This is a genomic window from Arthrobacter sp. B055-34 (assembly GCF_059090425.1).
Genome location: NZ_JBNHFQ010000004.1, coordinates 1 through 112,274 on the forward strand (window position 1 = coordinate 1; position 112,274 = coordinate 112,274).

Genomic DNA, 112,274 nt, shown 5'->3' on the forward strand with positions numbered 1-112,274 from the left:
CAAGTTCGGCGGCCCAGCCCCGGACCAGCACAGCACCCGGATCACCGGGAACCGGCTTCACCGGATCCATCTCCGCCGGAACGATTGACTCGAACATACATTCGACTCTACCGCGGTGTGGTGGAGGGCACAAGCGTTTAGTCCGGCGGTGGATAACCAGAAAGGTGGTGCTGGATCGGAGGGAAATACCGTGCTGTTGGCCCGGTGAGGTCTCGCGATGCATACCCCGTGGTCGGCCCGAACCTCGACCGCGCGAATCCCTGTACCGCATACATTGCCCGGGCTACCCTTGTGACATGAAAGCTCTTCCTGAGGCCTATGAACTGTATTTGGCCGGACTGAGTGCTGCCGAGGCAGACGCCATTCGTCCGGTATTTCTGGAGTCTGTGGCGGAAGGCGACCATGGGATTCTGATCCGTGGCGCGGGGTCGCACCATGTCCAGGCGCTGGTCGATCCTCGTGTCCCCTTTGGCGAGATCCATGAAGGGTACATGTGGGATTGATGGACGAGTAAATCGGTTGCCGTTCTCACCCCACCCGGAGTGAGGCTGTTCGGTTACGCGCTATCCGGTCTGTGACTGTTTCCTTCCCGCTCACCGCGATACGGTTGGGGTTGGACGCGCAATGACGCTGCGTCCGGGAACAGATCCAGGAGGAAATAGCCGGCATGAGCGAGACCGTGCAAACCGAGGACAAGGCCGAGCACGTTCAGGTGGCACCCGGAAACTATGTCATCCGAACGCGGAGCTACTCGCTCAACAGCGGCTTGGTGATCGGGAAGCAAAAAGCCATGGTGATCGACACCGGGGCGGGCCCGCGGCAAGCACGGCAGATCTACAAGACGGTCCGGTCCCTCACGAAGCTGCCGCTGGTGGTAGTCAATACCCATTCTCATTTCGACCATATCTTCGGCAACGCCTTCTTCGCGGACAACGGAGTCCATGACTTTTATGCGCACCGCAACTGCGCCCACGATATGGCTGAGACTGCCTCACTCCAGCGTGAGCAGGTAGCGGATACGGAGCCCGAGATGGCCGAGGGGGCCGGCGAGCACACACGCATCCGTGTCCCGACGAAGCCGGTGGATACCGAAGTCACCGTGAACCTCGGTGACATGCCGGTAAAGCTGTTCTACCTGGGCCGGGGCCATACCGACGGCGATTTGCTGGTGGGTACGCCGTCGACCCTCTTCGCCGGCGACCTCGTGGAGCAGGGTGCGAATCCGGCGTTCGAGGATTCCTACCCGCGCGACTGGGTGGAAACGCTTCGCAGGATCTCCGGTCTACGCCACGAATACGATGTGCTGGTGCCTGGCCACGGGCAAACGGTCAGCGACGCTTTCGTCAAGAGTATGTGGGAGACCATGTCGCTGGCTGTCCGGATGGGTGAGCAGGCCAGCAGGGACACGCCCGCGGACACCACGAAGGCGATACCGATCCTGCCGTACGGTCCGCTCCAGTCACGGGCGCTGCTCACGCGTCTGAAGCAAGCACCGCGTTAAGGGGTGCTGAGCTGAGGCCCGAAGAGAGTTTCAGCCTCCGCCGGATTGCCGTGCCGGCGTATGGCCCGTCCCTTCTCTACGGAGTAGGCCAGGGCGCCATTCTGCCGGTGGTGGCACTGAGCGCCAGGGACCTCGGGGCCACCGTGGCTCTTGCCGCGCTGATGGTTACGCTGCTCGGCGTCGGCTCGCTGGTGACCAACATCCCGGCGTCGATTCTCACGGCACGATTCGGCGAGAAGTGGGCGCTGGTAGCGGCGTCGCTGTGGTGCGCGGCCTCTATGTTCCTGGTGGTGGCGGCCCCAAACATCACGGTCTTCGCGCTGGCCGTCTTCCTGATCGGCATGGGCGGATCCGTTTTCCTGCTGGCCCGGCAGTCGTACCTGAGCGAGGCGGTGCCGGTAAATTTCCGCGCCCGTGCGCTGTCCACCCTCGGCGGCGTGCACCGGATCGGGATGTTCATCGGTCCGTTCGCTGGCGCCGTCGTTATTGGGTTGGCTGGAACCGCTGGCGCCTACTGGCTGGGCGCGGTTGCCTTCCTCGTGGCCGCAGGAATTTCGTTGACGGTCCCCGAACTGGAGGTGGCCCGCACTGACCGCGACGGCGAAGAACCGGCGCGGCCGAGCATGCGTTCGATTGCCCGCAGCCACCGCCGCATCTACCTGACCATCGGGATCGGCATCCTGCTGATCGGTGCCGTCCGCGCGTCGCGCAATGTGGTGATCCCGCTGTGGGGCGACAGCATCGGGCTGGATGCGGCGACGACGTCGGTTATTTTCGGCCTCTCCGGCGCGGTAGACATGCTGGTCTTCTACCCCGCCGGAAAGCTCATGGACCTCAAGGGACGGCTGGCCGTGGCCATCCCGTTCCTGACCATCATGAGCGGGGCGCTGTTCCTCATCCCGTTCACCGCCACCATGCTGGGCTTCCTGCTCGCGGCGCTGCTGATCGGGCTGGGCAACGGCCTGGGCTCGGGAATAGTCATGACCCTCGGCGCGGACTATGCGCCGCCAGTGGGCCGGGCGCAGTTCCTCGGTTTCTGGCGGCTGCTCAGCGACACCGGCATCATGGGCGGGCCCGCGCTGCTCAGCCTCGTGACGGCCGCAGTGTCCCTGTCCGCCGGCATCTGGATGACCGCCGGGCTGGGACTGTTGGGCGTGGCGGCCATGGCCTACTGGATTCCGCGCACCGGACCGCTCGAGCCGGAGCCGGTTATTTCCGGCGGGACTGGAAGCTGAAGAGCCAGATCAGCAGGGCGCTGAGCAACATGCCGGCGCCGACGATCAAGCCCATCCCGGCCCAGAAGAACAGCGGCAGCCGTCCGTCGCCCGGCGTCGGCGCGGCGCCAATCTGCTGGATAAACCAGTAGAGCGCCGCGGCCAGGCCCAGCCCCAGGAGCGCCAGCAGCCAGCACAACCGGGGCCACACGGGCGAGGACGACCAGTGGCTGCCGTAGCCGTGGAAGAAGTTCCAGCCGTCGCCCGAACGCAGCACCAGCGGACCTGCCACCAGGGCCCAGAACCCGGCCACCAGGAACGCCGCGACCACGTCGGCCGGACGGTGCCAGCCGTTGATCAGGGTGGCCGCGCCAGCAAGCACGGCGTAGACGCCGCCGGCTGCTGCGGCGAAGGGCCGCCAGCGGGGCGATACGACTAGGAAAATGGCCATCGCCGCTGCCGCCGCGATGGTGGTGTGGCCCGAGGGCAGCGAGTTGTGTTCCAGCGTGGGGACACCGCGGTCCGGTCGGTCCAGGATGAGGTTCTTCAGGATCCAGGTGCTTGCGGCCGAGGCGGCAACTACACCCACGGCGATGCCGGCCGCCCGCCAACGGCGCCGGGCGAGCGCCACTACCAAGAGAACGACGGCGGCCAGCGCCACCGAGATATCGGGCAGCAAATCCAGGAAGTCGAGGAAGACCCCGCGGCCCAACTGCCAGCCGGCTTCCGCTTCAGCCCAGGCGGACTCGTCCGCGAACTGGCCCAACGTGGTGCGGACAAAGGCGTAGTAGGTGAAGGCAAACGCGGCTACGCAGAGGACGGCGCCGAGCCAGAACAGGATGGGACTTCTGCCCGCCCGTCGGCCGGCGGCGGGCCGGGCCATGCGCTTCTGCTGGTTAGTCATCGCCTTCAAGGGTCGCATAATTTGCTGGACGGATGCCGACAGCCACGCCCTCCTGCCCCCAGCGTAGAGTGGAATGGTGACGATTGAGCCCCTTAGGATGCCGACTTTGGACGAACTGCTGGCCACGGCGCGGGTGGTGTCGTTGCCCATGAAAGTGAAGTTCCGCGGAGTGCTCCGGCGCGAGGTGATGCTCTTCAACGGTCCGGCGGGCTGGACGGAATTTTCTCCTTTTACTGAGTACGACGACGGCGAGGCGGCTTCGTGGCTGCGTGCGGCTGTGGAAGCGGGCTGGCAGGGTTTCCCCGAGCCGGTGCGCACCAGCGTGCCGGTCAATGCCACCGTTCCCGCGGTTGCCCCGGAGGATGTACCGGCGGTGCTGGCGCGCTATGACGGACCGAAGACGGTCAAAATCAAGGTCGCTGAGCGGGGCCAGAGCCTCGAGGATGATGTTGCCCGGGTGGCGGCGGTGTCGGCGGCCGCACCGGGCTCGGCCCTGCGGGTGGATGCCAACGGTGGCTGGGACGTTCCCGCCGCCGTCGAAGCGTTGACGCGGCTGGCCGAGTATGGGCTCGAATACGCCGAGCAGCCCGTTCCGGACATCGATGGCCTGCGCGAGGTGCGCCTTGAGCTCCGGCGGCGCGGCATAGGCACCCTGATTGCTGCGGACGAAAGTGTGCGGAAGGAAAGCGACCCGCTCCTAGTGGCACGGGAAGAGGCGGCAGACCTGATCGTGGTCAAGGCACAACCGCTGGGCGGGGTGCGCCGGGCCCTGGATATCGTCGCCCGGGCGGGCCTGCCCGCCGTCGTCAGTTCCGCCTTGGACTCGTCCGTGGGGATCAGCGCCGGGGTTGCGCTGGCAGCGGCGCTGCCCGAACTGCCCTACGCCTGCGGTCTGGCCACGGTTTCGCTGATGGACGGCGACGTGACGGACCGGCCCCTGGTGCCGGCAGGCGGCGAGCTGCCGGTCCGCACGGTTGAGGTAGACGAGGATTTGCTGGAACGGTACGCGGCACCGGCCGAGCGGCAGCAGTGGTGGACCGAGCGGCTTGAACGCACCTATAGGACACTGGCCGAGGTGGCAGCGGGGAGGTAACGGCATCGAGAGGGTGGCCGAATAGGAGATGACAGGGTAGGACAGGCCGGCTGGAAGCGGGCTGGAGGAGGCAGGGGAAGGGATGGACAGGGAAAGCCGGGCTTGAGGGCGGAGGGTTCGCCCCGCCGTCGTTGTTTGTTTGCTTGTTGTCTACTTAGCCTCGGCCTGTTGGTCGGATTGCGCTGAAATGGTGAAAGCCGTTCGCAACCGTTCGATGTGGAAGGCCTCTGAAGTGTCTCATCTGAAAAAACGCCTGCTGCCGATGCTGGGACATACCTCCGGCAAGCGCAGCGCCATGACCTGCGCGCTCAAGTGCGACAACGCCTGCGCCAAGGGCGTGTGCAATACCTCGGACAACAACTACTTCCGCGACATCGTCTCTGCCGAATTCTCCCGGCGGAACATGCTTGGCGTCAGCGGTGCCGGCGTGGTGGCGCTGATGTTCGGCGGGGGAGCGGCTGCGGCCAACGGCTCTGTCGGTCTGGCACCTGCGGCCAAGAAGGGTTTCGGCTCCGGCAACGCGAGCAAGCTGAAGTTCGCGGGCATCGACGGCGTGGCGAACACGGTGGATGACGTGGTTGTGCCCAAGGGCTACAGCTGGGAGCCGGTCATCCGCTGGGGCGATCCGCTTTTCCACGACTCCGCCGAGTTCGACCCCGAGAACCAGACGCCGGAGTCCCAGGCGGGCCAGTTCGGCTACAACTGCGACTACCTGGACATCATCGAGATTCAGGGCAGCAACGGCAAGCGCGGTGTGCTGTTCTCCAACCATGAATACACCAATGAGAACATCATGTTCCCGCCGGACATGGATATTAGTCAGGTCCGCAAGACCGCCATGGCCGCGCACGGTCTGTCCGTGGTCGAGGTGGAGCGCAAGGGCCAGGGCCAGCCGTGGAAGTACGTCCGCGGGGCGAAGCTGAACCGGCGCTTCCTGATGGACACCGAGTACGAGCTGACCGGACCCGCGGCGGGCTCAAGCCTGCTCAAGACCAAGGCAGACCCGAGCGGGCGCATTGTCCTGGGCACGCAGAACAACTGCGCTGGCGGCACCACTCCCTGGGGCACCATCCTCTCCGGGGAAGAGAACTTCAACCAGTACTTCAAGGTTTCGGCGCCGACGGATGAGCAGCGCCGCTACGGTCTCACGAGCACCAATCCGTCGCGCGGCTGGCACATCGAAGAACCCCGCTTCGACGCGGACACCCCGGAGGGCAGGAACGAGGACAACCGCTTCGGCTGGATTGTCGAAGTGGATCCGTTCGACCCGAACTCCACTCCGCGCAAGCACACCGCGCTGGGCCGCTTCAAGCACGAGGGCGCCAACGTCACCATCGCCAAATCCGGCCATGCCGTGTCCTACTCGGGCGACGACGAGCGCTTCGACTACCTGTACAAGTTCGTCTCCAAGGACACGTACCTCGAGGGCGACAAGAAGCACAACATGACGCTGCTGACCGAGGGTGACCTCTACGTGGCCAGCTTCTCCGGCAACTCCCCGGCGAACCAGATTGACGGCTCCGGCGTGCTGCCCAGTGATGGCGCTTTCGACGGCGTCGGCCACTGGATCCAGTTGACCCGCAACGGCAAGTCCTTGGTGCCGGACATGGAGATCGACCAGGTCCTGGTCTACACGCGGCTGGCGGCAGACAAGATGGGCGCCACCAAGATGGACCGTCCCGAGGACGTGGAGATCAACCCGGCCAACGGCAAGGTCTACGTGGCCTGCACCAACAACACCAACCGCACCGCTGCCCAGGCCGATGAGCCGAACCCGCGGGCCAACAACCGCCACGGCCACATCGTCGAGATGACCGAGACCGGGGACCAGACCTCCGCCACCTTCACCTGGAAGCTGCTGCTGGTTGCCGGAGACCCCGAGGTGGACGAGAGCGTATACTTCAGCGGCTACCCGGCCGACCAGGTCCAGCCGCTCTCCTGCCCGGACAACCTTGCGTTCGACTCGGCCGGCAACCTGTGGATCTCCACGGACGGCCAGCCCGGCACCATCCAGCGCAATGACGCCCTGTACCGCGTCACCATGGAAGGCCCGGAGATGGGCAAGGTGGAGCAGTTCATGGCGGTCCCGATCGACGCCGAAACCTGCGGCCCGGTCATCCATGACGAGGACGGCCTGGTCTTCGTGGCGGTCCAGCACCCGGGCGAGGACGGCTCCTGGGACAAGCAGCGCTCGCTGTTCCCGGACTACCTCCCGGCCGGCACGACGTCGGGCAAGGGCGGGCTGCCCCGCCCGGCCGTGATCCAGATGTTCAAGGGCAAGAACGGCTTCGTCGGCCGCTAGCAGCTAGCGCCCTGCACCCTGACGTTCAGCCGCAGCGGCAGCAGCGCGACCCACGGCCGCGTCCACCTTGGTGGGCGCGGCCGTCTGCCTAGGATGGACAGGTGACCGTTGAACTGAATGCCCTCGATGCCGCCCGCTCCGCTGTCAGTGCCCTGCTGGACGGTGGGGTGCGCGATGTGGTGATCGCGCCGGGTTCGCGCAGCGCCCCGCTGGCTTATGCGCTCGCAGAGTCCGAGGCCCGCGGGGAGCTGCGGCTGCACGTGCGGATCGACGAGCGGGCGGCGGCCTTCACCGCGCTGGGCCTCTCGCTTGGATCCTTGCGCCCGGTACCGGTGGTCACGACGTCGGGTACCGCCGTTGGCGAACTCCTGCCGGCCGTGATGGAAGCCAACCACGCCGGCGTCGAGCTGGTGGTGCTCACGGCGGACCGGCCGGAGGAGCTGCGCGGCACGGGCGCCAACCAGACCACCAGCCAGCCTGGCATTTTCGGCCGGCATGTCCGCTATGCGGTGGATGTGCCCGCGGGCAAGGACCCGGCAGAGGCCATCAACTCCGGGCTGCTGGCCGTCAAGGGCATCCCAGTCGCACTGGTGGAGACCGGGCAGGGCACGCATTCCCTAACCGCCACGCCCTCGCAGGCCCACCAGGGCCAGCACGGGGCGGACCACCATCAAGGCGCCGTTGGTCCGGTGCACGTTAACCTGGCGTTCCGCGATCCGCTGGTGCCGGCAATGAACGACGGCGGGGCTTCGGCTTTGCACCTCGGCTCACCTGCCGCCGGGGTACAGCAGGGCGAGGGGAAGCACGCGCCGGCCGCGCTGCCGGAGCCAGCCGCCCTGAGGGAGGAGCCCGCCGAGGCCGCGTCCACTTCAGCTGCGCCAGCAGCTGAACCGGCGGAGGAACGGCGCACGGTGGTGGTTGCCGGCCACGGTGCCGGTGCCCAGGCGGAGGCTTTCGCCCGCGCGCACCGGCTGCCGCTGTTGGCCGAGCCATCGTCGAATGCACGGTTCGGTCCCAATGCCGTACCGGCGTACCGCTTGCTGCTGGCGCATCTGGGTAGGGACATCGAGCGTGCCGTTGTCTTCGGCCGGCCGACGCTCTCCCGGCCGGTGGCCGCCCTGCTGGCCAGGCCGGCCGTCCAGACGGCACTGTTCATGCCGGAGCCGGTGGCCTGGTTCGAACCGGGCCGGCGCCGGGAACGGATCATCAGCGAGCCGGCGGAACTCTCCATCTTCTCCGGCACAGGCCCGGCCGGGTGGCTGGAGCGCTGGCGGGACGCCGCGGCCGCTGCCCTGCCGGTCATCGGAAAACTGCTGGACCAGGCACCGGGCCTCACCGGACTGCATGTGGGTCGGTCGGTCTGGGCCACTGCCCAGGGCCGGCTGGTGCTGGGTTCTTCCAACCCGATCCGCGACGTGGATCTGCTGGGCGCTCCAGCGGCGCAACCAGCAGCGTTCGTCCATGCCAACCGCGGTTTGGCCGGGATCGACGGCACCATCTCGACGGCTTCGGGCATCGCGCTGGGAGCGGACCGGCCGACCACGGTCCTGCTGGGGGACCTGACCTTCCTGCACGATGCCTCCGGCCTGTTCCTCGGCGACGGCGAAGCCGAACCGGCGCTGCGCATGGTTGTGGTCAATGATGCCGGCGGCGGCATCTTCTCGCTGCTCGAACATGGCGAGGTGGGCGGACGCGCTGACTATAGCGCCGCCGTCGAACGCCTCTTCGGCACCCCGCACCAGGTGGACCTGGCAGCCCTCGCCGCCGCCTATGGAGTGGGCTACCGGCTGGTGGAAGATGAAGCCACCCTGGAGGACGCGCTCCGGGAGCCGGTGGCGGGACGCAGCATCGTCGAGGTCCGCACGGACCGGGCAGCCCTGCGGCAGTTGCATGCTGCAATCACGGAGACCGTTGGAGCGGCGCTGCGTGCCCGGCTGCCCGAGCGGCCCCGGACGTTGCCTCTGGTAACTCCCGGCTGACATCGTGCGTGACCGCAGACCAGCCATAGCCGAAGCATAGGGTTCCCGGCTAGAAAGGAACCCATGACGCACAAAATGCCCCACCCTGACCACGACCGCGGACTCGAATTCGATCTAACGACGCTGAGCCGCCGGCGCACGCTCGGCTTGTTCTTCGGCGCCGGCACGATGGCCGCCTTGGCCGCCTGCACTCCCTCAAGCACCAACGGCTCAACAACGACGGCGGCCACATCGCCGCCCGCTGCCGGTTCGGCGTCCGGCTCGGCATCCGCATCAGGCGGAGCATCGGCTTCCGGCGCCGCCACGCCGTCGTCCACGGTGACCCGTGCCATCGCCGAGTGCGGGGCGGAAATGCCGGACGAAACCGCCGGCCCCTTCCCCGGGGACGGCTCGAACGGCCCGAATGTGCTGGAGGCATCCGGCGTGGTCAGGAGCGACATCACGTCCAGCTTCAACGGTTCGACAACGAGGGCGGAGGGCGTGCCGCTGAAGTTGACGCTGGCCCTGCTGGACAACGCCAATGGCTGCAAGGCGCTCGCCGGGGCCGCGGTCTATGTGTGGCACTGCGACCGGGAGGGCCGATACTCGATCTACGATTCCGGTCTGGAAGGCGAGAATTTCCTGCGCGGCGTGCAGGAAGCCGATGCCAATGGACAGGTGACGTTTACGACCGTCTTTCCCGGCGCCTACAACGGACGCTGGCCGCATATCCACTTCGAAGTTTTCGAGTCCATGCCCAATGCTACGAGCGCCGGGCAGATTCTGAAGGTTTCGCAGATCGCCCTCACGGAGGCAGCCTGCACGGACGCCTATGCTGCCCCCGGGTACGAAGTCAGCCGGCGGAACTTCCCCAACACACCGTTGGCCAGGGACAACGTCTTCGGCGACGACGGCGGGATCTACCAGCTGGCCACGATGTCCGGCTCCGCGGCCGACGGCTATACCGCCGCGCTGAACGTCACCATCTGAATCTGAGCTGCCGGTCCATGCCGGCAGCTCAGAAAACCCGGACTGTGCGAGGGGTCAGAGCACCTTCGAGAGGAAGGCCTTGGTGCGTTCGTGCTGCGGGTTGCCCAGCACGTCCTCGGGCTTGCCTTGCTCCACCACAACCCCGCCGTCCATAAAGACCACGCGGTCGCCCACTTCGCGGGCGAAGCCCATCTCGTGGGTCACCACCATCATGGTCATGCCCTCGTCAGCGAGCTGGCGCATGACTTCCAGCACGTCGCCCACGAGCTCCGGATCTAGTGCGCTGGTGGGCTCGTCGAAGAGCATCATGTCCGGGTTCATGGACAGGGCCCGGGCGATCGCCACGCGCTGCTGCTGGCCGCCGGACAGCTGGGCCGGGTACGCATTCTCCCGGTTGTCCAGCCCGACTTTGGCCAGATTGCGCCGGGCGGTTTCGACGGCCTCGGACTTGCCGCGCTTCTTGGCCCGCTGCTGGGCCAGGGTGAGGTTGCGCAGCACGCTCAGGTGCGGGAAGAGGTTGAACTGCTGGAACACCATGCCGATCCGGGTACGGATCTTGTCCAGGTCCGTTTCCTCGTCGGTGATGTCCACGCCTTCCACCAGAATGGTCCCCTTGGTGGGTTCCTCCAGCCGGTTTACGCAACGCAGCAGGGTGGACTTGCCCGAGCCGGAGGGGCCGATGACGCACACCACTTCGCCCTGGTCAACGTGGAAGTCGATGCCTTTGAGGACTTCGTTGTCCCCGAAGCTCTTGTACAGGCCCCGGACTTCGATTGCGGGACGGTCCTTTCGCAGGGAACTCTCCGTCGCCATGGCTTACCGGCCTCTCTTGTTGTGTCGTTCAAGCTTGGCAACCAGCTGGGTGAGCGGGAGCGTGATGATCAGGTACATCAGCGCCGCCACCATCAGCGGTGTCGCGTTCGCCTGCTGGGAGACAGCGTCGCGGGCGAAGGTGGTCAATTCCCGTTCGCTCAGCGCCATGCCGGCGATGAACAGCAGCGAGGTGTCCTTGATCAGGATGACCAGCTCGTTGGTCAGTGGCGGAGTGATGATGCGGAAGGCCTGCGGCAGGACAACCGACACCATGGTCCAGCTCGGGTTCATGCCCAGGGAGCGGGCGGCCTCGCGCTGGCCCGGGGGAACGGCCTCGATGCCGGCGCGGATGGTCTCGGCGATGTACGCGGCGGAGACCACAATCAAAGCGATCAGACCGGCACCGGCGCTGCCGCCCGGCGGCCGCCAGTCGAAGGCGATCGGCACGGCGAACGCGAAACCGAAGATCACCAGCAGTGCCGGCAAACCGCGGAAGATTTCGATGTACGCGGTGGCTACCCAGCGATAGGGCCCCACCGGGGAGAGCTTCATGAGCGCCAGCAGCAGGCCGAAGATCAGGCCGCCGACGAAGGCGATTGCGGTGTAGACAATCGTGTTCTTCGCGGCGATCAGGATGACTTCGGGGAAGGCTGCGGCGGCAACCTCGGGGTTGAAGAAGTTGGTTTGGATTGCTTCCCAGTCGGCGACGAATACGACGGCGGCGACGGCAAGGATGAAAATGGCGTAGAGCACGCCGCGGAAAAGGCGCCTACGGGTAGACGGTTTCACATTCAGGCCTTCCAGAGGTCTTCAGGACTGCTTCGCCCCGGACAGCTCATCCGGGGCGAAGCAGTAAAGGGCATTACTGGGCGAAGTACTTGTCGTAAATCTCCTGGTACTTGCCGCTCTCCCGCAGTTCGGCCAGCTCGGCGTTCACTGCCTCCAGAAGGGCCTCGCTGCCCTCTTCCTTTACCGCGAAACCGTAGGACTCATCCGTCGGGTATTCCTCGACGATCTCGTACTTGCCGCCCTCCAGGTGACCGAGGTTGACCGGCAGGTCCTGCAGCACGGCATCGACGCCGCCCGACTGCAGCGCCGGGAACAGCTCGGCGTCCGACGGGTAGGCACGGACCTCGGTGTCGGCCGGCACGTTCTCGCGGGTGTACGCCTCGCCGGTGGTGCCCTGCTGCACACCGACGGACTTGCCGGCCAGATCCTCAATGGACTTGATGTCCGAATCGGCCGGAACCAGCAGCGACTGCAGCGAGTCGTAGTACGGCTCGGAGAAGTCGATGTTCTCTTCGCGCTCTTCGGTGATGGTCATCGCGCTGGCGCCGATGTCGCACTGCCCCGACGCGAGCACCACGCCGCTCTGTAGAGCGTCGAAGCCGACATCCTGAATCTGCGTCTCCAGGCCCATCCCCGTGGCGATCTCGCGGATCAGATCCATGTCGTAGCCGGTGTATTCGCCGTTTTCCTCGAACTCAAACGGCGGGTACGGAATGTCGGAGCAGACGGTGAGTGTGCCCGGGGTGACCAGGCCGAGCTCATTGCCTTCAGCAGCCTCGGAGCCGCCGTCCGAAGACGAGCCCCCACCGCACGCGGTGAGGGCCAGGGTGCCGGTGGCAAGGACGGAGAATACCTTGACCGCGGTGGATGCGTTTTTCCGCATTGGCTTTCCTACCTGTTCTTTGATGAAAAATCCGGCTTAAGTCTAGCCGTAACATTCGGTAACGGGTGATATGCATCACAGGCTACATTGATTGCCTATTAGTCAACAAGCCGGACTCGCCCAACTGTCCAAATTGTTATGCGCCGCGACCAGCAAGAGTGCTTCGGCCACGGCTAGCGGCGCAGGCCCAGGGCTTCCATCATGGGCCTGAACTTGGCCCAGGTTTCCGCTAGTTCCGCTTCCGGTGTCGAAGCGTCGACAATCCCGCAGCCGGCATAGAGGCGCACGCGGGTGGGGCTTTCCACCACGGCGCCGCGCAGGGCAATACCCCATTCGCCGTTTCCGGCCCCGTCGGTCCAGCCCACCGGACCGGCGTAAGGGCCGCGGTCCATCTGCTCGAGTTCGCGGATCAGTGCGCCGGCCACCTCGGTGGGCGTACCGCAGACCGCCGCGGTGGGGTGGACGGCTTCGGCCAGTTCCAACGACGACGGCGCGTGGCCGCCATTGGTGGACAGCTCCGCCGACACATCGGAGGCCAGGTGCCACACGTTGGGCAGTTCGAGCACAAAGGGTTCGCTGTGCGAGGTCATCTCGGAGGTGTACGGCTCCAGTTTGCGCGTCAAGGAGTCGATGGCGATCTCGTGCTCGTGCTGCTGCTTCTCCGAGCCGGCGAGCACCCGTTCAGCGTAGGCGGCGTCGGACTCGCCGTCGATCTTGTGGGTATTGGCGCGGTCCAGCGTCCCGGCCAGGACCCGGGCGCGGGCTACGTTGTTCTCGACCTTGATCAGCATCTCCGGCGTGGAGCCGATGAGGCCGTCCACGCCGTAGGTCCAGCAGTCCTGGTAGCGGATCGCCAGTTCGCGCAGCACCTGGGCGGTGGCGATGGGGGAGGAGAGCTCGGCGATCACGTCGCGGGCGAGCACCAGCTTGCTCAATCCGCCGCCGGAGATCTTCTCCACGCCCGCTGCGACCGCGGCCTTGAAGGCACTTTCGGAAACCTGCCCCGGGTGCAGGCGGTCGGCGGTTTCAGCGCCGCGCTCGGCGGAAATCTCATCCAGCCAGCCGGCCAGCGCGGCCTCGGCTGTCTCGGCGCTCAGGTCAGCGCCGTCGTCGTCGGTTATATAGGTCAGCCAGCAGCCCTGTTCGCCGAGGCCCACAACAACCTGCGGAACAATCAGCCGCGAGGCGTGGCCGGAGGTCTTGGAGAAGGCGAACGAGCCGAAGGCCACCAGTCCGGTGCCGGGCAGGCCGACGGGGTTGTCCACCTCCGCGTCCTGCTGCAGCTCCCGCCACCAGCGGGCCGCGGTCTGGAACCGGCCGGGACCGGCATCGGTGAACCGGGCGACCTCGCCGAAACCGACCAGGCCGCCGCCGCGGCGGACCCAGCAGAGCACGTCGTCACGGACCAGATAGTCCAGTATTCCGGTCGGTGAAGAGTGCTCACCGAGGTCAACGGTGACGGCGCGCAGGGAGGTCATAATGACTTCAAGGTTACCCCGCCTCCGGCGCGCCAAAGCACCGGTGCAAGCTGGCCCACACCCGCCGTTGCGCGGCGACGGCGGCCGCTCCAGCGCCGGGTCTTGGGAGACGGCAAACCGTCGCGGCAAACTTTGAGACAATGAACGGGTGAACCGTGCATCCCTGGACAAGCGCCCTGATGAAGTAGCAGCCATGTTTGATGACGTCGCCCCAAAGTACGACGTCGTCAATGACGTTCTGTCCATGGGGCAGACCCGTCGGTGGCGTCGGATTGTGGTGGACGCCGTCGGTGCCAAGCGGGGCCAGCGCGTCCTGGATCTGGCCGCCGGAACCGGCACCTCCAGCGAGCCTTATGCCGATGCGGGCATCCACGTGGTGGCCTGTGACTTCTCGCTGGGCATGCTGCAGGTGGGCAAGCGCCGCCGCCCGGACATCGACTTCGTCGCCGGGGACGCCACCAGCCTGCCGTTCGCGGACAACTCCTTCGACGCCGTGACCATCTCCTTTGGCCTGCGCAATGTGAATGAACCGCGCAAGGCGCTGCAGGAGATGCTGCGCGTGACCAAGCCCGGCGGCCGGCTGGTCATCGCCGAGTTCTCCTCGCCGACCTTTCCGGTCTGGCGCACCATGTACACCAAATACCTGATGCGGATGCTGCCGGCCATCGCCAGCAAGATCTCGTCCAACCCGGACTCCTATATCTACCTGGCCGAATCCATCCGCGCCTGGCCCAATCAGAACGAGCTGGCCCAGTGGATCGCCGAGGAGGGCTGGCAGGACGTGGCCTACCGCAACCTCACCGGCGGCATCGTGGCCGTGCACCGCGCCCGGAAGCCGGGCCGGACCGACGCGGCCAACGCTGACGCCCAAACCGCGCTCCGCCGCCGGGGCACGAGGGCTGCGCTGTAACCGTGGCCGTTCTGATTGTCGGGGCCGGACCTGCCGGCTCAACCGCTGCCTACTATCTGGCCAAAGCGGGTATTGAAGTTACCGTGTTGGAAAAGACGTCGTTTCCGCGCGAGAAGGTGTGCGGCGACGGCCTGACCCCGCGCGCCGTCCGCGAGGTCCAGTTGCTGGGCCTGCCTCATGAGGAATCTGCCGGCTGGCGGCGCAACAAGGGCCTGCGCCTGATCGCCGGCGGGCGGCGGCTGGAACTTGCCTGGCCGGAGCTCTCGGACTTCCCGGACTACGGTTTGATCCGCACCCGGCTGGGCTTCGACGAGGAACTGGCCCGCCATGCCGAGGCGGCCGGGGCCAAGGTGCTGGAACGCCATTCCGTTTCCACTGCGCTGAGGAACGACGCCGGCCGGGTCACCGGGGTGCGCGCCAACATCCTGGACGAACGCGGCCGGAAGACGGGGCAGACGCAGGACTTCAACGCCGACGTCGTCCTCGCAGCCGACGGCAATTCAACCCGCACGGCCCTGAGCCTCGGCATTGAAAAACGCGACGACCGGCCGCTCGGCGTGGCCGTGCGGACCTACTTCACCAGCCCCCGGCACGACGATGACTGGATGGAGGGCTGGCTGGAACTGCCCGATGCCCAGGGCAACCCGCTGCCTGGCTACGGCTGGGTCTTCGGCGTCGGCGACGGCACCTCGAACGTGGGCCTGGGCATCCTGAACTCGTCGCGCTCCTTCGGCAAGCTGGATTACAAGCAGGTGCTGCGGGACTGGACCGCCGCCATGCCTGCCGAGTGGGGCTACACCGCGGAGAACCAAGTTGGCGAGATCCGCGGCGCGGCTCTGCCGATGGGCTTCAACCGGACTCCGCACTACTCACCCGGACTGCTGCTGCTCGGCGACGCCGGCGGCATGGTCAGCCCGTTCAACGGCGAGGGCATTTCCTACGCGATGGAATCGGCCCGCTACGCCGCGGAATTGATTGCCGACACCTTTGGCCGGCTGGGCGGTTCACATGGCCAGAGCCTCAGCCAGGCCGGCTTCGATTCCTCGCTCGCCCGCTACGCCGGGATCATCCAGGGCCACTGGGGAAGCCACTTCACGCTGGGCCGCGTTTTTGCCGGCCTGATCGGAAAACCTGCCATCATGAAGCTGGCACTGCGTACCGGAATGCCGGTGCCGGTGCTGATGCGCTTCGTGGTGCGGATGCTCGCCAACCTGACGGACCAGGACGGCAAGGGTTTTGAGGATAGAGTTATTCATCTGCTGGAGAGACTCACGCCGCCGGCATCCAACCAAGGCCTTTCCACGCACAGCCGCACCCCATCTGCCCCGACGATTAGTTAGTGTTATACAGTGACTGACGCAAAACCGAGCTGGACTCCTGCAGGTGCCGGCGTGCCGGACTCCCTGGAGCTGGACACGGCCACCGCCGCCCTCGCCACCAGCCTGAACCTGCCGGCGGGCTTCGCCCCGGTGGCCCAGGATCCCGCTCTCGGGCCCGCCGTATCCACGGCCCTGGCCCGAGTGGAGAAGCGGCTGCGTGCCGCCATCGCGCACTCGGATCCGCTGGCGGACACCACCAGCCGGCATCTCGTCGAGGCCGGCGGCAAACGCATCCGCCCGTTGCTGACCATCCTGGCGTCCCAGCTGGGGGAGGGCCCCGTGCCCGAGGTGCTGCAGGCCGCCGTCGTTGTTGAGCTGACTCACCTCGCTACCCTGTATCACGACGACGTGATGGACTCCGCCCCCTACCGCCGCGGCGCGCCCACGGCCCATGAGGTCTGGGGCAACCAAGTGGCGATTCTCGCCGGCGACCTGATCTTTGCCCGCGCATCGATCCTGGTCTCGGAGCTCGGCCCGGAAGCCGTCAAGATCCAGGCCCGCACCTTCGAACGGCTGGTGCTGGGCCAACTGCACGAAACCGTGGGACCGCGCGAAGAGGAAGATCCTGTGGAGCACTACCTTTCGGTCATCGCGGACAAGACCGGTTCGCTGATCGCGACCTCGGGCCAGCTGGGTGCTATGTTCGCCAACGCCGGTTCCGATGTGGTGGACATGATGCTGGAGTACGGCGAAAAGGTCGGCGTGGCCTTCCAGCTCGCGGACGACGTCATCGATGTCACCGGGCTGAAAGTCAAGTCCGGCAAGTCGCCCGGCACCGACCTGCGCGAGGGTGTGCCCACGCTGCCGGTCCTGCTGCTGCGCCAGGCCGCTGCGGCCGGCGACAACTCGGCGGCCTCCGTACTCAAGCTGGTGGACGCGGACCTGACGTCGGACGAGGCCCTGACCCGCGCCGTCGAAGCACTGCGCGAACACCCGGTGACCGCCGATGCCTGGACCGTGGCCCGCAAATGGGCCGATGACGCCAAAGCGGCCCTGGAACGGCTGCCGGAAAGCACCGTCAAGCTGGCCCTGACCGCGTTTGCCGAGGCGGTTGTCGACCGCGACGTCTGATCCCGGTACCGCCTTGGCCAATGCGGGACTTCCCCTAGTGGCCGGAGCGGAACTGCAGTAGGTTCGCAGATAAAGGCAACCTCTGTGGAAAAGACGGCTTCCGTGGCTGAAAAACCTGGCAACCAGACTCCGGACACCCCGGACGTCAGCGAGACCGAACTCCGCAACATGAAGGTGGACGAACTGCGCGACGCGGCCAAAAAGGCCCGTGTCAGCGGCGTCCACGACATGAAAAAGGAAGACCTGGTCGATGCTTTGGCAGCGGCGAACAACGACGGCGGCAAACCGGCTTCCAGCGGCGACGGTGACGGCGGCCGCAGCGAAAGCGGGGATGTGGGTGCCGGTCCTGACGATGGCAAGGTCCGCACCGGCCCGGACAGCTCGGACTCGCTGAAGTATTCGCAGGAAGTGACGTCCCCGGAAGACGAACCGGAGCGCGAGGGCCGCAGCCTGGTCACCACACACCACGAGGTGATCAAGCAGTGGGCAGAGGAGCGAAACGCCACGCCTGCCACCGCAGCGGTACCGAACACGATGACCATCTGGGCGTCCTGCGTTTCGACTTCGGCGGGGACAGCCAGGACCTGCAGCACGTGAGCTGGGATGAATGGTTCAAGACCTTCGATGAGCGCCGGCTGAACTTCATCTACCAGGAACAGCGCACCGACGGCAGCGACTCCAACTTCTTCCGGCTGGAGAATCCGAACCGCGAAGACGCCTAAAGCGCTCCGGCGCCGGCCTGTTAGAGCTGCGCCATGACCGCCCGGAGCTCGGCGGCCTTGCGTGCCCGGATGGCGGGATCCACGATGGGCCGCTGCGGCGTGAAGTACAGTCCGTCGTCGTGCCAGCGGGGCAGCACGTGCTGGTGGTAGTGCCAGACGTGCTGGCTCCCGGCGGGCTCGTTGTGCTGGCGGGTGGTAATACCGTCCGGCTGCCAGGCCTTCTTCATGGCGACAGCGATGTCACGGCTCAGCGACGCGATCTCTGCCAGGACATCGTCGGGCATGTCGTAGAGCAGTTCGAAGTGTTCCTTCGGCCCCACCAGCACGTGCCCGGGTTCGGGCTCAAAGCCGTGCGACGCGATCCAAGCCATGGCCAAGTCCGTGGAGGCCACCAGATCCTCCGGGCGGCAGAGGTTCTTCTGGAACCGGAACTCGCCGGAGGCAAAGTCGCAGAACGGGCACTGGTAATTTTCGGGAGCGTGGCTCGGCCAGATCATGGGGTCAGTCTTGCAGTTCGTCGTCGTTCTCATCGTCATTGAAGACCCAGTCGAACATGTCGAAGACGAACTCGCTGAAGGTGGATTCCTCGCTCTGCCAGCGCTGCTTGCCGGTGTTGGTGCGGATCCAGACGATGGGATCGGGTACGGCAAGGTGCTCGGTCCGGAAGCCCCAGTTGGCTTCTTCATCCATTTCGTCGAGAAAGAGCAGGTAGCCGTCCTCGATTTCCAGCTCGTCCGGATCCCAGAAGAAATCGTGGGCCTCCATCAGGTCCTCGCAGCCGCCCAGCGCATGGTAGAACTCCACGAGCGCCTGCGGAATCTGGAATTTGTGTTCGCCGAGGAGGCCTTCGAGTTCGTCGTAGGAGATGCCGTCTTCTTCGCTCCACTTCCGGCCCAGGTACTTGGGGACGAGGGCACGGAACTTGTCCACGAACATTTCGGGCATGGGGGCTCCTTGACTGGTGGGGTGGGTCGCTCACCATCCTACCTGCGGGTGCCCGTTGGCCAGCCCTGTTACCCCTCCGGCCTCAGCTCCGGCGGCGCTGCGCCAGCCCGGGGTAGTCAATCACGATGCCGTCCGCGTCAACCGTGACTTCGGCACTGAAGTTGCCCGAATCGAAACCGATCAGCGCGGTGCCGGTAACGTCGTCGTACGCCTTGATTCCGGTGTAGCGCTGCAGGGCCGGAACCACCTCCAGGCTGGGCATCCGGACAAACGCGACGGCGAGGTCGGCGGTGACCTGCTCGTCATGGACCAGGCCCAGGCGAAGGATCGGCATGGTGTTGGTGACCGGGCACAGCCCCAGGTCGCAGTCCACGGCCCCGACCAGCGCGGACGGATCCGCCAGCCCCGGCTCGGGCAGGTCAACGGTGCCCCAGGCGCGCGTTTCTGCGCTCCACTCGCCGTTGGTCGCGCGCAGCAGTTCCAGGTGGCGGCTCCAGCCGTGGCCGTGCACTGTGACCATCAGGCGCTCGGTGAACCAGTTCTGCGTGGTGGTCAGCGACCAGCTGGCGGCGTATTCGGAGGTGCGGGAGGCGCCGTGGGCGGTCAGCCGCTCGGGCTCGAGGTTGATCGTGGCCGAATCAGCCCGGCTCGGGTCGTCCTCACCCAGCCAACTGTGCGTCCGGCTTTCATGCGTTTCATGTGCCATGGCCCAAGCCTTGTGCCTGTGCCCGGATATGGCAAGACCCCCGGCGGGCAGCAGGGGCGGCAGGCACATGACCGTTCATTGCGCCCGGTGCCGTTCTTCAGCGCCCGCGCCGGGGAAACTGCCGCTATTGTATTGCCTCATGCCACCTGTCCTGATTGCCTGCGCGCACGGAACGTCCAACCCGGCAGGCCGCCGCGCCATCGATGCCCTCCGCCACGACGTGGCCCGCTTGCGGCCGGGGACCGAGGTGCTCGAGGCCTACGTGGACGTACAGGAGCCGGCGCTGCCCGACGTCGTTGCCGCGTTGCCGGCAGGGCGCCGCGCCGTCGTTGTTCCGCTGTTGCTCTCCGCGGGATACCACACGAGCGTGGACATCCGGCAGGCGGTGGAAAGCCGTCCGGCCACCTGTGCGGCCGAACCCCTGGGTCCTGATGAGCGGCTGGCCGCGCTGCTGCAGGAACGTCTGGCGGAGTCGGGGGCAACTGACGACGACGCCGTGGTGCTGGCCGCGGCCGGATCCAGCCTGACGGCGGCAGCGGGAGCCGTGGCGGAACTGGCCGGCATGCTGCGGAAGCTGCGTTTCGGTCCGGTGACCGCGGGCTTCGGTGCCTCGGCGAGGCCGTCCGTGGCCGAGGCCGTGGCTGCTGCCCGGCAGGAATCGGCCCGAGCGGGATCCGCCGGGGTGGGGCCTGCTCGGGTGGTGGTGGCGTCCTACCTGCTGGCGCCGGGGTTCTTCCACGACAAACTTGCCGGCGCCGGTGCGGACATCGTCACCGGGCCGCTGCTGCCGCACCCGGTCCTGGCCCAGCTGGTGCTGGACCGTTACGACGCTGCCGTGGCCGCGAACTTCACCCGCGGATAGCACCTGCGGATAGGCCGGCACCACGGCCGCGGTCAGGCGGCCCCCGCGCGGCTGGGTAGGGCGCTTTCGACGTTTTGCAAGCGATGCTTTCATTACGGGAAGCGCGTAATAAGTCGTCGGAAGACGGGCAATATTTCCGCACAATACGTCGCGCAACAGGCCGTGACCGGATGTTTCGGGAGCATTGTCGCCGGTCCGGCGGGCTCCGTACGCTCGTCCACTATGAGCGCACCAGCAGCATCCGCAGAGACCAGAACAGGCAGGCCGTCCCGTCCGCCCACCAAGCCGCACGGCCAGTGGAAGGTCGACGGAACCGAGCCGCTGAACGGCAACGAGGAATGGAAGCAGCAGGACGGCGGGCTCAACGTCCGCCAGCGGATCGAGCAGATCTACGCCAAGGGCGGCTTCGACTCCATCGAGGCCACCGACCTGCACGGCCGCTTCCGATGGTGGGGGCTGTACACCCAGCGCCGGCCGGGGATCGACGGCGGCAAGACCGCCACGCTGGAACCGCACGAGCTCGAAGACAAGTACTTCATGCTCCGCGTGCGTATCGACGGCGGCGCCTTGAGCACCGACCAGCTCCGGGTGATCGGCGGGATCTCCACGGAGTTTGCCCGGGACACTGCGGACCTGACCGACCGGCAGAACATCCAGCTGCACTGGATCCGGGTGGAGGACGTGCCGGAAATCTGGAACCGGCTGGAGGCGGCCGGACTCTCCACCACCGAAGCCTGCGGCGACGTGCCGCGCGTCATCCTCGGCTCACCCGTGGCGGGCATCGCGGCGGACGAAATCATCGACCCGACGCCGGCCATCCGGGAAATCTCCGAGCGTTACATCGGAGATGAGTCCTTCGCCAACCTGCCGCGCAAATACAAGACCGCCATCACCGGCCATCCGAGCCAGGACGTGGTCCACGAGATCAACGACTTCGCACTGGTGGGCGTGGTGCACCCCGAGTTCGGTCCCGGTTACGACCTCTGGGTGGGCGGCGGCCTGTCCACCAATCCGCGGTTGGCCGAACGGGTGGGCGTCTTCGTCCCGCCGGAGCGGACGGCCGAAGTGTGGGTCGGCGTCACCAGCATCTTCCGTGACTACGGGTACCGGCGGCTGCGCAACAAGGCCCGGCTGAAATACCTGCTGGCCGACTGGGGACCGGAGAAGTTCCGTGCCGTCCTGGAGGAGGAGTACCTCTCCGCCCCGCTGCCGGACGGCCCGGCCGCGCCCAAGCCCACCTCGCCCGGTGATCATGTCGGCGTGCACCGGCAGAAGGACGGCCGGTTCTACCTCGGCGTCACGCCGGTGGTGGGGCGCGTTTCCGGCAGCACGCTGGTCCAGCTGGCCGACCTGCTGGAGGCCAAGGGCTCCTACCGGCTGCGGACCACACCGCACCAGAAACTGGTGCTGCTGGACATCGCCGAGGAACATGTGGCGGAGCTGACGGCAGAACTCGACGGGCTCGGCCTCAGCGCCGCACCCTCCCTGTTCCGCCGCGGCACCATCGCCTGCACCGGGATTGAATTCTGCAAGCTCGCGATCGTGGACACCAAGACCACCGCCGCCGCGGCGATCACCGAGCTGGAAACCCGGCTCAAGGACCTCGCGGACAGCGGGGAACTGCCGCAGCAGCTGAGCCTGAACATCAACGGCTGCCCGAACTCGTGCGCCCGGATCCAGACCGCCGACATCGGGCTCAAGGGCCAGTTGCTGCCGGACGGCAGCGGCGGGCAGACCCCGGGCTTCCAGGTCCACCTGGGCGGCGGACTGGCCGCAGTGGACCGTGCGGAACCGGGCCTGGGCCGGACCGTCCGTGGCCTGAAGGTCACGGCGGATGGCCTGGTCGACTACGTGGAGCGGCTCATCCGGCAGTACACCACAGCAAAGAACGACGGCGAGACCTTCGCGGAATGGGCGCACCGCGCCGAGGAAGGAGCACTGAAATGACCGCACGTCCAACCACGGCAACATCGTCATCCCGTTCCCGGAGCGAGGAGCAGCTGCGTGCGCTGGCCGACGCCGGGACGGCCGAACTGGGGTGGGACGCCCCGGCACCCGAGGTTGTCGCCTGGGTGGCACGGAACTTCGGCACAGCCGAGGCCGCCGTCGCCTGCTCCATGGCCGATGCGGTACTGCCGCATCTGGTCGCGCAGCATCTGCCCGGCGTCGATGTCCTGTTCCTGGAGACCGGCTACCACTTTCCGGAAACCCAGGCCACGCGCAACGAGGTAGCGCGTTCGCTGGACGTCAACGTGGTGGACGTGCTGCCGGAGCAGACGGTGGCCGAGCAGGACCGCAGCCTCGGCACGGACCTGTTCTCGCGCGACGCGGCCTTGTGCTGTGAACTGCGCAAGATGCGCCCGCTGAAAAAGGCCCTGTCTGGCTACGGCATCTGGTTCACCGGCGTCCGCCGCGATGAGGCACCCACGCGGACCAACACCGAACTCGTCACCTGGGACAGCGCGCATGCCCTGGTCAAGGTCAACCCCTTGGCAGGCTGGAGTTTCGATGACCTGCTGGAGTACGCCGGCCGGAACGGCGTGCCGGTGAACCTGCTGCTGTCCAACGGCTATCCGTCCATTGGATGCAAGCCCTGCACCCGCCCGGTTGCCCCGGGCGAAGACCCTCGTGCCGGCCGCTGGGCCGGCCTCGCCAAGACGGAATGCGGAATCCACCAATGAACACCACTTACCTGACCGAAGACCGCCCGCCCGCCGGGGCACCCACTACGGCAGCCAGCGCCCCGCGCGCCGCCCTGTCTTCGCTGGACGCGCTGGAATCCGAGGCCATCCACATCATCCGCGAGGTGGTCGCCGAGTTTGAGCGGCCGGCCCTGCTGTTCTCGGGCGGCAAGGATTCTGTGCTGATGCTGCACCTGGCCACCAAGGCCTTCTGGCCCGGCAAGGTGCCGTTCCCGGTGCTGCACGTGGACACCGGCCACAATTTCCCAGAAGTGCTCGAATTCCGCGACCGAACCGTGGAAAGGCTGGGGCTCCGCCTGGTGGTGGGCAGCGTGCAGGAGTTCATCGACCGCGGCGAGCTGTCCGAGCGGGCGGACGGCACCCGCAACCCTCTGCAGACGGTTCCTCTGCTGGACGCGATTTCGCGTCACCGGTTCGACGCGGTTTTCGGCGGCGGCCGGCGGGACGAGGACAAGGCGCGGGCGAAAGAACGGATCCTGAGCCTGCGCGACGAGTTCGGCCAGTGGGACCCGCGCAACCAGCGCCCCGAACTGTGGAACCTCTACAACGGCCGGCACAGCGTAGGCCAGCACGTCCGCGCGTTCCCGATCTCGAACTGGACCGAGCTGGACGTCTGGCGCTACATCGAGCGCGAAGGCATCGAGTTGCCCGGCCTCTACTACGCCCATGAACGCGAGGTGTTCCGGCGGGACGGCATGTGGCGGGCCGTCGGCGAAGTGTCGCGGCCGCGTGACGGCGAGGAAGTGCTGACCAGGACGGTGCGCTACCGGACGGTGGGGGACATGTCCTGCACCGGCGCCGTGGAATCCGCCGCCGCTACCGCCCACGACGTCGTCATCGAAGTCGCGGCCTCCACCCTGACCGAACGTGGCGCCACCCGGGCCGATGACCGCATCTCCGAGGCCGCCATGGAAGACCGCAAGAAGGACGGGTACTTTTAATGACCACCACCGACTTCCAGACCGCCACGCTGTTCCGTTTCGCCACGGCCGGTTCCGTCGACGACGGCAAGTCCACGCTGGTGGGCCGGCTGCTGCATGACAGCAAATCGATCCTCGCGGACCAGCTCGAAGCGGTCACCCGCACCAGCGCCGAGCGCGGCTTCGGCGGAACCGCGTCCGGCAGCGGGCAGGGTCAGCAGATCGACCTGGCCCTGCTGACCGACGGCCTGCGCGCCGAGCGGGAACAGGGCATCACCATCGATGTCGCCTACCGCTACTTCGCCACCGAAAAGCGCAGCTTCATCCTGGCCGACTGCCCGGGCCACGTGCAGTACACCAAGAACACGGTGACCGGCGCATCCACGGCGGATGCCGTCGTCGTACTTATCGATGCCCGCAAGGGAGTGCTGGAACAGACCCGGCGGCATCTGGCCGTGGCCCGGTTGCTGCGGGTGCCGCATATCGTCGCCGCGGTCAACAAGATCGACCTGGTGGAGTTCAGCGAGGCCGTGTTCCGGGATGTGGAGGAACAGTTGCTGGCCGCCGCCGCGGAGCTGGGGCTGCCCGACGTGCGCGTTGTGCCGGTCTCCGCGCTGGAAGGCGATAACGTCGTCGAGCTCTCGGCCCGCACGCCCTGGTACACCGGGCCGGCGCTGCTCGAGGTGCTGGAAACGCTGCCCGCGGTGGACGAACTCGAGAACGAATTCGAAGCGTTCCGGTTCCCCGTGCAGTCTGTCATCCGGCCGCAGGGAGCGCTGGCGCCGGGGCTGGACCCCGAGGCGTTCCGCGACTACCGCGGTTACGCCGGGCAACTGGCCTCCGGTGTGGTCCGCGTCGGCGACAGCGTCACCGTGCTCGGCTCCGCCGCCGGGACCCAAATAACGACGTCGGTGGCCGGCATCGATTTCGCCGGCACCTCCCTGAAGGAGGCCTCCGCGCCGCAGTCCGTGGTGCTGCGGCTCAGCGACGATATCGACATCAGCCGCGGCGACCTGCTGGTGGAAACCGGCACCTTCGCTACGGCAAGCCAGGACCTGCACGCCTCGCTGTGCTGGCTCTCGCCCAAGCCGCTGCGCCAGGGCGCCAAGGTGCTGATCAAGCACGGCAGCAGGACCGTGCAGGGGCTCGTCCGCTCCATCACCGGCCGACTTGATCTGGCCAGCTTTTCGCAGGAGCCGGCGACGGACCTGGGGCTCAACGACATCGGAACCTTCGAGATCCGGCTGGCCTCGGCGCTGCCGGTCGAAGCCTACGAACGGCACCGTCGGACCGGGGCCTTCCTAGTGATCGATCCCGTGGACGGCAACACCCTCGCCGCCGGCATCGCCAGCGGGATTCCGGACGGGGAGGGGGAGCCTCGTGGCGGCTAAACGGGCCCGGAAGAAAGGGCTCCTGCTCTCCAGCCGCACGTCCGAAATCCTGCTCGCCGTCGGGCTGGCCGTCGCGATTGTTGCCGGGGCGGTCGCTGCTTCCGGCGCAGCCGACCGCAGCGGTGGACGTGAGGCCGAGGTTCCGGTCAGTAATGCGCAGGAGCTGCGGCTCGGCTACTTCGCCAACGTGACCCATGCACCGGCCCTGATCGGAGTGGACAAGGGGTTTTTCGCCGAGGAACTTGGCGGGACGGAACTGTCCACGCAGGTCTTCAACGCCGGTCCGGCCGCCGTGGAGGCGCTGAATGCCGGCGCCATCGACGCGGCGTTCATCGGCCCTAATCCGGCGATCAACTCCTATGTGCAGAGCGAGGGACGGTCCCTGCGGATCGTCTCGGGGGCGAGTTCCGGGGGTGCCCAGCTGGTGGTGCGGGAAGGAATCGACAACCCCGAGGACCTGGAGGGAGCCACGCTGACCACGCCGCAGCTTGGCGGGACGCAGGATGTTGCCCTGCGGGTCTGGCTGAAGGAACAGGGGATTGCGATCGCCGCCGACGGCCAGGCAGGTGCCACCATCAACCCGACGGAGAACGCAGGGACCCTGCAGCTGTTCAAGGACGGACAGATCGACGGTGCGTGGGTGCCGGAACCGTGGGCCTCGCGGCTTGTGCTCGAAGCCGGCGCGAAGGTGCTGGTCGATGAACGGGACCTGTGGCCGGAGGGCCAATTCACCACCACGCTGCTGATTGTGGGCACCGACTTCCTGAACCGGCATCCCGAGCAGGTCAAGGCGCTGATCACCGGCGAACAGCGGTCCGTGGACTGGCTCAACGAGACGTCGGCAGCAGATCCGGCCGAGGTGGCGGATGCCATCAATGCGGGGCTGGAAGGCGCTCATGGCCTGCCGCTCACCGACGAGGTGATCCGGCGCTCGCTGGCGAACATCACGTTCACCGTGGATCCCCACGCCAGCGCACTGGCCCAGCTGCTGGAGGACGGCGTCACGGCCGGCACCACCGAGCAGGCCGATATCAGCAGCATCCTGGATCTGTCCATCCTCAACGGTCTCCGGACGCAGGAAGACAAGCCTGCCGTTCCTGCTGCCGGCCTGGGCAAGGAGTAAGGACCATGACTTCCCAAAACAGTGTGCTGCAACGCACCGGCGCCCAATTGGAAATCAGCGGCCTGTCCAAACGCTTCGGACCGGACGCCCCGCTGGTGCTGGACAACGTCAATCTGAGCGTGGAGCGAGGCGAGTTCGTTGCGCTGCTCGGCGCCTCGGGCTGTGGCAAGTCCACGCTGCTGAACTTAGTGGCCGGTCTGGAAGAACCAACGGCAGGAGAGCTGAAAGCTCCGGAAGCGGCGTTTATGTTCCAGGACGCCTCGTTGTTTCCCTGGCTTTCGGCGCAGGCCAACGTCGAGCTGGCGCTGGAACTGCGCGGGGTGGGACGGCAGGAGCGGACAGAACAGGCTCGGGAATTGCTGGAGCTGGTCCACTTGGGCGGAGCCGGGAAAAAGCGTCCGCACGAACTGTCCGGTGGCATGCGCCAGCGGGTGGCCTTGGCCAGGTCGCTGGCCCAGTCCCGTGAGCTGCTGCTGATGGACGAACCGTTCGCCGCCCTCGATGCCATCACCCGGGACCTGTTGCATGACGAACTGGAACGGATCTGGCGCCGGACCGGGCGGACCATCATCTTCATCACGCACAATGTCCGTGAAGCGGTCAGGCTGGGGCAGCGGGTATTGCTGATGTCCTCCCGGCCCGGTCGGATCGTTGCCGAATGGAATGTCGGAGACGGGCTGGACGCCCGGGACCGTGCCGAACTGGCCGGCGAAATCACCACCGAGCTGCGACGGGAGATCCGCCGTCATGCGGCTTGAGACAGAATCCAACGACGACGTCGGGCAGCTCGAAGCCGGACTGGATGCGCTGCAGGCAGAGCAACCGGGCCGGCCAACGGTCAGGCCGGCCATCGGCAAGGCCCTGCTGCCCGTGTTCGCGCTCGCCGCCATCGTCTATGTGTGGCAAATGTACATCTGGATCGTGCAGCCGCGCCCGGACATCCTGCCCGGACCCGCCGACGTGGCCGCGGCGTTGGGCTCCTTGTGGGGCAACGGCGCAGCGCAGGAGACCATCCTCACCAGTCTCGAACGCGGTGTGCTCGGATTCCTGATCGCGGCAGTGATCGCAACCCCGGCCGGCCTGCTGCTGTCCCAGCACAAGGGGCTGCGAGCCGCGTTCGGCCCGCTCATCTCCGGGCTGCAGGTCCTGCCGTCCGTAGCCTGGGTTCCGGCTGCCATCATCTGGTTCGGCCTGACCGATGCCACGGTGTACTTCGTGGTGCTCATGGGGGCCGTGCCTTCGATAATCAATGGGCTCATTTCCGGTGTTGACCAGGTGCCGCCGCAGTTCCTGCGGGTAGGCCATGTCCTGGGCGCCAACCGCTGGCAGCAGGCGACCAGGATCATCCTCCCGGCCGCGCTGCCCGGCTACATCGGCGGTCTTAAACAGGGCTGGGCCTTCTCCTGGCGCTCGCTGATGGCGGCCGAAATCATCACCGTCGGCGGGTCCATGGGTTTCGGCCTGGGCTCGTTGCTGCAGCAGGGCCGGGACCTGTCCGATATGGCCATCGTCGTGTCGGCCATTCTGCTGATCCTGGCCATCGGCATTGTCATCGAATTGCTGGTTTTCGCCCCCGTGGAGCGCAGGCTGCTGCGCGGTCGGGGACTGCTGAAGTCCGGTGCGGCCTGAATCCGCAAGACTCGCCCTCCACAACCTCTCTTCCCACTGACCTGAATTCTCCGAAAGGAACACTCCCATGACCACATCCCCCCTTGCCTCGCCCCAGTCAGGCGCAGGAAAGTCATCCGAGCCGGAGGCTGCACTGGCTCCGCATTCCGACGGCGCAAGGCCGCTCCGCGTCGCCGTCGTTGGTTCCGGTCCGGCCGGCGTTTATGCCGCCGATATCCTCACGAAAAGCGACGAGGTGGCATCCGGCGCAGTGCAGGTCAGCATCGACCTCTTCGACCGCTACCCGGCCCCGTACGGACTGATCCGCTACGGCGTCGCCCCGGACCACCCGCGCATCAAGGGGATCGTGACGGCGTTGCACAAGGTGCTGGACCGCGGCGACATCCGGTTCTTCGGCAATGTGGACTACGGCACGGACCTGTCCCTGGCCGACCTGCGCGAACACTACGATGCCGTCATCCTCGCCACCGGCGCCATTAAGGACGCGGACCTGAACATTCCCGGCGTCGAGCTTGAAGGCTCCTTCGGCGGGGCGGACTTCGTCTCCTGGTACGACGGCCACCCGGATGTGCCGCGCGAATGGCCCCTCGATGCCAAGGAAATCGCGGTCATCGGCAACGGGAATGTGGCCTTGGACGTGGCGCGGATCCTGTCCAAGCACGCCGACGATCTGCTGACAACCGAGATCCCGGACAACGTCTACCGGGGCCTGAAGAATTCGCCGGTGACCGATGTCCACGTCTTCGGTCGCCGCGGTCCGGCGCAGGTGAAGTTCACGCCGCTGGAGCTGCGCGAACTTTCGCATTCCCGCGACGTCGACATTGTCCTTTACCCGGAGGACTTTGACTTCGATGAAGGCTCGGACGAGCAGATCCGCTCCAACAACCAGACCAAGACCATGGTCAATACGCTCACCAACTGGCTCGTGGAAGAGCAGGACACCGGAGCTTCCCGCCGGCTGCACCTGCACTTCCTGCACAACCCGGTGGAAATCCTCGCCGGCAGCGGCGAGGCAGCCGGCCGGACCACGGGAATCCGTTTCGAGCGCACCGAACTCGACGGTACCGGCAATGTGCGCGGCACCGGCGAGATCGTCGAGTACCCGGTCCAGGCCGTCTACCGGGCGGTGGGCTACTTCGGATCCGCGCTGCCCGACGTGGAATTCGACCACCAGCGCGGCGTGCTCCCGAACGACGGCGGCAAAGTGCTGGATGCTGACGGAAATGCGATACCGGGACTGTATGCCACGGGCTGGATCAAGCGCGGTCCGGTGGGCCTGATCGGGCACACCAAGGGCGACGCGCTGGAAACCGTCACCCATCTGCTGGCGGACCGTGCCGGACTGCCGGCTGCGGCGCGGCCGGACGAAGCCGCCATTCTGGAACTGCTCGGGGACCGCGGGGTGGAATACACCACGTGGGACGGCTGGCTGGAACTGGATGCCCACGAGCGGGCACTGGGTGCCGAAGCAACGGAAGCCAGCCCGGTGGCGCGCGAACGGGTCAAGGTAGTACCGCGGGAGGACATGGTCCGGATCTCCCGCCCAGCGGGGGCCGTCGCTGCCTCCGGGGGAGCGGCCGCCGTTGCCGCCGGAACGGAACGGAGCTAGGAGGAACCGGATTCGGCCGCGAGCCGGCGCACGGTCAGGGCCAGCCAGAGATGGACCCGGTCAGCAGTGGACGCCGGGTCGTAGCCGGTCAGCTCGATGATCTGGGCCAGCCGGTACCGCACGGAGTTCCGGTGCAGCCCGAGGGTCTCCGCGACCGCGGCCACCGAACCGTTCAGTTCCAGATAGGTTTCCAGCGTGGACATGAGCTGGGCATCGTGGGCGGCGTCGAACTCAGCCAGCGGATCAAGCGCCTCGGCGGCGAGGTCGGCCAGCGGCACGTCTTCGGAGGCCATCAGCAGCGAGGTCAGCGACAGCCGCTGCGGAACGTTCAGCCGGGCGCCGTGGGTGAGGGCTTCCTTCGCCTCGAAGTAGCTCCAGCGCAGGCCGTTGGGCTGGGCATAACTGCCGCCCACACCCACGGTGGCGGTGAGGCCCGCGTCGTACAGGTAGCTGCTGAGTTCTTCGCCGAGCCGCTCGCCGGACTCGGCGTCCTGGACCACCAGAACCAGCCGCTCGTCGACGAGCCCGGTGGCGGCCCCTTCGAAGGCGGCGGGCAGCGGCAAGGTCCGCAGGGCGGGGCGCTGCCCGGTGGCGGTCTGGACCAGCATGACCAGCTGGCGCCGGGCGGTGTCCACGCCGATGGTGTTCAGCCTCAGCGTGGCATCCTGCCCCTGAAGGGTGCCGCGGACAATATCCTGCAGGATCTGTCCGGCGGCATTGCGCTGGGCCGCCCGGTGCTTGGCCTGGTTGCTCAGTTCCAGGCTGATCATGCTCTGCGCATAGTCGACGATGGCATTGCGCTCGTACGGTTCCGCCAGGGCAAGGGTGCAGCGGTCCTTCAGCCCGGTGGCGATGGGCACCTTGTTCCAGCTGCCGGTGGCGCCGGCTCCGGTGCTGTACAGAACGGCGCCATACTGCGAAAGCTCGACGTCGGTACCCACCATTCCTGCCAGGGTGCGCAGCAGCGCCGGCAGCCCGCCGCCGCCCAGCAACGAGGCCGAGAGAGCCTGGTGGTCGGAGAGCAGCCGCTCCAGCTTGCGGTAGTGGTCGGCCGAGATCGCATCGGCCACCATCCGGCTGATCGCGACGAACGGTGTTTCGTAAGGGATTTCGAACACCGGCAGGTTCAGTTCGTCCGCCTGGTTCAGAAACGCCGGCGGAACTTTGCTGTGCGAGAGGCCCAAAGCGAAGCCGATGGCTACGGCGCCGGCCTCGTGGACGCGCGCAACGAAGCGCCGCTGGGCGGCAGCGGTCTTTTGGCGCAGCCCGGTGGTCAGCACCACCTCGCCGCCGCTGAGGAAAGGCAGCGGGTCTTCCAGTTCGGTAGTAGCTACCCAGGTGATGGCCGCATCGGGATTGCCGGCTGCCTTCCCCACGACGCGCAGGTGCAGGGACTTTTGGGCCAGGAGATTGGCAAGAGAGACAGCCATAGGGCCACTATACGGGCATTCATTGTGCAGCTGCACTGCAGGACGCTGGTGGTGGAGCGGGAAAACCGAAGAGGCACGCGGCTGAAACGGATAACGGTTTGTGCGTTGACCAGCGGGGTGCTGTTCCTCGCGCATGGGGCCGGGTCTATGATGGGCGAAATCAGTCATTTTGCAATCGTTAAGAGGTCCCAGCATGAGCAATCTGCCGCACCCGAAAGGGGCGCCGCCGGCCAAACCGCCGCGTGAGATGTGGTCCACCCGCAAAGTATTCATTCTCGCCGCCATCGGCTCCGCCGTCGGCCTGGGTAATATCTGGCGCTTTCCCTACGTCGCGTATGAAAACGGCGGCGGGGCGTTCATCATTCCGTATCTGGTCGCACTGCTGACGGCCGGCATCCCGCTGTTGTTCCTCGATTATGCAGTGGGGCACCGCCACCGGGGCTCCGCGCCGCTGGCCTTCCGCCGGCTTACACCCAAGGCCGAGGGGCTCGGCTGGTGGCAGGTGGCCATCTGCTTCGTTATCTCCATCTACTACGCGGTGATCATCGCGTGGGCCGGCATGTACATGATCTTCTCGTTCACCGAGGCCTGGGGCGCCGATCCTGCCGGGTTCTTCCTCGGTGAATTCCTGCAAGTCAGCGAGAACGTCAACGTCGGTTTCGAGTTTGTACCCAATGTGCTCATCCCGCTGGTCATCGTCTGGGCCCTGGTGCTGCTGGTCCTGGCGGCGGGCGTCCAGAAGGGCATCGGCCGGGCCAACATCATCTTCCTGCCGTTGCTGCTGGTGATGTTCCTGCTCCTGGTAGTCCAGTCGCTGTTCTTGCCCGGTGCGGCCGACGGGCTGGACGCCCTGTTCACCCCCGATTGGGGTGCGCTGACCAACACCGGAGTGTGGGCGGCTGCCTACGGCCAGATTTTCTTCTCCCTGTCCGTGGCCTTCGGCATCATGGTTACCTACGCGTCCTACCTCAAGCGCAAGACGGACCTGACCGGCTCCGGCTTTGTTGTCGCGTTCTCCAACTCCGGTTTCGAGATCCTGGCCGGCATCGGTGTCTTTGCCGCCGTCGGTTTCATGGCCTTTACCGCGGGCGCAGAGGTTGGCGACGTTGCCGGTGCCGGCGGCATCGGCCTTGCCTTCATTGCCTTCCCGACCATCATTTCAGAGGCCCCGCTGGGCGCGCTGCTCGGCGTCCTCTTCTTCGGATCGCTGGTCTTCGCCGGCTTCACCTCGTTGATCAGCATCATCGAAGTGATCATCTCGGCCGTACAGGACAAGCTGGGCATGGGGCGGGTCAAGACCACATGGATCGTTGGGATCCCGCTGGCGCTGATCTCCATTCTGCTCTTCCCGACCACCACCGGACTAAACCTGCTGGACGTCACGGATGCCTTCGTCAACAACTTCGGCATCATGGCCTGTGCGTTCGTCACGGTGCTGCTGCTGACTTACGCCTTCCGGAAGTTGCCGCTGCTGGGCGGGCACGTCAGCGACGTGTCCTCGATCAAGCTCGGGCTTCCCTGGCGGATCCTCGTGGGCATCCTGTCGCCGATCGTCCTCGGCTACATACTGATCAGCGAATTGATCAGGAAAATCCAGGAAGGCTACGGCGAGATGCCAACGTGGTTTGTGGGCGTCTTCGGCTGGGGCATGGTGGTGGCGCTGATCGTGGTTGCCCTGGTCCTGTCTTTCATCCCGTGGAGCAGCAAATCCGCGGCCAACGACCCTGTGCTGGATGCGCCGAATAAGAAAGAGGTAAGCAAATGAGCACCGCGGCCATCGTCATGCTGATCATTGCCATCCTGACCGTTTGGGGAGGCCTTGGCCTCGCGCTGGTCAACCTCCAGCGGCACCCGGAAGACGACACCAGAATGCCCGAGGAGCACGCGCCGGAGCTCTGATGCCTGTTGATTCCTTCTGTCGATGCCCCGTTGCCTGTGCAGCGGGGCATCGACGCGTGCCGGGTGCTGGTCGGCTGGACAAGTGCACGAACGGCAGCGCCGGTCCGTGTGCAGGAAGCTATGGCTGCGGTGCAGACGGGGGCATATTGTCGGCAGTGTTGCGGCAATCACTAGCCGCTGACCGGTTATGCGCGTTACGGCCTGAGGCCAGAAAAGGGATGTAAACCGTGGTTCAGACCCTGCAGAACTTCATCAACGGCGAATTCGTTACTCCCGCCGGAACCGAGCTGCTCGACATCATCAACCCGACCAACGGCGAAGTGGTGGCCCAGTCCCCGGTCTCGGTTGAATCCGACGTCGATGATGCGATGGCTGCGGCGGCCGCTGCTTTCAAGACCTGGAAGCACGCCACACCCAGCCAGCGCCAGTTGCTGCTGCTCAAGCTCGCGGACGCGATGGAAGCCCACAGCGAGGAACTGGTCGAGGCGCAGCACCGCAATACCGGCCAGGTCAGGGAAATGATTGCCTCTGAAGAGGTGGCCGCCGGTGCCGACCAGCTACGCTTCTTCGGCGGGGCGGCACGCCTGCTCGAAGGCAAGTCCGCCGGCGAATACATGGAAGGGCACACGTCCTTTGTGCGCCGGGAGCCGATCGGCGTGGTCGCACAGGTGGCACCGTGGAACTATCCGCTGCTGATGGCCGTCTGGAAGATCGGCCCGGCCCTGGCCGCCGGAAACACCGTGGTGCTCAAGCCTTCCGACACTACGCCGGAGTCCACCTTGGTGCTGGCCCGGCTGATCAAGGACATCTTCCCGGCCGGCGTCGTCAACGTTGTCCTCGGCGACGCTGGCACGGGCGCTGCCATGGTGGAACACAAGACACCGGGCCTGGTCTCCATCACAGGTTCCGTCCGCGCCGGAATCGCCGTGGCCAGCGGAGCCGCCAAGGGACTGAAGCGCGCACACCTGGAACTCGGCGGCAAGGCTCCTGCCATTGTTTTCGCCGATGCCGACATCAAGAAGAGTGCCGCGGCCATTGCCGAATTCGCCTTCTTCAACGCCGGCCAGGACTGCACGGCCATCACCCGCGTGCTGGTGGAAGAAGCCGCGCATGATGATCTGGTCAACGCCATGGTCGAGCACACCAGGACGCTGCGGACCGGCTCCGAGAATGACGCCGAGAACTACTTCGGGCCGCTGAACAACATCAACCACTTCAACGCCGTGAACGCCGTCATGGACGCGCTGCCGGAACACTGCACGGTCGCAGTCGGCGGCAAGCGCGCCGGCGACAAGGGGTTCTTCTACGAAGCCACCATCGTCACCGGCGCGAAGCAGACGGATGACATTGTGCAGCAGGAAACGTTCGGCCCTGTCATCACTGTGCAGAAGTTCGGCGCCGAGGCCGAAGCCGTGGAGATGGCGAACGACGTCGAATACGCCCTGGCTTCCAGCGTCTGGACCAGCGACCACGGAACGGCCATGCGCGTCTCCCGCGACCTGGACTTCGGCGCCGTCTGGATCAACACCCACATCCTGCTCACGGCAGAAATGCCGCACGGCGGATTCAAGCAGTCCGGCTACGGCAAGGACCTGTCCATGTACGGCGTTGAAGACTACACGCGCATCAAGCACGTCATGAGCGCCCTCGACGCTTAGCACCGCACAAACCTACCTACCTGAACCAGTTGAAAGGCTAAGAAATGACCACTCAGGCTACCGAGCCCCAGTTCCGGCTCGAGCAGAAGCGCAAAATCCTCGGCGACTTCCCCGGACCCAAGTCCGTTGAACTCGCGGCCCGCCGTGCGAAGGTCGTGGCCGGCGGCGTCGCCTCCAGCGTTCCGGTCTACGTGGCCGACGCCGATGGCGGTATCGTCCAGGACGTCGACGGCAATTCCTTCATCGATCTGGGCTCGGGTATCGCCGTGACCAGTGTCGGCGCGTCTGATCCCGCCGTCGTCGGTGCGGTCAAGGAACAGGTGGAGCACTTTACGCACACCTGCTTCATGGTCAGCCCGTATGAGGGCTACATCGCGGTTGCCGAGCAGCTGAACGAGCTGACCCCGGGCGACCATGACAAGCGCACCGTACTGTTCAACTCCGGTGCCGAAGCCGTTGAAAACGCCGTCAAGGTGGCCCGCGTTGCTACGGGACGCACCGCCGTCGTCGCCTTTGACCACGCGTACCACGGCCGCACCAACCTCACCATGGGTCTGACAGCGAAGGCCAACCCCTACAAGTCCAGCCCGGCCGGCAGCTTCGGCCCGTTTGCACCGGAGATCTACCGCGTGCCGATGAGCTACCCCTTCCGCGAGGAAGCCGAGATCAAGGGCGAGGACGCTGCCCGCCGCGCGATCACCATGATCGAGAAGCAGATCGGCGCCGAAAACGTCGCCGCGATCCTGATCGAGCCGATCCAGGGCGAGGGCGGCTTCATCGTCCCGGCCGAGGGCTTCCTGCCGGCCCTGGCCGCGTGGGCCAAGGACAAGGGCGTCGTCTTCATCGCGGACGAGGTCCAGGCCGGCTTCTGCCGCACCGGTGAGTGGTTCGCCTCCGATCACGAGGGCATCGTGCCGGACATCATCACCATGGCCAAGGGGATCGCCGGCGGCATGCCGCTGTCCGCGATCACCGGGCGCGCGGAACTGATGGACGCTGTCCATGCCGGCGGGCTGGGCGGCACCTACGGCGGCAACCCGGTGGCCTGCGCCGCGGCGCTGGCCGCCATCGAAACGATGAAGGAACAGGACCTGAACGCCCGGGCACGCTCAATAGAGTCCCAGGTGCGTGCGCGGCTGGAGAAGCTGGCCGCCGAGGTGGACATCATCGGCGAGGTGCGTGGCCGCGGAGCCATGCTGGCGCTGGAATTCGTGCAGTCGGGTACCGCCGCGACTACCAAGGCCCCGAACGCCGAAGCGACCAAGGCGATTTCCGCCGCCTGCCTGAAGGAAGGCGTCATCATCCTGACCTGCGGCACCTACGGCAACGTAGTCCGTCTCCTGCCGCCGCTGGTCATCGGCGACGACCTGCTGGCGGATGCCCTCGACGTGCTGGAAGGCGCCATCCGCGCAGCCGCTGCCTGACGGTCCAGCGTATTGATCCGAGGGGACAGGATCCGGCCTTTGCCGGGCCCTGTCCCCTCGGTGCTTCCGGAAAGCGGCTGGTGAAATGTGTCCTGCCTCACGGTAGAGTCGCCTCATAATGCTCATGCGGTAGCCGCCGCGGCGGTGGAGGGTGGAACGGATGCGATATGTCGTGGGGTACCAGCCGGATGACCGGGGAGCCGATGCCATCGCGCTGGCGGTAGCCATTGCGCGGGCACAGGGGACCGGGCTGGAGATCGTCTACGTGGTGCCGGAAAACGCGCCCTATGTGGCCGTCAATCCGCAGGGCAAGCGCGTCAGCGCCGGCGAGCAGGAGGTCCTGACCGCGCGGCGCGAAGCGCTGAAACTCGTGCCTTCGGATATCGACGCCGAATTCCGGGTGGTGGACTCGGATTCCTTCGCCGAAGGCCTGATCGAGACAGCCACCGCGCAATCGGCCGCCCTCATCGTCATCGGCGCCGCCTCCACTGGGCTGTTCAAACGGTTCTCGGTAGGCAGTGTCGCCAACGCCTTGCTGCACGCCTCGCCGGTGCCCGTGGCCCTTGCGCCGCGCGGCTACCAGCGGAAGGGGCCGCTGACCCGGTTGACGGCCTTCATCGGCGAGCGGCAGGGCGCCCAGACGGCTCGGGACGTGGCACTGCGCGCCGCCGGCCGCCGTGGCCTGCCGCTGCGGCTGGTCTCGCTCGTGGCGCTGGACACGCACGAACGCTCGGACTCCGGCGAGGCGATCCACCAGGCCCATCTGCACGCCAACTCCGTCCTGGCGGAAGCCGCCACCAATGCGCTCGACGGAACCGCAACCGTGACCGTGGCGCACGGACGGACTATCGAAGAGGCCATCGACAGCCTGGACTGGGACGACGGCGAACTGGTGATCATCGGCTCAAGCCGGCTCGCCCAGCGCAACCGGCTGTTCCTGGGCAGTACGGCGCTGAAGGTGCTCCGGGCACTGCCCGTGCCCATGGTCGTGGTACCGCAGGAGGGCGTGCACGGGCTGGATGCGCCCGGCCACGTCTGACCGGTTCAGGCGGTGGCCGGTTGGGACAGCTTGCGGTAGGAAGCGAGCATGTCCGTGGTCAGGATGATCAGGGACAGCCAGATCAGGCCGAACCCGATCCACCGTTCCAGCGGCATCGGTTCGTGGAAGACGGCCAATGCGAGGATGAACTGGATCAACGGGGCCAGATACTGCAGCATGCCCACCATGCTCAGCGGCAGACGCCGGGCCGCAGCTCCGAAGAACAGCAAGGGCAGCGCGGTGATGAGTCCGCCGGCTGCCATCAGCCAGAAATGCCCTGGCCCGTTGTCGAGCAGGGTTGCCTGGCCCTGGACCATCAGCACCGCCATCACGGCTCCGGCCAGGGGAGTCAGCACCAAGGTCTCCACGCTCAGGCTCGAGACGGCATCCACCTTGGTACCGACGTTCTTCTTGACCAGGCCGTAGAAGCCGAAGCTGAACGCTAGGATCAGCGACAGCCAGGGCACATTGCCGTATCCGAAGGCCAGCACCAGGACGGCGATGAACGCCACGGCCAGTGCCGCCCACTGGGCACGCCGGAGCCGTTCCTTCAGGATGAGCACACCAAGCAGGACGGAAATCAGCGGGTTGATGAAGTAGCCCAGCGAGGCCTCCACCGTGCGCTCGCTGAGTACGGCAATGGTGTAGGTCAGCCAGTTGACGGCGATGAGCGCCGCGGCCAGCGAAAGCGTGCCCAGGGTGCGCTTGTCCACCAGGGCAGCCTTGAAGGGGCGCCAGCTGCGCATGGCCGTCATCAGCAGCACGCAGAACAGCAGCGACCAGACCACCCGGTTGGCCACGATTTCCAGCGGACCGGCCGGCTCTAGGATGGCGAAGTAGAGCGGCAGGATGCCCCACAGCCCGTAGGCAGCCAGCCCGAAGAGCAAGCCTGTGCTGTGTTCGCTACGCGGTTTCCTGCCCTTGGTGCCGGCTGCTACTGCATCCGTCACCGCCGTGGCATCCAGGTCGGGGGCGACGGCAGTTAGCTGCTGGTGGGGAGGGAAGGCTGGATCGCCGTCGTTAGTTGACACAGAGCCCATAACATCACCGGCAGGCCGGGTATTCCAACCCGGCGGCTGGCGGGGGCATAAGGCGGCGGCCTCAGCCGGGCAGCTGGCCCGAAAGTTTGCCCGCGAGTTCCGCCCAGGCTTCCAGCGGGTGCTTCTCCTCCGGGGCAGGTTCCTGCCCGTAGTTCACGGCCAGGGACTGCACCGGCGAAACCCCGATCAGCCGCGCGCGCGGTCCCGCGGCTGCCAGCGCCTGCCGGGCGCCGAAGTCCCGCAGCGCCTCCGAGCCGAAGAATGCGCAGGCCGGAACGGACATGCCGGTGAAACGCGCCGGGCGGGCAAGATTGCTGAAACCGACGGCGTGGCCCAGGACGGCGGTCCGCGCGTGGCTGCGGTGCATCCGTGCGGCAAAGGCGTCCAGCTGGTCCAGGCCCAGCGGATCCGCGGTTTCCGCCAGGAGTTCCACGGTTTCATGGACCCCGGCCGCGGATCGTTCCACCGTGACGACGGCGATCGCAGCTGCCACCGTCCCCACCCGCGGCTGCCCCACGGCGACCAGCCCGGAGGTTTCCGGTGCCCGGTCATAGCAGTGTGCCGTGATCGCCGCGGTGTCCCATGGTTCGCTGACCGGTTCGGCCCGGCCCCACCCGACGGGCGGGTGGCCGGTGAGTTCGGTGAACAGCTGCGCGGTGAAGTCCCCGATGCGGGTGCCCAGGCTCGCCGGGTGCATGGTCTCGGCCCGGACATGGAGCAGGCCGCCGGGCGTGCGCGGGGTCAGCAGGAAGTCCTCGGCGAGTTCGTCCAGCGGTTCGAAAACCTCGCCGTTCCATTCGTGGACCCGGCCGGTGAAGCCGTCGAAGAACGTGCCGTCCGCGCTGGTGGCCAGCCATTGGCAGCCGGGTTCGGAGAGCAGCATGCTTAACGGCAGGCTGATCGCGGCGGTACCCGGTGTCAGCACGGCGAACTGCCGTCCGTCTTCCTGGGCCGCCCCGTGCGACTTGGCGATCCAGGGCGAGAGGTAGGTGATGGGTTTGTCCTGGAAAAGGACCCCTGTGGCGGCACTGCTGAAGTCGAAAGCGGAAGCGTGGCTCACGGCTGCACCATCCCGGGAACGACGACGGCGCCCTCGCACCGGCGGGCGAGGGCATGGCAGAGGGCGTCGGCCCTGGCCGCGGCTTCGCGGAGCCCGTCGCGGACGTGGATGTCCTGCCACCAGAGCGGTTCGGCGGCGGGGTCTCCGGTGCCGGGGGTGAAGGCAGCGGGCACGCGGACACCGGGCACCGCGGAGACTTCCGCGCCGGCGAGCAGCCGCTGCACCTCCTGCGGAACGCGGACCAGCCGCGGCAGTTCGAGCACCAGCTGGACCTCGCCGTCGTCGGTGAAGAGTTCGAGCAGGGAGTTCTCCGCGGTTTCCCTGACATTGAGCTCCGGGACGGTGGCGACCAGGGCCTCGACCACGGTGCGCTGGTCCGGTTCGCGCAGGCTGATGACGGTCCAGTCACTGCTCATCGGCGGCGGCCTCCGTTGCGTTGTAGTACAGCTGAACGGTGTTGACGGGCTTGCCGGACTGCACCAGCTGGGCCCGGCCCGGTGGCAGTGCCCGTGCGCGGATGCCGTTGAGCAGTGCGCCCTCGCCGCGGTCGCCCGACATCAGAATGCCGGTGCTGCCCGAATCGCGCAGCGACATGAAGAAGGCCTCGTACATGCCGCGGCTGGCACCGCGGACCCGGCGCGAGAGCACCGCGTGCAGGCCGATCTCGGGTCCCAGCGGCAGATAGGGCGTCAGCTGGCTCAAGGGGGAGGAACCGCCCGCGGTGAGAATGTCATAGTCGTCGATGATGAGCACAACGCGCGGAGGATTCCCGCCGTTGTTGGCAACGCCGTCGTTGTTGCCGTTGACGCGTTTGTCCAGTTCCGATGCCACGGCTCCGGCCAGCTGTTCGGCGAGCGCGGGGCTGGTGGCATAGCCGCCGAGGTACTCTTCGGGCACCTCGTCGGCGAGGCCGCGCCGGGGGTCGAAGACCGCGAAGACCAGGTTTTCCGGCGTATGCTGTTCGGCCAGCCGCCGGATCACTGAGCGCATGACGTTGGTCTTGCCGGCGCCGTCGTCGCCGAGGACCACCAGGTGCCGGTCCTTGACGTGCATGTCCAAGTGCTCGGTACCCAGATCCGTCTCGCGCAGGCCCAGCGGGATCCGCCCCGGCCGCGCCGGGGTGACGGCCGTTTCCGCACCCACCAGCGGCGGCAGGACGCGGACCTGCATGGCGCGGTCATCGGTGGAGGCCGCGACGGCGGCAACCAGATCTCGCATGCCCTGGACCGCGGTGTCCTGATCCGGCTCGGAGTCGATCCGGGGCAGGGCGATGTGGCCGATGAGCTTCTGCTCCATCAGGCCGCGGCCCGGCCGGTCCGCGCTGATCGACTCGGCGAGTTTGCGGCCGAAATTCGATTCCGCCGGATCGCCCAGGCGCAGCTCGATCCGGTTGCCGAAGAAGCCCTGCTGGGCAATGCGGACCTCGTTGGTGCGGGTGGAAGTCACGATCATGTGGATTCCGTAGCCGCCGCCGCGGGAGATGATCGAGTGGACTTTCTTTTCGACGTCGTCGAACTCGTCGCTGAGCTGGCCGTAGCCGTCCAGCACCAGCACGATATCCGCGCTGGCCAGTTCCGGGATCATGCCCTGGGCACACATCCGGCGCAGCGTTTGCAGCGAATCGATCTGGTACCGCTCGAACAGCTGCTCGCGGGTGTCCAGCATGGCAGCGATCTCCTCGATGGTGCGGCGCACCACTTCGCGGTTGGTGCGCACCGCGACCCCGCCCACATGCGGCAGTCCCTCCAGCGGCAACAGGCCGCTGCCCAGAAGGTCGACGGCGTAGATGCCCACCTCGGACGGGCTGTGTGTGAGGGCCAGGCTGCAGACAATGGTGCGTAGGGCGGTGCTCTTGCCCGACTGGGGCCCGCCGACGATGATGGCATTGCCGCCCGCGTTGTTCAGGTCCAGTTCCCACAGCCCCTGCCACTGCTTGGCCGGGTCGTCGAGCAGGCCGATGGGGACGCGCAGGTTGCCGCCCTTGGCCAGCCGGATGCCCTGGCTGGTGGCGGCGGCGGAGCCGGCCGCGGTGTCCAGCGCGATGCCCCTTGGCAGCGGCGGCAGCCAGATGGGCTGGACCGAGCGCGGGAAGGTGCGCAGGGTTTCCATCAGCGTGGACATGACCGTGGGCCCGGTGGTGCGCTGCGAGGCCTTGGTCCGCAGGCCCGACTTTGCCGGCTTGCTGCCGGCCGCACCGGTTGCGGCGTCTTCGAGGACGGCGGCGTAACGCGGGACGGCCAGCACCAACTCCTCGGCCTCGTCCTGTTCGTCTTCCGGTTCCTCCACCTCGACAGGGCCGGAGACATAGCCGGATTTGAAGCGCGTGTAGGTGGTGGTGTCCACCTTCAGGTAGCCGAAACCGGGAACCGGGGGCAGATGGAAGGCATCCGGGGTGTCCAGCACCGTGCGGGACTCGGACTCGGAGAGGGTGCGCAGGCCGATCCGGTAGGACAGGTACGTGTCCAGGCCGCGCAGCTTGCCGCCCTCGATCCGCTGGCTGCTCAGCAGCAGGTGCACGCCGATGGACCGGCCGATGCGGCCGATGGAGAGGAACAGTTCGATGAAGTCCGGCCGGGCGGTCAGCAGCTCGCCGAACTCGTCGATGATGACCACCAGATGCGGCAGCGGATCCATCTCTTCGCCGCGGGCCAAGCGTTCCTGGCGGTGCAGCTGGTAGTCGGTGATGTTGGCGATGTTGCCAGCAGCCTTGAGCAGTTCCTGCCGCCGGAGGATTTCGCCGTTCAGGCTGGCGTAGACGCGCTCGATCAGCGTCAGGTCATCGGAGAGGTTGGTGATGATGCCGGTGACCTGCGGGGCGCCCTCGAAGGGGGCGAAGGTGGCGCCACCTTTGAAGTCCACCAGCACCATGGCCAGCACATCGGGGGAGTGAGTGGCCAGCAGCCCCAGCACCAGGCTGCGCAGCATCTCCGACTTGCCCGAACCCGTGGCGCCCACGCACAGGCCGTGCGGGCCCATGCCGAACTGAGCGGATTCCTTCAGATCAAGCATGGCAGGCTTGCCCCGGTCATCCGGGCCGAGCGGGACGCGCAGGAAGTCGATCTCGCTGCGCGGCTGCCACAGCCTGCGGATGTCCGCGGCGTCCAGCCGAGGGGAGAGGCCCAGCATCTCCAGGTAACCCACGGAACTCTCGGCGCTGTTGTGCTCAAGCGAATCGGGCGACAGCCGCATCGGCGCCAGTTCGCGGGCCAGCGACTCCGCGGTGGCCAGCGGCAGTTCGTCCAGCAGGCCTTCCTCGGTCACCGGGTCAACCGGATCCTCGCGGTAGTTCTGGCTGAGGAAGCTGCGCGGCCCGGCCGCCGCTTCGCTGATCCGGATGCTCACCTCGCCGGGTTCATGCCGGCGGTTGTCGGTGAGGTAGATGACCGTGGCACCCAGCTGGCCGGGGGAGGACAGCTTGTCCGGCAGCGCCAGTTCCTGCGGCGGCTCGCCGTACGTGTCGGCGATGATCAGCAGCCGCGGCATGGAATTGCCCACGCCAGCCTTGAGATAGTTCTTCCGCGCCTCGGCGGCGATGGTGGAGCGGTTCTGCAGGTCGTCCTTGAGCAGGTCGGAGAGCGAATCCAGCGAGGGTGCCAGCCGGCGGACGGGTCCGGTGCGGTGTGTCCGCGACTGGTCCGCCAGGTGCGGCAGCCAAGTAGCCCAGGCCCAGTCGTCGTACCGTTCCTCCGGCACGGACAGGGCGATGTGCAGGTCCTCGGGGGAGTGGAACGCGGCGGCCTCCACCAGCAGGTTCCGGCAGACGGCCAGAGCGAACTCGCGTGAACCGACCAGGCTGACGTTGCCGGCCGAGTCCAGCGGAAGGGTCAGCGGCAGCTCGGGGGAGGCCTCGAAGCGCCGCCGCAGGATCTGCAGTTCGGTGGTCATGAACTGGTCCGTCTGCTGCAGGCCAGAAGTGGAGTCATTAACCCTGATCTCCCTGCTCCGCCGCTCGCCGCTGCCGATCCGCACGTCCAGGAAGTCCTCGTTGCGCCGGCGGCGTTCCCAGATCCGTTTGGGATTGCGGATGATATCGAACAAGGCCGACGGCGGGGGACTGCTCACCCGGGCAACCTTGATGGCACGCTGCTCATCGGTGCGCAGTTCGGTCCGCGCGCGCTCCAGATATTCCAGGTAGTACTCGCGCTGGTCGCGGCTCTGCCGGGCCTGCTTTCCTTTTTGGCTGACCATCATGGCGATGGAAGCCAGGATGGTCACAATCATCATCAACGCGCCGACGGCGGCCAGGGACGAACCGCGGAAGAGCATCATGACCGTCATGGACGCGCCCGCGCCGAGTAGCGGGACCAGCGACATCATGTTCATGCCGCTGCGGCCCTCGTTCACCGGCGGCGGCGCATCCAGAATGTAGGGTTCCACGGTGCGGGCCGGCGGTGTGGTCCGGGCGGGGCGGTGGATCAGCTTGACGCTCATATCACCGGTTCCCGTTGGCTGCGTGCAGGATCGTGGACGCCAGCGAAGTGGCATCCAGCCGGGTCTGCGGTGCCAGCAGACCCAGGTCGATTTCGACGCCGGCGGCCAGATGCCGGTCGTAGGGCAGGGTCAGCACGTCCAGGCCTTCGCGGCTGAGCCGGACGGCCTCCTTGACGGGATCCAGCGGCGCGTCGGAATCGGTGCTGGTCACCACCGTCAGCAAGGGCAGCGCATGGGTGGCCGGGTCCTGCAGCCAGGCCCGCGCGTAGCTGAGCGCGTCATTGACCCCGGATACGGTGGCCGGAACCACTTGCACCACGGCGTGCGAGGACTTGATCGCCCACACGCTGTCCGGATGGCTGATGCCGGTGGGACAGTCGATCAGCGTGATCGGGAAGTAGCGGCTGACCGCGGTCAGGGCGTTGCCCAGTGCCGGGTACTCCGCGCGCGGTTGCCAGAGGCGGACACCGGTGGCGTAAAGATTGGCCCCGGCCGCCCCCATCCGCCCGGCCAGCTCGGCGTGGCTCGCAGGGGTTCCGCTCACGACAGCGGAAGCCAGCTCATCGACGGACGGCGTCTGCTCGAGGCCAAGACGCAGCGTCAGGGAGCCGAGGCCAGGATCGTTGTCCACGGCGGCCACCGAGTCCTGGCGCATGGCGGCAAACACGGAAGCGAGCAGCGCCGTCGTCGTTGTCTTGCCGGCCCCGCCGCGCGAACTGATGACGGCGATACGGCGGCCGGTGGTGACCGGTTCCTGGGCTCCGGCGGCGGCCGCGCTGAGCCGTTGCGGGTAGTCGTCGGAGCGGAAGAGGCTGGTGAGCTGGCGCAGAACACGGGCGCCGGTGGGCAGTCCCTGGCGGGTGCGCAGGCGGCGGCGGAAAGTGTCGGTGGAGGTTTCGAAGCCGCCGAAGCTGCCTTCTCCTGCGGCCTGGGCGGCCTGAGCTTCGCGCCGGATCTGCGGCGCCGGCTGGGGAGTCCACGGATCGTACGTCACTGGGGCTTCCTTCCCAAGGAGCGGGGTCGGGCTGGAGTTGCGGACCGGTCTGCTGCGGCGGTGCGTGCCGGGCTCATGAACCGAAGCTCGTCAGCAGCTGGGCGAAGAGTCCGAACAGCCCGAGGATCAGCGGCACGGTGGCCAGGATGGCGATGGTCTCGATTTTGTTCCCGGCCAGGCGCAGGCGGGCGGCAGTGTGCGCCGGCAGGCTCAGCGTGAGGACGGAGCCGACGGCCAGCGCCGTCGCCAGCAGCAGCAGGCCCACCAGCCATTCGGAGCCGTCCAGCAGCAGCAGGGCGGACATGGCCAGCGCGGCGACTCCCGCTGAAGCGGCGATGTAGAGCGAGACCCGCTCGGCGGCCAGCGGAAAGGACCGCGCCCGCAGGCTTGCGGCGAGGACCAGTGCGGCCAGCAGCGGCAGCGTCCACGCCTGCCGGGTCGAGTCCGTGCCCAGAATCCACAGTGCCGCGGCGATGGACAGCGCCGTCAGAACGGTGCCCAAGGCCAGGGCCCGGTGCGCGGCGCGGATGGCGTCCAGGGCATCGGCACGCCGGATGGAACCGCCTTGGGAACGCTGGTCATCCAGGGTGGCCAGACCGGAGACGGAGAGGGCGATCTTCGGCGTGAGGCCCAGCAGCACAATGCTGGTGGTGCCGGCGATGGCGGCTGCCCGGACCGGATCACCGGAGAAAAAGCCGCACGCAGCCCAGATAGCGGTCAGGGCGGCCAGCGTCCCGGCTGCACCGAACATGGCCTTGGACCGACCCAGCATTGCCCCGACGGCGGCAAAGGCCGCGGTAGAGAGCAGCGCGAGGACCAGCAGCTTCAGCTCGATGCCGAGGTCTAGATGCAGGACGGAGCCGAGCCCGAAGAGCCAGCCGGTGCCGGCCAGCGTCAGCCCCACGTTCCTGCGCTGCGGCAGCCCGAACAGAGTGGAGCCGGCCAGCAGGACAACCGCAACGGCCAGCAGAATCCACCAGCTGCTGCCGCCCGCGAACGATCCCAGCAGTATTTCCACGGCGCCCCAGCTGCCCAGGGCGGCGAAGGCGCCGGCCATCAGGTGGCGGAAGCGCTCGTCCCAGCGACCGCCCACCGACTCGGTTTCCTCGACAACCGTGTCCGTCACGTCGTAGACGACGGCGGGCGGCGGAGCATCGGAGGCGTTGAACAAGGTGAGCTTGCCGCCGTCGCTGACTCCGGCGTCGGACAGTGTCGCCTGGTCGGGCAACGGCTCGCCGGAGGCCTGGACCAGCACTTTGGCCGCGACCTCGTCGCGAGGGGAATCCGCCATCAGATCGAGGATCTGCGGCATCAGGGTACCCACCGGCTGGTCCGCCGGCAGCAGCAGATCCAGGTGCCGGCTTTCGCCGATCAGCGTGACGCGGGTAAAAGCGAGCGGCATCGGTCAGGCTCCCGGACGTAGGTTCTCAAGGGGCAGCGCCCCGTGCTGGGGATCTTCATGCAGCTGCACCCAGGCCGAGGCCGAGCGTTCCTGCTGCTTCTGCCGCTGTTCGGCGAGCAGGTTGCTGACAAAGGAGTAGCCCACGCAGATAGCGGCAATCAGTGCGGCCAGTGCAATGCTGAACAGGAACAACCTCAGGCTGTCCATCCAGCGGCGCTGGTTCGGATTGTCGCCGTACAGCAGGGCGGAGGTCAGCCGGTTGCGCCGGACCACCACAGACTCGATGAGCTGACTGTCGTAGTCGTTGGCCATGCAGGCACTCCTCTTCTGGCGTCGGTTTCGTGTGGCTGGCGGTGCTCGTCGGCTCTGCGGCCGGGCAACGCATATCCATCATGTCATCCCGAAACCGCCAAACCGCCGGATTACAGACCGAGTGGGGAGTTCTACCCATGCTGAACGGTTGCGGCGCATGTGGCAATTGGGATTCTATTGAGCTATCCGGTTACCGCAGACCCCTGACAGTCTCCATAGCTTCTGCTGGTAATTCTTGCGAAACGATCAACCAGGACAGACGAGAGCGCAGCCAAGCGCCATGAAGGTGGTAATGATGAAATTTGATATGGGCTCACAGACCCTGTCGCAGCTGACCTCACAGACCGGAGGCTCAAACGAGGACATGGGCCAGCTGGTCCGGAACCTGGTTGACGCGGTAGCGCCGCTCGAAGGCAAGTTCAACGGCCAGGCCCGCGTGAAGTTCGACGAATTCAAGGCCCGCGCCGACGAAATCGCCAACAACCTCAATGGCGCGCTCGCCGCAATCCTGACCGGCCAGAGCGAAATGGACCTGGCGTTCCACACCGGCGACCAGGAGTCCGCCGACAACGCCTCGCAGCAGCAGGGCGCCGCGAATTTCGACGCCGCCAACTTCAGCTCCTCGCGCTAGCCACTCGGGTCCGCAGCAGCGGGCATCCCTTACAGACTTCACTTCTCCCGGCGCTACCGCCGGATCTCCGAAAGGAACTGCTATGTCCCAGGACCGTCTTACTTACGACACCGACATTTCCGCCCAGGTACAGGGCGAAATCCAGTCCATCGTCGGCCGGCTCGAGAGCCTGATCGCCGAACGCGACAAGGCCGTTGCCGCCGCCATGTCGGATTACCAGGCCGACGGCGTCTCCGAGGAATACCAGGGTGTGGAATCCCGCTGGAAGAACGCGGCCGGCGAGGTCAAGGAAATCATCCGCCTGGTCCGGAACACCCTTGAGCAGAATGACCAGACCGCGGCCAACACGGGTGCCCGCGCCCGTGCCGCCGTTCAGAACATCGGCTAACCAGCCAGATAAGGCAGCGCCGAACCCCCGGCGTTGTCTTTCGTACGGATCAGGCACGCCAGGCATGGAGGAAAGATGGCAGCGGACTGGGACATTGAATCGGCGACGATCCAATCCATCATCGGCAGGGTGCAGACGCAGACCGAGAAGTATGCGGACCTGTTTGTGGAGTTCGGCGCGGAAGTAAGTTCCATCATGGAAGCCTCGAAGTCGCAGATCATCGGTGAAGCGCTGGTCGGATTGTCCGAAGAGAAGCTGCAGGCAGCGATGACGCAGGTCCAGGGACGCAGCGTCCAGGCCCTCAATTCCACGTCAACCGCGGTCAACGCAATCATCACCGGTGACCAGGCGATGGAGCAGAATGTCCGGGCGGCCCAGGACACCGCCAATGACGCCTACATCCCCGAGCCCGCACCTGCGCCGCACCGGAACGGTCCGGTTCCCCAAGCGGTCTGAACGACGTTTGCGCCGCCGCACATTCACTCATTCACTCACTCGCACACATGAGGTATTGAACCATGGGCTGGAATCCCTCTGAGTTTCCTCCGTTGCCGGACGGCGATGTGCTGGAACAGCACGCCGGCAAGCTGCGGACCAAGGCAGAAGGCATCCAGTCGGCGGCCGAGGAATCGCACACACTGTGGGCCGGCATGTCCACCGCATACAAGGGCCCGGGGGACTGGCAGGTCCACAATGCCTTCAACAAGGTGGCCTCCGAGGCGGAAGTTGTCCTGGAGGACGCGAACGCCGTCGCAGACGCCGTCGACACCTTCGCCGAGTGGGCCAGGGAAGCCAAGCGGCGCTACAACGCCCTCTACGCCGACTGGCTCGCCGTGCAGTCGCGGATCGACGACGGCGGCGATGACTGGCGTGAGGACCAAGACCTGGTCAACGACGACAACAACATCCTCAAGTCCGCCGACGCGTTGCTGGCCGAGCATATGGAAGCGGAACGCACGTGCGCGACGGCGATCTCCGGTCTCTTCGATGGGCCTTCGTATGTGGTGACAACGCAGGATGGGCCGGGAGCCAACCAGGTCGCCTACGGGTATACCGCGGACCAGCTCGACGCCGCGGCGGCGGAGGGGAACATTCCCTGGGGCGAGCCCACCGAGTGGGACAAGCCGTGGTACCGCGATGCCCTCGACGGGGTGGTGTCCTTCGGCAAGGGCGTCTGGAGCGGCATCACCGGCACGGTGACCGGCCTGTGGAACATGGTGAACTTCACGGACATGGAGACCTTCTCCGCGACGTGGAAGGGCATCGGCACGCTGGCGCTGGACGTGGCGATCGTTGCAACGCCGGTTGCCCAGGTCGCCCTTCGTGCGACCGGGAACAAACATATCGTGGACCAATCGGCGGAGCGCCTGGTTGCCGTGGGCAAGGCCGCCGTCCATTGGGATGACTGGAAGCGCGACCCTGCCTATGCGGCCGGCGCGTCTGCTTTCGATCTGGCCTCCATCCTGCTCACTGCCGGCGGCGGCGCCGTGGCCAAGACCGGTTCCGTGGCCTCGGCCGTGACTCGGGTCGGCAGTACCGGCAGCCGCGTGGCCAGCATCGTGAACGCCACCGGGCTGACGAAGATCGCCGGCTACACCGGCCGGGTCATCGACCTGGGCAGTGCGCTGAAGATCAACACGGTCAACTTCGCTACGGACACGGCCCGCGTCACCCTGGGCCGGGTGGCACCTGCCGCCGTCCGCGTGGACAACTTCATTAACGATGTCGGGGCTTCACTCTCCGGTCCGCGTCCGGCCTACGCTGGGGTGTCCACCGGCAATGGCCCGGGCCCGGTCAGCACCCGCATCGACAACCTGATCAACCGCTTCGACGCCGAAGGCCCCGTCGGACCCGGCCGCGGAAGCGTCACGGATACCACCCCGGTTCGAGGCACCGGCGCACCAGATCCGGCTCGCGCCGACGGTACGAAGACTCCCGATAAGGAACAGACTGGCGGATCGACGTCGAACCCCGCCAGCACTGGCGATGGCAGCGCACGAAGTACAGATTCGACCCCAACAGGTGTGAAGGAACCGGACGAGGCCCCGCCCGGTACAGCCGCGACCTCGGCAGCCGACACTGAGGACGCTGCAGTGCGCGCTGGAGAGCCCAAGGCTTCTCCCGGTGACGTACCGCCGGAACGCGAGCCGGATGGAAATGGCGCCGATGATCGACCGGGCCGTTTGGTCCGGGCGGCCGACGGGACTCCCGAACGTGTCGTATTCCGCGACGGAACGGAACATACCGTCACAACAGACTTGGGCAGTCTGCGGCAAGCAGATGCCTGGGAAGATGTCAGGGGTGCGCTCGAGCAGCACGGCAAGGACGAAGAATGGCTGCGCCGGACTGTGGCCGCGGACGCGGAGGATCTATCCCTTGCCGACGCTGAGGCACTCCGAAACATACGCCGATCCATCCCGAGCCCCGATTTAAATACGCTCTTCCAAAAGGTCGTCACCCAAGGCCAGGCCGAGGCGCTGTTCGACCCCTCCAACACATACCGGACGGGAACTGTTGGCTATATTTCCCGCGCCGAACACACCAGTGGACTACGCACACCCCAACAAATCCACGACGGGCTGCGGCTGGACTATGAATCAACGCCTTACCTCCCCGACAACTCCAAGCCTGTCTTCTCGATCCGGTTTAGGACGAGTGACACCGGCCTGGACCAGATCCGTGTTGCCGATGGACGGCTCGACGACCATATTGTGCAGCAAGGAGGGAGCCCATCGGGGGTCCCGGAGATTGAGGACTACAACGTTCCGTCCACCAAACGGGACCCTGCACCTAATATGGGCCATGGCTTCACCGGTAGCACTGACCTGGACACAGACCTTGTTCCTGAAGAAGTGGCAGAAATAAGGAATGGCAAAGCTGTCCAGTTTAGGGATGGCGCTGAACTTTGGGAGAATAATGCATCAGGGCAGGAAGTCCTGGCAGGCGTCTATGACGGGTTTAGCCAGACGTGGCGGCGCGTATTGAGCAGCATTGAAGGCTTTGAGTGAGTGCCGGTTTAGATTGTGGTTCGGATGCACAATGACCGCGTCTGTGTGATCGAAGCAGAAAGGCCGGAAATGACCAGCGTTCGCCCGAATGTATCGCAGGACCGTGCTAATGCCTTGGCGGCTGTGCAATCGTCGGCGGTATCTTGCCGAATGCGATCGGAGCAGCACCTATGACGCGGCGGGTAAAGGGCGTACGTCCTGCCGGCGAGTATGCGGTCTTAGACGGTCGTGAATTCGATGCGACGGTGGCAGATCCTGAAGCACGCACGATCATGCTGGCCACGGTCGCTAAGGTGGCACCCGGACCGGGATGGTCCAAGAACCGAGCGGTGGGTGCAGGACAATTTAGATTTACACGCGTTGTCGACTACAAGGTATTAGAAAAATGGGAATCTATCGGTGCGGTGGCGAATTGGAAGGGCTACCGACTGACGATTGTTGCGTTTACTGATGATGGGATGGCCGTTGCCTATGCCGATGCGGATTGGCACCGTGCACTTCGCGAGTTGAAGCCGCTCGTGGAGCAAGCCGGGTTGAAGTACTCGTTCAATGGACCAGGAGATATTGAGGTAACAGTGCCCGTATCTGAACTAACAGACTTGCAGGAGACAGGAATCCGCGACAATTTCGTCGAATACAAGAAATGGGGTTGGTGATGAGGAACCGGCAACCTTGTGAGGTGTGGGTTCCTGTCGCTCCAGTAGGCTATTGCCTCGACAGAGACGGTGAAGGACTGCCAGGAGGATCCTCATGATCGATGCCCAGACGTATTGTTTCCTGCGGCCGTCTTGAGACCGGACGGCTACTTTTGACGGGCATGAACAGGCACCCCCGGCCTGGAGCTTCGTCAATGATCCCGCGGATCAATGGCGCCCGGTCAGCCGGACAGTATGCGATTTTCGAAGGCCAAGAGCATGAAGCCATGGTTGCCGATTCCGACGCTCACACTGTCGGGGGATAGAGAGTTCCTTAGTTGGGCCGGGTGACATCCGGGTGACGGTACCGCTGTCCGAACTGCATGATTTGCGGGAGACCACGCTCCGCGATGTGTTCGCGCTCAACAGGAAATACGGATGGTAGGACCGGGATATTGACGGTTTAAGGAAGGGAAAGCTCATTATGGTAGCGATCTTGCAGAAGGCCGTGCACGGCTATGACCTGGAACAGTATTTGGGCAGGTCAGCGGATCTGCTGGCAGGGTTTGTGCTCCCTGCTGCGCAGCTCGCCGGGTTGTCGCCGGCGCAACTGCACTCGGTCCATGGGCTGGGGTTTCCCGGATCGCCGTTCCCTGCCGCCCCGGAGTATGTAGATGTCCTCCGGTTTCCCGCCCCGTCAGGGGAGTCTCTCCATGATGCTGCAGAACCGGAAGTGCGCGATCGTCCTCCGTATACAGGGACGGGATTCGCTGGCTGGGAGGGAGGCACGCCTGTCCCCGTGTACTACTTGGACCCGGTTCGCGTGCCCGCAGGTGCGGAACTGTGGAGGATCAGCGGCCACGGCACCGAATCCCTCCTGGGGGTCTACCCTGATGCAGCTTCCGGCTGGGTGCCCGTGGCATGGGACGGCCCGGCGGCGCAGGAGAAGTTGTTGCCGGAGGATGTGCTCGGCACCCTTGCTGTTTGGAATTTCAATCCCTATGTGGCCGATGTCGTGGATGGTGGCGGAGCCGTGGTGTTATGCGCCTCCGAGCGGCCCGATGACGAGGAGCCGGAAAAAGGAGATCTGGATGAGGACGAGTTCTGGGAGCCATGGACGCAGACTGCTCGAGGGCTGTGGCGAAAGAAGGTAGACATCGGTGAGGTCACTGACCTATTTGAGGGGATTTGGACGTGCACCTTCCGCGGTCTGCCCTGCCGGGTCACGGCTCATGGGCGAGATCAGCAGGGGCAGGACATTTTTAAGTTGCATTACATCGGTCATGACGCTTCCTTCGCGGAAGCCATGGAGCTGAATAAGTCCGATGCCGGCGTTTACTGGGCTGTGGCCGCCCGCAGCGAAGTTGGCGACCTGAAGGAAACCCAGCTCCGCCCGGCGCAATTTGCGCGTTAACCGGATCCAGCCAGACGGTATCTGCCGTTGAATCCTCCTCTGGGGTGCCGGAAGAGTTGATTCCTAGGGCGACATTGCGCCGAGCTTGTGAGCTACGGCGGCGTTGAACCGCTGGTTCGGGCCCGGGAGAGTCCTGAGTTTAGGAGCGGCTCGATGGTGTCCGCATGTTCCCTGCCCCAAGCAAGGAACACGGCTGGACGTATTGCCGACGGCCTATGTCCAGTACAGAGGGCATTCAGTCGGCGGCCGAGGAGTCGCACGTGCTGTGGCCACTACGGATCCGGGACCGCCTGAAAGATGCCCGCAAGGCTGCGGGCTTACAAGGTCATGAGCGCAGGTAGCGTCAGCGCCCTGTGTCCGACGCCACCGTTTTAGGACGTGGGCGACTGCGGCATTTAGAATAGGAAACTGTGCGCTTATTGCGCAGGAGGATTCCCCGAAAGAAGGACGATCAGTGTCTAACTCAGTTGCGGACCGGGAGCAGCGCCCGTTGCGGGTCGCCATCATCGGAGCCGGCCCTGCAGGTGTCTACGCTGCCGACATTCTGACCAAGGCCGAACGCGACTTCGAAGTCAGCATCGACCTCTTCGACCAGTACCCCGCGCCCTACGGTCTGATCCGCTACGGTGTTGCACCGGACCACCCCCGGATCAAGGGCATCGTGAACGCACTGCACAAGGTGCTGGACCGCGGTGACATCCGTTTCCTGGGCAACGTCAACTATGGGCGGGACCTGACGCTGAAGGACTTCCGCGACTTCTACGACGCGATCATTTTCTCCACCGGCGCCATCAAGGACGCGGACCTGAACATTCCCGGCGTCGAGCTTGAAGGCTCCTTCGGAGCCGCGGACTTCGTCTCCTGGTACGACGGCCACCCGGACGTTCCCCGCGAGTGGCCGCTGGAGGCCAAGGAAATTGCGGTCATCGGCAACGGGAATGTGGCCCTCGATGTTGCACGTGTGCTCTCCAAGCACGCCGACGATCTGCTGACTACCGAGATACCGGACAACGTCTACCAGGGCCTGAAGAATTCGCCGGTGACCGATGTCCACGTCTTCGGCCGCCGCGGTCCGGCGCAGGTTAAGTTCACGCCGCTGGAGCTGCGCGAACTCTCGCATTCCCGCGACGTCGACATTGTGCTCTACCCGGAAGACTTCGACTTCGACGAAGGCTCGGACGAGCAGATCCGCTCCAACAACCAGACCAAGACCATGGTCAACACGCTGACCAACTGGCTCGTGGAAGAGCAGGACACCGGGGCTTCGCGCCGGCTGCACCTGCATTTCCTGCACACCCCGGTGGAAATTGTCGAGGGTACGGGCGACGGCGCCGGCAAGGTTGCCGCGATGAAATTCGAGCGCAACGAGCTGGATGGTACCGGCAATGTCCGGGGCACCGGCGAGATCGTCGAGTACCCGGTCCAGGCCGTTTACCGCGCCATCGGCTACTTTGGCTCAGAGCTGCCCGAGGTCGGTTTCGACGAACGCCGCGGCGTCATCCCGAATGAGGGTGGCCGCGTGATCGGCACCGAAGGCAATCCGGTGCCGGGCATCTACACTACGGGCTGGATCAAGCGCGGCCCCGTCGGCCTCATCGGCCACACCAAGGGTGACGCGCTGGAAACCATCGGTTTCCTTTTGGAGGACCGGCTGGATCTGCCTGCGGCGAAGAACCCCGGCGAGGACGCCATCATTAAGCTGCTCGAAGAGCGCGGCGTCGAATACACCACTTGGCAGGGTTGGCTGAAGCTGGATGAGTATGAGCGCAAGCTCGGCGCCGATTTCGCAGCGGCGAACGACGACGGCGGTGCTCCCGCCGTCCAGCGCGAGCGCGTTAAGGTTGTGCCGCGCGACGAGATGGTGCGCGTCTCCCGCGGCTGACACCCGGGAACGTCGGGCGGACGCAGGGTGTGCGCCCGGACGCTGGTTAGTTCCGTCAGCTACGGATTGACGTAGAAGCGCAGGACGTCGCCGCTGGGCAGCTCGAGCCGGATCTTGTTCCGGCTCGGAGTGCTGATTCGCGCTTCCGGATAGACCGTCCGCAGGCTGTTGATCAGCGGCTCCGGGCCTTTGTCCTGGGCGCCCGGCCCCGAACGCGTTTCTTCGGCCGGTCTGCGTCGGCCGGTCAGCTTAGCGGTGCTCCATTGCAGCCAAGACTGTGTTGTAGCCACGATACCCATCCTCAGTTGATGGCTTAACCGTTTCCGGCTGGTCCGACCCCCGTGCCGTCCCTATACCAGTATGCGAGCCATTGCGCTCTACCTTAGGACGGCACACCTAGAAAAAGTTGTGAAAATCAAACTTCATATTGCGTCGCACTATGCTGGGGTCCAGCAGAGCATCCAGCCAGGATGCCACGGAGGACGAGGAGCGCGCACGGGGCATGGCCAGACCGCAGAATCTCCAGCGCAAGCCACAACTGCTGGCGGGCATTCTGGATTATTTGCAGGACAAGAACCTTGCTGGTCTGTCCTTCCGGTCCTTGGCGGAAGGGCTGGGGATCAGCAGTTACATGCTCGTCTACCACTTCGGTACCAGGGAGCAGCTGGTCGCCGAAATTGTGGCCCAGGTCCAGTCCGGGCTGGCAGCGCCACCGAGGGGCCAAATGCTCCAACTGGCACCCGAGGGGTTCCGGGAACAGATGCTCCAATTGTGGAGCCGATCCATGACGGCCCGTGGGCGGCAGCTCCAGCGGCTGGGTTTCGAAGCGGCGATGCAGGATCCGGGAGGAGCCTTCGGCAACCACTCCGCCGACCTCTATGGCGCCTGGCAGGACGTCGCCACCGGCTGGCTGCAGGCCAACGGGGTAGGACCGGAGACGGCAGAAGTCGAAGGGCGCCTCTTTGCAGCGGGTGTTCATGGCCTGCTGTACGAGCACGTGCTTACTGGCCATACGGAACAAACGACGGCGGCCTTCCGCCTCCTGCTGGACCGTTACCTGTCAAAGGCAGCGTCTTCGCCTACGCTGGAACCGTGACGAACGAAATCCCACTCAATGAAGAACAGACCGCACGCGTTGTCGGGCTTGCTATGGATCTAGCCCGCGAAGGCAAGACAGATGAACTGTCGGAATTTCTCGACCATGGACTGCACGTGGACGTGCTCGATTCGGACCGCAATACCCTGCTGATGCTCGCGGCTTACCACGGCCACGAAGAGACTGTGGCGATGCTGCTGGAGCGCGGAGCCAATCCTGACCTCCGTAATGTCCGCGACCAGTCGCCGATTGCCGGCGCGCTGTTCAAGGGCGAAGATGCGGTCGTGGTCAAACTTCTGGCCGCGGGCGCCGACCTCGATGCCGGTACGCCGACCGCGCGCGACGCAGCCAAGATGTTCGGCCGGGAGCACTTGCTCGAGAAATGAGAAATGCCCGGGACCAGCCGCATGGCTGGTCCCGGGCATCTTTTTTGGCCCTTAGACCGAGTCGGAGTTTACGTCCGTCTCGGAAAGCTTGCCGGCGCGCAGTGCCTCAATGGCCTTGCGGACGCCTTCGCCGTAGGCCGGATCGGCCTTCGTGCAGTTGGCGATGTGCCGCTCGATGGTCGCTTCGGAAGCCCCGTCGATGCCGCGCGCGGTGTTCTCGAAGAGCACCTGCTTCTGCTCGGCAGACATCTTCTCGCGGAACAGGATGCCGGGCTGCTCGAAGTAGTTGTCGTCGTCCTCGCGGTAGTTGAACCGGTCGGCCTGTGCTCCCACGGCCAGTGCCGGCTCGCGGTACGCCGACTGCTGCTGCCAGCGGCCGTAGGAGTTCGGCTCGATGCCCGGGGTGGCACCCTGGTTGCCATCAACACGCATGGCACCGTCACGGTGGTAGGAGTTGACCAAGCCGGCGCCGCGCGGGTAGTTCACCGGGATCTGGTGGTGGTTGACACCCAGGCGATAGCGCTGCGCGTCGCCGTAGGAGAACAGGCGGCCCTGCAGCATCCGGTCCGGGGAGAAGCTGATGCCCGGAACAACATTCGCCGGCGAGAAAGCGGCCTGCTCAACATCGGCGAAGTAGTTCTCCGGGTTGCGGTTCAGTTCCCACTCGCCAACCTCGATCAGGGGATAGTCCTTCTTGGACCAGACCTTCGTGAGGTCGAACGGGTGGTACTTGTACGTCTCCGCGTCGGCCTCGGGCATGATCTGGACCATGAGCTTCCACTTCGGGAAGTCGCCGCGGTCAATCGAATCGAGCAGATCGCGCTGGTGCGATTCGCGATCGTCACCTACGAGCTTGGCAGCTTCCTCATCGGTGAGGTTCTTGATGCCCTGCTGCGTACGGTGGTGGAACTTAACCCAGAACCGCTCACCGGCGTCGTTGATGAAGCTGAAGGTGTGCGAGCCGAAGCCGTGCATGTGGCGGTAGGAGGCCGGGATGCCGCGGTCGGACATAACGATGGTGACCTGGTGCAGGGCCTCAGGCAGGTTGGTCCAGAAGTCCCAGTTGTTCTCGGCGTTGCGCAGGTTGGTGCGCGGGTCGCGCTTCACAGCGTGGTTGAGGTCGGGGAACTTCAGCGGATCGCGGAAGAAGAACACCGGGGTGTTGTTGCCGACCAGGTCCCAGTTGCCCTCTTCAGTGTAGAACTTGACGGAGAAACCACGGATGTCGCGCTCGGCGTCGGCTGCGCCGCGCTCTCCGGCAACAGTGGAGAAACGGGCGAACAGTTCGGTCTTCTTGCCGACCTCGGAGAAGATCTTGGCGCTGGTGTACTTGGTGATGTCATTAGTCACCGTGAACGTGCCATAAGCACCGGAGCCCTTGGCATGCATGCGGCGCTCGGGGATGACCTCGCGGTCGAAGTGCGCCATCTTCTCCAGGAACCAGACGTCCTGCAGCAGCATGGGGCCGCGCGGGCCGGCGGTCAGGCTGTCCTGGTTGTCCGCGACGGGCGCGCCCGCAACGGTTGTCAGCGGCTTGGTGTTTTCAGCCATATGTTCTATTGCTCCTTGTCGGATCTTCCATTGTGAAGGTCTTTTTGGCAGTGCAGGCCGGACAGATGCCCCAGTACGTGACCTCGGCTTCGTCAATCGTGAAGCCGTGGCCATCGGAGGCCGAGAGACACGGTGCGGCGCCAACAGCGCAGTCCACGTCTTCGATCCCTCCGCATGACCGGCACACCAGGTGGTGGTGGTTGTCGCCAACCCGGGCCTCGAAGCGGGCCGGTGAACCTGACGGCTCGATCCGGCGCACCAGCTTGGCATCGGTCAGCGCCGCGAGCACGTCATAGACGGCTTGCTTCGAGACAGTGCCGAGTTCGGCCTTCACCACACCAGTGATGGTGTCGGCATCGGCGTGCGGGTGGGCACGGACGGCCTCCAGCACTGCAGTCCGTGGACGGGTCACGCGAAGCATGGCTTCACGCAGCAAGTCCTCCGGCTCCCTCATATCGACCATGCACCGATACTTTCATGTTTTCTGGAATGAGTCCAGAAAAGATTTCGCTCCGGGCGTGTCGGGGGTCACGGGAGACCTGGGCGCTTCTACTGACGCACCAATGGTCCATCATCGTCCGCAGGCGCCGCCCAGTAGCCTACGATGACATTCACATGAGGAGGTGCGCACTTTATGTCTCCAGCCCAGGAATCCACGGTGCAGCTAGAAGGACGCGAACTTAAAATTCTGACCCGGGGCAGCGGGCCGGAAACCTTCGTCCTGGTTCCCGGCATCGGGGTCTCGCCGCGGTATTTTGCCCCGCTGGCCCGGGAACTGGCTGCCTTCGGTGCCGTGCACTCTGTTGAGCTGCCAGGATTCGGCGGTACCAAGGCTCCACGGCAGGCGCTGTCGATGCCGGGTTTCGCCCGGCTGGTGCGGGGTGCGCTGGATTCTGCCGGCATTGGCCCCGGGGTGCTGGTGGGGCATTCAATGGGGTGCCAGATCACCGCGGAGATGACGGTTGCCCATCCCGAGCTGACGCGCGCCCTGGTGCTGCTGGGGCCGACGACGAACCGGAAGGAGCGAACCGCCCTTCAGCAGGGGTGGCGGCTGTTCCAGGACACGCTGAGGGAACCACCACAGATCAACTACGTGGTGCTGAGCGATTATGCGCGGTCCAGCAAACGTTGGTACTTCACCACCGTCTCCGAAATGGTCGGGCACCGGCTGGAGGAAACTGTGGCAGAGATTGACGTGCCCACGCTGGTGCTGCGCGGTGAACGCGACCCGATCGCGCCGCGCGAGTGGGTTGCCGAACTTGGACGGGCCTGCCCTGGCGCGCGGATTGCGGAAGTATCGGGCGAGGCCCACGTGGCGATGTTCCGCCGGCCCAGAACAGTCGCGGGCTACTGCCTGGAACTGGCTGCACGGGCATGAGCGACGGTCGGGCCCGAAGCGTCGGAATGACGCTGCGCCGTGGCTGGGCATGGCTGCAGGACTATGCCTATGTGGCCTATTGGCAGGTGCACGGCTTCCTGTTCCGTGATGATCCTGCGCCTTATCTGCAGGCAGCAGGTCGGGAGGACCAGCCGGTGCTGCTTATCCCAGGCATCTACGAAAAATGGCAGTTCCTCAAGCCCATCGCCGAAGACCTGAGTCAGGCAGGTCATCCGGTCCACGTGGTGGAGCCGCTCGGATACAACCGGGGCACCGTGGCCAGGATGGCGGAACTGGTCAGCGCCTACCTGGAGGCAGCAGACCTGAAGAACGTGACCATCGTGGCCCACAGCAAAGGCGGGCTCATCGGCAAGTACGCCATGACCATGCCGGGCGCCGCCGGACGCATAGCCCGTATGGTTGCCATCAACACTCCGTTTTCCGGTTCCGTCTACGCCCGGTTCTTCCTGGTTCCCAGCATCAGGGCCTTCTCGCCCAGCAACAGCGCCCTGCGATCCCTTGCCGTAGAACTGTCCGTGAACCACCGGATCACCTCGGTCTACAGCACCTTTGATCCCCACATCCCCGGCGGCAGCGAACTGCCCGGCGCGGAGAACATCGAGCTGGACCTGATGGGCCACTTCCGTATCATCGGCGACTCCAAGGTGCTTGAGGTGATCCGCAGCGTGCTGTCAGAGAAAGGTGCTTCCGGCAACTAGAATCTCATTCATGCCCAAACTGTTCGCCGACACCACTCCGCTCAAGGAGAGCCTGGATTTTCGGCGGATGTGGATCGGGACCTCGCTGTCCTCGATCGGTGCCCAGCTCACGCTCGTGGCGGTCAGCCTCGAGGTCTACCAGCTGACGCAGTCGACCCTCGCGGTCGGTGCCATCGGCATTGTCGGGCTGGTCCCGCTGGTGCTGGCGGGACTGTACGGCGGCTCCGTGGTGGACGCGCACGACCGCCGGAAGGTCGCCCTCTACTCCGGTCTGGTGCTCTGGGCCTGCGCCGGGCTGTTCGCGCTGCATGCCTGGTACGGGCTGGGCCAGGTCTGGCTGCTCTACGTCCTGATAGCCATTCATTCCGCCGCTGCGGGCCTGAACCAGCCGGCCCGCAGCGCAATTGTGCCCCGGCTGGTCCGGCGGGAGATCCTGCCTGCTGCCAATGCCCTGACCATGATGACGTTCGGACTGGGCATGACCATCGGCCCGCTGCTCGCCGGTGTGCTGGTGGCCAACGTCGGGTTCGGTTGGACGTACACCATCGACGTAGTGACCTTTACTGCCGCCATCTGGGCCGTGTTCCGGCTGCCGCCGATCCCGCCGGAGGGCGAGGTCCGCAAGGCGGGCCTCCGGTCGGTCCTCGAGGGGCTGCAGTTCCTGCGCACCCGGCCCAACATCCGGATGACCTTCCTGGTGGACATGGCCGCCATGGTCCTGGCGCAGCCCCGCGCCCTGATGCCGGCCATCGGAGCAGTGGTCATCGGCGGCGGGGAAGCGTCGGCGGGAATCCTGCTGGCTGCGGTTGCTGCGGGCGCGTTTCTTGCGGCTCTCTTCTCCGGGCCGCTGGGCCAGATTCGTCGGCAAGGGCTGGCGGTGCTGTGGTGCGTGGCAGTGTGGGGAACCGCGGTCACGGCCTTTGGCGTCGTCGTCGTTCTTGCGGGCAAGGCCGAAGCGGCGGCGGATGGAAGCGTCAGCACCTGGCTGGTTCCGGCGGTGGCCTGCCTGATGGTGGCAGGGGCGGCGGATACCGTCAGCGGCGTGTTCCGCAACACCATCCTGCAGTCGGCGACGCCGGACGCCATGCGGGGCCGGCTCCAGGGCATCTTCATCGTCGTCGTTGCCGGCGGGCCGCGGCTCGGGGACGCGGTGGCTGGCGGAAACGGCGAGTGGCTGGGCGAGGGGTTCGCGGCCGTCGCCGGGGGACTGGCATGCATGTTGGCGGTCTGGCTGCTGCATAAATGGCAGCCGCGCTTTGCCCGGTATGACGATAGGAACCCGGAGCCGTAAGGAACACGGCGCCGCCGCTGTACGTTATATGGAGTGCCTGGTCAGAAGATGGCCGGGCGTGCCACGCTGGTCACCGACGGCCGGCGTAGAAGGAGACCTGACGCGGTGCACAATCATTTCAACGGTTTGAAGACAGCCGGCTTGCTCGGCGTGCTGTTTGCGATCCTGCTGGGCATCGGTGCCCTGCTGGCCAGCGGCACGGGCAGCAGCAGCTGGATCTGGATTATGGCCCTGATCGGTGTCGGCACCACGGCGTACAGCTACTGGAACAGCGACAAGCTGGCCATCCGCGCCATGCAGGCCTACCCGGTTACCGAGCAGCAGCAGCCTCAGATGTACCGGATTGTCCGCGAGCTATCCACCCGCGCAAACCAGCCGATGCCGCGGCTGTACGTCTCGCCCACGCAGGCGCCGAACGCCTTCGCCACCGGCCGCAACCCGCAGAACTCCGCGGTTTGCTGCACCGAGGGCATTCTCCGCCTGCTCACTGAGCGCGAGTTGCGCGGGGTGCTCGGCCACGAACTGATGCACGTCTACAACCGCGACATCCTCACGTCCTCGGTGGCCGCCGCCGTCGCCGGAGTCATCACGTCGGTCGCCCAGTTCATGCTGTTCTTCGGCGGCCGGGACCGGAACGCCAACCCCATTGCCCTGCTCGCCATGTCGCTGCTGGCGCCGGTCGCCGCCATGCTGATCCAGATGTCCATCAGCCGGACCCGCGAGTACGACGCCGATGAAGACGGCGCGCAGCTGACCGACGATCCGCTGGCACTGGCATCCGCGCTGCGTAAACTGCAGTACGGCACCCAGCAGGCGCCCTTGCCCCAGGACCAGAAACTGGTCAACACCAGCCACCTCATGATCGCCAACCCGTTCCGTGGCGGCGGACTCAAGAAGATGTTCAGCACCCATCCGCCGATGGATGATCGTGTGGCCCGGCTGGAACGAATGGCGGGTCGGACCCTTGGCTAAGGAGCGGACCCGATGCGCCTGCTGCTGATCCGCCATGGCCAAACGCCGTCGAATATCAAGGGCCTGCTGGACACTGCGATTCCCGGACCGGAACTGACCAGGCTGGGCCACAAGCAGGCCCGGGCACTGCCAAAGGCCCTCGACGGCGAGCCGATCGACGCGCTGTTCGCCTCCACCGCGATCCGTACCCAGTTGACCGCCTCGCCGCTTGCCACCGGGATGCAACTGGACGTTGAAATTCGCGACGGCGTGAAGGAAATTTCCGCCGGACAGCTCGAGATGCTCGGCGACACCGAATCGGTGCGGACCTACATGACCACTGTTTTCGCCTGGTCCGGCGGAGAGCTGGACCAGCGGATGCCGGGCGGGCCGGACGGCCACGAGACGTTCGGCCGTTTCGATGAGGTGGTCGCCGAGGCCGAGGCCGCAGGGCTGGCAACTGCCGCCATTTTCAGCCACGGAGCCATGATCCGCAGCTGGGCCGGAGCGAGGGCGGGAAATCTGAGTGTTCCGTTTGTTGCGCGTCAGATTCTCAGCAACACCGGCGTGGTTGTGCTTGAAGGCAGTCTGGCCAACGGCTGGAGGGCATTGACTTGGATGGGCCAGGCCGTGGGCGGAGCCGAGCTGGCGGATGCGTTGACCGACGGGCCGACGGGTGACCCGGTTCCCGCCCGGGAAGACCAGTAAGCATTCAGGCCGGTGGGCCGACTTGGCGCGGCAGCGGGACAGCGCTGCCGCGCCAAGAGTTTCTAGCGGTAGTTGATGAACTGGAGATCTACGTCCAGGTCAGCTGACTTCAGCATCCCCATGACTGACTGCAGGTCGTCCCGCGACTTGGAACTCACGCGCAGCTCATCGCCCTGGATCTGGGCCTTCACTCCCTTGGGGCCTTCATCGCGGATCAGCTTGGAGATCTTCTTGGCCTGATCCTGGGCAATGCCCTCCTTGATCGAGCCCTCGATCCGGTACTCCTTGCCGGAAGCGTACGGCTCCCCGGCGTCGAGGGACTTCAGCGAGATCCCCCGCTTGACCAGCTTGGACTGGAGGACATCCAGGACGGCCTTGACCCGTTCTTCGGAGTTCGCCTTCATCAAAATCTTCTCGCCGCTGAAGTCCACCTCTGCGCCGACGCCCTTGAAGTCGTACCGCTGCGCGATCTCCTTCTGCGCCTGATTGAGGGCGTTGGCAACTTCCTGGGTGTCTACCTTGCTGACGACATCGAATGATGACTCACTGGCCATGGTTCCTCCTTGGGTGTGGGAAACGTACTCTGCCACTAGCCTACTGTCTGTCCTCGGACCCGGCCTGTATCTTCACGGCCCCCACTCAGGTTCCGCTCAGTCCCTATGCATCTTCGGGCGAAAGACTCGAATAATTGATTCACCAAGCGAAGCATCTAAGGAGACAGTTGATGTCCAGCCGCCAGCGGTACCTTGTCCGTTCAATTAGGGTAGCCGCCGGCTCATTCCTCACGGCCGCAACGGTGGCTACCCTGACGGTCATCGGTTCCGGACCGGCGGCGGCAAGTTCATCAACAGTGAATGCTGTGCATTCCCACCTCGCGGTGGCCGGAACTGGCACATTCATCCGGCGGGAATCCGATCTGCTGGAGAAGCGGCTTGCGGACGCCCGGTTGGCCGGCGGCCAGCAGGAGTCCGAACGTGAGGAGCGGTTGGCGGGACTGCGTGCCGAGATGGACCAGGCCGTCACCTGGGGGATGGTGACGCAGCGGCAGGCGGACGGCTTCATTTCCCAGCTGGCCTCCCGCATTGACCGCGGGTTTTAGCTCGGAAAACAGGGGGGCAGGAGCTCGATTCGATTCTCGGCCCGATCTTCTGTAAGGTTGTCTTGCTTCCACTTACGGAGGCGGTCTTCAAGGAAGACGTTCGGCAGATTACCCGAGCGGCCAAAGGGGGCTGACTGTAAATCAGCTGGCAATGCCTACGGGGGTTCGAATCCCTCATCTGCCACCGGACGTAAGATCCCCGGAACTTCACGACTGTGAGGTTCCGGGGATTTTTACTTAACGATCCATCTGCCTACTTCTCTCCGTCTCATATGTCCCAGATGTCAATTACGTCACATTTCGGCTCTCTTACAACACTGCGGCAACATTCCCTTGTGCGCCGGGTGCGAGGACGTACTCTGTACATACCGCTCGCCGGTGGCCACAGTGACGTGGTCTTGCCAGATCTGCGTTCGCAGTCGTCAGGAGTGCTAAATGGGACGAAAAAACGCGGCATTGACAAGTCTCCATGAACTCATGGGGTCTGCTCGGTCGGGTTATCCGGAGAAGGAACGTGCCTGGCCGGCACGGCTGGCCGTATGGGCCGGCGCCGTGGCGGTTGTTGCGCTAAGCGCAGGAACGCTGGTCGCGCCGGGAGCCGTTGCGGTCTCGGCGGGTGCCAACACTCTGGTGAGCCTCTGGGAGGAACTACCCGAGGATCTGCCGCTGGAGCGCTCATTGCCCCAGCACACTGTGCTGCTGGACAAGGACGGCAAGGAATTCGCCCGCTTCTACAGCGAGAACCGGATAGACATCGACGTCGAGGATGTGTCACCGACGTTCCTCGAAACACTGATCGATACGGAAGACGCACGCTTCTACGAGCACAACGGAGTGGATCCGTACGGCATTACGCGGGCGTTCGTGAACAACGCCGTCAATGCCAGCCAGCAAGGAGCTTCGACCCTCACCCAGCAGCTGGTCCAGAACATCCTGGTCAACAACGCGCGCGACGAGACCGAAGAATCGGTCGCCGTGGGAGACACGTACAACGCGAAGATCCGCGAGTCGAAGTACGCGGTCCGGCTCGAACAGCAGCTGAGCAAGGACGAGATCCTGAAGATGTACGTCAACGCGGTGTATTTCGGCAACCGCGCCTACGGCATCGAGGCGGCCGCCCGGATCTACTTCAACACCTCGGCGTCGAAACTCAACCTGACGGAATCGGCGTTGCTGGTCGGCCTGCTCAAGGGGCCCGCAGTCTACGATCCGGTGGTCCATCCGGAAGCGGCGACGATGCGGCGGAACACCGTGATCTCCGTGCTGGAGCACCGCGGGACGATCACCGCCGAAGAAGCGGATGCCGCTCGGGAAGCGCCATTGGGACTTGAGCCGGGATCTGTTCCCTCCAGCTGCGGCGACTCGGAGTATCCGTTCTACTGCCATCTGGTCCGCGAGGAAATTCTGACCAACCCGGCCTTCGGAGCCACACCCGAGCAAAGGGCTGACCGCCTATCCCGAGGCGGAATGACCCTGACAACGGGGTTGGACCGGCAGGCCATGGAATCGTCACGGAAAGCGGTGACCAAAGCACTGGGCGATAAGAACCGAGCCGCCCTCGGCGTCGCCGTCGTTGAACCGGGAACCGGCCATGTTGCTGCCATCACCCAGAACCGCAAGTGGGGCAAGGGCAAGGGAGCAACCGAGGTGGTTTACGCCACCAGCGAGTTCCAGGTCGGTTCCTCGATGAAGCCGATTGTGCTGGGCACGGCCCTGAGCCAGGGGGTTCCTGCCTCGCAGCGTTACTCGGCGAACGGACCGTACTACTCGCCGTTGCTCGATGATCCGGTGGAGGGATTCCACAACTACGGATACATCAACCACGGCAGCGTCGACGCCTACGAGGCCATCCGCAAGTCCATCAACGTGTATTTCGTTCGGCTGATCGAACAGACCGGGGTGGTGGACGTGGCCAAGTTTGCCGAAATGCTGGGAGTGACGTCTCTGCCCACGGACAAGCTCAGCGGCCGGGAAGCCTCTCTGGCACTGGGAGCGTATGAGATTTCGCCACTGGAAATGGCCAACGCTTACGCCTCGTTTGTCAGCGGCGGCGTGGTGTGCAAACCGGTAACGGTGATGGCCGGGGTCCGCAGCGATACCGGCGAGAAGATCCCGGTTCCCGATGCCGACTGCCATCAGGGCATTGATCCGGGCGTTGCCGATACGGTCGCGGACGCTCTGAAAGAGCCGTTCAAGTCCGGCGGCACTCTCTCTGGCATGGGCAAACTCAAGGGGCGCGAGGCCGGGGCCAAGACGGGTACCACCAACGATTTCTCCGCCAACTGGATTGTGGGGATGACGCCGCAGTTCTCGACGGCGGTGTGGCTCGGCGACCCGCGCGGCGGCGGCCAGTATCCACTGGATGAAGTCGACGCCTACGGGACCACGTTCTACGACCTCACCGGTTCCGAGGTGGCCGGACCCGTTTGGAAGGCCACGATGGAAGGTGCGCACAAGGGACTGCCGGCGGTTCCGCTGCCCGAATCCGCACCCGTCGGGGTAGGGACAGTCACGGCCAAAGCCATTCCCGACGTCCGCGGCCTGAAAGTAGACGAAGCCATCACAGTGCTGCTGCGGAACAATCTGACGCCGGTGATCAATAAAGAGCCGGCCAAGGAGAATCCGCTGTACACGCCGGATACGGTGACCGCGCAGACTCCGAGCCCCGGCAGCTCCTTGAAGTACCGGCAGGAAGTGGCGATCACTTTGAGTGCCGGCAGCGATACCTCGATCAGTGTTCCGGCCCAATAGCAGTTGAGGAGCCATCGTGTCTGTTTTCGAAAAGCGCCCAGGCATGGCACTGGCAGCCGGTGCCCTGGCCCTGACGGCTGTCGCAGGGAGCGGACTCTGCGCCCTGTATCTGTCCGGAACGCCTTTTGTTGCCTCCGAACAAGTTTCCGTTGAAGAAAAGGCGTCAGAAAGCACTGCCGCCAAACCGGTCTTCGCCGAGATCCGGGACATGCCGGCGGAAAAGGTACTGTCAGCAGCACTGGCGGAGCCGCCGAAGGGATGGCGGCCTTCTGGTACGCTGCAGCGCTCGGCGTCGCAGCCGGTGCCGTACTCCTGCGCCGTCAACGACACGGCCCCGTCGGTAGCCCTGTCGCGGCTGTTCAGCGTCGACGGCGATCGTGTCCAGGTCGTTACTGCCGCCTATACCGCGGGACTTGGCGCCGAGGTCATGCGGCAGCAGGTAAAGGAGGCGCAGTCCTGTGCCGGCAGCGCCGTGGCAATCAACGAGAGCAAAGTCGGCGGGAAAGATCCAGGCGTGGAAGCGCATCGTGTCTTTACCTATAAAGGCAGCAGCGCCGCCCAGGTAGTCTCCTTCCGCCGGGGAGATGTGCTGGCCTTTCTGGTCGGCGCGCCGGATGCTCCGCTGAGCCGGATCGCGAGGCAGCTGGATGATCATCTTGCCGCCGGTCTCAAGGACGTCTGCGTAGACCAGAAATCGGTAGCTGCGGATGCCTCGCGCTCGCCGTGGTCCGCCGCCGGATACAAGCCGTACACAGTCAAGGACAAAGTGGCGGTCAGAGACGTGCCGTTGCCCACGGTGCCCGCCAGCTCAGGGATCGAAGCCGTTCCGCTGCCGGGACCCAAGATCAAGGTTGAATACGTCCAGCCGGCTGCGGATCCCTACTACGCGGTATGGCCGCCGATGCCCAAACGGATGGACGTTCCAGAACCGCCGAAGAGCCCGGCAAAGGCAGCCGTGACCGAAACCAGCATCAGGATCCTCGCAGAGGACAAGCAAGGACCGGGCTGCGGCTGGGCGTTCACCGGAATGAGTCCCATGGTTTTCGACGCCAAGGCTGCAGAGCAGACGAATGCCGAACGGCGCCGGGAGGCCAGCCAGAAGCTGGCGGCAGGGACCCAGCAGTGGCAGCAAAGCGTGCTCGACTACTGGACTGCGTACGACAAGTACGGTCAGGCCGCGGACGATTACAAGGACTATGCCAAGGAAGTCCGCAAGGTCAACAAGGCCTGGGCGGCCATCGGCGCCGATTGGGATGCCTACTGGGTTTCCTACGCGGCCTATGAAAGCGCCTTGGGGGTACGAGCGCAGTTCTTCCGGGACCAGGAGTATGCTGAACGGTCCTATCTGAACGCGCTGGCCCAGTGCGAGGCTGACAACCGGAGGGCGGCGGAGCAGCCCAAACCCAAGCCGGAGCCGGAAGACTCGGACGACAAGGACAAGGACGAGGACAAGGAGGAGCCAAAGGAGGAGGAGCAGGAACAGCCCGAGGTGAGGCAGGTTGACTGCGACTCCGCCATCGGTGTTCCGGCCATCCTGGACTGGGCTCCGCCGCCCGTACCGTCAGAGCCCGCGCCGCCGGCCGACCCGCGCCCTGAAAACCGCCGCTAGGTAGCGGCCGGCTGAGGCTGCTTCAAGCGGCCTCAGCCCTGGCGAGCGGGTAGATGTCCCAGAGGAAACAGGTGGCGTCCGCCTCCACAGCGTGCATCAAGTTGAAATGCAGCCATTTCCAGGAGGAGGCACCGTTATTGTCCGCGGGAGCGGGCGGACAGCTTCCCGGTGTATACCAGCTGCCGCGGCACCAAATGTGGTGCAGTTTGCCGTTGATAGTCTCGTACGGATCGTCGCCGGCGCTGCCCCTGGGCAAATCCAGCTTGGACCTCAGCGAGGCGGCCCGGCCAACGGCGTAGAGTTCGGTCCTGGACGGATCGTGGCCGAAGGGCAGCTCCTCCACCAGTTCATCAATCAGGGCCGTGCTGAGGAGGACCGCGTCGTCGATAGTCGAACCCTCGGTCAGGATCAGTGCAGTTTGGCGTTCCATCGGTTGCTCCTTCGATTGTGGTTGATCCGTCGAAACCGAGATTAGGCGGCACCTGAGGCGGCCGGGTAGGGAGGCGGCGGACCTGTGGAAAACACGTGCACGATCCGGGTGCGGGACACCAGCGCTCATGCGCTGAGCGAACAGGGGGCGACATATTCGGCTGATCCCGTTAGCGTGGAAGCATGGCAACGATTAATATCACCGAAGCCCAGTTCCCCCAGACCATTGAAGAGAACGACATTGTGTTCGTGGACTTCTGGGCTGATTGGTGCGGCCCATGCAAGCAGTTTGCCCCCGTATACGATTCAGTCTCCGAACAGCACGAGGACATTGTCTTCGCGAAGGTAGACACCGAGGCCGAGCAGGGCCTCGCCGCGGCAGCCGGCATTACCTCCATCCCGACCCTGATGGCGTTCCGCGAGAAGGTCCTTGTCTTTTCGCAGCCCGGCGCCCTGAACTCGGGCCAGTTCACCGAACTGGTGGATGCCGTCAAGGGCCTGGACATGCAGGAAGTCCACGCCCAGGTGGCAGCCCAGCAGCAGCAGGCCCAGCAGGCCGACGCCGAGTAGGACTGCTCCCGCGATAATAAAAGCTCCCCGCCGTTCCGATACGGCGGGGAGCTTTTTTGGGCTTGATCAGTGGAAGCGGTGGTCCTGCGGGGCCAGCCGCGGGCCGAAGGCCGGTTTGCGGAAGCCGCTGAGGTAGAGCATCCGCACCACCCGCTGCCGGTGCCCGCGCCAGGGCTCAAGCAAAGCCAGCATCCCGGCGTCGTCCGTTTTCTTTCCGGTCAGGGCGTAGCCGACGAAGGCGGCCAGATGGAAGTCCCCGACGGACACCGAGTCCGGATCGCCATGGGTGCGCTGGGCGATCTCGGCGGCGCTCCACGGACCGATGCCGGGTACGGAACACAGTTTGGCCGCCAGTTCCGGGCCGGGGGAGAGCGCGGCCAGCCGCTCCAGGCCCGAGGCAACATTGCAGGCGCGAAGAATGGTCGCGGAGCGTTTGGCGTCCACACCGGCGCGGTGCCAGTCCCAGGACGGGACGCGCCGCCATTGCTCCGCCGAAGGCGCGACCTTCAGTCCGGCAGGCGCGGGTCCGGGGGCGGGCGTACCGTACTTGCTGACAAGATACCGCCAGGAATAGCGGGCTTCGATGGTGGTGATTTTCTGCTCCAGCACCACCGGAACCAGGGCGTCCAGGATGCGGCCGGTACTTGGCAGCCGTAAGCCTCGATGCCGCCGTCGCGGTTCAGTGACCAGCTTCGGGAGCGTGGCGTGGAACGCCGCCTGGTCGAAGGCCGTCCAGTCATCAGCGGCGCCCAGCAGGGCCGGCAACCCGGGCAAGGCTGCTTCGGCGCCGGGGCCCCACGCGAGGACCCGGATGGCGGCCGGATCGGCGCCGCCATTGGAGCCCGCTAGCTCACTGGCCAGGCGCAGCGTCACCGGCCCTTGGACAGTGGCGAAAGCCAGCCACACGCCGTCGTGCCCGGTTTGAAAGGTAGGGTCCTGCTTGCCGCGGGGAATGATGCCCAGGGTTCCGGGCAGATCGTAGCCGGCGGGAAGTTCCACCGTTGCCGCGGCATCTGCGGTCGGGGCAGCGGTGGCGGCAAACGTGGAAGGCACCTATCCATGGTCGCACGCGCCGGGGATGGCAGGGCGGCCGGCTTGAGTCGCAGAGTTTCGTTCCGGCTATGACCGTTGTGGACTGGCCGGTAGATTTGGGCGCATGAAGTTTGCCAATTCTGTACTGGACCTGATCGGGAATACGCCGCTGGTCAAACTCAACAATGTGACCGAAGGCATCAGCGCCACCGTGCTGGCCAAAGTGGAGTATTTCAACCCGGGCGGATCCATCAAGGACCGGATCGCGGTGAAGATGGTCGAAACCGCGGAGCAGGACGGACTGCTCAAGCCCGGCGGAACCGTGGTGGAACCCACTAGCGGCAACACCGGCGTGGGGCTCGCCCTGGTGGCGCAGCAGAAGGGCTACAAGTCCATCTTCGTCACGCCGGACAAGGTTGGCGTGGAGAAGCGCGACGTGCTCAAGGCCTACGGCGCCGAAGTGGTTGTCACGCCCACGGCCGTGGCGCCCGACAGCCCCGAGTCCTACTACGGCGTGTCCGACCGTCTGGTCCGCGAGGTGGAGGGTGCGTACAAGCCGGACCAGTTCTCCAACCCCGCTGCTCCGCTGAGCCACTACGAAACTACAGGCCCGGAAATATGGCGGGACACGGACGGGCTGGTCTCACACGTGGTCATCGGTGCCGGCACCGGGGGCACCATCACCGGCACCGGCCGCTACCTCAAAGAGGTCTCGGCGGACCGTGCCTCGGGTCCGGTCCGGATCATCGGCGCCGACCCGGAAGGCTCCGTCTACTCCGGCGGCACCGGACGCCCCTACTTCGTGGAGGGCGTCGGCGAAGACATGTGGCCGGCGAACTATGACAAGTCCGTGCCGGATGAGGTCATCGCGGTTAACGACGCCGAGTCCTTCGCCATGACCCGCAGGCTGGCCCAGGAAGAGGGGCTGCTGGTCGGCGGCTCCTCCGGCATGGCAGTGGTCGCCGCGCTGAAGGTGGCCCGGGAGCTGGGACCTGACGACGTCGTCGTTGTTATTCTGCCGGACTCCGGCCGCGGTTACCTGGGCAAGATCTTCAACGACGAATGGATGAAGTCCTACGGCTTTATTGCCGGCGGGGAAGAGGCCACCGTGGGCGAGGTGCTCAAGGGCAAGGCCGGGCGCCTACCCGAACTGGTCCACACGCACCCCACCGAATCGGTCCGCGACGTCATCGAGATCATGAACGAGTATGGCGTTTCCACGCTGCCGGTCTTCTCGCAGGAACCGCCCGTGGTGATGGGCGAGGTGCTCGGCTCGGTGGATGAGCGCACCCTGACGGCCCAGTTGTTCAAGGGCGAGGCCAAGCTGACCGACAAGATCGGCGACCACATGGGCGAACCGATGCCGCTGATCGGCTCGCTGGAATCCATCTCCGCCGCCCGCGAAAAACTCCAGTCCAACAATGCGCTGATGGTGACCTTTGTAGGCGCCCCCATCGGCGTGCTGACCCGCCACGACCTGTTGACCTACCTAACGAGCTGAAGGAGATTTCCATGACTGCAGAGAAGAACCAAGGCTTCAACACCCGCGCCGTGCACGGCGGCCAGGCCTTCGAACCGCGTACCGGGGCGGTTGTCCCGCCCGTGCACTTCAGCTCCACCTATGCGCAGGACGGGATCGGCGGTCTCCGCGACGGCTACGAGTACGGGCGCGGCACCAACCCCACGCGGGACTCGCTCCAGGAACAGCTGGCGGCAGTGGAGGGCGGCAAGCACGCTTTTTCCTTCGCCTCCGGCCTCGCCGCCGAGGATTCGCTGATCCGCGCGCTGCTGTCCCCGGGCGAACACATCGTCCTGGGAAACGATGCCTACGGCGGCACCTACCGCCTGATCAACCGGGTGCTCGGGGACTGGGGCGTGGGCCACTCGGTAGTGGACATGTCCGACGAGTCCGCGGTGGCGGCGGCCGTGAACGAGAACAAGACCCGGTTTGTCTGGGTGGAGACGCCGTCCAACCCGATGATGAAGGTTACCGACATCGCCGCGCTCGCCGAAGTTGCGCATGGTGCCGGCGCGCTGCTGGTGGTCGACAATACTTTCGCTTCGCCGTACCTGCAGAACCCGCTGGCGCTCGGTGCGGACATCGTGGTGCACTCCACCACCAAGTACATCGGCGGCCACTCGGACGTGGTCGGCGGCGCCGTGGTGCTCAACGATGACGAGCTGGCCGAGAAGATCGGCTTCATCCAGTTCGCCGTGGGGGCGGTGTCCGCACCGCTGGACGCGTTCCTGACCACCCGCGGCCTGAAGACGCTGGGCGTGCGCATGGACCGGCACTCGGCCAATGCGCAGGCGGTGGCCGAATGGCTGCAGGGCCGGCCCGAGGTGGAGGCCGTCTACTACCCGGGCCTGCCGGACCATCCCGACCACGAGCTGGCGAAGAAGCAGATGCGCGGCTTTGGCGGCATGGTGTCGGTCTCCTTCAACGGCGGCGAGGCCGCTGCCCGCAAGGTTGCCGAAAACACCACGATCTTCACTTTGGCGGAGTCGCTGGGCGGCATCGAGTCCCTGGTCAACTACCCGGCGGAGATGACCCACGCCTCCGTGAAGGGTACGGAGCTGGAAGTCCCGGCTAACCTGATCCGCCTCTCGGTGGGCATCGAGGACACCGAAGACCTGATCGCCGATCTGGAGCAGGCGTTCAAGCAGATTTAGCGGTCTAAAAACCCTTAACAACGACGGCGGTGCCGGACTTTTGGAAGTCCGGCACCGCCGTCGTTGGCTGCGAAAGTTTTGTCCTCAGGGCTCAGGGCTCAGGGCTCAAGGTTCAGTGCTTAGCGACGGTCGGAACCTCGTGGGTGGTGACGTCCTCAGGGCTCCAGCATTCGATGCCGTCCAAGTCCGGCATATCGCTCGCAGTGAAGACCGGATCAATACCTTGGTTGGACTGGGCGGTGTAATGCTTGAGCAGCCGGAAAGCGACCCCGGAGAGCAGTCCGATGGCGATCAGATTGGTCAGGGCCATCAGGCCCATGATGCCGTCAGCGAGATTCCAGATCAGCCCGGCCGAGGCAATGGAGCCGAGGAAGACTGCAGCGGTGGCCAGCGTCCGGTACATCATCAGGACGGTTTCATTTTCCGTGATGAAACCAATGTTGGTTTCCCCGTAGTAGTAGTTGCCGATGATGGAGCTGAAAGCCAGCATGAAAATGATGACTGCCAGCATGATGCTGGCCCAGGAGCCCAGCTGGGAGGTGATGGCAGTCTGTGTCAGCTCGATTCCCTGCGACGCTCCGACCGGGTTCTCCACGGTGCACAAAATGATGAAGGCCGTGATCGAGCAGATCAGGAAGGTATCGAAGTAGACGCCGAGAGTCTGGACCAGCCCCTGCTTAACCGGGTGGGTGACGGACGCCGTGGCACCGGCGTTGGGAGCCGAGCCGAGGCCGGCTTCGTTGGAGAACATGCCACGCTTGACGCCCTGCATGATCACTGCGCCGAGGCCGCCGCCGATCGCCGACTGGAAGTTGAATGCCTCGCCGAAGATGGCCCCGAGGACTTCGGGCACGCGGTCCAGGTTCATACCGACGATGACCAGGCCCAGCAGGACGTAGAGCAATGCCATGGCAGGGACCAGGGCCTCCGTGACATGCGCGATGCGGCGGATACCGCCGAAGACCACCAACGCCGTCAGCAGCGCCAGAACGAGGCCGACGGTCCAGCCGAAGATCGGCGTGACTGCCTCGGCGCCGAACGCTCCGGCCACCGATTGGGAAATTGTATTCGCCTGCAGCGAGCTGAAGGCGAATGGGAAGCAGATAATGAGGATGACCGCGAAGATGATCCCCATCCAGCGCTTTTTCAGGCCGTGCTGCATGTAGTAGGCAGGACCTCCGCGGTAGCCGTCCTTGGTGCGGACCTTGTAGAGCTGCGCCAGCGTGGACTCCACGAAGCTGGAGGCGCCGCCGACGAACGCCATGGTCCACATCCAGAAAACGGCACCGGGGCCCCCAACCGCGATGGCCGTGGCCACGCCGGCAACGTTGCCTACGCCTACCCGTGATGCGGCCGAAACGGTAAATGCCTGGAAAGAGGAGATCGATTTGCGTGAACCATCCTCGTTAACAAGAGCCTTGTCCGTCAGCGTCTTGAACATGGCCGGGAGGAGGCGAAGCTGCACCACACCCGAGCGGACGGTGAAGTAGATCCCCAGGACTGCCAGGACTGGCAGCACTAGCCAGGTCCATAGTTCGTTGCCCCAAGCGCCGAATAATTCTTCCAATAATTCCATGGGTACACCCTACTGATCCACAGCCGCTGCCACACCCCTATGCAGCCCATTGCCCGATGCGGGAGCAGATCTGTAGGAACGCCCCATGCGTTGAGAACACTTTTAGCTGTAACGGGACCGCATTCTAAACTGGGGCAATGACTTCCGGATCGCTGCTTGCTGTTTGCTCTGTCCATGCTCTGAAGCCCGACGAGAGCATCGTCGGCGTGACCGCGATCGACAAGCGGAGCGTGGAAGGCCCGGTCCTGGTGCACCAGCTCGGACTGCGGACGGATGTGCAGGCGGACCGCAAGCACCACGGCGGCGAACTGAAGGCGCTTTACGCCTATGCCGAGGAAGACGCGGAGCAGTGGGCGGCCGAGCTCGGGCGCGACGTGCCGGCTGGTTTGTTCGGCGAAAACCTGCGGACCCAGGGCCTGCCGGTCAGCCAGGCGCTGGTGGGGGAGCGGTGGCGGATCGGCAGTAAGGTCACCGCCGAAGTGACCATGCCGCGGATTCCCTGCGCCACCTTTGAACGGCACATGGCTGAACCGGGCTGGGCCAAGCGTTTCCTGCGCAAGGGGCTGCCCGGTGCCTACTGCAAAGTGGTGCAAGCCGGGGAAATCGCAATGGGCGACAGTATTGAAGTGATCTTCCGTCCCGGGCACGGCGTGAGCGTGGCAGACGTTTTCGGCGGGCTGGACAAGGCCCAGGCGCAGGCTCTGCTGGACTCGGAGGCGGCCGGTGAAATCAGCGTCGGCGGCAACGTCAACAAGGCGATCAAACTGGCCCTGCGCCGCGGCTGACCCGCGGTTATTGCCCCAAAGCTTCGCGCGCTCTAGTCTTTATGCAACTAGTTGTGCAAAGGAGTGCATAGTGACATCGTTTGCCTTCCCCCGGTTGCTTGAGCCGCTGGACCTCGGCTTCGCCACGCTGCCCAACCGGGTCCTGATGGGCTCCATGCACGTGGGCCTGGAAGAGCTGCCCGGCGGCTTCAAACGGATGGCCGCGTTCTACGCTGAACGGGTGCGTGGGGGAGTCGGACTGATTGTCACCGGCGGCATCTCTCCCAACGAGACTGGGCGGCTGGGGGCGGGCGGTGCCAAAATAACGACGCAGGAAGAGGCAGCCGAGCACCGAGTCGTTACGGATGCGGTGCATGCCGAGGGCGGCCGGATTGCCATGCAACTGCTCCACGCGGGCCGCTATGCCGCGCACCGGGACCTTGTGGCGCCCAGTCCAGCGGCCTCTCCGATCAATCCGCTGGCTCCCCGCGAGCTGTCTGCATCGGACATTGAGCAAACCATCGAGGACTTCGCCAACGCCGCCGCCCTGGCGCAATCGGCAGGCTACGACGGCGTCGAAATCATGGGCAGCGAAGGCTACCTGATCAACGAATTCATCGCGGCGCGGACCAACCACCGCACCGACGGCTGGGGCGGTTCCTACCGCAACCGGATCCGCTTTCCGCTGGAGATCGTCCGCCGGACGCGCGAACGGGTCGGCACGGACTTCATCATCATCTACCGGCTTTCCATGCTGGATCTGGTGGAGGGCGGATCCAGCTTCGAAGAGGTGCTCGAACTGGCCCACGGGATCGAGGCCGCCGGCGCAACGCTGATCAATACCGGAATCGGCTGGCACGAGTCCCGCGTCCCCACCATCGCCACCTCCGTTCCGCGGGGCGCCTTCGCCTGGGTAACCCGGAAGCTGATGGGGCGGATCGGCATCCCGCTTATCACCACCAACCGCATCAACACCCCCGAAGTAGCCGAACAGCTGCTGGCGGACGGCTGCGCCGACATGGTTTCGATGGCCCGCCCGCTGCTGGCAGATCCGGCCTTTGTGCTCAAGGCCTCGCGCGGGACGTCGGACGAAATCAACACCTGCATTGCCTGCAACCAGGCCTGCCTGGACCACACCTTCGTCGGGAAGGTCACCTCATGCCTGGTCAATCCGCGGGCCTGCCACGAGACCGAGATCCTCCTGGAACCGGCCGCGGAGAAGAAGAATCTCGCCGTGGTTGGTGCCGGCCCGGCCGGCCTCGGTTTCGTCGTCGCAGCGGCCGAGCGCGGCCACCGCATCACGGTCTTCGAGGCCGCCGGCGAGATCGGCGGGCAGTTCAACCTGGCCAAACAGATCCCGGGCAAGGAAGAGTTCCACGAGACCATCCGGTACTTCGGCCGCCAGCTTGAACTTCGGGGCATCGACCAGCGGCTCAATACGAAAGCCACCGCGCAAGACCTGCTGGCCGAGGGCTTCGACGAGGTCATCCTCGCCACCGGCGTGCTGCCACGGCTCCCCGGCATCGAGGGCCTGGACCACCCCTCGGTCCTCAGCTACCTGGACGTGCTGCGCGGAAAGAGGCCGGTGGGCAACACCGTCGCCGTCCTGGGCGCCGGCGGCATCGGCTTCGACGTCGCCGAGTACCTCACGCAGTCCGGGCCGAGCGCCACGCTGGAGCCGGAGCTGTTTTACGAGCACTGGGGCATCGACCCGCACTACGGAACGCCCGGCGGCCTGGCCCGGCCACGCCCGCCGAAGCCTGCGCGCAAGATCTACCTGCTGCAGCGCAAGAGCAGCAAGATCGGCGCCGGCCTGGGCAAGACCACCGGCTGGATCCACCGGGCCGAGCTCAAGGCCAAGGACGTCACCATGATTCCCGGCGTCACCTACCGCAGGATTGACGACGGCGGACTGCACTTCAGCGCGGACGGCACCGACCAGGTACTCCCCGTGGATACCGTGGTGCTGTGCACGGGCCAGGAGCCGCAGCGCGAGCTGCAGGCGGAACTGGAAGCAGCCGGCCAGACGGTCCATCTGATCGGGGGAGCGGACGTGGCGGCGGAGCTCGACGCCAAACGCGCCATCAACCAGGGCACCCGGCTGGCGGCGGCCATCTGATGTCGCTGCCGCACGCCATTCTGACCGCGCTGTTGGAGCAACCCGGCTCCGGTGCGGAGCTGACGCGCCGTTTCGACAAGTCCTTCGGCTTCTTCTGGCCGGCCACGCATCAGCAGATCTACCGCGAGCTCGGCCGGCTGGAGAAAGACGGGATGATCCGCTCCACCGGCCGCGATTCGAGCCGGGGACGGGCCAAGGACTACGAGGTGCTCGGCGAAGGGCGCCGCGAGCTGCAGCGATGGACGGCCGAACAGCAGGACCCCCGGCCGGTCCGCGAGGCGCTGATGATCAGGCTGCGCGCCGCCTCGGTGCTCGGCGATTCCATCGCGGACGAACTGGAACGGCACCTTCAACTGCACCGGGAGCAGCTGGCCACCTACCGGCAGCTCGATAAGCGCGGGAACTGGGGCGGGGGCAACGAGCTCCAGCGCGCAGTGCTGACGGCCGGCATCATGTTCGAAGAGACGTGGATTGCCTGGGCGGAACAGACGCTCGACGCACTGTGACGCCGGCTGTGCCCAAGGTCACCGGCCGCCGTCGTGCATTCGGGCGCAAAGAAGTTGCAGCGTACCGTACACTGGATACATCCCCCACTCCGGTATTCCCTTATTTCGACGCGGAAAACGCGTCTGATGGTGTGTAGGGTCCGCATAACGCGGACAGTTTTCATTTTGGGAGCGCCGGCTGAGAAAACGCCATACAGACTGCCGTGAGGCAGCCAGCAAAGTTATGGCGGGAAGTCCTGCCAAGGGATTGGAACAGCGCCGGACTTGTGTCAACAGGCCTCTCGGATCATCACCGCCCATAGCTCAATCGAGTTCAATGGTGATGCTTTGCGCGGCCACGGTCCCCAAATGAATATGAGGAACCCCATGTCTGAAACCCCCACTGCCACCATGTCTGAAAACGCCGCCACCGAGCCGGCCACGGACAACAGCGCCGCCGAAGCGACAGAAGAAAACACGGTATTGTTTACCGATTTCGGTCTTGACGGCCGCGTGCTCGCAGCCCTGAGCGACGTCGGATACGAAAAGCCCTCCCCCATCCAGGCCGCCACCATCCCCGTGCTGCTCGAAGGCCGCGACGTCGTGGGCCTGGCCCAGACCGGTACCGGCAAGACCGCCGCCTTCGCAGTCCCCGCGCTGTCCCGCATGGCCGAACTGCCGCCCACCAAGAACACCCAGATCCTGGTGCTGGCCCCCACCCGTGAGCTCGCGCTCCAGGTAGCCGAAGCCTTTTCCTCGTACGCCTCGCACATGGAGAACTTCACGGTTCTTCCGGTCTACGGCGGATCCCCTTACGGCCCCCAGCTTGCCGGCCTGCGCCGCGGCGCACAGGTGGTTGTCGGTACTCCCGGCCGCGTCATCGACCACATCGAGAAGGGCTCCCTGGACCTCTCGGAACTGCAGTACATGGTGCTGGACGAAGCCGACGAAATGCTGCGCATGGGCTTCGCCGAAGAAGTTGACCAGATTCTCTCGAAGACTCCGGAAAGCAAGCAGGTTGCCCTGTTCTCGGCCACCATGCCGACCGCCATCCGCCGGATCGCCAAGAAGTACCTGAAGGATCCGGCCGAGATTACGGTCAAGGCCAAGACCACCACGGGCACCAACACCCGCCAGCGCTACCTGCAGGTCATGGGCCCGCACAAGCTGGATGCCATGACCCGGATCCTGGAAGCGGAAGATTTCGACGGCGTTATCGCCTTCGTGCGCACCAAGATGGCTACCGAGGACCTGGCTGACAAGCTCAAGTCCCGCGGCTACCGCGCCGCCGCCATCAACGGCGACATCCCGCAGCAGCAGCGTGAGCGCACGGTCGAGGCCCTGCGCGATGGCAAGATCGACATCCTGGTTGCCACCGATGTGGCCGCCCGCGGTCTCGACGTCGAACGCATCACGCTGGTAGTCAACTACGACATCCCGCACGACACCGAGTCCTACGTGCACCGCATCGGCCGCACCGGCCGTGCCGGCCGCTCGGGCGATGCCATCCTGTTCATGACTCCGCGCGAGAAGTACCTGCTGCGGGCCATCGAGAAGGCCACCCGCCAGCCGGTCGAACAGATGCACCTGCCTTCGGCGGAAACCATCAACAGCCTGCGCATGAGCAAGTTCGCGGAAAAGATCACTGAGACCCTCTCCTCCGAAGATGTCTCGATCTTCCGCGACCTGATCGCGAACTACGAGACCGAGCACAATGTGCCTGCAGCGGAGATCGCCGCAGCACTGGCCGTCATGGCCCAGGGCGGACGCCCGCTGCTGGTCCAGGACCTGCCGGAGGCCCCGAAGGGCCAGCGCGAGCGCGCCGCCGGCGGACGGGATGCCACGGGATCCCGCGGCCCGACGCGTGCACTGACCGAAGGCAACGCGACCTACCGCATCGCCGTAGGCCGCCGCCAGCGCGTCATGCCGGGCTCCATTGTTGGCGCCATCGCCAACGAGGGCGGCCTCAGTGCCGCGCAGATCGGCGGCATCGATATCCGCTCGGACCACTCCCTGGTGGAACTGCCCGCGGACCTGTCCCAGGACCAGCTGCGCGCACTGTCCCGCACCCGCATCGGCGGCGAACTGATCCACCTCGAACTGGACTCCGGCCGCAAGCCGCGCCGGGACCAGGGCGACTTCGGCGGCAGCCGCGGCGGCTACGGCAGCGACCGTCCGTTCAAGAAGAAGTTTGATGGCGACCGTCCGTACAAGAAGAAGTTCGACGGCGACCGCAGCTTCAGCAAGGACCGCGGCGAGCGTTCGGACTTCGCCGGCCAAGGCGCCGGAGCCCGCAAGCCCCGCCACAAGAGCTACTAAGCCGCGGCCAGACCCGGCAGCTCCTGCCGGGAACCGGCGGCTGAAGTAACCTTACGCAAAAAGGCACCCGTATGAACGGGTGCCTTTTTGCATGCCCGGGGCATGTCCTCAGCCCCGTTCTGACGCCGATGTGAGGCGCACCACGCCGAGCATGAGAACTCTCTCATAAAGGTTTCATAAACGATTCATCATCCTGCGGCAAAGTGAATAACACGCACGAAGAGAATGAAATCTACGGAGGACCGATGTATACCAACCAGCAGGACAGCGGTGAGTTACGGATAGTTCTCTACTCCCATGATTCCCAGGGCCTGGGGCACACCCGGCGCAACCTTGCCATCGCCCACGCGCTGGCGGCCCGGCTGCCGGCGCTGACCGGACGGAAAGTCTCGGGCCTGCTGGTGACGGGCGAGGGAACCGCCACCAGCTACCGGCGGCCCGAAGGCTGGGACTGGATGGTCATTCCCGGCATCAGCAAACGCGAGGGCAACTACGCACCGCGCCACCTGGATGTCCGGATGAGCAGGCTCATCAGCCTGCGCTCCGCAGTGATCGAAGGAGCCCTGACAGCCTTCCGGCCCCATGTGGTCATCGTGGACCGGCATGCCTTCGGCGTGGACGGGGAACTGGTGGACGCGCTGGCTGCGGTGCGGGAAGCCAATCCGGGCTGCAAGGTCATCCTCGGCCTGCGCGAGGTCCTTGACGATCCCGTCGTCGCAGCCCGCGAATGGACCGCGCTCGGGGACCTGTGCCACGTCCGGCGCACCTTCGACGAGCTCTGGGTCTACGGCGACCCGGCCGTGCATAATCCGGTGGCCTCGGGCGAAATTCCCACGGCCCTCAGCGACAAGGTCCGCTTCACGGGCTATCTGGCCGCTGGCCGCCCCTGCTCTTCGCGCAAACCCCACGCCCGCAAGCCGTACCTGCTGACCATGGTCGGCGGCGGATCGGACGGATTCGACCTGACCATGGCGGCGGCCCGTGCCAAGGTTCCTGCCGGGTACCGCCACCTGGTCATTACCGGCCCGCAGATGGCAGCGGACCAAAGGCGCCAGGTCGAGCGTGCCGCCCGGAAGCGGACCGACGTGATCGACTGCGTCCCGGATGCGCTCGTCGAGATCAATGCAGCTGCGGCCATCGTGACCATGGGCGGCTACAACTCGGTCTGCGAAATCCTCAGTACCGACACTCCTGCCCTCGTGGTGCCGCGGGTCTGGCCCCGACAGGAGCAGCTGATCCGCGCACGTTCGCTCAGCAACCGCCAGCTCGTGGACGTCTGCGAGCCGGCCCAGCTGAGCAGCAAAGTCCTCGGCAACTGGTTCGAAACGGTTGCCGGAACAGCTGCCGCCCGCACCGGCATTGAGCTCGACGGACTCACCTCGGTGGCCCGCTTGGCCGCGGACCTGTTGGAAACCGCCGGCGCCGAAGACACAGTGAGCCCTGCGGGGCAGAAGGAGCTGAACCGTGTTGCAGGCTAAGCCCAATACGCCCAGAGTCGGCTATGTCCTCAAGGTCTATCCGCGCTTTTCCGAGACCTTCATTGTCACCGAGATCCTGGCTCGGGAAGCCTCCGGCGAAGTGCTGGAGATCTTCTCGCTGCGGCCGCCGGCGGATCCAAGGTTCCACCCGGAACTGGCCCGGGTAAAGGCCCCGGTCAACTACGTACCCAAACCGGCCAAGCTCAGCGAAGGCTGGGCCATTGTCGCCCGCGCCCAGGAGCTGAATCCGGAATTCGCCGGACGCTGGGCGCAGCTGCTGCCCCAGTTTGCCGGTTACGAGCCTACGGAAGTGCATCAGGGCATCGAGCTGGCCACCATGGCACTGGAGCGCGGCATCACGCACCTGCACGCCCACTTTGGTTCGCTGGCGGCCCGTACCGCGGAAATTGCGGCTGCGCTGTCCGGCCTCACCTATTCCTTCACCGCTCACGCTAAGGACATCTTCCATCAGGATGTGGACCGCAGCCGCCTGGCCCGGACGCTGGCCAACGCGTCGCACGTGGTCACTATCAGCGAATACAACTACCGCTACCTGCGCTCCATGTATCCCGCCGAAACTGCCAACCTGCGCCTGGTCTATAACGGGCTGGAACTCGAGCGCTTTCCCTACACCGCGCCGCAGGTACCCGGACAGACGCTCCGGGTTGCGGCCGTCGGACGCCTCGTGGAGAAGAAGGGCTTTGACCTGCTGATTCGATCGGCTGCCGAATTGCGCAGCCGCGGCCTGCGGCTGGATGTCCGGATTGCCGGCGGCGGCATGCTCGAAACGGAACTGGCCGATCAAATCGCCTCGCTCTGTCTGGAAGGCACAGTTCGGCTGCTGGGCCCGCGGACCCAGCAGGAAGTCGCTGACCTGCTGCGCTGGGCCGATGTCTTTGCCGCCCCCTGTGTGGTCGGAGAAGACGGCAATGCTGACGGGCTGCCCACGGTCCTGCTGGAGGCCATGGCCATGGGGGTGCCCGCCATCGCCAGCGATGTCACCGGCATCCCCGAGGTCATCCATCCGGCCCAAGGCGCCGCGGCCCGGACCGGCACCCTGATCCGCAACGGTGGGGTGGCGGACCTGACCGCCGCACTTGAGGAGGCGGCCCGGCCGGACTTTGACAGGGAGGGCATCGCGGCAGCCGCCCGGCAGTGCATTGAGGCGAACTTCGACTCGACGAAGCAGGCACGGCGGCTGCGGCACCTGGTGGAGGCCTCGGTGCCCGCCGTACCTGACGCAGAAAGCGTGGAGGTAGCGTAATGCGAGTGGCATATCTATGCGCGGATCCGGGAATCCCGGTCTTCGGGACCAAGGGAGCCTCGGTCCACGTCCAGGAGATCATCCGCGCCTGGCAGGCACGCGGCGCCGAGGTGAGCGTCTACTGCACGCGCACCGGCGACGACGTTCCCGCGGACCTGGCCGACCTCCCGGTGACCTGGCTCAAGGTCCCCAAAAGCCAGGGACCCGAGCGCGAAGCCGCCCAGGCCGCGGCGGCCGCGGAGCTGGCCGGGAAAATTATCGACGACGGCGCCGACCTCGTCTACGAGCGCTACAGCCTCTTCAGCACCGGGCTGGCCCAGGCGACCGCGGCGTTGGGGATTCCCGGCATCCTTGAGGTTAACGCCCCGCTGATCGACGAGCAGCGCACCCACCGCTACCTGCATGACGAAGCCGCTGCCGCCGCTGCACTGCGTGCACAGGTGGCCGCAGCGGACCGCACCGTATGCGTCTCCGCACCGGTTGCCCGGTGGGTGGAAAGCAAAACGGATGCTGCCCACCATGGCGGCATCGCCGTCGTACCTAATGGTGTGAACACGGACCGGATCCTGTCTGCCAGCCCAGACCCCGATGCCGTGCCGGTAGTGGCCTTTGTCGGCACGCTCAAACCGTGGCACGGGGTGGAGATGCTGCTGGAAGCCGCCGCGCTGGCCTCGCAGGCGTGGCAACTGCGCATTGTCGGCGACGGCCCGCTGGCAGCAGAACTCCAGCGGTGTGCCGCGAAACTGGGCACGGCGGTGGACTTTACCGGTGCCGTGGTGCCTGAACGGATTCCCGCGGTGCTCGCAGACTGCTCGCTGGCCGCCGCGCCATACCCGGCAATGGACTCGGACGCCGACCAGTACTTCTCGCCGCTGAAGATTTACGAGTACCTCGCCGCGGCGCTGCCGGTGGTGGCCTCGAACGTAGGCCAGATTCCGGACATTGTCGACGACGGCGGAACCGGGCTGCTGGTGGAACCGTCGGACCCCGCCGCGCTGGCCGCCGCGATTGACCGCTTGGTGGCCTACCCCGAGCGGCGCCTGGCCATGGCGCTGGCGGCCCGGGAGCAGGCGGTAGCGCGGCACAGCTGGCACCAGGTGTTGGAGCAAAGCCTGGCCGGAATCCGCCTGCCGGACAAGAACCAGGAGCTGACGGTATGAGCCGGAAACAAGCCAACCCCGCGGCCCTGCGGCGCACCCTGGGCATCATCAGGCCGCATGTGGGCCGGCACAAGCTCCTAATGGGCGGCGGCATCACGGCCCTGCTGTTCGAAGTAGTGTTCCGGGTGCTCGAGCCATGGCCGGTCAAGTTTGTGGTGGACGCGGTCACGCGCAGCCTCGGCGCGGACCTGGCCGGCAGCGGGCCCTCGGCTACTCCTGTGCTGCTGCTTTCCTGCGCCCTGGCTACCATCTGCATTGTCGGCTTCCGCGCGCTGGCGAACTATCTGGCCACCGTGGCCTTTGCGCTCGCCGGCTCGCGGGTCGCCGCGGCGCTGCGGGTGCGCGTCTTCTCCCACGTCCAGGCGTTGTCCGACCGCTACCACTCCTCGGCGCGGACCGGCGATACGGTGCAGCGGCTGGTGGGCGATATCGGCCGGCTCCAGGAAGTTGCGGTCACGGCCGGGCTGCCGCTGGTGGCCAACGTGATCACTCTGGTGGTAATGGCCGGCGTGATGTTCTGGCTGGATCCGCTGCTGGCCCTCGTGGTGGTCCTCGCTGCGGCGGCGTTCCTGCTGATCTCCCGCGGGAGCACCGGCAAGATCACCGCTGCTTCCCGGAAGACCCGCAAGGGCGAAGGTGCCCTGGCCAACACCGCCCAGGAGAGCCTCGGTGCCATCCGCGTGGTCCAGGCCTACGGGCTGGAACGGATCCTCGCCGGCAAGTTCTCCAACAGCAACAAACAGGCCCTGACTGAAGGCGTGCAGGCACGCCGGCTGGCCGCCGGGCTGGAACGCCGCACCGACGTGATCGTCGGGGTCGCGACGGCCGCAGTGCTCTTCGGCGGCGGCATGCGGGTGGCCGAAGCAGCCATGACGCCCGGGGATCTGGTCATCTTCCTGACCTACCTCAAGACAGCCATGAAGCCGCTGCGGGACCTGGCCAAGTACACCGGACGCATCGCCCGGGCTACGGCTTCGGGCGAACGCGTCGCCGACCTGCTGGACGAACCCGTGGACATCCAGGACGCCCCGGGCGCGGTGGAGCTTTCCGGTGTCCGCGGCGAGATCCGACTGCAAAGCGTGCGGGCCGCCTACGGCGACGGACGTCCCGTGCTGCACCACGTGAACCTGCATATTCCGGCCGGGCAGAAGGTGGCGGTCGTCGGGCCATCCGGTTCCGGGAAGTCCACGCTGGCTTCGCTGCTGGTGCGCATGATGGACCCCGTGCACGGCTGCGTCAGCGTCGACGGACACGACCTGCGGGAGGTGACGCTGGCTTCGCTGCGCTCGCAGGTCAGCCTGCTGCTGCAGGACTCGGTGCTCTTCACCGGCACCATCCGCGACAACATCCGCTACGGCAGGATGGAGGCCACCGACGAGGAAGTGGAGCAGGCGGCACGGCGTGCCCAGGCCCACGGCTTCATCATGGCGTCGCCGGACGGCTATGACACTGTGGTGGGGGAGCGCGGGAGCACACTCTCCGGCGGACAACGCCAGCGGCTCGCCATCGCCCGTGCCTTGCTCCGGCACGCACCGGTGGTAGTGCTGGACGAGGCCACCACGGGACTGGACCCCGAAGCAGCAAGTGAAGTGCTCGCAGCGCTGGGCACCCTGACCGAAGGACGTACCACCGTGACGATTACGCACGACGCCGGACCGGCGCTGGCCGCCGACCGTGTTCTCTGGGTCCAGGACGGCAACGTGGTGCTCGACGGCACTCCCGCAGACCTGCTCGGTCATCCTTCCGGCACCTTCAAGGCCTGGGTGGAACAACAGCAGGCTGCCAATGCCAGCGAGGCACGGGTCGACGTCGGCCATCCCGCCGGCGCCGCCGTGGCGGAGGTGGTCTAGGTGGCCGGTCCCGTAATTGATCCAGCCCTCCCGGCGCTGGACGCCGTGATGGACCCGGAGCGCCTGAGCAGCCTGTTCGGCCGCCGGGTCGCCGCGGCGCACGTGCGTTATAAGCCCGGTGTGTCCGTGGTGGCCCGGCTTTCCGAAAGCGACGGACCTGCCTGGATCGCCGGATACTCACGCAGCCAGGACTCGAAGCTGGCCAAGACCTTCAAGCGCGCCGGGCAGCAGGGGGTGCAGCTTGAAGCCGTGGAACTCCCCGAAGCCCCCGGACAGCTGCTGGTGTCCGGGCCGCTGGCAGCGGACGGCAAACTGCACCGCGCCCTCGCCGGGACCGGGCTGCTGTCCGGCCGCGCCGGGGCGATCGACGTGCTGAACTACAACCCCCACCGCCGTCTGGTCGCAGCGTTCGGCCAGGGCGGGCAGCGCCGCGTCGCCAAGGTCACGGCCGGACCTGCACGGGTGCACGCAGACATGCTGAGGCGGCTGCAGGATGCCGGCGTCCCGGTCCTGGAACAACAATCTCCCGGGGACGAGGCAGGTGCCCGACCGGACGGAACGGACGCCCGGCACGCCGTGTACTACCCCTGGTTCGGTGATACCGACCTACAGCGCCTGCACCAGCAGGATCAGGGTGCACCGGAGCCGGGCCAGTCCGAATCGCTGGCGCTCGCGGCCGAAGCGGGCCGGTTCCTGGCACTGCTCCACACCCAGCCGCCGTGGGCGGGCCCGGACCCCGTCCAGCCGCCGAAGGCCGGCCAGGGCGCTGCCGGCACCGATCCCAAGGTTCACGCGCCCGGCCACATTGCCATGCCGGGACTCCAGAAACTGGCAGCCAACACCGGCCAGCTGGTGCCCTCAGCTGCCGAACGCCTGCATCACACCGCCGAGCTGCTGACCGTTCGGCTGCGCCGGCCGGGCCGGGCCGGCTTTGTACACGGCGATTTCTCCGCCGACCAGATCCTGGTCGGCAGCGAAGGCCTGCGCATCATCGATCTGGACCGGTTCGGTTACGGTGCAGTGGTCTCGGATTTAGGCTGCTTCGCAGCTGTCGAGCTGCTGGACACCGGCACGGGAACGTTGACGGCGGCCCTGCTGGAGGGATACCAGGAAGGCCAGGGCGGAATGTCCGGCGCCGGGCTGGACGCCGACGAGCTGAACGTCTGGACGGTCTGCCACCTGTTCTCGAGGATTCTGGAGCCGTTCCGTGCGTGCGAGCCGGACTGGCGGCAGCTCATCCTCGACCGGCTGGCACAGATCGAAGGAATGCTGGCATGACTGCCATCGTTCCTGCAACAGTCTACGATCAGGCCGGCGCGCCCTTGTCGGTCCGCCGAGCGTGGCCCAAGAGCGGACGCCGGCTCACCTTCGAAGCCGTGGATCAATACGGCCGCCTGCGGGCGGGCATGATTGACGACGGCGGGAAATCCACCGTTGCCGGCTTCAGAACGGACCCTGCCTTGCCGGGGTTGGGGGAGGCCCGCGGGAAGCTCCTGGTCCACCGCTATAAACGCCGCGCTGTGCTGCGGTCCGCGGACGGAACCCGCTACACCAAGCTGCTGGCGCCCGGTAAGGCTGCCATGGTTGCCGGGCAGTCCGCACTGATGCATGAAGCAGGAACCCGCGCAGGCTTCGCGGTGCCCGAGGTAATGGGTTGCGGACCGGACCGGGTGGTCTCCGCCGCGCTGGCCGGAACCAGTCTCCATGAACTCGGGAGCGCGGATACCCTGGGCGCATGGGGCAGTGCCTGGCAGCTCTGGGCGGAGCAGTGGCCGTCGTTGGTCCGGGACGCTACCCCGATGCAGGAGCTACCGCTGCATGACGGCGCGGCGGAAGCGGCTACGGTACGCAAATGGGTGGCTCATCTGCTGGACTTCGGCGCGCTGAATACCGATCCGGCTGCCGTCCGGAGCCTCGCGGATGAAGTGTGTGGAGCCCTGTCGGAGGGGAGCGGACGCGGGGAAGCAGGCCTCGCACACCGGGACCTGCACGATAAACAACTGCTCTACTGTGCAGATACGGCTTCGCTTGGACTGCTGGATTTCGACACCGCCGCGCTGGCCGAGCCTGCGCTGGATCTGGCAAACCTGGCCGTCCACCTGCGTTTGCGGGCAGACCAGGGCCGCGTCACCGCCGAGGCCCGTAAGACGGGCGAAGCGGCGGTGGACGCGGCCGCCGCAGACTTGTCGGTGCCGGCCCGCCGGCTGCATCTCTACACCGTGGCCACCCAGCTGCGACTGGTCTGCGTCTACGCATTCCGTCCGCATTGGCAGCATCTTGCCCAGTCGTGGTTGGACAGCTTGCTGGCGTCCCAGACAAGAAAGGGAATCTCGTGAAAATCTTCGCGTCCATACTGGCCTTGCTGCTGGTCGGAGCAGCGAGCGTGATCTTGTGGAACGTCGCCGTGGCCCAACCCGAGGATTCCACCATTGACGTCTCGCATCTGCAGCAGGCCTCGTCGCCGCCGGAACCGACCCCTGCTGCCGATCCCGACGCCGGCGCAGATCCCAAGCCCGAAGAGCCGGCGAAACCTTCGCCCGAAAAGGACCAACAGGAGCCCAAGGGCAAGGATGAGCCGGCCAAGCCGGCACAAGACTCCGCCCCCAAGCCGCAGCCGGCCCCGGCCCCGGTGCCGGAACAGGTCGCGCCCGCGCCGCCGGTGGTTGTTGACGACGACGATTGGGATGACGATGTAGATGATGACTGGGACGACGGCGGAGACGATTAGTCCCCTTGTGGCGCCTTTGAAGAGGCGAAACAGCGGCGGTGTTAGCGGCCGGAAATGTGGGGCTGGCCACAACCGCCGGTTCCGATTTCACACGGAGCTAAACTGCTGGTAAAGTTTTTCTCCGTTGCCCCCCTAGCTCAGTGGTAGAGCGCGTTCTTGGTAAGAACGAGGTCACCGGATCGATTCCGGTGGGGGGCTCTGAATAGCGAAGCCCGCGTCTGTGTCGCAAAGACGCAGCGCGGGCGTTCCTATTCGTGGCGGTGTAGCTCAGCTGGTTAGAGCGCACGACTCATAATCGTGAGGTCCCCGGATCGAGTCCGGGCACCGCTACCAATAAGAAGGCCCCTGACTGGGAATCATCTCTAGTCAAGGGCTTTCTTTTTGCCGTTATCGGGCAAGCGTGGCAAATTGCCAGTCCTTGCTACCTCATTCGTCCTCGTGACCGCACAATGTTTCGTCTGCCGCCAACAGAATCGCAGAATAATCTCGGACCATGTCTTCTGTTGGTTCCGGGTCAATGGAACCCATGGAGTAGACGAGCCTCAGTCGTGCAGGGTCCTCGCCGGCATTGATTAGCCGGCACACATAGGCCGCGAGTCCCATGGCCTCCTGATCGGTGCGCTGTTGCTCTACTCGCTTCTCTAAGCCCGATTCCAAAGTGGTTTTGTATGCAGCGAGGAATACCTCGTAGTCGCCCGGCTCGATTCCAGGCCCGCTAGGGACCTCAAGCATGTCGGCTTCTGGCATCGGCTCGGCCGAAGGTTCCGGTTCGGTTGACTCCTGTTTCGCTTCCGCCTGATGGGACGTCTCCGCAGCCGCTGGCTCGGGCGTCTCATCGATCGGTGCTGAACATCCCGCAACCAGGACCAAGCCGGCTGCTACGGCAAAACCCTTTTTCATGGACTCCTCTTGCTTGCTCCTCAAAGGCTACATGTTTAGGAGGTTTAACTATTCACCGCAGATGAGGTGCCCACGGGCATCCAGACGTCGGTGTCGAAGCTTTGCCCGGCGCAATGGTCAGCTTGCTTACTGAATCCTTCTGTGGCTAGCGTGGAGGGTAGGGGGCTGGCGCCTATTCGGCCCCTGTGAAGTGGAGGAATGATGTCTGAACAGAATATTTCCGGTAAGAAAGTCGCCTTCCTGCTCACGGACGGCGTGGAACAAGTCGAACTCACCAGCCCCTGGCAGGCAGTGAAGGACGCCGGCGGAGAGCCGGTCCTTGTCGCGCCCAAATCCGGGACCTTGCAAGGCTTTAAAGGCACCGAGAAGGCTGATACCTTCCCAGTGGACGTGGCCGTTGACCAGGCCCGTGTCGACGATTACGACGCCCTGGTTATTCCCGGCGGTGTCGTGAATGCGGACCATCTGCGGGCGGAAAAAGCCGCAGTGGACTTCACCCGTTCCTTCTTCGATGCGCAGAAGCCCGTGGCCGTGATTTGCCACGGCCCCTGGATTCTCATCGAGGCAGGCGTAACGGATGGCCGCAACCTGACTTCCTATCACACCCTGGCCACCGACCTGAAGAATGCAGGAGCCAAGTGGGTTGACGAGGAAGTAGTGGTGGACCAAGGGCTGGTGACCAGCCGGAATCCTGGCGATCTGCCCGCCTTCAACGCCAAACTGGTTGAAGAAATAGCCGAAGGCAAGCACCGGGGCCAGACAGCCTAGGGTTTGCCGCAAAAGGTCCAAGGACTTTCAACGCCCGACGGCGGACGCCACGCGAGTGCGCCGTCGGCGGGCTTTGCCGTGTCGTGATGCCGGGTGCATGACGGGCAGCCCGCGTCTTAGAGTAGCTGCATGAGAGGTACTTTCCTGTGCCACGGCATTGTCTGGAGCGCGCCGGGGCCACAGCTGGCGTTGGCAAGGCCGGACGGCTCGGCTGCCGCTATGGATGTCGCCGAGGGGACTCTGCTCGGCTTTCGGGTTCTAGAAGCTGGAAAGTTCTGTCTGGGCAGCCACCGGGTTCAGGGACCGCGGACCAGACACCACGTGCCGTGCCCCCTTCAAGCCCCCGCCGAACGGGGCTACCAATGCATCAACTGTTTTCTGAACGATGATCTGCGCTTCCTCCACGACGCGCACCGCAGCGGTGTCGCCCCGGACGGACTGCGCGCCTACCTTGCGCAGCCGCACTGGCTGTACGTGGCAACCTTTGCCTCCGGTGCGAGCAAGGTGGGTACAGCCTCGGACGTGCGCAAGCGGCTCCGCCTTGCCGAGCAAGGAGCCGCGGCTGCCCGCTACGTGGCCAGGGCCGAGGACGGCCGGATTGTCCGTGTGCTGGAAGACATGGTTTCCCAGCAAACAGAATTGACCCAGGCTGTGCGTTCCGCAGCGAAGCTGAGCGGTCTGCGGGCACCGCAGAGCCCGGCCGAGCTGGACAGCATCAACGCCGAGCACGCCCGCACTGTCCGGAATCTGCTGTCAGGTGCGGAGCTGGAAGGCTTTGCCACCGTCGACCAGACGTGGGAACTGCCGGAACCCGGCAGGCGGGTCATGGGTTCGGGTTCGCGCACGGCTTATCCGCTGGAGCTGGCAGCAGGTGGCCATGGACTGATGCTGGAGGCACTTCTGGGCAGTATTGCCTTGGTCCGGACCCGGGAGGACGGCCCGGCCTATTTGGCCGACCTGAACGGGCTCAAGGGCAGGCGTGTCGAGTTGGGTTCCTATCAGTCACAGCTACCCCCGGTGCAGGTTTCGTTGTTCTGAACCGCTAACCTTGAAGTATGAACCCCTGGGATATTGGCTCGCCGCTCTACCGAAAACTAGTCATCTCAGCCATGGTTCTTATCGGCGCCGGTATCCTGCTGTCCATCATCGCTGCCAGTGCCGGCCTTCAGCCGCTCGTATGGGCGGCCCTGGCCATCATTATCACCGGCCTGCTCACGCATCTGGCCGGCTTGGTGGTTCGGGCGCGGGACGCCAGGGCCCGCCGGGCAGCCGCCCGGCCGCAGAAGAATTGATACACCCCTGCACTAGGCTTTGAAGAGACTTTCTGCCCTTGAGAAGGAGATCCATGTCAGAACAGATCGGGGTCAACCCGCAACTGGCCGGCCGCGTTTATCCGGCCGGGGAAGCCTACACCGTAGGCCGTGAGAAGATCCGGGAGTTTGCGCGGGCCGTTAAGGCAACGCATCCGGCCCACTTCGAGGTGGAAGCCGCAAAGGACCTGGGGTACCCGGACCTGATTGCACCGCCGACCTTCGCGATCATTGTTGCGCAGCGGGCAGACGCACAGCTGATTGAAGACCCCGAGGCTGGCATTGATTTCTCCCGCGTTGTCCATGCCGACCAGCGGTTCGTCCATCACCGCCCCATCGTGGCTGGCGACCAACTGCTAGCCGAACTACATGTGGACCAAGTGCGGGCGATGGGTGGCGGAGCCATGATCACCACCCGCGCGGAGATCAGCACTACCGATGGTGAGAAGACCGCCACTGCAACGTCTTCGATTCTGGTAAGAGGGGAAGGCCAGTGATGCCTGCGTTGAGCGATCTGTCCGTCGGACAGGAAATCGGTTCCACCTCCATCGATATTTCCCGAGCCGATTTGGTGCGGTATGCCGGTGCCAGCGGCGACTTCAACCCGATCCACTGGAATGACCGGTTTGCCGAGCAGGTCGGACTACCCGGAGTGATCGCCCACGGCATGTTCACGATGGGAGCTGCTGTCCAGCTCGTAACCGACTGGGTGGGCAACCCCGCGGCGGTCGTCGATTACCAGACAAGATTCACCAAACCGGTGGTTGTGGAGAATCTGGATGCAGGCGGCGCTACTCTCGAGGTCGCCGGAGTCATCGGCGCTGTCGACGAGGCGAACTCATCGGTCCGCGTGGATCTGACCGTGACTGCTGCCGGGCAGAAGGTCCTGGTCAAGGCGCAGGCCGTTGTCCGTGCCTGGTGAAGCCGCCGTCAAGCTGGCACCTCTTACTACGGTAGGAGTCGGTGGACCCGCCCGGCGCTACGTCGAAGCCACAACGGAGCGGGAAATCATTGACGGCGTCCGTGCCGCGGATGAGGCAGGCGAAGACCTACTGATTATCGGCGGCGGATCCAACCTCGTGATCGCCGATGAGGGGTATCCGGGAACGGCTCTGCGGATTGCCAGCACCGGCTACGACGTGGACGACGCCGATGCAGCCTGCGGCGGGGTCATGGTCACTGTCCAAGCCGGGCAGCCGTGGGACGAATTCGTGGAGGCCACTGTGCTGCACGCGTGGTCCGGGCTGGAGGCACTGTCGGGAATTCCTGGTCTGAGCGGAGCTACGCCTGTCCAGAACGTCGGAGCCTACGGGGCGGACGTCTCCCAGACCGTGGCCACCGTACGGACGTGGGACCGGGAAGCCAACGTGGTTAAGACGTTTGCCAACTCGGACCTCCGGTTCGGCTACCGTGACTCGGTCCTGAAGCAGACGACAACCAACGGGTCGCCGCGCTTCGTGGTCCTGACGGTCCAGTTCCAGCTCGTCCCGAGCCGGATGAGCGCGCCCATCCGCTATGCGGAGCTGGCGCGGTCCCTCGCCGTCGAAGCCGGAGAGCGGGCCAAGGCCAATGACGTGCGCAGCGAGGTCCTGCGACTGCGGGCCTCGAAAGGCATGGTCCTGGACCCGGCCGACCGGGATACCTACAGCACCGGTTCCTTCTTCACGAATCCGATCGTTGCTGCCGAAGTGGCCGACCAACTGCCTGGAACGGCGCCCCGGTGGCCCGTGGGCGACAGGATGAAGCTCAGCGCCGCTTGGCTGATCGACAAATCCGGCTTCGGCAAGGGCTTCGGACTTGAGGGCACGGCCAACGGAAGCGTGGATGGGTATTCCATCGCCGGAGGCAGGGCGTCATTGTCCACGAAGCACACCTTGGCCATCACGAACCGTGGGAGCGCTTCCGCCGAGGACATCGTGGCTATTGCCCGCGCAGTCAGGGATGGCGTTCAGGACAAGTTTGGAATCCGGCTGGTTCCCGAACCGCTGCTGATCGGCTGCGCCCTCTGACGCTGACGTTGGACCGCGGATCACGGCTGGACCCGTAGTGCCTGGTCATGGGCGCTCCGGAAGTGCAGCAGATCCATCCGGTGAGCCCGGAAGTCCACCAGCCGTTCCCCGCAGAGCCAGCGCACCAACCGGTCGCTGTGGCTGATCTGCACCTTGCGGTCCACGCCATGGTTCATGAGCCACTCCGGGGCGAGGAATTCGGGCAGTGCCGCAAGCAGCTCGCCGGCATACATCAGCCGCGCGAAAGCCGAACCATTCGGTTGGAACTGGCGTTCCAACTCCAGCAGCTGACGCTGCTCGGATGCCAGATAGTCCTCGCCGCAGAGGTCCAGGAAGTGCCGGAGGTGGATTTCGATCCGGTTACACCGGTCTACGGTCACCGGCTTCTGGCTCAGGTTGTACCTGAGGAAGAACATCCTGAGCAACTTGTCGACGTTGGGGCTGCCAGTCATGATTCAGCCCTTGCCCGCCGGACTGCTCCCTCCACCTCCAGCACGGCACAGCTGTGCCAGCTGCGGTCAACGTAACCGCTTTTGCACAGCCATCCCATCAGGCGAGCAGTCTGGCTGATTTGGATGCGGCGGTCTGCCGGGTTGTTGTTGAGCCATGGTGGGGCAAGGAAGCCGGGCAGAGCGTAGATGACCTCCTCGGCATAGAAAGACCGGCAGAAGGCATCGGATGGGTCCTTGTGCTGTTCCCTGCGGAAATAGGGGAGTTGCTGTGTTTCAAGGATCCGGTGTCCGGTTTCCTCCAAATAGCGGCGCAGCCGTGCGTGGATCAGCAGGTAGCGCTCTGCCGTCGCCTCCTGTTTGCAGGCGCACGACTGAACCAGAAACTGGTGCAGCAGTTCGCCTGCTGTTGGCGTTTTCATCGAATAGCCCCTTCCTGCGTGCGGATACTGATATGCCTTCACGCTATGCCGGGGGAGAGCTGGGATAGAACGAGTATTCGAAGTATGTGGACAGCCGCGGTCTTGGCCTGGGGGTGTGGAGGAACGGTGCCGGCCGCTCGTCCAAAGCCATGCGGGCACCGGCCATTAACGGCAGCAGTCCGCTTCCCGAAGGAAACGGACTGCTGTAGCGCTAAGGGCGGCTCTCGGCGCCTGAGCCGTTAGAGGTTGCCGGTGGCGATCCGCAGCATGCGGCGCAGCGGTTCGGCCGCACCCCACAGCAGCTGGTCGCCGACAGTGAAGGCGCTGATGTATTCCGGTCCCATTTCGAGCTTCCGGATACGTCCGACCGGGATCTCCAGGGTGCCGCTGACAGCAACGGGGGTCAGCTGTTCCATGGTGGCTTCCTTGGTGTTGGGAACCACCTTGGCCCACTCGTTGTCGGCGTCGATCAGCCGCTCGATTTCGGACACAGGCAGATCTTCCCGGAGCTTCATCGTCAGCGCCTGGGAGTGCGAGCGCATGGCACCGATCCGGACGCAGAGCCCGTCGAACGGAATCCGGCTGCCTTCGGCAACGTCGAGACCGAGAATCTTGTTGGTCTCCGCGCCGGCCTTCCACTCTTCCTTGGACTGGCCGTTGCCAAGATCCTTGTCGATCCACGGGATCACCGAACCGGCAAGCGGCACGCCGAACTGGGAGGCATCCAGCTCGGGGTTGCGCTGCTCGGCCAGCACCTTCCGGTCGATCTCCAGGATGGCGGAGGAGGGATGGGCCAGCTCGTCGGACACCACGGAGTTCAGGCTGCCGAACTGGTTGAGCAGTTCACGCATGTGCCGTGCACCGCCGCCGGAAGCGGCCTGGTACGTCATGGAGGTGCCCCACTCGACGAGGCCGTTTCGGAACAGGCCGCCGAGGCCCATGAGCATGGCGGAGACCGTGCAGTTACCGCCGATGTAGTTCTTGACGCCACGGGCCAGGCCGGAGTCGATTACTTCGCGGTTGACCGGATCCAGCACGATGATGGAATCCTGGTCCATCCGCAGGGTGGAAGCCGCGTCAATCCAGAGTCCGTCCCAGCCGGCGTCGCGCAGCTTGGGGTAGACCTCGGCGGTGTAGTCCCCGCCTTGGGCCGTGACGATGATCGGCAGCTTGGCCAGCGTTTCGATATCGTAGGCATCCTGAAGGGTGCCGGCTCCTTCGGCGAACGCGGGGGCCTGGCCGCCGGCGTTGGACGTAGAGAAGAAGACCGGGTTGATCAGATTAAAATCGCCCTCGTCCTGCATGCGCTGCATAAGGACTGAGCCGACCATTCCGCGCCAGCCGATAAGGCCGACTGATTGGACAGTGGAACTTGCTGCGGGAGAAGTCATACGCTCCATTTTAGGCCAGTTTTTGGCTCGACCCCCAAATAGGTGACGTATACCACCATATCGTGGTCCGTCTGTACCTATCGTTGTGCGTGTCGTAGTAACTCAGCGCGCGTGTTCGACGACCAGGTCACCGTACTCCGGAAAACGCTCAAGGTACGACTGGACGTACGTGCACAGCGGGACCATCATCTGCCCCTTGGCCCGCATGTCCGACAGGATCATGGTCACCAGGGCGCGGGCAAAGCCACGGCGGCCGTATTTCTCGTCGATGATGGTGTGCTGCAGGGTGATGACGCCGTCGTCGTCGGTCTCGAAGCCTTCGAATCCGATAAATGTATCGCCGCAGTGGAGCTCATAGCGGCCTCGGCTGGAGTCCTGGACCAGAGTGAGGTTCTCGTGTGAAACAGACATGGTTCCTCCTGCGCAGCGGGCCGGCGCCACTGTTGGCGCCCGTCCACCGATCCTAGCCATTTCAGCGGCCCGGCGGCAGGGGCAATTTATCCTGCCGTGGCTCCTGCAGCCAGAACGGCCTCAGTTGGCCGGATCCACCTGCTGCGTCCACAACGCGATGCGGTACCGGGTGCCGTTGGAAGAGGTGAGCCAGCCCTCGGCGGGGTCGGCGGCGTCGAATGTCCATCCCGGTCCCAGCTTTGGAGCGAAGGTGTCGCCGTCCGTCTCCAGATCGATCACGGTAACGACGGCGGTGTTCGCCAAAGCAGTGGCGTTACGGAAGATTTCACCGCCACCGATGATCCAGACCTCTTCGCTGCCGGGACTGGATGCGGCTTCGGCCAGCGCCTGTTCGAGGGATCCGACGGCGACCGCGCCGGATTCGGCCAGCTCTTCCCGCCGTTCCGGGCTGCCGCTGATGACGATATTGGTCCTGCCCGGCAGCGGGCGGAACTTCGCGGGGAAGGAGTCCCACGTCCTGCGCCCCATGATGACCGGATGGCCCTTGGTGGTCCGTTTGAAATGGGCCAGGTCTTCGGGCAGGTGCCAGGGCAAGTCGCCGTTCTTGCCGATCACGCCATTGGAACTTTGCGCCCAGATCAGGCCCAGTACCGGTTCCTTCCGGCCTGCATGCGTACCCGATCGGGTATCGGCGGGGCTCATACGGCCACCGGTGCCTTGATAGCGGGATGATGCTGGTAGTTCAGCAGTTCGAAGTCCTCAAAGTTGTAGTCGAAGATGCTGGCCGGTTTCCGCCGGATCCGGAGCTGCGGGTAGGGGTACGGCTCGCGGGTCAATTGCTCACTCACCTGGTCCACATGGTCGTCATAGATGTGGACGTCGCCGCCGGTCCAGACAAACTCTCCGGGTTCCAGGCCAGCCTGCTGCGCGAGCATCAGCGTTAGCAGTGCGTAGGATGCGATATTGAACGGGACGCCCAGGAACATGTCGGCGCTGCGCTGGTACAGCTGGCAGGACAACTTTCCATCCGCCACATAGAACTGGAAGAACGCATGGCACGGCGGCAGTGCCATGTTCTTGATCTCGGCCACGTTCCAGGCTGAAACGATGTGCCGGCGCGAGTCCGGGTTGTTTTTCAAACCCTCGACGAGCTCGGCGATCTGGTCTATATGCCCGCCGTCCGGCGTCGGCCAGGCGCGCCACTGCACACCGTAGATGGGGCCCAGCTCGCCGTTCTCGTCCGCCCACTCGTTCCAGATTTTCACGCCGCGTTCCTGCAGCCACTTGGCGTTGGAATCACCGCGCAGGAACCAGAGCAGCTCCAAGGCGACGGATTTGAAATGCACCCGCTTGGTGGTGATCAGCGGGAAGCCTTCGGCCAGATCGAACCGGATCTGCCGGCCGAAAACGCTGCGCGTTCCGGTGCCGGTACGGTCCGATTTTTCGGTGCCGGAGGCCATGACCTCACGCAGCAAGTCTTCGTACGGAGTGGGAATGGCATTCACGCTGACCAGTCTAGACCAGCCGGCAATGGGATCCGGACTGGCCAGCTGTGATGCCTTCAAGTGCCTAGACGGCGCCGCCGGCAGCTTCCGGTGCGCCGTAGTCACGGCCCTCGTCGCCCACGGATTCGCGGGCCAGGAAGTTCTCGATGTCGAACAGATTGTCTGCCCGCTCGGCGATGGCCAGCAGGGTGGACATGGAAGCCACCTCTTCGACCTGCTCCTTGAGGAACCACAGCATGAACTGTTCGCCCAAGGCGTCGGTCTCGGCCCGGGCGGCTGCGAAGAGCGCTTCGATCTGGGCCGTGACTTCCTTTTCCTGCCGCAGGGCCAGGCTGATCGGCTCCACCACGTTGGTGAAATCATTGTGGACCTGGTTAATAGCCGGAATGGTCACCTTGAGGTCCCGGTCCAGCATGTAGCGAACCAGCATCATGGCGTGGTTTCGCTCCTCGAGCGACTGCCGGTAGAAGTGCTTGGCCAGCTGGGGCAGGTCTTCGTTATCAAACCAGACGGCGATGGCGATGTACTGCTGCGAGGCAGCGAATTCGTTGCCGACCTGGTCCGCGAGAAGTTCGTTGAATGTGCTCATGCAAGCACTCTAGGACCTCAACTTGGTCTTGGATAGGCAGGTTAGGCTAGCCAGATTTCCCGTGGCCGGACCTCACAACGGCCCAACGGGCGGCCGCTCGCCGCACCGGAACGTGTCAGTCGTCGTAGGCGTCGAAGTGCTCCAAAGAGACGATTCTGCTCGGATTCTTGACGCTGATCTGGCAGACGAGCATCGCACCAGGCTTCAGATACGGGTCTCTCGTGGGCAGCTGTTCTGCAAGGTCCTCAGGCAGCCGGTCACGCAGGACCTTGATGACCTGGGGCAGGACAGGCCGGTGGGTGCAGACTGCCGTGGATTTGCGCTTGTCCAACAGATATTCGATGGCCGACCGGGCCTTCTGCGGGTTCCGGTGGGCACTGTGCTCCGTGATGGCCTCGACCGAACGGATCTTGCTTTTTTGGGAATTGGCATACGGCGTGATGGTTTGCATGCAGCGCAGCCAGGGGCTGGAAACCACCCGTTTGGGCTGCCAGGAGGCGAGCAGGCGGCAGACCGCCAGCGCCTGCCGCAGGCCGGTGGCAGCAAGCGGTCGTTCACCTTCAGCCCGGGTCCAGGACGACCGGGGCTTCGCTTTGGCATGGCGCACGACGATGAAGGGGTACGTCTCCAGGTCACCGTCCTCGTAGGCCTTGACCAGAGCAGCCAGCGGTTCCTTGTCCGAGGGGTTGCTCAGCAGCTCGGCTGCTTCCTCCGGAGTGCTCCAGCGGACCTTGTCCACTTCTTTGCCGTCCGGTTTCGGCGTCGCCTTGTCCAATTTGGCGGCCCAGTACAGCACTTCCTTCAGCCCCGAGGGCACCTGGTAGTGGATGGTGGGCAGGGGGATGCCTAGCTTCACCCGCACGCCGACTTCTTCCTCGACTTCGCGGACAGCGCACTCGGGATTGGTTTCCCCGCTATCCAGCTTGCCCTTGGGCCAAGACCAGTCCTTGTACCTCGGACGGTGGATGAGCAATAGCTCCAGACGGCCCTGGCTGACACGCCAGCACAATGCGCCGGCCGCGGTGACGCTGATTTTGGCGGGGGCTTCGGTCCGGTCGGTTGTCTTCAATTCGGTCATCACCGGCGCGTCACTGCTCGTTGGCGCGCGCGCGAAGCCAGCAGCCAGGACTGCACGTCGCTGAGCGGGTTGCCCTCGGCGTCCTTGTGGTACCGGGTCCACCGGCCTTGATTGTCCAGATGCCAGCTCGCGGTGCCCGGGTCCATGTACCGGTCCATCAAAGAAACCAGGTCTGCGATGTCTTCACGCGAACTGAGCTGCACGAGTGCTTCCACCCGGCGGTCCAGGTTCCGGTGCATCATGTCCGCCGACCCGATGAATACCACCGGATCGCCGCCGTTGGCGAAGGCGAACACGCGTGAGTGCTCCAGGAACCGTCCCAGAATGGAGCGCACCCGGATGTTGTCACTCAAGCCGGGCACACCGGGCCGGACGGCGCAGATGCCGCGGACAATGACGTCCACCTGCACGTCCGCCTGGGATGCACGGTACAAGGCATCGATAATTGCTTCGTCCACCATCGAGTTGACCTTGATGACCACGCGGGCCGGCAAACCGGCCTTGCGGTTGGTGATTTCCTTCTCGATCCGGTCTATGAGCCCGCTGCGCACAGACCGGGGTGCCACCAGCAGACGTTTGAACGTGGACTTGGGGGCGTAGCCGGAGAGCTGGTTGAACAGCTTGGACAGGTCCTCGCCCACCTGGTCGCTGGAGGTCAGCAGGCCCAGGTCCTCGTAGTAGCGGGCGGTGCGGGGATGGTAGTTGCCGGTGCCGATGTGGCTGTAGCGGCGCAGCCTGTCGCCTTCCTGGCGCACCACCAGCGAAAGCTTGCAATGCGTCTTGAGACCAACGATGCCGTACACCACATGCACACCCGACTGCTCGAGCTTGCGGGCCCAGTCGATGTTGGCCTGTTCGTCGAAACGGGCCTTGATTTCCACCAGTGCCAGAACCTGCTTGCCGGCCTCAGCGGCGTCGATCAGCGCATCGACGATGGGGGAGTCGCCGGAGGTCCGGTAGAGCGTCTGCTTGATGGCCTGGACCTTTGGATCCGACGCTGCCTGTTCCAGGAAGGCCTGCACCGAGGTGGAGAAGGAATCGTACGGATGATGCAGCAGAATGTCCCGGCGGCGCATGGCGGCAAAGACGTTGGCCGCCTTGGACGTTTCGCTTTCGTTCAGGTGGCGGCTGGTATGCGCCAGCTGCTTCGAGTAGTGCAGGTCATTGCGGTCGATGTTGGAGATGACGCTCAGACCCCGGAGGTCCAGCGGCGTCGGCAATGCATAGACCTCAGACTCCTCCACACCGAGCTCGCGCACCAGCAGTTCGCGGATGCTCGGATTGATGTCCGTGGTGACTTCGAGCCTGACCGGCGGACCGAAACGGCGGCGCAACAGTTCCTTCTCCAGCGCCTGGAGAAGGTTTTCGGCGTCGTCCTCTTCCACTTCGAGGTCTTCGTTGCGGGTTACGCGGAAGCTGTGGTGTTCCAGGATCTCCATGCCTTGGAACAGAAGATCCAGGTGCTGGGCGATGACGTCTTCGAGCGGAATGAAGCGGGCCGTCCGCCCCGGTATCGAGCCGGCACGGGGACCGTCCAGCGAGATCATGCGCGGCAGCTGGTCAGGAACCTTGACGCGGGCAAAGAGCTCCTTTTCGCTGACCGGGTTCCGGACCACCACGGCCAGGTTCAGGGACAGTCCCGAAATATAGGGGAAGGGATGCGCCGGGTCCACCGCCAGCGGGGTCAGGATCGGGAACACCTTTTCCCGGAACATCTTGGTCAGCCACTCGCGCTCGCCGTCGGTGAGCTCTTCCCACCGGACCATGTAGATGTGTTCGTAGGCCAGCTCCGGCCGGATGATCTCCGCGAAGATACGGGCATGGCGGACCTGCAGCTTGTGGGCCTCTACCATGATCTGTTCCAGCTGCTCGATCGGGCTGAGCCCGGCAGCGGACGGCACGGCCAGGCCGGCAGCGATACGCCGTTTCAAACCGGCGACGCGGACCATGAAGAACTCGTCCAGATTTGAGGCGAAAATGGAGAGGAAATTCACTCTCTCCAGCAGGAACAGATCCGGATCTTCGGCCAGTTCGAGCACCCGGGCGTTGAAGTCCAGCCAGCTCATTTCGCGGTCCAGGAACCGGTCGTCCAGGCTGAAATTGCCGTCGGGCAGGAGCGAGGGCGCGAATTCCGGGATGTCGATACGGTCCTGTGTGGCGCGGGCTGGTGCCACTTCCGAGGATCCGAGCCGGACCGGGGCCGGGGTTACCGATTCAGTGGCCATGGCGTCTCCTGTGCTGTTGCTGGGGGAGCCCTCATTGTATGGGGCAGCAGTACCTACAAGATTAACCGCTTCTCAGCTGCCCTCGGTCCCGGCCGGTCCGTACATGACGTCGGTATCCCAGCGGGTGAAGCCGAGTTTGCGGTAGAGCGCGACCGCAGCCTCGTTGTCCGCGTCCACATACAGCATGATCGCCTGCTGCCCCTGTTCGTGCAGATGCTTCATGCCGGCAATGGTCAGGGCCTTGCCCAGCCCGGTGCCCTGCGCCTCGGGGGTGACTCCGACTACATACACCTCGCCGATGGACGGATGCGTGCCCGTGCGCGGATGCACCTTGGTCCAGTGGAAGCCCAGCAGGGCGTCGTCGTTGTTCCGCACCGCGAGCAGGAAACCCGCGGGATCGAACCAGTCTTCCGCCATCCGTGCCTGCAGGTCCGCGAGGGTGGTGGAGCCCTGCTCAGGATGGTGCGCAAACGCCGCGGCGTTGGCCGCCAGCCAGGCCTGCTCGTCCTTGCCGGGAACGAAGGCGCGGATCGACACCCCGTCCGGAAGGACGACGTCGGGAAGCTGCGGAGCGTGGGTCAGCCGCATCCGCCAGAGTTCGCGCACCGGGGCGAAACCGAACCGGCCGGCCAGCTTGGCGGCTCCCTCGTGGTCGCCGTGGGACCAGGCCTTCAGCGCAGGCAGTTCCGTGTGTTCCTGCAGGGCGGCAACTAGTCCGGTGCCCACGCCCTGGTTGCGATAAGTCGGATGCACCACGAGCTCCAGGACTCCGTTGGATTCGCCGTGCGCCGGCAGATTAACGACGGCGACGCCGGCCAGCGAGGTGGCGGTGGACGGATCGGAGCGTTCCTCGCCGGCATAGGAGGCGAGTACCAGCAGGTTGTCCGGGTCCACGGATTTCAGGTTGACCCAGGTCTGTTCCGACAGCGGCGGGTTGCCGTCCGCCTCCGCGGCTGCGTCGGTCAGCGCGCGGATGTCGCCGAGCACCTCCGGATCCGGCGAGCCCTTAATGCTCAACACGGGCCATTCAGCAGAAGTCTGTGCACTCATGCCTTCAGCGTAACCCGCGTGCCGTGGCTGCGGGAGGAACCTTTACGCGGATTGCTCCAGGTCCGCGGCGTTGGCCTCCGGGTTGCGCGCCAGCGTGAACCGGTAGCCCACGTTGCGCACGGTGCCGATGAGCTGTTCGTGGTCCGAGCCGAGCTTGGCCCGCAGCCGCCGCACGTGCACATCCACGGTGCGGGTACCGCCGTAATAGTCGTAACCCCAGACCTCATGGAGCAGCTGGTCGCGGGTGAAGACCCGGCCGGGATGCTGGGCCAGGTATTTGAGCAGCTCGAACTCTTTGTAGGTCAGGTTCAGCGGCGTCCCGCCCACGCGGGCCGTGTAGCTGGCTTCGTCAATAACGACGCCGGAGGCATGGATTTCGCTGTTGGCCTCCTCGTCGTGCTGGTTGGCCCGGGCGATGACCAGCCGCAGCCGCGCCTCCACTTCGGCCGGACCCGCGCTGTCGAGCAGGACATCGTCCGCGAGCCAGTTCGCCGAGACGGCGGCCATGCCGCCTTCGGTCAGGATCAGCATCAGGGGTGCGTTCAAGCCGGTGGCTTTAAGCAGCTGGGTCAACGACCGGGCGCCCACCAGATCCTTGCGGGCGTCGACCATCACCACGTCGGAGGGATCGGTCTCCAGCAGCGCGGTCGGTTCCGCGGGGAGGATATGCACCTTGTGGTTGAGCAGCTCAAGGGCAGGGAGGACGCCAACCGAAGGGCCCGGCGCGTTGGTCAAGAGCAGAATGTGCGGCATATTTTCCTCCAGGGATCATTTTGGCGCACACCATCGGGCGAACGCCCGGCAGATACCTGCTTGTGACCGTGGGAGTTGCCGGACGGTTGCGCACCAGTATAACGCCGCGGTGGCCCGCGTCACCGTGTTCTCGCACGGATTCTTGAGATAAGGCAGGATGACAAGGGTGAGAATCTGGATGGTGGCGGTCGCTTCAGCCGCAGTGTTGTGTGCCCTGGTGGGTGCCTCCTATTGGTCGCAGACGGCGGTTGTCGTCGTCGCCTGCGTGGGAGTCCTGCTCGTTGGCGTCGGCTGGCCGCAACTGCTCGGCGTGCCCGCCAAGAAGACGCTGGCCACGGTCATCTCGTTGGGCGGCATTGCCGCTGTCCTGCTCGCCGCCGCGGCACCCACCGGCATGTCGATGGCCTGGACCGTGGTGGTGGTCGCGCTGGGGGTGATGACGGTCTTCCTGATCCAGCTGGTCCGTGGGACGGGACAGCCCCACCGGCTCGAATCCACCTTCGGGGCGAGCACGGGCCTGGTCCTGGCGACCCTCGGGGCGGGCTGGGTGGCGGCCGAACGGCTGGCCGCCAATTCCGCGAACTCGGGCATGATGCTTATCACCGGCGTGAGCATGCTGGTAGCCATCGGCGTGTGTGTGCTGCCCTGGCCCGACCGGCTCGTGGCGCCGCTCGGCGTCGTACTCGCAACGCTGGCGGCGCCGCTCGGTGCCGCGCTGAGCTCGAGTATCTCGCTCCTGCCGGCCGCGGTGGTGGGCGCGCTCGGAGGCACCGTCATTGTCTGTTTTCGCCGGCTGGTCCTCGCGGACGGTGGGCCGCGCAAAATCCCGGCCATCCTCGCCATCGGGTCCGCCCCGATTATGGCCTCCGGGGCGCTGGTGTACTTCCTCGAAAAGCTGCTGCTTCGCTGATTCACGCTCCGAATCAACGGGTTGACCGAGGTCACACGGCGCGGTGCGTAATGCGGCGGCACCACCGGCAGCCGCCGGTTAGTATGGAGGCATGTCGCATCTAGCACTTGAGATTTTCTTCATCAGCCTGCTCGTTGTTGCCGGTCTGTCCATGGCCTGGTTCGCCGGCCTGGTGGTCTGGCGCCTGTTCAAGGGCCAGAAGTAAAGGTTTCCCCTTCAAGCCATGGCCATGGAAATACCTACTGACCTGACACCGGAAATCGTTCCGTTGTCCTGGCTTCTGGGTACCTGGGAGGGCTCGGGGCGGCTTGGCGCCGGTGACGAGGGATCGGAACATTTCTTCCAATCCGCCACGTTCAAGCACAACGGCTTGCCGTTCCTGCAGTACACCGCGGAAAGCTGGCTCATGGACGAGGACGGGACCAAGCTGCGTCCGCTGACCGTGGAAACAGGCTTCTGGGCTTTGGAACGCAAACTCAACGACGCCGACGTCGGACCGGGCCTGATCCCGGCCGATATTGTCCCTGCGTTGAAGTCGGCGGACGAGGTCGAAGAACTCCGCAACGGCAACGGCGGCTTTGATATCACGGCCACCATCGTCCACCCGGGCGGCATTTCCGAGCTGTACTACGGCCAGATCAAGGGTCCGCAGATCCAGTTGGCCACGGACATGGTCATGCGCGGCTCGCAGTCCAAGGAATACAACGCCGCCACCCGGATCTTCGGCCTGGTCAACGGGGACCTGTTCTGGCGTTGGGACGTCGCCGCCGCCCAGGGCAAAGAGCTCGAAGCCCACGCCTCCGCGATCCTCAAAAAGGTCTCCTGACCCATCCTCCTCCCGCCGGCGCCGACGCCGCGGGAATACCGTAGCCGTTAGGACGTTGACGCTGGTATGACTTATCAAAGCCCTCTGTTGTCCCGTCCCGGCGCCGTCGAAGCTACCGGTCCCGATGCCGGCGTTGCCGCCCACTACGGGGATCCGATGCGCGAGCAGCGGCTGCTCGCGCGCGGCGAGGCCCTGGCGGATTTGTCCCACCGCGGTGTCGTAACGGTCAGCGGACCTGACCGATTGAGCTGGCTCAATACCTTGTCCTCCCAGCTGCTGCTGGGACTGAAACCGGGGGAGTCCAGCGAAGCCCTGCTGTTGACTGTCCAGGGCCGAATTGAATACGACACCCGCGTGATCGACGACGGCGAAACAACGTGGCTCATTGTGGAGGCCTTCGAAGCCGAGGGCCTGGCCGAGTGGCTGAACAAAATGAAGTTCATGCTCCGCGTGGAGATCGCGGACGTCTCGTCGCAGTGGGCGGTCCTTGGGGCAGCGAAGGCTGTTGCCGGCTTTGAGGACCGGCTGGTGTGGCAGGACCCGTGGCCGGAGGTCGGCGCTGGCGGCTTCGCCTACACCAGGATCGAAGAGCCGCAGCACCCGGGCCGGGAACGGACCTGGTTCGAATACCTTGTTCCCGCAGCGGAACTCGAATCGGCGGTGGACGGCAAGGAACTGGCAGGCTCACTGGCAGTGGAAGCGCTGCGCATTGCCGCTTGGCGCCCGCGTTTCGGGACCGAGACCGACGAAAAGACCATCCCGCACGAACTGGACCTGATGCGCACTGCCGTGCATATGGACAAGGGCTGTTACAAGGGCCAGGAGACCATCGCGCGGGTGCACAACCTGGGCCACCCGCCGCGCCGCCTCGTCTTCCTGCAGCTGGACGGTTTGCAGCACACCCTCCCCGCCGCCGGCAGCGAAGTCCGGCTGGGCGAGCGCAAAGTCGGGACAGTAACGTCCGCGGCCCTGCACTTCGAGATGGGCCCGGTGGCGCTGGCCGTCATTAAGCGCTCCGTGGACCCGGAGACCCAGCTGCTGGTGGTCGATGAGGACTCGCAGTACGACGCCGCCCAGGAGGTCATCGTGGCTCCGGACGCCGGCTCGGTAGTAGGCCGGCCCAAGGGCTTGCTTCGCGGCGGACCGCGCTGACCCGTTGACTCCGCCGCGCGGGCAGGGGCCGGGGTTTAATCCGGGCCGCCTGTCTGCAGCTGCGCAGAGGTCTGCGTGCCGGATTCGATGAAGCCCAGTGCCAGCGCGGTGGCCCGTGAGGCCTCGTTGGTTTCGTGGCAGCGCCATTGCGGGATGAGTCCGGCCGTGAGCGCCTCGTGGCCGGCAATGGCCCCGATCAACGTTCCGATGCCGCGCTGGCGGTATTTCGGCGCGGTCAGCACGCCGATATGGCCCAGGATCTGCTGCCGCTCCTTGTAGCCGGCGCCGGCTATCGGTTCTGTTCCGTTGACCAGGACAAAGGACTTGTCCATCGCGGTGAGTGCCACCTCGTGGATGTCATCCGGCGGACACAGCGACTCCAGCCGGGAGGCGTCCTGAACGGCGGTGGAAACCGTGACTTCCTCGTCCGGCTGGACCATCGGCAGGTCGTCCGCGAAGTACAGCTGGGACTTGCCCAGTCCGTGGCCGCCGTGGCCCTTGGTCAGCTGGAGCAGCGTCTGGTACTCGGCCAGCTCGGCGTCGGTATGGGCTGCCGCGGCCTCAACGGCCCATTCCGGACCGACCAGCGCCGATCTGCCGAACAGCCGAACAAAGGTGAGGGTGTCGGCGTCGTTGTCTATCCGGGTCAACCGGCCCGACGGCGACGCGAAGGCGGAATCGTCGAAGCCGAGCATGCGTGCCCAGGCCAGCATCACAATATCCGCGGTGCCTGAGTCCAGTTTCATGTTTGCCACCCTACATTTACACAGTTCCCCACGGGCTCAGCCAAAGAGAACTGCGGCCTCGTCGTAACGGTGCTGGGGCACGGTTTTGAGGTTTCCGAGCGCCTCTTCGAACGGAACAACGACGACGTCGGTGCCGTGCAGGGAGACCATGGTTCCCCAGCGCTTGTCCGAGACGGCGTCGACGGCGGCCATGCCGAGCCGGGTGGCCAGGACGCGGTCGTAGGCGGAGGGTACGCCGCCGCGCTGGATGTGCCCCAAGGTCGCGGCCCGGGTTTCAATTCCGGTCAGGGCCTCGATTTCCGGCGCGAGGTGTTCACCGATGCCGCCCAGCCGGGGACGGCCGGAAGCGTCCGTGCCGCGCTCGGCCCAAGGCTCGGCGTCGCCTTCCGGAACCCAACCCTCGGCCACCACCACCAAGGGTGCGCGCCCGCGGTCGTGCGCCTCGCGGACCCACTCGGCGACCTGGGCCGTGGTCACCTTTTGCTCCGGGATGAGGATGGCATGGGCACCGGACGCCATACCGGCGTGCAGGGCAATCCAGCCGACATGGCGGCCCATGACCTCAGCGATCATGCACCGGTGGTGCGATTCGCCGGTGGTGCGCAGCCGGTCGATGGCCTCCGTGGCGATCTGGACAGCTGTGTCGAAACCGAACGAGTAGTCCGTGGCGTCAAGGTCGTTGTCGATGGTCTTCGGCACTCCGACAATCGGCAGGCCTGCGTCCGTCAGTTCCCGCGCGCCAGCCAGGGTCCCTTCGCCGCCGATGGCGATGAGTGCGTCCACGCCGAGACGGTCCAGCGTGGCGGTGATGTTCTCCGGACCGCCGTTGGGCCCGTCGTAGGGATTGGTGCGGGAGGTGCCCAAGATGGTGCCGCCCTGTTTGGAAATGCCGCGCACGCGCTGGCGGGGCAGCTCGATAATGTCCCCGTCGATGACACCCCGCCAGCCATCGCGGAAGCCGACAAACTCGTGGTCATAGGACTTGATGCCTTTGAGCACGACGCCACGGATCACCGCGTTCAGGCCGGGGCAGTCGCCGCCACTGGTCATGATGCCGATTTTCACTCAGGTCCAACTTTCGTCGCGGGATTTGCCGATCGTCTCCGGAGCGCACCGTCGGGCTCCCTTCGATTCTAGGCAACTCCACCGGCGAGGGCACCCCTGACGCTGCATGCGCCTCCCGCAGGGTCAAAAAATCGCCGCACCGGAACAGCAGAAGGTCCCCGCGGCGGATCTCGCGGGGACCTTCATTCGGCCGTATGGGCGGCAGGAGCTGGCGGCGAAAGCCAGCGGCAGCAGCCGGCGATGACTGCGCTCAGCGGCGGCGGGTGCCCTTGCTCTGGAGCAACCGCTCCAGGGCGATGCTGCCGTCATACTTGGGCAGCAGCAGCCAGGCCACCAGATAGGCGGCGACGCCAATGCCGGGAAAGAGGAAGAGCAACAGGGTAACGATGCGGACCACGGTGGCGTCCCAGCCGAACTTCTCGGCAATGCCGCCGCAGACACCGCCTACCCAGCGGTTGGGGCCGCGGCGGACCGGGATGGAACGGAGAGTCTTGTAAAGGGTGTCCATGGGTTCAATGCTTTCGTGTTTGGGACTGATTGTCACTTGTCGCCGGGGTCGGCGTCGGCGTCGGCCGAATTGTCCTTGTTGCGCAGCACGCTCCAGATGCCCCCGGCCACCAGGGCGATGCCGGAACCGATCAGCAGGGCAATCAGGACGTGGCCGACGTCGAAGCTGATGTCCCAGAGCACGCTGAGCAGGACCAGCAGGCCCACTGCTATCGCGATCAGGCCCCAGACAATGGTTCCCGTGCTCGGGCCGGTGATGCCCCTGTTGTTGGATTCGGTGCTCATTGCGAGCCTTCCCTTCCCTGCGCTTCAACAATGTTCACATCGCTGGCTGCGCCCTTGATCTGCAGGATGATGCCCGGCCCGGAGCCGTCGTCGTTGATGATGAAGGATCCCGGCTGCCACATGCCCGCGGTCTGCCGGCTTTGGCCGTCCGCCTCGTATTCGACGTTGCCCATCGCCATCGCGGCCTTGACTTCTACCGGAACGTCCTCGGGCACAATCACCGTAACGGACGCGGCCGCCGCGTTCACCGGTACCACCACGGGACCGCCGAAGGTACTGCCGGTGACATCGGTCAGATCCACGGTTCCGTTGCTGGCCACAACGCTGTAGCCCTCGCTGGCCTTTGCCCCCGATTCGGGAGTCCAGGTGGAGTTCGTACCGAGCGCATAGTTGGCGGTCTGCCACTGCACACCGGCCGTAAAGACCAGCGAGAGAACGACGCCGACGGCAGTCAGGAACCCGAGGACGCCCGAGGTACGGCCGCGGATGCCCAGAACCACGATGGCCAGGCCGATGCACAACAGCGCGGCCGCTGTGGCTACCGGCAGCCAGGCGCCGGCCAGGGAGAGGTAGCCCAGCTGGTTCAGGGCCAGCAGGATGCCGCCCGCCAGCAGCGCTGCTCCCAGCGTGAGGGCGATATCGGCACCGGAGGGACCGCGCCGCCGCGGTTTCGGCGGGACCGGAGGACGAACCGGCCGGGGTGTGTAACCGGACCACGGCTGTTCCGTTGCCGGCCGGGATCCCATGGTGTAGGGATCGCCGGCGGTGGGGTGCGGCATGCCAACCGGACCCAGCGCGGCGGTCGGATCCTGCTCCCGTCCCGTCGCGCCGTCACTGGGCTGGTCATAGGCTGAACCGGCGGCCGGGCTATAAGCAGGCGGAACCGGAGCTCCGGGAGCGGCCGGGGCGGCGAAGCCCTGCGGCGCAGGTCCGTACGGGCCGTAAGCCGGCGGCGGTGTACTGCGGTTACGGGTAGCGAGCCAGTAGATGAAATAGACCATGGCGCCTAGCCAGATCACCGCCCAGAGGAAGCCGCCGAAGTCCCAGCCCTCGGAGAAGAAGCCGAAGGGCCAGGCGAACAGCCCGAGGACGGTGACGATCAGCGCTCCGGTCATGCCCGAGGTCCAGCGGCCGCGGCCGGCTTCTTCGGCGTGGATTCTGCCGTCCGTCTCCGGCAGCAGTGCCCAGGCGAGGCCGTACAACAGGACGCCGATGCCGCCAAAGATGAACAGCAGCACGAAGATGCCGCGGACCAGAATCGGATCGAGCCCGATCCGGTGGGCGATGCCGGAGGCCACGCCACCGACCCAGCGGTCCTGTCCGCGGGGAGTGCCCAGACTGCGGAACCAGGCGAAGAAGCTGTTGCTGCCGGACGGCTGCGGGGGCGTGTAGGCGGGAGGCGCCGGCGATTCCATGCCGCGGGCGCCCTCGTCGCCGGGACGGTCCGTGGAGCCTTCTGGCCGGGATGGTTCAGAGGGGTGTGAGGTCATAGTTCGATCATTCCAAGCCGCGGCGGTTGGTTCTATGGGGGGCTACCCTGAAGCTTCCCTGACCGCTAGCTGAGAAGCCCTGAGATCCCCGCGGATTGGTTCAGACCCGCCGCCGGGCGTGCTTGGATTAAGGCATGTACGCACCTCTTGTCCGTCCCGCCGACCGCATCATTGCGGGCGTCTGCTCCGGGCTGGCCGCCCATCTGGGGCTTTCGGTCAAGGCGGTCAGGATTTCGATGGCCGTACTCACCCTGGCCAGCGGGGCCGGGCTGTTGCTCTATGCCTGGCTGTGGCTTTTGGTTCCGACGGCGGACGAGGCTGCCAGAGCCGACAACGCGGCCTTCAACCCGCGCAACATCGCCGGAAACTTCGCCCGCAACTTCGGCGGACCGAGACCAGCGGGGATTCCAATGCCGCCTGGCCCCCAGCCGGGAACCGGCGTGCCGCCTGCGCAACGCCCGGCCGGCAATCAGGCTGCCGCCGGGGCGGCTGCCGCTGACCCGAGTGGCAGGACCCGCACGGCCGAACTCATGCAGCGCGGCGGCTGGGAAATCGCGGTCGGTGCAGCGCTGGTCCTGGCCGGCGGAGCCTTCGTCGCCCAGTTGGCAGGCTTCAACGTACCGTGGGAAACCTGGCTGCCGATGCTCGCCATCGTCACAGGGGCCGTGCTGGCCTGGATGCAGCTGGATAACTCCAGGCGCAACGGCATCATGGACCGCGCCGGGGCCACCGGCGCGCAGGGCGTAGTACGGCTCATTGCGGGACTCGTTTTCGTGGTGGCCGGGATTTTCATCCTGATCTCCGGTTCCATCAGCTGGGACGTAATGTGGCCGACGCTGCTGGCCACGTTGGCCGTCCTGGCCGGCGTCGGGCTGGTCCTGGCTCCGTGGGTCGTCAAGTACTGGACTGATCTCGAAACCGAACGGTCCGGCCGGATCCGGGAGACGGAACGGGCCGAAATTGCGGCGCACCTGCACGATTCGGTGCTGCAGACGCTGGCCCTGATCCAGAACCGGGCTGCCTCCGAACAGGACGTCACGCGGCTGGCCCGTGCCCAGGAACGTGAACTGCGCGAATGGCTGTACCGGGACCGGCGCAAGGAAGAAGGCAATCTGGTGGACCGGATCAAAGCCGTCGCGGCGGAAATCGAGGACGCGTACGGACATCCGATCGACGTGGTGGCGGTGGGCGATGCACCGATGACGGAACAGCACGAAGCCCTGATCCACGCCACCCGGGAAGCTGTGCAGAACGCGGCCAAGCACGCCGGCGGCAGCATCTCCGTCTACCTGGAAAAGACGTCCGGCAGCACGGACGTCTTCGTCCGCGACCGCGGGCCGGGGTTCGAGCTCGCCGATGTGCCCGCCGACCGGCTGGGCGTCCGGGAATCACTGATCCGCAGGATGGAACGCCATGGCGGCGAGGCCCGTATCCGCAACACCGGAAACGGCACCGAAGTACATTTGAGCCTGAAGCATCCTGAGGAAGGAAACCACCCATGACCGACCCCATCCGCATCGTCGTGGTCGATGACCACGCCATCTTCAGGTCGGGACTGAAGGCGGACCTGGATTCCAGGATCGACGTCGCAGCGGAGGCTGCAACCGTGGACGAAGCCATTGCCGTCATCCACGAGGTGAGGCCCGCCGTCGTTCTTCTGGATGTGCATCTGCCTGGCGGCCGCGGCGGCGGAGGTGCCGAAGTCGTCGCCGGCTGTGCGGATCTGCTGGCCACTACCCGGTTCCTGGCACTGAGTGTTTCGGACTCCGCCGAGGACGTTGTGACCGTCATCCGGGCCGGTGCGCGCGGCTATGTCACGAAGACCATTTCCGGAGCGGAGATTTCGGACGCGGTGGTCCGGGTGGCCGGGGGAGATGCAGCCTTCTCTCCAAGACTGGCCGGATTC

Annotated in this window: 107 protein-coding genes, 3 tRNA genes and 1 pseudogene (1 of these 111 running past the window's edge); 71 read left to right on the forward strand and 40 right to left on the reverse strand. The window is 65.5% G+C overall.

Translation table 11 applies throughout. The annotated features are described in order from the left end of the window. Positions 1 to 296: 296 nt before the first annotated feature. The 3 genes from AC5RWO_RS08465 (at position 297) to AC5RWO_RS08475 (ending at position 2,736) form a co-directional block, all read left to right on the forward strand. On the forward strand, positions 297 to 503 hold the full coding sequence (locus tag AC5RWO_RS08465) for a hypothetical protein (protein WP_074703282.1): 207 nt from the start codon (positions 297 to 299) through the stop codon (positions 501 to 503). Between the two features lie 164 nt (positions 504 to 667). Next, positions 668 to 1,501 (forward strand): MBL fold metallo-hydrolase, encoded by an 834-nt coding sequence (locus AC5RWO_RS08470; RefSeq protein WP_498730932.1) that lies wholly within the window; start codon positions 668 to 670, stop codon positions 1,499 to 1,501. 50 nt (positions 1,502 to 1,551) lie between these two features. After that, entirely contained in the window at positions 1,552 to 2,736 is a 1,185-nt protein-coding gene (locus AC5RWO_RS08475; RefSeq protein ID WP_498730933.1) for an MFS transporter, read from the forward strand. On the opposite strand, the gene AC5RWO_RS08480 is transcribed toward AC5RWO_RS08475, so the two are convergent. Next, on the reverse strand, positions 2,711 to 3,619 hold the full coding sequence (locus AC5RWO_RS08480; RefSeq protein ID WP_498730935.1) for a phosphatase PAP2 family protein: 909 nt from the start codon (positions 3,617 to 3,619) through the stop codon (positions 2,711 to 2,713). The two genes, AC5RWO_RS08475 and AC5RWO_RS08480, sit on opposite strands and share 26 nt — an antisense overlap. Before the next feature lie 97 nt (positions 3,620 to 3,716). Between AC5RWO_RS08480 and AC5RWO_RS08485 the strand changes: the two genes are divergently transcribed. From AC5RWO_RS08485 to AC5RWO_RS08500, 4 genes are all read left to right on the forward strand, one after another. Beyond that, entirely contained in the window at positions 3,717 to 4,712 is a 996-nt protein-coding gene (locus AC5RWO_RS08485; RefSeq protein WP_498730937.1) for an o-succinylbenzoate synthase, read from the forward strand. Between the two features lie 214 nt (positions 4,713 to 4,926). Further along, positions 4,927 to 7,014, forward strand: coding sequence for a PhoX family protein (locus tag AC5RWO_RS08490; protein WP_498731378.1), 2,088 nt, complete (start codon positions 4,927 to 4,929; stop codon positions 7,012 to 7,014). Between the two features lie 101 nt (positions 7,015 to 7,115). Continuing rightward, positions 7,116 to 8,993, forward strand: a complete 1,878-nt coding sequence (menD, locus tag AC5RWO_RS08495; RefSeq protein WP_498730939.1) for a 2-succinyl-5-enolpyruvyl-6-hydroxy-3-cyclohexene-1-carboxylate synthase — start codon at positions 7,116 to 7,118, stop codon at positions 8,991 to 8,993. Between the two features lie 63 nt (positions 8,994 to 9,056). Beyond that, entirely contained in the window at positions 9,057 to 9,962 is a 906-nt protein-coding gene (locus AC5RWO_RS08500) for an intradiol ring-cleavage dioxygenase (RefSeq protein ID WP_498730940.1), read from the forward strand. Positions 9,963 to 10,016: 54 nt separating this feature from the next. Here the strand turns inward: AC5RWO_RS08500 and AC5RWO_RS08505 are convergent, their stop codons facing one another. From AC5RWO_RS08505 to AC5RWO_RS08520, 4 genes are all read right to left on the reverse strand, one after another. Beyond that, complete coding sequence (locus AC5RWO_RS08505; protein WP_139007217.1) at positions 10,017 to 10,775, reverse strand: amino acid ABC transporter ATP-binding protein; 759 nt, start codon at positions 10,773 to 10,775, stop codon at positions 10,017 to 10,019. A 3-nt stretch (positions 10,776 to 10,778) separates the two neighbouring features. Then, on the reverse strand, positions 10,779 to 11,564 hold the full coding sequence (locus AC5RWO_RS08510; RefSeq protein WP_170837956.1) for an amino acid ABC transporter permease: 786 nt from the start codon (positions 11,562 to 11,564) through the stop codon (positions 10,779 to 10,781). 73 nt (positions 11,565 to 11,637) lie between these two features. Continuing rightward, the gene (locus AC5RWO_RS08515; protein WP_498730943.1) at positions 11,638 to 12,447 is read right to left on the reverse strand and encodes a basic amino acid ABC transporter substrate-binding protein; all 810 of its coding nucleotides are present in this window, start codon (positions 12,445 to 12,447) and stop codon (positions 11,638 to 11,640) included. Positions 12,448 to 12,620: 173 nt separating this feature from the next. Beyond that, a complete protein-coding gene (locus AC5RWO_RS08520; protein WP_498730944.1) occupies positions 12,621 to 13,925 on the reverse strand; it encodes an isochorismate synthase in 1,305 nt (434 codons plus the stop codon). Between the two features lie 148 nt (positions 13,926 to 14,073). Here AC5RWO_RS08520 and AC5RWO_RS08525 point away from each other — a divergent pair, with 148 nt between their 5' ends. From AC5RWO_RS08525 to AC5RWO_RS08545, 5 genes are all read left to right on the forward strand, one after another. Next, entirely contained in the window at positions 14,074 to 14,835 is a 762-nt protein-coding gene (locus AC5RWO_RS08525) for a demethylmenaquinone methyltransferase (protein WP_498730946.1), read from the forward strand. A gap of 2 nt (positions 14,836 to 14,837) precedes the next feature. Further along, a complete protein-coding gene (locus AC5RWO_RS08530) occupies positions 14,838 to 16,175 on the forward strand; it encodes a geranylgeranyl reductase family protein (protein ID WP_498730947.1) in 1,338 nt (445 codons plus the stop codon). A 9-nt stretch (positions 16,176 to 16,184) separates the two neighbouring features. Beyond that, positions 16,185 to 17,285 (forward strand): polyprenyl synthetase family protein, encoded by a 1,101-nt coding sequence (locus tag AC5RWO_RS08535; RefSeq protein ID WP_498730949.1) that lies wholly within the window; start codon positions 16,185 to 16,187, stop codon positions 17,283 to 17,285. A 102-nt stretch (positions 17,286 to 17,387) separates the two neighbouring features. Then, on the forward strand, positions 17,388 to 17,882 hold the full coding sequence (locus AC5RWO_RS08540) for a Rho termination factor N-terminal domain-containing protein (RefSeq protein ID WP_498730951.1): 495 nt from the start codon (positions 17,388 to 17,390) through the stop codon (positions 17,880 to 17,882). Then, complete coding sequence (locus AC5RWO_RS08545) at positions 17,879 to 18,007, forward strand: hypothetical protein (protein WP_498730952.1); 129 nt, start codon at positions 17,879 to 17,881, stop codon at positions 18,005 to 18,007. The genes AC5RWO_RS08540 and AC5RWO_RS08545 overlap by 4 nt, the downstream gene beginning before the upstream one ends. A 20-nt stretch (positions 18,008 to 18,027) precedes the next feature. On the opposite strand, the gene AC5RWO_RS08550 is transcribed toward AC5RWO_RS08545, so the two are convergent. The 3 genes from AC5RWO_RS08550 to AC5RWO_RS08560 form a co-directional block, all read right to left on the reverse strand. Then, on the reverse strand, positions 18,028 to 18,504 hold the full coding sequence (locus AC5RWO_RS08550) for an HIT family protein (protein WP_498730954.1): 477 nt from the start codon (positions 18,502 to 18,504) through the stop codon (positions 18,028 to 18,030). Between the two features lie 4 nt (positions 18,505 to 18,508). Continuing rightward, the gene (locus AC5RWO_RS08555; protein WP_498730955.1) at positions 18,509 to 18,952 is read right to left on the reverse strand and encodes a hypothetical protein; all 444 of its coding nucleotides are present in this window, start codon (positions 18,950 to 18,952) and stop codon (positions 18,509 to 18,511) included. 82 nt (positions 18,953 to 19,034) lie between these two features. After that, positions 19,035 to 19,658: a putative glycolipid-binding domain-containing protein gene (locus AC5RWO_RS08560; protein WP_498730956.1), complete on the reverse strand. Its 624-nt coding sequence runs from the start codon at positions 19,656 to 19,658 to the stop codon at positions 19,035 to 19,037. 139 nt (positions 19,659 to 19,797) lie between these two features. On the opposite strand from AC5RWO_RS08560, the gene AC5RWO_RS08565 reads away from it, so the two are divergent. The 9 genes and pseudogenes from AC5RWO_RS08565 (at position 19,798) to AC5RWO_RS08605 (ending at position 29,894) form a co-directional block, all read left to right on the forward strand. Then, positions 19,798 to 20,520 (forward strand): sirohydrochlorin chelatase, encoded by a 723-nt coding sequence (locus AC5RWO_RS08565; RefSeq protein ID WP_498730957.1) that lies wholly within the window; start codon positions 19,798 to 19,800, stop codon positions 20,518 to 20,520. Between the two features lie 222 nt (positions 20,521 to 20,742). Next, on the forward strand, positions 20,743 to 22,467 hold the full coding sequence (locus tag AC5RWO_RS08570; RefSeq protein ID WP_498730958.1) for a nitrite/sulfite reductase: 1,725 nt from the start codon (positions 20,743 to 20,745) through the stop codon (positions 22,465 to 22,467). Then, complete coding sequence (locus tag AC5RWO_RS08575) at positions 22,464 to 23,201, forward strand: phosphoadenylyl-sulfate reductase (RefSeq protein WP_498730960.1); 738 nt, start codon at positions 22,464 to 22,466, stop codon at positions 23,199 to 23,201. The genes AC5RWO_RS08570 and AC5RWO_RS08575 overlap by 4 nt, the downstream gene beginning before the upstream one ends. Continuing rightward, entirely contained in the window at positions 23,198 to 24,163 is a 966-nt protein-coding gene (gene cysD / locus AC5RWO_RS08580; protein WP_498730962.1) for a sulfate adenylyltransferase subunit CysD, read from the forward strand. The genes AC5RWO_RS08575 and cysD overlap by 4 nt, the downstream gene beginning before the upstream one ends. Further along, a complete protein-coding gene (locus tag AC5RWO_RS08585) occupies positions 24,163 to 25,533 on the forward strand; it encodes a sulfate adenylyltransferase subunit 1 (protein ID WP_498730963.1) in 1,371 nt (456 codons plus the stop codon). The genes cysD and AC5RWO_RS08585 overlap by 1 nt, the downstream gene beginning before the upstream one ends. Continuing rightward, positions 25,523 to 26,656, forward strand: coding sequence for an ABC transporter substrate-binding protein (locus tag AC5RWO_RS08590; protein WP_498730965.1), 1,134 nt, complete (start codon positions 25,523 to 25,525; stop codon positions 26,654 to 26,656). Before AC5RWO_RS08585 ends, AC5RWO_RS08590 begins: the two co-directional genes overlap by 11 nt. 128 nt (positions 26,657 to 26,784) lie before the next feature. Then, positions 26,785 to 27,414, forward strand: a pseudogene (locus AC5RWO_RS08595) (ABC transporter ATP-binding protein); the annotation flags it as partial. Next, a complete protein-coding gene (locus tag AC5RWO_RS08600; RefSeq protein WP_498730966.1) occupies positions 27,404 to 28,285 on the forward strand; it encodes an ABC transporter permease in 882 nt (293 codons plus the stop codon). The pseudogene AC5RWO_RS08595 and the gene AC5RWO_RS08600, both read left to right, overlap by 11 nt. 67 nt (positions 28,286 to 28,352) lie before the next feature. Further along, a complete protein-coding gene (locus tag AC5RWO_RS08605; RefSeq protein ID WP_498730968.1) occupies positions 28,353 to 29,894 on the forward strand; it encodes an FAD-dependent oxidoreductase in 1,542 nt (513 codons plus the stop codon). Here the strand turns inward: AC5RWO_RS08605 and AC5RWO_RS08610 are convergent. Further along, positions 29,891 to 31,324: a PucR family transcriptional regulator gene (locus AC5RWO_RS08610; RefSeq protein ID WP_498730970.1), complete on the reverse strand. Its 1,434-nt coding sequence runs from the start codon at positions 31,322 to 31,324 to the stop codon at positions 29,891 to 29,893. The two genes, AC5RWO_RS08605 and AC5RWO_RS08610, sit on opposite strands and share 4 nt — an antisense overlap. A gap of 193 nt (positions 31,325 to 31,517) precedes the next feature. On the opposite strand from AC5RWO_RS08610, the gene AC5RWO_RS08615 reads away from it, so the two are divergent. From AC5RWO_RS08615 to AC5RWO_RS08635, 5 genes are all read left to right on the forward strand, one after another. Next, positions 31,518 to 33,089 (forward strand): sodium-dependent transporter, encoded by a 1,572-nt coding sequence (locus AC5RWO_RS08615; protein WP_498730971.1) that lies wholly within the window; start codon positions 31,518 to 31,520, stop codon positions 33,087 to 33,089. Then, the gene (locus AC5RWO_RS08620) at positions 33,086 to 33,223 is read left to right on the forward strand and encodes a methionine/alanine import family NSS transporter small subunit (RefSeq protein ID WP_498730973.1); all 138 of its coding nucleotides are present in this window, start codon (positions 33,086 to 33,088) and stop codon (positions 33,221 to 33,223) included. The genes AC5RWO_RS08615 and AC5RWO_RS08620 overlap by 4 nt, the downstream gene beginning before the upstream one ends. A 227-nt stretch (positions 33,224 to 33,450) precedes the next feature. Then, positions 33,451 to 34,881, forward strand: a complete 1,431-nt coding sequence (locus AC5RWO_RS08625) for an aminobutyraldehyde dehydrogenase (protein ID WP_498730974.1) — start codon at positions 33,451 to 33,453, stop codon at positions 34,879 to 34,881. Positions 34,882 to 34,925: 44 nt separating this feature from the next. Next, positions 34,926 to 36,305 carry a 4-aminobutyrate--2-oxoglutarate transaminase gene (gene gabT, locus AC5RWO_RS08630; protein WP_498730976.1) on the forward strand — a complete coding sequence of 460 codons (1,380 nt, stop codon included), beginning with the start codon at positions 34,926 to 34,928 and terminating at the stop codon, positions 36,303 to 36,305. Positions 36,306 to 36,465: 160 nt separating this feature from the next. Continuing rightward, complete coding sequence (locus AC5RWO_RS08635) at positions 36,466 to 37,344, forward strand: universal stress protein (RefSeq protein ID WP_498730977.1); 879 nt, start codon at positions 36,466 to 36,468, stop codon at positions 37,342 to 37,344. A 5-nt stretch (positions 37,345 to 37,349) separates the two neighbouring features. On the opposite strand, the gene rarD is transcribed toward AC5RWO_RS08635, so the two are convergent. From rarD to AC5RWO_RS08670, 7 genes are all read right to left on the reverse strand, one after another. Next, positions 37,350 to 38,384 (reverse strand): EamA family transporter RarD, encoded by a 1,035-nt coding sequence (rarD, locus tag AC5RWO_RS08640; protein ID WP_498730978.1) that lies wholly within the window; start codon positions 38,382 to 38,384, stop codon positions 37,350 to 37,352. Between the two features lie 61 nt (positions 38,385 to 38,445). Then, complete coding sequence (locus AC5RWO_RS08645; RefSeq protein WP_498730980.1) at positions 38,446 to 39,444, reverse strand: DUF6177 family protein; 999 nt, start codon at positions 39,442 to 39,444, stop codon at positions 38,446 to 38,448. Beyond that, complete coding sequence (locus AC5RWO_RS08650) at positions 39,441 to 39,860, reverse strand: hypothetical protein (RefSeq protein WP_498730981.1); 420 nt, start codon at positions 39,858 to 39,860, stop codon at positions 39,441 to 39,443. The genes AC5RWO_RS08645 and AC5RWO_RS08650 overlap by 4 nt, the downstream gene beginning before the upstream one ends. Then, a complete protein-coding gene (gene eccCa, locus AC5RWO_RS08655) occupies positions 39,850 to 43,875 on the reverse strand; it encodes a type VII secretion protein EccCa (protein ID WP_498730983.1) in 4,026 nt (1,341 codons plus the stop codon). Before eccCa ends, AC5RWO_RS08650 begins: the two co-directional genes overlap by 11 nt. A gap of 1 nt (position 43,876) precedes the next feature. After that, complete coding sequence (locus AC5RWO_RS08660) at positions 43,877 to 44,869, reverse strand: MinD/ParA family ATP-binding protein (protein ID WP_498730985.1); 993 nt, start codon at positions 44,867 to 44,869, stop codon at positions 43,877 to 43,879. 73 nt (positions 44,870 to 44,942) lie between these two features. Beyond that, positions 44,943 to 46,271, reverse strand: coding sequence for a type VII secretion integral membrane protein EccD (gene eccD, locus AC5RWO_RS08665; RefSeq protein ID WP_498730987.1), 1,329 nt, complete (start codon positions 46,269 to 46,271; stop codon positions 44,943 to 44,945). Between the two features lie 3 nt (positions 46,272 to 46,274). Continuing rightward, complete coding sequence (locus AC5RWO_RS08670) at positions 46,275 to 46,583, reverse strand: hypothetical protein (RefSeq protein ID WP_498730989.1); 309 nt, start codon at positions 46,581 to 46,583, stop codon at positions 46,275 to 46,277. Between the two features lie 292 nt (positions 46,584 to 46,875). Here AC5RWO_RS08670 and AC5RWO_RS08675 point away from each other — a divergent pair, with 292 nt between their 5' ends. From AC5RWO_RS08675 to AC5RWO_RS08705, 7 genes are all read left to right on the forward strand, one after another. Next, entirely contained in the window at positions 46,876 to 47,214 is a 339-nt protein-coding gene (locus AC5RWO_RS08675) for a hypothetical protein (protein ID WP_335644923.1), read from the forward strand. Between the two features lie 82 nt (positions 47,215 to 47,296). Next, on the forward strand, positions 47,297 to 47,602 hold the full coding sequence (locus AC5RWO_RS08680) for a pore-forming ESAT-6 family protein (RefSeq protein WP_074701193.1): 306 nt from the start codon (positions 47,297 to 47,299) through the stop codon (positions 47,600 to 47,602). 75 nt (positions 47,603 to 47,677) lie between these two features. After that, a complete protein-coding gene (locus tag AC5RWO_RS08685; protein ID WP_498730990.1) occupies positions 47,678 to 48,058 on the forward strand; it encodes a DUF6507 family protein in 381 nt (126 codons plus the stop codon). Positions 48,059 to 48,120: 62 nt separating this feature from the next. Then, positions 48,121 to 50,610 carry a hypothetical protein gene (locus AC5RWO_RS08690; RefSeq protein ID WP_498730991.1) on the forward strand — a complete coding sequence of 830 codons (2,490 nt, stop codon included), beginning with the start codon at positions 48,121 to 48,123 and terminating at the stop codon, positions 50,608 to 50,610. Positions 50,611 to 50,780: 170 nt separating this feature from the next. After that, a complete protein-coding gene (locus AC5RWO_RS08695) occupies positions 50,781 to 51,266 on the forward strand; it encodes a hypothetical protein (protein WP_498730993.1) in 486 nt (161 codons plus the stop codon). A 778-nt stretch (positions 51,267 to 52,044) separates the two neighbouring features. Continuing rightward, positions 52,045 to 52,659 carry a hypothetical protein gene (locus AC5RWO_RS08700; protein ID WP_498730995.1) on the forward strand — a complete coding sequence of 205 codons (615 nt, stop codon included), beginning with the start codon at positions 52,045 to 52,047 and terminating at the stop codon, positions 52,657 to 52,659. Positions 52,660 to 53,113: 454 nt separating this feature from the next. Beyond that, a complete protein-coding gene (locus AC5RWO_RS08705) occupies positions 53,114 to 54,541 on the forward strand; it encodes an FAD-dependent oxidoreductase (RefSeq protein WP_498730997.1) in 1,428 nt (475 codons plus the stop codon). Positions 54,542 to 54,600: 59 nt separating this feature from the next. On the opposite strand, the gene AC5RWO_RS08710 is transcribed toward AC5RWO_RS08705, so the two are convergent. Beyond that, the gene (locus AC5RWO_RS08710; RefSeq protein ID WP_498730999.1) at positions 54,601 to 54,831 is read right to left on the reverse strand and encodes a hypothetical protein; all 231 of its coding nucleotides are present in this window, start codon (positions 54,829 to 54,831) and stop codon (positions 54,601 to 54,603) included. A gap of 212 nt (positions 54,832 to 55,043) precedes the next feature. On the opposite strand from AC5RWO_RS08710, the gene AC5RWO_RS08715 reads away from it, so the two are divergent. Both AC5RWO_RS08715 and AC5RWO_RS08720 read left to right on the forward strand, forming a co-directional pair. Next, positions 55,044 to 55,637, forward strand: a complete 594-nt coding sequence (locus tag AC5RWO_RS08715; protein WP_498731001.1) for a TetR/AcrR family transcriptional regulator — start codon at positions 55,044 to 55,046, stop codon at positions 55,635 to 55,637. 53 nt (positions 55,638 to 55,690) lie between these two features. Next, positions 55,691 to 56,023, forward strand: coding sequence for an ankyrin repeat domain-containing protein (locus AC5RWO_RS08720; RefSeq protein WP_498731379.1), 333 nt, complete (start codon positions 55,691 to 55,693; stop codon positions 56,021 to 56,023). A gap of 51 nt (positions 56,024 to 56,074) precedes the next feature. Here AC5RWO_RS08720 and AC5RWO_RS08725 read toward each other — a convergent pair whose 3' ends face one another. After that, positions 56,075 to 57,574 (reverse strand): catalase, encoded by a 1,500-nt coding sequence (locus AC5RWO_RS08725; protein WP_498731002.1) that lies wholly within the window; start codon positions 57,572 to 57,574, stop codon positions 56,075 to 56,077. Beyond that, on the reverse strand, positions 57,567 to 58,037 hold the full coding sequence (locus AC5RWO_RS08730; RefSeq protein WP_498731003.1) for a Fur family transcriptional regulator: 471 nt from the start codon (positions 58,035 to 58,037) through the stop codon (positions 57,567 to 57,569). Before AC5RWO_RS08730 ends, AC5RWO_RS08725 begins: the two co-directional genes overlap by 8 nt. A gap of 171 nt (positions 58,038 to 58,208) precedes the next feature. Between AC5RWO_RS08730 and AC5RWO_RS08735 the strand changes: the two genes are divergently transcribed. From AC5RWO_RS08735 to AC5RWO_RS08755, 5 genes are all read left to right on the forward strand, one after another. Next, positions 58,209 to 58,952, forward strand: a complete 744-nt coding sequence (locus tag AC5RWO_RS08735; RefSeq protein ID WP_498731005.1) for an alpha/beta fold hydrolase — start codon at positions 58,209 to 58,211, stop codon at positions 58,950 to 58,952. A gap of 26 nt (positions 58,953 to 58,978) precedes the next feature. Further along, positions 58,979 to 59,671, forward strand: a complete 693-nt coding sequence (locus tag AC5RWO_RS08740) for an esterase/lipase family protein (protein WP_498731007.1) — start codon at positions 58,979 to 58,981, stop codon at positions 59,669 to 59,671. 10 nt (positions 59,672 to 59,681) lie between these two features. Further along, positions 59,682 to 60,962: an MFS transporter gene (locus AC5RWO_RS08745; RefSeq protein ID WP_498731008.1), complete on the forward strand. Its 1,281-nt coding sequence runs from the start codon at positions 59,682 to 59,684 to the stop codon at positions 60,960 to 60,962. Between the two features lie 105 nt (positions 60,963 to 61,067). Then, complete coding sequence (gene htpX, locus AC5RWO_RS08750) at positions 61,068 to 61,934, forward strand: zinc metalloprotease HtpX (RefSeq protein ID WP_264668713.1); 867 nt, start codon at positions 61,068 to 61,070, stop codon at positions 61,932 to 61,934. A gap of 12 nt (positions 61,935 to 61,946) precedes the next feature. Continuing rightward, positions 61,947 to 62,621 carry a histidine phosphatase family protein gene (locus tag AC5RWO_RS08755; protein WP_498731009.1) on the forward strand — a complete coding sequence of 225 codons (675 nt, stop codon included), beginning with the start codon at positions 61,947 to 61,949 and terminating at the stop codon, positions 62,619 to 62,621. A gap of 62 nt (positions 62,622 to 62,683) precedes the next feature. Here the strand turns inward: AC5RWO_RS08755 and AC5RWO_RS08760 are convergent, their stop codons facing one another. Further along, positions 62,684 to 63,175: a YajQ family cyclic di-GMP-binding protein gene (locus tag AC5RWO_RS08760; RefSeq protein ID WP_498731011.1), complete on the reverse strand. Its 492-nt coding sequence runs from the start codon at positions 63,173 to 63,175 to the stop codon at positions 62,684 to 62,686. Positions 63,176 to 63,345: 170 nt separating this feature from the next. Here AC5RWO_RS08760 and AC5RWO_RS08765 point away from each other — a divergent pair, with 170 nt between their 5' ends. From AC5RWO_RS08765 to AC5RWO_RS08780, 4 genes are all read left to right on the forward strand, one after another. Beyond that, positions 63,346 to 63,720: a hypothetical protein gene (locus AC5RWO_RS08765; RefSeq protein ID WP_498731012.1), complete on the forward strand. Its 375-nt coding sequence runs from the start codon at positions 63,346 to 63,348 to the stop codon at positions 63,718 to 63,720. A 102-nt stretch (positions 63,721 to 63,822) separates the two neighbouring features. After that, positions 63,823 to 63,904, forward strand: a tRNA-Tyr gene (locus AC5RWO_RS08770). Positions 63,905 to 64,155: 251 nt separating this feature from the next. Continuing rightward, positions 64,156 to 66,471 (forward strand): penicillin-binding protein, encoded by a 2,316-nt coding sequence (locus AC5RWO_RS08775; RefSeq protein WP_498731013.1) that lies wholly within the window; start codon positions 64,156 to 64,158, stop codon positions 66,469 to 66,471. A gap of 16 nt (positions 66,472 to 66,487) precedes the next feature. Further along, positions 66,488 to 68,080, forward strand: a complete 1,593-nt coding sequence (locus AC5RWO_RS08780; RefSeq protein ID WP_498731015.1) for a hypothetical protein — start codon at positions 66,488 to 66,490, stop codon at positions 68,078 to 68,080. 22 nt (positions 68,081 to 68,102) lie between these two features. Here the strand turns inward: AC5RWO_RS08780 and AC5RWO_RS08785 are convergent, their stop codons facing one another. Then, the gene (locus AC5RWO_RS08785; protein WP_498731017.1) at positions 68,103 to 68,510 is read right to left on the reverse strand and encodes a hypothetical protein; all 408 of its coding nucleotides are present in this window, start codon (positions 68,508 to 68,510) and stop codon (positions 68,103 to 68,105) included. Positions 68,511 to 68,692: 182 nt separating this feature from the next. On the opposite strand from AC5RWO_RS08785, the gene AC5RWO_RS08790 reads away from it, so the two are divergent. Continuing rightward, positions 68,693 to 69,079, forward strand: a complete 387-nt coding sequence (locus AC5RWO_RS08790) for a thioredoxin family protein (protein WP_498635834.1) — start codon at positions 68,693 to 68,695, stop codon at positions 69,077 to 69,079. A 66-nt stretch (positions 69,080 to 69,145) separates the two neighbouring features. On the opposite strand, the gene AC5RWO_RS08795 is transcribed toward AC5RWO_RS08790, so the two are convergent. Beyond that, on the reverse strand, positions 69,146 to 70,132 hold the full coding sequence (locus tag AC5RWO_RS08795) for a DNA-3-methyladenine glycosylase family protein (RefSeq protein ID WP_498731018.1): 987 nt from the start codon (positions 70,130 to 70,132) through the stop codon (positions 69,146 to 69,148). 103 nt (positions 70,133 to 70,235) lie between these two features. Between AC5RWO_RS08795 and AC5RWO_RS08800 the strand changes: the two genes are divergently transcribed. Together AC5RWO_RS08800 and AC5RWO_RS08805 are read left to right on the forward strand one after the other, a co-directional pair. Continuing rightward, positions 70,236 to 71,612 (forward strand): cystathionine beta-synthase, encoded by a 1,377-nt coding sequence (locus tag AC5RWO_RS08800; RefSeq protein WP_074701218.1) that lies wholly within the window; start codon positions 70,236 to 70,238, stop codon positions 71,610 to 71,612. Positions 71,613 to 71,623: 11 nt separating this feature from the next. After that, entirely contained in the window at positions 71,624 to 72,784 is a 1,161-nt protein-coding gene (locus AC5RWO_RS08805) for a cystathionine gamma-synthase (RefSeq protein WP_498731020.1), read from the forward strand. A gap of 112 nt (positions 72,785 to 72,896) precedes the next feature. On the opposite strand, the gene AC5RWO_RS08810 is transcribed toward AC5RWO_RS08805, so the two are convergent. Beyond that, positions 72,897 to 74,360, reverse strand: a complete 1,464-nt coding sequence (locus AC5RWO_RS08810; protein WP_498731022.1) for an alanine/glycine:cation symporter family protein — start codon at positions 74,358 to 74,360, stop codon at positions 72,897 to 72,899. A 137-nt stretch (positions 74,361 to 74,497) separates the two neighbouring features. Between AC5RWO_RS08810 and AC5RWO_RS08815 the strand changes: the two genes are divergently transcribed. The 13 genes from AC5RWO_RS08815 to AC5RWO_RS08875 all read left to right on the forward strand — a co-directional run bounded on the left by AC5RWO_RS08815 (position 74,498) and on the right by AC5RWO_RS08875 (position 88,860). Beyond that, on the forward strand, positions 74,498 to 75,145 hold the full coding sequence (locus AC5RWO_RS08815) for an MOSC domain-containing protein (protein ID WP_498731024.1): 648 nt from the start codon (positions 74,498 to 74,500) through the stop codon (positions 75,143 to 75,145). A gap of 70 nt (positions 75,146 to 75,215) precedes the next feature. After that, positions 75,216 to 77,243, forward strand: a complete 2,028-nt coding sequence (locus AC5RWO_RS08820) for an oxidoreductase (RefSeq protein ID WP_498731026.1) — start codon at positions 75,216 to 75,218, stop codon at positions 77,241 to 77,243. Then, the gene (locus AC5RWO_RS08825; protein WP_498731028.1) at positions 77,243 to 77,749 is read left to right on the forward strand and encodes a PadR family transcriptional regulator; all 507 of its coding nucleotides are present in this window, start codon (positions 77,243 to 77,245) and stop codon (positions 77,747 to 77,749) included. Before AC5RWO_RS08820 ends, AC5RWO_RS08825 begins: the two co-directional genes overlap by 1 nt. 366 nt (positions 77,750 to 78,115) lie before the next feature. Then, positions 78,116 to 80,047, forward strand: coding sequence for a DEAD/DEAH box helicase (locus tag AC5RWO_RS08830; RefSeq protein ID WP_498731030.1), 1,932 nt, complete (start codon positions 78,116 to 78,118; stop codon positions 80,045 to 80,047). Positions 80,048 to 80,292: 245 nt separating this feature from the next. Then, positions 80,293 to 81,525: a glycosyltransferase family protein gene (locus AC5RWO_RS08835; RefSeq protein WP_498731032.1), complete on the forward strand. Its 1,233-nt coding sequence runs from the start codon at positions 80,293 to 80,295 to the stop codon at positions 81,523 to 81,525. Beyond that, positions 81,512 to 82,789 carry a glycosyltransferase family 4 protein gene (locus AC5RWO_RS08840; RefSeq protein WP_498731033.1) on the forward strand — a complete coding sequence of 426 codons (1,278 nt, stop codon included), beginning with the start codon at positions 81,512 to 81,514 and terminating at the stop codon, positions 82,787 to 82,789. Before AC5RWO_RS08835 ends, AC5RWO_RS08840 begins: the two co-directional genes overlap by 14 nt. Beyond that, complete coding sequence (locus AC5RWO_RS08845) at positions 82,789 to 83,949, forward strand: glycosyltransferase family 4 protein (RefSeq protein ID WP_498731035.1); 1,161 nt, start codon at positions 82,789 to 82,791, stop codon at positions 83,947 to 83,949. The genes AC5RWO_RS08840 and AC5RWO_RS08845 overlap by 1 nt, the downstream gene beginning before the upstream one ends. Further along, positions 83,946 to 85,799, forward strand: coding sequence for an ABC transporter ATP-binding protein (locus AC5RWO_RS08850; protein ID WP_498731037.1), 1,854 nt, complete (start codon positions 83,946 to 83,948; stop codon positions 85,797 to 85,799). The genes AC5RWO_RS08845 and AC5RWO_RS08850 overlap by 4 nt, the downstream gene beginning before the upstream one ends. Continuing rightward, a complete protein-coding gene (locus AC5RWO_RS08855; protein ID WP_498731039.1) occupies positions 85,800 to 87,077 on the forward strand; it encodes a phosphotransferase family protein in 1,278 nt (425 codons plus the stop codon). Then, positions 87,074 to 88,135 (forward strand): hypothetical protein, encoded by a 1,062-nt coding sequence (locus AC5RWO_RS08860; protein WP_498731041.1) that lies wholly within the window; start codon positions 87,074 to 87,076, stop codon positions 88,133 to 88,135. The genes AC5RWO_RS08855 and AC5RWO_RS08860 overlap by 4 nt, the downstream gene beginning before the upstream one ends. After that, positions 88,132 to 88,527, forward strand: a complete 396-nt coding sequence (locus AC5RWO_RS08865; protein ID WP_498731043.1) for a hypothetical protein — start codon at positions 88,132 to 88,134, stop codon at positions 88,525 to 88,527. Before AC5RWO_RS08860 ends, AC5RWO_RS08865 begins: the two co-directional genes overlap by 4 nt. A 126-nt stretch (positions 88,528 to 88,653) precedes the next feature. Beyond that, positions 88,654 to 88,725, forward strand: a tRNA-Thr gene (locus AC5RWO_RS08870). A gap of 58 nt (positions 88,726 to 88,783) precedes the next feature. Beyond that, positions 88,784 to 88,860, forward strand: a tRNA-Met gene (locus AC5RWO_RS08875). A gap of 93 nt (positions 88,861 to 88,953) precedes the next feature. Here AC5RWO_RS08875 and AC5RWO_RS08880 read toward each other — a convergent pair. Beyond that, entirely contained in the window at positions 88,954 to 89,427 is a 474-nt protein-coding gene (locus AC5RWO_RS08880; RefSeq protein WP_498731044.1) for a hypothetical protein, read from the reverse strand. Between the two features lie 201 nt (positions 89,428 to 89,628). Here AC5RWO_RS08880 and AC5RWO_RS08885 point away from each other — a divergent pair, with 201 nt between their 5' ends. From AC5RWO_RS08885 to AC5RWO_RS08910, 6 genes are all read left to right on the forward strand, one after another. Further along, positions 89,629 to 90,195 (forward strand): type 1 glutamine amidotransferase domain-containing protein, encoded by a 567-nt coding sequence (locus AC5RWO_RS08885; RefSeq protein WP_498731046.1) that lies wholly within the window; start codon positions 89,629 to 89,631, stop codon positions 90,193 to 90,195. Between the two features lie 129 nt (positions 90,196 to 90,324). Continuing rightward, the gene (locus tag AC5RWO_RS08890) at positions 90,325 to 91,233 is read left to right on the forward strand and encodes a DUF2797 domain-containing protein (protein ID WP_498731048.1); all 909 of its coding nucleotides are present in this window, start codon (positions 90,325 to 90,327) and stop codon (positions 91,231 to 91,233) included. Between the two features lie 17 nt (positions 91,234 to 91,250). Beyond that, positions 91,251 to 91,487, forward strand: coding sequence for a hypothetical protein (locus AC5RWO_RS08895; protein WP_074701236.1), 237 nt, complete (start codon positions 91,251 to 91,253; stop codon positions 91,485 to 91,487). 65 nt (positions 91,488 to 91,552) lie between these two features. Further along, positions 91,553 to 92,002, forward strand: coding sequence for an FAS1-like dehydratase domain-containing protein (locus tag AC5RWO_RS08900; RefSeq protein ID WP_498731380.1), 450 nt, complete (start codon positions 91,553 to 91,555; stop codon positions 92,000 to 92,002). Further along, positions 92,002 to 92,427: a MaoC family dehydratase gene (locus AC5RWO_RS08905; protein ID WP_498731050.1), complete on the forward strand. Its 426-nt coding sequence runs from the start codon at positions 92,002 to 92,004 to the stop codon at positions 92,425 to 92,427. Before AC5RWO_RS08900 ends, AC5RWO_RS08905 begins: the two co-directional genes overlap by 1 nt. Further along, positions 92,417 to 93,514, forward strand: coding sequence for a UDP-N-acetylmuramate dehydrogenase (locus AC5RWO_RS08910; protein WP_498731052.1), 1,098 nt, complete (start codon positions 92,417 to 92,419; stop codon positions 93,512 to 93,514). The genes AC5RWO_RS08905 and AC5RWO_RS08910 overlap by 11 nt, the downstream gene beginning before the upstream one ends. A gap of 20 nt (positions 93,515 to 93,534) precedes the next feature. Here AC5RWO_RS08910 and AC5RWO_RS08915 read toward each other — a convergent pair whose 3' ends face one another. From AC5RWO_RS08915 to AC5RWO_RS08965, 11 genes are all read right to left on the reverse strand, one after another. After that, positions 93,535 to 93,966, reverse strand: a complete 432-nt coding sequence (locus AC5RWO_RS08915; protein WP_498731054.1) for a hypothetical protein — start codon at positions 93,964 to 93,966, stop codon at positions 93,535 to 93,537. Beyond that, on the reverse strand, positions 93,963 to 94,427 hold the full coding sequence (locus AC5RWO_RS08920) for a hypothetical protein (protein ID WP_498731056.1): 465 nt from the start codon (positions 94,425 to 94,427) through the stop codon (positions 93,963 to 93,965). The genes AC5RWO_RS08915 and AC5RWO_RS08920 overlap by 4 nt, the downstream gene beginning before the upstream one ends. Before the next feature lie 197 nt (positions 94,428 to 94,624). After that, entirely contained in the window at positions 94,625 to 95,776 is a 1,152-nt protein-coding gene (gene asd, locus AC5RWO_RS08925; RefSeq protein ID WP_498731058.1) for an aspartate-semialdehyde dehydrogenase, read from the reverse strand. A 102-nt stretch (positions 95,777 to 95,878) separates the two neighbouring features. After that, positions 95,879 to 96,187 (reverse strand): GNAT family N-acetyltransferase, encoded by a 309-nt coding sequence (locus AC5RWO_RS08930; RefSeq protein ID WP_498731060.1) that lies wholly within the window; start codon positions 96,185 to 96,187, stop codon positions 95,879 to 95,881. A 120-nt stretch (positions 96,188 to 96,307) separates the two neighbouring features. Next, positions 96,308 to 96,889 carry a dihydrofolate reductase gene (locus AC5RWO_RS08935; protein WP_498731062.1) on the reverse strand — a complete coding sequence of 194 codons (582 nt, stop codon included), beginning with the start codon at positions 96,887 to 96,889 and terminating at the stop codon, positions 96,308 to 96,310. Beyond that, the gene (locus AC5RWO_RS08940) at positions 96,886 to 97,647 is read right to left on the reverse strand and encodes a thymidylate synthase (protein ID WP_498731381.1); all 762 of its coding nucleotides are present in this window, start codon (positions 97,645 to 97,647) and stop codon (positions 96,886 to 96,888) included. The genes AC5RWO_RS08935 and AC5RWO_RS08940 overlap by 4 nt, the downstream gene beginning before the upstream one ends. A 109-nt stretch (positions 97,648 to 97,756) precedes the next feature. Continuing rightward, positions 97,757 to 98,281, reverse strand: coding sequence for a ferritin (locus AC5RWO_RS08945; protein ID WP_498635807.1), 525 nt, complete (start codon positions 98,279 to 98,281; stop codon positions 97,757 to 97,759). A 115-nt stretch (positions 98,282 to 98,396) separates the two neighbouring features. Continuing rightward, on the reverse strand, positions 98,397 to 99,359 hold the full coding sequence (locus tag AC5RWO_RS08950; protein ID WP_498731063.1) for an NUDIX hydrolase: 963 nt from the start codon (positions 99,357 to 99,359) through the stop codon (positions 98,397 to 98,399). Further along, entirely contained in the window at positions 99,359 to 101,584 is a 2,226-nt protein-coding gene (locus AC5RWO_RS08955) for an RNA degradosome polyphosphate kinase (protein WP_498731065.1), read from the reverse strand. The genes AC5RWO_RS08950 and AC5RWO_RS08955 overlap by 1 nt, the downstream gene beginning before the upstream one ends. A 72-nt stretch (positions 101,585 to 101,656) precedes the next feature. Beyond that, positions 101,657 to 102,634 (reverse strand): mycothiol synthase, encoded by a 978-nt coding sequence (mshD, locus tag AC5RWO_RS08960; RefSeq protein ID WP_498731066.1) that lies wholly within the window; start codon positions 102,632 to 102,634, stop codon positions 101,657 to 101,659. A gap of 42 nt (positions 102,635 to 102,676) precedes the next feature. After that, a complete protein-coding gene (locus AC5RWO_RS08965; RefSeq protein ID WP_498731068.1) occupies positions 102,677 to 103,387 on the reverse strand; it encodes a winged helix-turn-helix transcriptional regulator in 711 nt (236 codons plus the stop codon). A 166-nt stretch (positions 103,388 to 103,553) separates the two neighbouring features. On the opposite strand from AC5RWO_RS08965, the gene AC5RWO_RS08970 reads away from it, so the two are divergent. The 3 genes from AC5RWO_RS08970 (at position 103,554) to ygfZ (ending at position 106,275) form a co-directional block, all read left to right on the forward strand. Then, positions 103,554 to 104,297, forward strand: coding sequence for a hypothetical protein (locus AC5RWO_RS08970; protein ID WP_498731070.1), 744 nt, complete (start codon positions 103,554 to 103,556; stop codon positions 104,295 to 104,297). Positions 104,298 to 104,520: 223 nt separating this feature from the next. Next, positions 104,521 to 105,123, forward strand: a complete 603-nt coding sequence (locus AC5RWO_RS08975) for a nitrobindin family protein (protein WP_498731071.1) — start codon at positions 104,521 to 104,523, stop codon at positions 105,121 to 105,123. Positions 105,124 to 105,189: 66 nt separating this feature from the next. Continuing rightward, on the forward strand, positions 105,190 to 106,275 hold the full coding sequence (ygfZ, locus tag AC5RWO_RS08980) for a CAF17-like 4Fe-4S cluster assembly/insertion protein YgfZ (protein WP_498731073.1): 1,086 nt from the start codon (positions 105,190 to 105,192) through the stop codon (positions 106,273 to 106,275). Positions 106,276 to 106,310: 35 nt separating this feature from the next. Here ygfZ and AC5RWO_RS08985 read toward each other — a convergent pair whose 3' ends face one another. The 5 genes from AC5RWO_RS08985 to AC5RWO_RS09005 form a co-directional block, all read right to left on the reverse strand. Beyond that, on the reverse strand, positions 106,311 to 107,021 hold the full coding sequence (locus AC5RWO_RS08985; RefSeq protein ID WP_498731075.1) for a GNAT family N-acetyltransferase: 711 nt from the start codon (positions 107,019 to 107,021) through the stop codon (positions 106,311 to 106,313). A 36-nt stretch (positions 107,022 to 107,057) separates the two neighbouring features. Beyond that, entirely contained in the window at positions 107,058 to 108,086 is a 1,029-nt protein-coding gene (locus AC5RWO_RS08990) for a 6-phosphofructokinase (RefSeq protein WP_498731076.1), read from the reverse strand. Between the two features lie 250 nt (positions 108,087 to 108,336). Then, entirely contained in the window at positions 108,337 to 108,594 is a 258-nt protein-coding gene (locus AC5RWO_RS08995; RefSeq protein ID WP_074703294.1) for a PspC domain-containing protein, read from the reverse strand. 32 nt (positions 108,595 to 108,626) lie between these two features. Continuing rightward, positions 108,627 to 108,878, reverse strand: a complete 252-nt coding sequence (locus AC5RWO_RS09000) for a hypothetical protein (protein WP_498731078.1) — start codon at positions 108,876 to 108,878, stop codon at positions 108,627 to 108,629. After that, positions 108,875 to 110,368 carry a PspC domain-containing protein gene (locus AC5RWO_RS09005; RefSeq protein ID WP_498731080.1) on the reverse strand — a complete coding sequence of 498 codons (1,494 nt, stop codon included), beginning with the start codon at positions 110,366 to 110,368 and terminating at the stop codon, positions 108,875 to 108,877. The genes AC5RWO_RS09000 and AC5RWO_RS09005 overlap by 4 nt, the downstream gene beginning before the upstream one ends. Before the next feature lie 134 nt (positions 110,369 to 110,502). Between AC5RWO_RS09005 and AC5RWO_RS09010 the strand changes: the two genes are divergently transcribed. Then, positions 110,503 to 111,870, forward strand: coding sequence for a PspC domain-containing protein (locus AC5RWO_RS09010; protein WP_498731081.1), 1,368 nt, complete (start codon positions 110,503 to 110,505; stop codon positions 111,868 to 111,870). After that, a protein-coding gene (locus AC5RWO_RS09015) for a LuxR C-terminal-related transcriptional regulator (protein WP_139005717.1) crosses the window boundary here: on the forward strand, positions 111,867 to 112,274 show its 5' portion. The gene runs 243 nt beyond the window's last position; only the first 408 of its 651 coding nucleotides appear in the window; it begins with the start codon at positions 111,867 to 111,869; its stop codon lies beyond the right edge, outside the window. Before AC5RWO_RS09010 ends, AC5RWO_RS09015 begins: the two co-directional genes overlap by 4 nt.

Excerpts from the sequence above, each read along its gene's own strand:
- AC5RWO_RS08465 (WP_074703282.1), top strand. The coding sequence starts at position 297 with ATGAAAGCTCTTCCTGAGGCCTATGAACTGTATTTGGCCGGACTGAGT.
- AC5RWO_RS08470 (WP_498730932.1), top strand. The coding sequence starts at position 668 with ATGAGCGAGACCGTGCAAACCGAGGACAAGGCCGAGCACGTTCAGGTG.
- AC5RWO_RS08480 (WP_498730935.1), bottom strand. The coding sequence starts at position 3,619 with ATGACTAACCAGCAGAAGCGCATGGCCCGGCCCGCCGCCGGCCGACGG.
- AC5RWO_RS08485 (WP_498730937.1), top strand. The coding sequence starts at position 3,717 with ATGCCGACTTTGGACGAACTGCTGGCCACGGCGCGGGTGGTGTCGTTG.
- AC5RWO_RS08490 (WP_498731378.1), top strand. The coding sequence starts at position 4,927 with ATGTGGAAGGCCTCTGAAGTGTCTCATCTGAAAAAACGCCTGCTGCCG.
- AC5RWO_RS08500 (WP_498730940.1), top strand. The coding sequence starts at position 9,057 with ATGACGCACAAAATGCCCCACCCTGACCACGACCGCGGACTCGAATTC.
- AC5RWO_RS08505 (WP_139007217.1), bottom strand. The coding sequence starts at position 10,775 with ATGGCGACGGAGAGTTCCCTGCGAAAGGACCGTCCCGCAATCGAAGTC.
- AC5RWO_RS08515 (WP_498730943.1), bottom strand. The coding sequence starts at position 12,447 with ATGCGGAAAAACGCATCCACCGCGGTCAAGGTATTCTCCGTCCTTGCC.
- AC5RWO_RS08520 (WP_498730944.1), bottom strand. The coding sequence starts at position 13,925 with ATGACCTCCCTGCGCGCCGTCACCGTTGACCTCGGTGAGCACTCTTCA.
- AC5RWO_RS08550 (WP_498730954.1), bottom strand. The coding sequence starts at position 18,504 with ATGATCTGGCCGAGCCACGCTCCCGAAAATTACCAGTGCCCGTTCTGC.
- AC5RWO_RS08555 (WP_498730955.1), bottom strand. The coding sequence starts at position 18,952 with ATGCCCGAAATGTTCGTGGACAAGTTCCGTGCCCTCGTCCCCAAGTAC.
- AC5RWO_RS08560 (WP_498730956.1), bottom strand. The coding sequence starts at position 19,658 with ATGGCACATGAAACGCATGAAAGCCGGACGCACAGTTGGCTGGGTGAG.
- AC5RWO_RS08565 (WP_498730957.1), top strand. The coding sequence starts at position 19,798 with ATGCCACCTGTCCTGATTGCCTGCGCGCACGGAACGTCCAACCCGGCA.
- AC5RWO_RS08570 (WP_498730958.1), top strand. The coding sequence starts at position 20,743 with ATGAGCGCACCAGCAGCATCCGCAGAGACCAGAACAGGCAGGCCGTCC.
- AC5RWO_RS08575 (WP_498730960.1), top strand. The coding sequence starts at position 22,464 with ATGACCGCACGTCCAACCACGGCAACATCGTCATCCCGTTCCCGGAGC.
- cysD (WP_498730962.1), top strand. The coding sequence starts at position 23,198 with ATGAACACCACTTACCTGACCGAAGACCGCCCGCCCGCCGGGGCACCC.
- AC5RWO_RS08585 (WP_498730963.1), top strand. The coding sequence starts at position 24,163 with ATGACCACCACCGACTTCCAGACCGCCACGCTGTTCCGTTTCGCCACG.
- AC5RWO_RS08600 (WP_498730966.1), top strand. The coding sequence starts at position 27,404 with ATGCGGCTTGAGACAGAATCCAACGACGACGTCGGGCAGCTCGAAGCC.
- AC5RWO_RS08605 (WP_498730968.1), top strand. The coding sequence starts at position 28,353 with ATGACCACATCCCCCCTTGCCTCGCCCCAGTCAGGCGCAGGAAAGTCA.
- AC5RWO_RS08610 (WP_498730970.1), bottom strand. The coding sequence starts at position 31,324 with ATGGCTGTCTCTCTTGCCAATCTCCTGGCCCAAAAGTCCCTGCACCTG.
- AC5RWO_RS08615 (WP_498730971.1), top strand. The coding sequence starts at position 31,518 with ATGAGCAATCTGCCGCACCCGAAAGGGGCGCCGCCGGCCAAACCGCCG.
- AC5RWO_RS08620 (WP_498730973.1), top strand. The coding sequence starts at position 33,086 with ATGAGCACCGCGGCCATCGTCATGCTGATCATTGCCATCCTGACCGTT.
- gabT (WP_498730976.1), top strand. The coding sequence starts at position 34,926 with ATGACCACTCAGGCTACCGAGCCCCAGTTCCGGCTCGAGCAGAAGCGC.
- AC5RWO_RS08635 (WP_498730977.1), top strand. The coding sequence starts at position 36,466 with ATGCGATATGTCGTGGGGTACCAGCCGGATGACCGGGGAGCCGATGCC.
- rarD (WP_498730978.1), bottom strand. The coding sequence starts at position 38,384 with ATGGGCTCTGTGTCAACTAACGACGGCGATCCAGCCTTCCCTCCCCAC.
- AC5RWO_RS08650 (WP_498730981.1), bottom strand. The coding sequence starts at position 39,860 with ATGAGCAGTGACTGGACCGTCATCAGCCTGCGCGAACCGGACCAGCGC.
- eccCa (WP_498730983.1), bottom strand. The coding sequence starts at position 43,875 with ATGAGCGTCAAGCTGATCCACCGCCCCGCCCGGACCACACCGCCGGCC.
- eccD (WP_498730987.1), bottom strand. The coding sequence starts at position 46,271 with ATGCCGCTCGCTTTTACCCGCGTCACGCTGATCGGCGAAAGCCGGCAC.
- AC5RWO_RS08670 (WP_498730989.1), bottom strand. The coding sequence starts at position 46,583 with ATGGCCAACGACTACGACAGTCAGCTCATCGAGTCTGTGGTGGTCCGG.
- AC5RWO_RS08675 (WP_335644923.1), top strand. The coding sequence starts at position 46,876 with ATGATGAAATTTGATATGGGCTCACAGACCCTGTCGCAGCTGACCTCA.
- AC5RWO_RS08680 (WP_074701193.1), top strand. The coding sequence starts at position 47,297 with ATGTCCCAGGACCGTCTTACTTACGACACCGACATTTCCGCCCAGGTA.
- AC5RWO_RS08685 (WP_498730990.1), top strand. The coding sequence starts at position 47,678 with ATGGCAGCGGACTGGGACATTGAATCGGCGACGATCCAATCCATCATC.
- AC5RWO_RS08690 (WP_498730991.1), top strand. The coding sequence starts at position 48,121 with ATGGGCTGGAATCCCTCTGAGTTTCCTCCGTTGCCGGACGGCGATGTG.
- AC5RWO_RS08695 (WP_498730993.1), top strand. The coding sequence starts at position 50,781 with ATGACGCGGCGGGTAAAGGGCGTACGTCCTGCCGGCGAGTATGCGGTC.
- AC5RWO_RS08715 (WP_498731001.1), top strand. The coding sequence starts at position 55,044 with ATGGCCAGACCGCAGAATCTCCAGCGCAAGCCACAACTGCTGGCGGGC.
- AC5RWO_RS08720 (WP_498731379.1), top strand. The coding sequence starts at position 55,691 with ATGGATCTAGCCCGCGAAGGCAAGACAGATGAACTGTCGGAATTTCTC.
- AC5RWO_RS08725 (WP_498731002.1), bottom strand. The coding sequence starts at position 57,574 with ATGGCTGAAAACACCAAGCCGCTGACAACCGTTGCGGGCGCGCCCGTC.
- AC5RWO_RS08730 (WP_498731003.1), bottom strand. The coding sequence starts at position 58,037 with ATGGTCGATATGAGGGAGCCGGAGGACTTGCTGCGTGAAGCCATGCTT.
- AC5RWO_RS08735 (WP_498731005.1), top strand. The coding sequence starts at position 58,209 with ATGTCTCCAGCCCAGGAATCCACGGTGCAGCTAGAAGGACGCGAACTT.
- AC5RWO_RS08740 (WP_498731007.1), top strand. The coding sequence starts at position 58,979 with ATGACGCTGCGCCGTGGCTGGGCATGGCTGCAGGACTATGCCTATGTG.
- AC5RWO_RS08745 (WP_498731008.1), top strand. The coding sequence starts at position 59,682 with ATGCCCAAACTGTTCGCCGACACCACTCCGCTCAAGGAGAGCCTGGAT.
- AC5RWO_RS08755 (WP_498731009.1), top strand. The coding sequence starts at position 61,947 with ATGCGCCTGCTGCTGATCCGCCATGGCCAAACGCCGTCGAATATCAAG.
- AC5RWO_RS08760 (WP_498731011.1), bottom strand. The coding sequence starts at position 63,175 with ATGGCCAGTGAGTCATCATTCGATGTCGTCAGCAAGGTAGACACCCAG.
- AC5RWO_RS08765 (WP_498731012.1), top strand. The coding sequence starts at position 63,346 with ATGTCCAGCCGCCAGCGGTACCTTGTCCGTTCAATTAGGGTAGCCGCC.
- AC5RWO_RS08775 (WP_498731013.1), top strand. The coding sequence starts at position 64,156 with ATGGGACGAAAAAACGCGGCATTGACAAGTCTCCATGAACTCATGGGG.
- AC5RWO_RS08785 (WP_498731017.1), bottom strand. The coding sequence starts at position 68,510 with ATGGAACGCCAAACTGCACTGATCCTGACCGAGGGTTCGACTATCGAC.
- AC5RWO_RS08790 (WP_498635834.1), top strand. The coding sequence starts at position 68,693 with ATGGCAACGATTAATATCACCGAAGCCCAGTTCCCCCAGACCATTGAA.
- AC5RWO_RS08800 (WP_074701218.1), top strand. The coding sequence starts at position 70,236 with ATGAAGTTTGCCAATTCTGTACTGGACCTGATCGGGAATACGCCGCTG.
- AC5RWO_RS08805 (WP_498731020.1), top strand. The coding sequence starts at position 71,624 with ATGACTGCAGAGAAGAACCAAGGCTTCAACACCCGCGCCGTGCACGGC.
- AC5RWO_RS08810 (WP_498731022.1), bottom strand. The coding sequence starts at position 74,360 with ATGGAATTATTGGAAGAATTATTCGGCGCTTGGGGCAACGAACTATGG.
- AC5RWO_RS08815 (WP_498731024.1), top strand. The coding sequence starts at position 74,498 with ATGACTTCCGGATCGCTGCTTGCTGTTTGCTCTGTCCATGCTCTGAAG.
- AC5RWO_RS08825 (WP_498731028.1), top strand. The coding sequence starts at position 77,243 with ATGTCGCTGCCGCACGCCATTCTGACCGCGCTGTTGGAGCAACCCGGC.
- AC5RWO_RS08830 (WP_498731030.1), top strand. The coding sequence starts at position 78,116 with ATGTCTGAAACCCCCACTGCCACCATGTCTGAAAACGCCGCCACCGAG.
- AC5RWO_RS08835 (WP_498731032.1), top strand. The coding sequence starts at position 80,293 with ATGTATACCAACCAGCAGGACAGCGGTGAGTTACGGATAGTTCTCTAC.
- AC5RWO_RS08845 (WP_498731035.1), top strand. The coding sequence starts at position 82,789 with ATGCGAGTGGCATATCTATGCGCGGATCCGGGAATCCCGGTCTTCGGG.
- AC5RWO_RS08850 (WP_498731037.1), top strand. The coding sequence starts at position 83,946 with ATGAGCCGGAAACAAGCCAACCCCGCGGCCCTGCGGCGCACCCTGGGC.
- AC5RWO_RS08860 (WP_498731041.1), top strand. The coding sequence starts at position 87,074 with ATGACTGCCATCGTTCCTGCAACAGTCTACGATCAGGCCGGCGCGCCC.
- AC5RWO_RS08880 (WP_498731044.1), bottom strand. The coding sequence starts at position 89,427 with ATGAAAAAGGGTTTTGCCGTAGCAGCCGGCTTGGTCCTGGTTGCGGGA.
- AC5RWO_RS08885 (WP_498731046.1), top strand. The coding sequence starts at position 89,629 with ATGTCTGAACAGAATATTTCCGGTAAGAAAGTCGCCTTCCTGCTCACG.
- AC5RWO_RS08890 (WP_498731048.1), top strand. The coding sequence starts at position 90,325 with ATGAGAGGTACTTTCCTGTGCCACGGCATTGTCTGGAGCGCGCCGGGG.
- AC5RWO_RS08895 (WP_074701236.1), top strand. The coding sequence starts at position 91,251 with ATGAACCCCTGGGATATTGGCTCGCCGCTCTACCGAAAACTAGTCATC.
- AC5RWO_RS08905 (WP_498731050.1), top strand. The coding sequence starts at position 92,002 with ATGCCTGCGTTGAGCGATCTGTCCGTCGGACAGGAAATCGGTTCCACC.
- AC5RWO_RS08915 (WP_498731054.1), bottom strand. The coding sequence starts at position 93,966 with ATGACTGGCAGCCCCAACGTCGACAAGTTGCTCAGGATGTTCTTCCTC.
- asd (WP_498731058.1), bottom strand. The coding sequence starts at position 95,776 with ATGACTTCTCCCGCAGCAAGTTCCACTGTCCAATCAGTCGGCCTTATC.
- AC5RWO_RS08930 (WP_498731060.1), bottom strand. The coding sequence starts at position 96,187 with ATGTCTGTTTCACACGAGAACCTCACTCTGGTCCAGGACTCCAGCCGA.
- AC5RWO_RS08935 (WP_498731062.1), bottom strand. The coding sequence starts at position 96,889 with ATGAGCCCCGCCGATACCCGATCGGGTACGCATGCAGGCCGGAAGGAA.
- AC5RWO_RS08940 (WP_498731381.1), bottom strand. The coding sequence starts at position 97,647 with ATGGCCTCCGGCACCGAAAAATCGGACCGTACCGGCACCGGAACGCGC.
- AC5RWO_RS08945 (WP_498635807.1), bottom strand. The coding sequence starts at position 98,281 with ATGAGCACATTCAACGAACTTCTCGCGGACCAGGTCGGCAACGAATTC.
- AC5RWO_RS08950 (WP_498731063.1), bottom strand. The coding sequence starts at position 99,359 with ATGACCGAATTGAAGACAACCGACCGGACCGAAGCCCCCGCCAAAATC.
- AC5RWO_RS08955 (WP_498731065.1), bottom strand. The coding sequence starts at position 101,584 with ATGGCCACTGAATCGGTAACCCCGGCCCCGGTCCGGCTCGGATCCTCG.
- mshD (WP_498731066.1), bottom strand. The coding sequence starts at position 102,634 with ATGAGTGCACAGACTTCTGCTGAATGGCCCGTGTTGAGCATTAAGGGC.
- AC5RWO_RS08965 (WP_498731068.1), bottom strand. The coding sequence starts at position 103,387 with ATGCCGCACATTCTGCTCTTGACCAACGCGCCGGGCCCTTCGGTTGGC.
- AC5RWO_RS08975 (WP_498731071.1), top strand. The coding sequence starts at position 104,521 with ATGGCCATGGAAATACCTACTGACCTGACACCGGAAATCGTTCCGTTG.
- ygfZ (WP_498731073.1), top strand. The coding sequence starts at position 105,190 with ATGACTTATCAAAGCCCTCTGTTGTCCCGTCCCGGCGCCGTCGAAGCT.
- AC5RWO_RS08985 (WP_498731075.1), bottom strand. The coding sequence starts at position 107,021 with ATGAAACTGGACTCAGGCACCGCGGATATTGTGATGCTGGCCTGGGCA.
- AC5RWO_RS08995 (WP_074703294.1), bottom strand. The coding sequence starts at position 108,594 with ATGGACACCCTTTACAAGACTCTCCGTTCCATCCCGGTCCGCCGCGGC.
- AC5RWO_RS09000 (WP_498731078.1), bottom strand. The coding sequence starts at position 108,878 with ATGAGCACCGAATCCAACAACAGGGGCATCACCGGCCCGAGCACGGGA.
- AC5RWO_RS09005 (WP_498731080.1), bottom strand. The coding sequence starts at position 110,368 with ATGACCTCACACCCCTCTGAACCATCCCGGCCAGAAGGCTCCACGGAC.
- AC5RWO_RS09010 (WP_498731081.1), top strand. The coding sequence starts at position 110,503 with ATGTACGCACCTCTTGTCCGTCCCGCCGACCGCATCATTGCGGGCGTC.